The 111812-nt window shown below is 67.4% G+C and carries 102 protein-coding genes, 1 other RNA gene and 3 pseudogenes (2 of these 106 only partly in view); 50 read left to right on the top strand and 56 right to left on the bottom strand.

The window, feature by feature from the left end:
• Positions 1-879 carry the 5' portion of a LysR family transcriptional regulator gene (locus B7D75_RS21570; RefSeq protein WP_107114411.1) on the bottom strand. It extends 36 nt beyond the left edge of the window, so only the first 879 of its 915 coding nucleotides appear in the window; the start codon lies at positions 877-879; the stop codon falls past the left edge of the window.
• 102 nt (positions 880-981) lie between these two features.
• Here B7D75_RS21570 and B7D75_RS21565 point away from each other — a divergent pair, with 102 nt between their 5' ends.
• The gene (locus B7D75_RS21565; protein WP_107114410.1) at positions 982-2958 is read left to right on the top strand and encodes an alkyl/aryl-sulfatase; all 1977 of its coding nucleotides are present in this window, start codon (positions 982-984) and stop codon (positions 2956-2958) included.
• A gap of 34 nt (positions 2959-2992) precedes the next feature.
• Here the strand turns inward: B7D75_RS21565 and B7D75_RS21560 are convergent, their stop codons facing one another.
• From B7D75_RS21560 to B7D75_RS21530, 7 genes are all read right to left on the bottom strand, one after another.
• Entirely contained in the window at positions 2993-3634 is a 642-nt protein-coding gene (locus B7D75_RS21560; protein ID WP_058135731.1) for an NAD(P)-dependent oxidoreductase, read from the bottom strand.
• Between the two features lie 114 nt (positions 3635-3748).
• Positions 3749-4393, bottom strand: coding sequence for a potassium channel family protein (locus tag B7D75_RS21555; RefSeq protein ID WP_012077051.1), 645 nt, complete (start codon positions 4391-4393; stop codon positions 3749-3751).
• 57 nt (positions 4394-4450) lie between these two features.
• A complete protein-coding gene (gene mmsB, locus B7D75_RS21550) occupies positions 4451-5347 on the bottom strand; it encodes a 3-hydroxyisobutyrate dehydrogenase (RefSeq protein WP_012077050.1) in 897 nt (298 codons plus the stop codon).
• Positions 5348-5455: 108 nt separating this feature from the next.
• The gene (locus B7D75_RS21545) at positions 5456-6559 is read right to left on the bottom strand and encodes an enoyl-CoA hydratase/isomerase family protein (protein ID WP_043101370.1); all 1104 of its coding nucleotides are present in this window, start codon (positions 6557-6559) and stop codon (positions 5456-5458) included.
• A 58-nt stretch (positions 6560-6617) separates the two neighbouring features.
• The gene (locus B7D75_RS21540) at positions 6618-7436 is read right to left on the bottom strand and encodes an enoyl-CoA hydratase (protein ID WP_012077048.1); all 819 of its coding nucleotides are present in this window, start codon (positions 7434-7436) and stop codon (positions 6618-6620) included.
• Positions 7437-7501: 65 nt separating this feature from the next.
• Positions 7502-8665 (bottom strand): isobutyryl-CoA dehydrogenase, encoded by a 1164-nt coding sequence (locus tag B7D75_RS21535; protein ID WP_034079173.1) that lies wholly within the window; start codon positions 8663-8665, stop codon positions 7502-7504.
• Between the two features lie 11 nt (positions 8666-8676).
• Positions 8677-10185 (bottom strand): CoA-acylating methylmalonate-semialdehyde dehydrogenase, encoded by a 1509-nt coding sequence (locus tag B7D75_RS21530; RefSeq protein ID WP_107114409.1) that lies wholly within the window; start codon positions 10183-10185, stop codon positions 8677-8679.
• 132 nt (positions 10186-10317) lie between these two features.
• Here B7D75_RS21530 and B7D75_RS21525 point away from each other — a divergent pair, with 132 nt between their 5' ends.
• From B7D75_RS21525 to ung, 3 genes are all read left to right on the top strand, one after another.
• The gene (locus B7D75_RS21525; protein ID WP_003155027.1) at positions 10318-11199 is read left to right on the top strand and encodes an AraC family transcriptional regulator; all 882 of its coding nucleotides are present in this window, start codon (positions 10318-10320) and stop codon (positions 11197-11199) included.
• A gap of 56 nt (positions 11200-11255) precedes the next feature.
• Positions 11256-12077, top strand: a complete 822-nt coding sequence (locus B7D75_RS21520; RefSeq protein WP_012077045.1) for a VanW family protein — start codon at positions 11256-11258, stop codon at positions 12075-12077.
• A 98-nt stretch (positions 12078-12175) separates the two neighbouring features.
• A complete protein-coding gene (gene ung, locus B7D75_RS21515; protein WP_003106436.1) occupies positions 12176-12871 on the top strand; it encodes a uracil-DNA glycosylase in 696 nt (231 codons plus the stop codon).
• Positions 12872-12983: 112 nt separating this feature from the next.
• On the opposite strand, the gene B7D75_RS21510 is transcribed toward ung, so the two are convergent.
• The 5 genes from B7D75_RS21510 to B7D75_RS21490 are packed head-to-tail and all read right to left on the bottom strand — an operon-like array spanning position 12984 to position 18357.
• Positions 12984-14021: an AbrB family transcriptional regulator gene (locus B7D75_RS21510; protein WP_034079177.1), complete on the bottom strand. Its 1038-nt coding sequence runs from the start codon at positions 14019-14021 to the stop codon at positions 12984-12986.
• Positions 14014-15531 (bottom strand): tripartite tricarboxylate transporter permease, encoded by a 1518-nt coding sequence (locus B7D75_RS21505; protein WP_012077043.1) that lies wholly within the window; start codon positions 15529-15531, stop codon positions 14014-14016. Before B7D75_RS21505 ends, B7D75_RS21510 begins: the two co-directional genes overlap by 8 nt.
• A gap of 10 nt (positions 15532-15541) precedes the next feature.
• On the bottom strand, positions 15542-16012 hold the full coding sequence (locus tag B7D75_RS21500) for a tripartite tricarboxylate transporter TctB family protein (RefSeq protein ID WP_034079180.1): 471 nt from the start codon (positions 16010-16012) through the stop codon (positions 15542-15544).
• 48 nt (positions 16013-16060) lie between these two features.
• A complete protein-coding gene (locus B7D75_RS21495; RefSeq protein WP_107114408.1) occupies positions 16061-17044 on the bottom strand; it encodes a Bug family tripartite tricarboxylate transporter substrate binding protein in 984 nt (327 codons plus the stop codon).
• Positions 17045-17073: 29 nt separating this feature from the next.
• Complete coding sequence (locus B7D75_RS21490; RefSeq protein WP_043101374.1) at positions 17074-18357, bottom strand: OprD family porin; 1284 nt, start codon at positions 18355-18357, stop codon at positions 17074-17076.
• Positions 18358-18567: 210 nt separating this feature from the next.
• On the opposite strand from B7D75_RS21490, the gene B7D75_RS21485 reads away from it, so the two are divergent.
• Together B7D75_RS21485 and B7D75_RS21480 are read left to right on the top strand one after the other, a co-directional pair.
• On the top strand, positions 18568-19239 hold the full coding sequence (locus B7D75_RS21485) for a response regulator (RefSeq protein WP_003156856.1): 672 nt from the start codon (positions 18568-18570) through the stop codon (positions 19237-19239).
• Positions 19232-20614 carry a sensor histidine kinase gene (locus B7D75_RS21480; protein WP_033996888.1) on the top strand — a complete coding sequence of 461 codons (1383 nt, stop codon included), beginning with the start codon at positions 19232-19234 and terminating at the stop codon, positions 20612-20614. Before B7D75_RS21485 ends, B7D75_RS21480 begins: the two co-directional genes overlap by 8 nt.
• A 6-nt stretch (positions 20615-20620) precedes the next feature.
• Here the strand turns inward: B7D75_RS21480 and B7D75_RS21475 are convergent, their stop codons facing one another.
• Both B7D75_RS21475 and ygfZ read right to left on the bottom strand, forming a co-directional pair.
• On the bottom strand, positions 20621-21457 hold the full coding sequence (locus B7D75_RS21475; protein WP_107114407.1) for an HDOD domain-containing protein: 837 nt from the start codon (positions 21455-21457) through the stop codon (positions 20621-20623).
• A gap of 99 nt (positions 21458-21556) precedes the next feature.
• Positions 21557-22501, bottom strand: coding sequence for a CAF17-like 4Fe-4S cluster assembly/insertion protein YgfZ (ygfZ, locus tag B7D75_RS21470; RefSeq protein WP_053814457.1), 945 nt, complete (start codon positions 22499-22501; stop codon positions 21557-21559).
• Between the two features lie 268 nt (positions 22502-22769).
• Here ygfZ and B7D75_RS21465 point away from each other — a divergent pair, with 268 nt between their 5' ends.
• Positions 22770-23024 (top strand): FAD assembly factor SdhE, encoded by a 255-nt coding sequence (locus B7D75_RS21465; RefSeq protein WP_003085532.1) that lies wholly within the window; start codon positions 22770-22772, stop codon positions 23022-23024.
• Entirely contained in the window at positions 23008-23460 is a 453-nt protein-coding gene (locus B7D75_RS21460) for a protein YgfX (protein WP_003150206.1), read from the top strand. Before B7D75_RS21465 ends, B7D75_RS21460 begins: the two co-directional genes overlap by 17 nt.
• Here the strand turns inward: B7D75_RS21460 and nadB are convergent.
• Entirely contained in the window at positions 23429-25045 is a 1617-nt protein-coding gene (nadB, locus tag B7D75_RS21455) for an L-aspartate oxidase (protein ID WP_012077035.1), read from the bottom strand. The genes B7D75_RS21460 and nadB overlap by 32 nt on opposite strands.
• A 407-nt stretch (positions 25046-25452) precedes the next feature.
• Here nadB and rpoE point away from each other — a divergent pair, with 407 nt between their 5' ends.
• The 12 genes from rpoE (at position 25453) to pdxJ (ending at position 35981) form a co-directional block, all read left to right on the top strand.
• Positions 25453-26034, top strand: a complete 582-nt coding sequence (gene rpoE / locus B7D75_RS21450) for an RNA polymerase sigma factor RpoE (RefSeq protein WP_003085543.1) — start codon at positions 25453-25455, stop codon at positions 26032-26034.
• Positions 26035-26065: 31 nt separating this feature from the next.
• Entirely contained in the window at positions 26066-26650 is a 585-nt protein-coding gene (gene mucA, locus B7D75_RS21445) for an anti-sigma factor MucA (RefSeq protein ID WP_003150208.1), read from the top strand.
• Between the two features lie 8 nt (positions 26651-26658).
• Positions 26659-27609, top strand: a complete 951-nt coding sequence (gene mucB / locus B7D75_RS21440; RefSeq protein ID WP_043101375.1) for a sigma factor AlgU regulator MucB — start codon at positions 26659-26661, stop codon at positions 27607-27609.
• Positions 27606-28061: a SoxR reducing system RseC family protein gene (locus B7D75_RS21435; RefSeq protein ID WP_003150212.1), complete on the top strand. Its 456-nt coding sequence runs from the start codon at positions 27606-27608 to the stop codon at positions 28059-28061. Before mucB ends, B7D75_RS21435 begins: the two co-directional genes overlap by 4 nt.
• Before the next feature lie 39 nt (positions 28062-28100).
• Entirely contained in the window at positions 28101-29525 is a 1425-nt protein-coding gene (gene mucD, locus B7D75_RS21430; RefSeq protein WP_012077033.1) for a serine protease MucD, read from the top strand.
• Between the two features lie 149 nt (positions 29526-29674).
• A complete protein-coding gene (lepA, locus tag B7D75_RS21425) occupies positions 29675-31474 on the top strand; it encodes a translation elongation factor 4 (RefSeq protein WP_012077032.1) in 1800 nt (599 codons plus the stop codon).
• A gap of 5 nt (positions 31475-31479) precedes the next feature.
• Positions 31480-32334: a signal peptidase I gene (lepB, locus tag B7D75_RS21420; protein ID WP_003150215.1), complete on the top strand. Its 855-nt coding sequence runs from the start codon at positions 31480-31482 to the stop codon at positions 32332-32334.
• A 170-nt stretch (positions 32335-32504) separates the two neighbouring features.
• Complete coding sequence (locus B7D75_RS21415; protein WP_003150217.1) at positions 32505-32882, top strand: DUF4845 domain-containing protein; 378 nt, start codon at positions 32505-32507, stop codon at positions 32880-32882.
• On the top strand, positions 32879-33568 hold the full coding sequence (rnc, locus tag B7D75_RS21410; RefSeq protein ID WP_003150219.1) for a ribonuclease III: 690 nt from the start codon (positions 32879-32881) through the stop codon (positions 33566-33568). Before B7D75_RS21415 ends, rnc begins: the two co-directional genes overlap by 4 nt.
• Positions 33561-34478, top strand: coding sequence for a GTPase Era (era, locus tag B7D75_RS21405; RefSeq protein ID WP_069734891.1), 918 nt, complete (start codon positions 33561-33563; stop codon positions 34476-34478). Before rnc ends, era begins: the two co-directional genes overlap by 8 nt.
• A 62-nt stretch (positions 34479-34540) precedes the next feature.
• Positions 34541-35242 carry a DNA repair protein RecO gene (recO, locus tag B7D75_RS21400; protein ID WP_034079189.1) on the top strand — a complete coding sequence of 234 codons (702 nt, stop codon included), beginning with the start codon at positions 34541-34543 and terminating at the stop codon, positions 35240-35242.
• On the top strand, positions 35235-35981 hold the full coding sequence (gene pdxJ, locus B7D75_RS21395; RefSeq protein WP_107114406.1) for a pyridoxine 5'-phosphate synthase: 747 nt from the start codon (positions 35235-35237) through the stop codon (positions 35979-35981). The genes recO and pdxJ overlap by 8 nt, the downstream gene beginning before the upstream one ends.
• 95 nt (positions 35982-36076) lie before the next feature.
• Here the strand turns inward: pdxJ and cmoB are convergent, their stop codons facing one another.
• From cmoB to lon, 6 genes and pseudogenes are all read right to left on the bottom strand, one after another.
• Entirely contained in the window at positions 36077-37045 is a 969-nt protein-coding gene (cmoB, locus tag B7D75_RS21390) for a tRNA 5-methoxyuridine(34)/uridine 5-oxyacetic acid(34) synthase CmoB (RefSeq protein WP_003150227.1), read from the bottom strand.
• A complete protein-coding gene (cmoA, locus tag B7D75_RS21385) occupies positions 37042-37782 on the bottom strand; it encodes a carboxy-S-adenosyl-L-methionine synthase CmoA (RefSeq protein ID WP_058174584.1) in 741 nt (246 codons plus the stop codon). The genes cmoB and cmoA overlap by 4 nt, the downstream gene beginning before the upstream one ends.
• A 107-nt stretch (positions 37783-37889) precedes the next feature.
• A pseudogene (locus B7D75_RS21380) lies at positions 37890-38492 on the bottom strand (hypothetical protein).
• Between the two features lie 103 nt (positions 38493-38595).
• On the bottom strand, positions 38596-39348 hold the full coding sequence (locus B7D75_RS21375) for a substrate-binding periplasmic protein (protein ID WP_012077029.1): 753 nt from the start codon (positions 39346-39348) through the stop codon (positions 38596-38598).
• 96 nt (positions 39349-39444) lie between these two features.
• Positions 39445-39846, bottom strand: a complete 402-nt coding sequence (locus B7D75_RS21370; RefSeq protein WP_033996896.1) for a protease inhibitor I42 family protein — start codon at positions 39844-39846, stop codon at positions 39445-39447.
• A gap of 109 nt (positions 39847-39955) precedes the next feature.
• Positions 39956-42355: an endopeptidase La gene (lon, locus tag B7D75_RS21365; RefSeq protein WP_012077027.1), complete on the bottom strand. Its 2400-nt coding sequence runs from the start codon at positions 42353-42355 to the stop codon at positions 39956-39958.
• A 191-nt stretch (positions 42356-42546) separates the two neighbouring features.
• Between lon and B7D75_RS21360 the strand changes: the two genes are divergently transcribed.
• Positions 42547-43299 (top strand): helix-turn-helix domain-containing protein, encoded by a 753-nt coding sequence (locus B7D75_RS21360; RefSeq protein ID WP_033996899.1) that lies wholly within the window; start codon positions 42547-42549, stop codon positions 43297-43299.
• Positions 43300-43426: 127 nt separating this feature from the next.
• Here the strand turns inward: B7D75_RS21360 and B7D75_RS21355 are convergent, their stop codons facing one another.
• On the bottom strand, positions 43427-45490 hold the full coding sequence (locus tag B7D75_RS21355; protein WP_107114405.1) for a TonB-dependent receptor: 2064 nt from the start codon (positions 45488-45490) through the stop codon (positions 43427-43429).
• 463 nt (positions 45491-45953) lie between these two features.
• On the opposite strand from B7D75_RS21355, the gene putA reads away from it, so the two are divergent.
• Entirely contained in the window at positions 45954-49136 is a 3183-nt protein-coding gene (gene putA / locus B7D75_RS21350) for a bifunctional proline dehydrogenase/L-glutamate gamma-semialdehyde dehydrogenase PutA (RefSeq protein WP_107114404.1), read from the top strand.
• A gap of 310 nt (positions 49137-49446) precedes the next feature.
• On the top strand, positions 49447-50967 hold the full coding sequence (gene putP, locus B7D75_RS21345) for a sodium/proline symporter PutP (protein ID WP_033996906.1): 1521 nt from the start codon (positions 49447-49449) through the stop codon (positions 50965-50967).
• Between the two features lie 141 nt (positions 50968-51108).
• Here the strand turns inward: putP and B7D75_RS21340 are convergent, their stop codons facing one another.
• Entirely contained in the window at positions 51109-52038 is a 930-nt protein-coding gene (locus tag B7D75_RS21340) for a LysR substrate-binding domain-containing protein (RefSeq protein WP_079381709.1), read from the bottom strand.
• A gap of 125 nt (positions 52039-52163) precedes the next feature.
• Here B7D75_RS21340 and B7D75_RS21335 point away from each other — a divergent pair, with 125 nt between their 5' ends.
• The 3 genes from B7D75_RS21335 to B7D75_RS21325 are packed head-to-tail and all read left to right on the top strand — an operon-like array spanning position 52164 to position 54336.
• Positions 52164-52802, top strand: a complete 639-nt coding sequence (locus tag B7D75_RS21335) for an FMN-dependent NADH-azoreductase (RefSeq protein ID WP_043101390.1) — start codon at positions 52164-52166, stop codon at positions 52800-52802.
• Positions 52803-52811: 9 nt separating this feature from the next.
• Positions 52812-53117, top strand: coding sequence for a DMT family transporter (locus tag B7D75_RS21330; RefSeq protein ID WP_053817676.1), 306 nt, complete (start codon positions 52812-52814; stop codon positions 53115-53117).
• Between the two features lie 55 nt (positions 53118-53172).
• On the top strand, positions 53173-54336 hold the full coding sequence (locus B7D75_RS21325) for an AAA family ATPase (RefSeq protein WP_012077020.1): 1164 nt from the start codon (positions 53173-53175) through the stop codon (positions 54334-54336).
• Between the two features lie 4 nt (positions 54337-54340).
• On the opposite strand, the gene B7D75_RS21320 is transcribed toward B7D75_RS21325, so the two are convergent.
• A complete protein-coding gene (locus tag B7D75_RS21320; RefSeq protein WP_107114403.1) occupies positions 54341-57466 on the bottom strand; it encodes a transglycosylase domain-containing protein in 3126 nt (1041 codons plus the stop codon).
• Positions 57467-57619: 153 nt separating this feature from the next.
• On the opposite strand from B7D75_RS21320, the gene B7D75_RS21315 reads away from it, so the two are divergent.
• Both B7D75_RS21315 and B7D75_RS21310 read left to right on the top strand, forming a co-directional pair.
• Positions 57620-57829, top strand: coding sequence for a hypothetical protein (locus B7D75_RS21315; RefSeq protein ID WP_023442815.1), 210 nt, complete (start codon positions 57620-57622; stop codon positions 57827-57829).
• A 330-nt stretch (positions 57830-58159) separates the two neighbouring features.
• On the top strand, positions 58160-59575 hold the full coding sequence (locus tag B7D75_RS21310) for an amino acid permease (RefSeq protein WP_034081419.1): 1416 nt from the start codon (positions 58160-58162) through the stop codon (positions 59573-59575).
• 178 nt (positions 59576-59753) lie between these two features.
• Here B7D75_RS21310 and B7D75_RS21305 read toward each other — a convergent pair whose 3' ends face one another.
• Positions 59754-60569: a sulfite exporter TauE/SafE family protein gene (locus B7D75_RS21305; protein ID WP_107114402.1), complete on the bottom strand. Its 816-nt coding sequence runs from the start codon at positions 60567-60569 to the stop codon at positions 59754-59756.
• Positions 60570-60675: 106 nt separating this feature from the next.
• On the opposite strand from B7D75_RS21305, the gene B7D75_RS21300 reads away from it, so the two are divergent.
• On the top strand, positions 60676-61464 hold the full coding sequence (locus B7D75_RS21300) for an AraC family transcriptional regulator (RefSeq protein WP_107114401.1): 789 nt from the start codon (positions 60676-60678) through the stop codon (positions 61462-61464).
• Here B7D75_RS21300 and prpD read toward each other — a convergent pair.
• The 6 genes from prpD to B7D75_RS21270 all read right to left on the bottom strand — a co-directional run bounded on the left by prpD (position 61442) and on the right by B7D75_RS21270 (position 69956).
• Positions 61442-62926 (bottom strand): 2-methylcitrate dehydratase, encoded by a 1485-nt coding sequence (prpD, locus tag B7D75_RS21295; protein ID WP_034081422.1) that lies wholly within the window; start codon positions 62924-62926, stop codon positions 61442-61444. The two genes, B7D75_RS21300 and prpD, sit on opposite strands and share 23 nt — an antisense overlap.
• 134 nt (positions 62927-63060) lie before the next feature.
• Positions 63061-64248 (bottom strand): 2-methylaconitate cis-trans isomerase PrpF, encoded by a 1188-nt coding sequence (gene prpF / locus B7D75_RS21290; protein WP_107114400.1) that lies wholly within the window; start codon positions 64246-64248, stop codon positions 63061-63063.
• Between the two features lie 118 nt (positions 64249-64366).
• Positions 64367-66973 (bottom strand): Fe/S-dependent 2-methylisocitrate dehydratase AcnD, encoded by a 2607-nt coding sequence (gene acnD / locus B7D75_RS21285; protein WP_107114399.1) that lies wholly within the window; start codon positions 66971-66973, stop codon positions 64367-64369.
• A 133-nt stretch (positions 66974-67106) separates the two neighbouring features.
• Positions 67107-68234 (bottom strand): bifunctional 2-methylcitrate synthase/citrate synthase, encoded by a 1128-nt coding sequence (gene prpC / locus B7D75_RS21280; RefSeq protein ID WP_012077014.1) that lies wholly within the window; start codon positions 68232-68234, stop codon positions 67107-67109.
• 92 nt (positions 68235-68326) lie between these two features.
• Positions 68327-69223 (bottom strand): methylisocitrate lyase, encoded by an 897-nt coding sequence (gene prpB, locus B7D75_RS21275; RefSeq protein ID WP_003103044.1) that lies wholly within the window; start codon positions 69221-69223, stop codon positions 68327-68329.
• A gap of 10 nt (positions 69224-69233) precedes the next feature.
• A complete protein-coding gene (locus B7D75_RS21270) occupies positions 69234-69956 on the bottom strand; it encodes a GntR family transcriptional regulator (RefSeq protein WP_012077013.1) in 723 nt (240 codons plus the stop codon).
• A 116-nt stretch (positions 69957-70072) separates the two neighbouring features.
• Here B7D75_RS21270 and B7D75_RS21265 point away from each other — a divergent pair, with 116 nt between their 5' ends.
• Positions 70073-70723: a class I SAM-dependent methyltransferase gene (locus tag B7D75_RS21265; protein WP_107114398.1), complete on the top strand. Its 651-nt coding sequence runs from the start codon at positions 70073-70075 to the stop codon at positions 70721-70723.
• A gap of 9 nt (positions 70724-70732) precedes the next feature.
• Here B7D75_RS21265 and B7D75_RS21260 read toward each other — a convergent pair whose 3' ends face one another.
• Positions 70733-72724, bottom strand: coding sequence for a DEAD/DEAH box helicase (locus tag B7D75_RS21260; RefSeq protein ID WP_079381711.1), 1992 nt, complete (start codon positions 72722-72724; stop codon positions 70733-70735).
• Between the two features lie 669 nt (positions 72725-73393).
• On the opposite strand from B7D75_RS21260, the gene B7D75_RS21255 reads away from it, so the two are divergent.
• The 5 genes from B7D75_RS21255 (at position 73394) to B7D75_RS21235 (ending at position 76909) form a co-directional block, all read left to right on the top strand.
• Complete coding sequence (locus tag B7D75_RS21255) at positions 73394-73690, top strand: DUF3649 domain-containing protein (protein ID WP_012077011.1); 297 nt, start codon at positions 73394-73396, stop codon at positions 73688-73690.
• Positions 73687-75207, top strand: a complete 1521-nt coding sequence (locus B7D75_RS21250) for a PepSY-associated TM helix domain-containing protein (RefSeq protein WP_107114397.1) — start codon at positions 73687-73689, stop codon at positions 75205-75207. The genes B7D75_RS21255 and B7D75_RS21250 overlap by 4 nt, the downstream gene beginning before the upstream one ends.
• The gene (locus B7D75_RS21245) at positions 75207-75530 is read left to right on the top strand and encodes a DUF3325 domain-containing protein (protein WP_107114396.1); all 324 of its coding nucleotides are present in this window, start codon (positions 75207-75209) and stop codon (positions 75528-75530) included. Before B7D75_RS21250 ends, B7D75_RS21245 begins: the two co-directional genes overlap by 1 nt.
• An 85-nt stretch (positions 75531-75615) precedes the next feature.
• Positions 75616-76056 carry a VOC family protein gene (locus B7D75_RS21240; protein ID WP_107114395.1) on the top strand — a complete coding sequence of 147 codons (441 nt, stop codon included), beginning with the start codon at positions 75616-75618 and terminating at the stop codon, positions 76054-76056.
• Between the two features lie 31 nt (positions 76057-76087).
• Positions 76088-76909 (top strand): aldo/keto reductase, encoded by an 822-nt coding sequence (locus tag B7D75_RS21235; protein WP_003149735.1) that lies wholly within the window; start codon positions 76088-76090, stop codon positions 76907-76909.
• Between the two features lie 208 nt (positions 76910-77117).
• Here the strand turns inward: B7D75_RS21235 and B7D75_RS21230 are convergent, their stop codons facing one another.
• Positions 77118-77345, bottom strand: coding sequence for a hypothetical protein (locus B7D75_RS21230; protein WP_003085644.1), 228 nt, complete (start codon positions 77343-77345; stop codon positions 77118-77120).
• Between the two features lie 562 nt (positions 77346-77907).
• Here B7D75_RS21230 and B7D75_RS21225 point away from each other — a divergent pair.
• The 3 genes and pseudogenes from B7D75_RS21225 to B7D75_RS21215 form a co-directional block, all read left to right on the top strand.
• Positions 77908-78273: pseudogene (locus B7D75_RS21225) on the top strand (DoxX family protein); the annotation flags it as partial.
• Between the two features lie 637 nt (positions 78274-78910).
• The gene (gene ampDh3 / locus B7D75_RS21220) at positions 78911-79678 is read left to right on the top strand and encodes an N-acetylmuramoyl-L-alanine amidase AmpDh3 (protein WP_034081384.1); all 768 of its coding nucleotides are present in this window, start codon (positions 78911-78913) and stop codon (positions 79676-79678) included.
• 68 nt (positions 79679-79746) lie between these two features.
• Positions 79747-80220: an SRPBCC family protein gene (locus B7D75_RS21215; RefSeq protein ID WP_058129091.1), complete on the top strand. Its 474-nt coding sequence runs from the start codon at positions 79747-79749 to the stop codon at positions 80218-80220.
• 81 nt (positions 80221-80301) lie between these two features.
• Here B7D75_RS21215 and B7D75_RS21210 read toward each other — a convergent pair.
• The 6 genes and pseudogenes from B7D75_RS21210 to B7D75_RS21185 all read right to left on the bottom strand — a co-directional run.
• Positions 80302-80586: pseudogene (locus B7D75_RS21210) on the bottom strand (divalent metal cation transporter); the annotation flags it as partial.
• A gap of 99 nt (positions 80587-80685) precedes the next feature.
• A complete protein-coding gene (locus B7D75_RS21205) occupies positions 80686-81387 on the bottom strand; it encodes a haloacid dehalogenase type II (protein WP_107114394.1) in 702 nt (233 codons plus the stop codon).
• Between the two features lie 30 nt (positions 81388-81417).
• Complete coding sequence (locus tag B7D75_RS21200; protein WP_012077002.1) at positions 81418-82665, bottom strand: MFS transporter; 1248 nt, start codon at positions 82663-82665, stop codon at positions 81418-81420.
• Entirely contained in the window at positions 82662-83957 is a 1296-nt protein-coding gene (locus B7D75_RS21195) for a 3-keto-5-aminohexanoate cleavage protein (protein WP_107114393.1), read from the bottom strand. Before B7D75_RS21195 ends, B7D75_RS21200 begins: the two co-directional genes overlap by 4 nt.
• A 288-nt stretch (positions 83958-84245) precedes the next feature.
• Complete coding sequence (locus tag B7D75_RS21190) at positions 84246-85493, bottom strand: aminotransferase class V-fold PLP-dependent enzyme (RefSeq protein ID WP_053817666.1); 1248 nt, start codon at positions 85491-85493, stop codon at positions 84246-84248.
• Positions 85490-85924, bottom strand: coding sequence for a RidA family protein (locus B7D75_RS21185; protein WP_107114392.1), 435 nt, complete (start codon positions 85922-85924; stop codon positions 85490-85492). Before B7D75_RS21185 ends, B7D75_RS21190 begins: the two co-directional genes overlap by 4 nt.
• A gap of 220 nt (positions 85925-86144) precedes the next feature.
• On the opposite strand from B7D75_RS21185, the gene B7D75_RS21180 reads away from it, so the two are divergent.
• The gene (locus B7D75_RS21180) at positions 86145-87098 is read left to right on the top strand and encodes a LysR family transcriptional regulator (protein ID WP_058145702.1); all 954 of its coding nucleotides are present in this window, start codon (positions 86145-86147) and stop codon (positions 87096-87098) included.
• On the opposite strand, the gene B7D75_RS21175 is transcribed toward B7D75_RS21180, so the two are convergent.
• Positions 87071-87955: a LysR substrate-binding domain-containing protein gene (locus B7D75_RS21175; RefSeq protein ID WP_107114391.1), complete on the bottom strand. Its 885-nt coding sequence runs from the start codon at positions 87953-87955 to the stop codon at positions 87071-87073. The two genes, B7D75_RS21180 and B7D75_RS21175, sit on opposite strands and share 28 nt — an antisense overlap.
• Before the next feature lie 100 nt (positions 87956-88055).
• Here B7D75_RS21175 and B7D75_RS21170 point away from each other — a divergent pair, with 100 nt between their 5' ends.
• Complete coding sequence (locus B7D75_RS21170; RefSeq protein ID WP_107114390.1) at positions 88056-88481, top strand: VOC family protein; 426 nt, start codon at positions 88056-88058, stop codon at positions 88479-88481.
• Positions 88482-88485: 4 nt separating this feature from the next.
• On the opposite strand, the gene B7D75_RS29420 is transcribed toward B7D75_RS21170, so the two are convergent.
• The 6 genes from B7D75_RS29420 to B7D75_RS21145 form a co-directional block, all read right to left on the bottom strand.
• On the bottom strand, positions 88486-88671 hold the full coding sequence (locus B7D75_RS29420) for a hypothetical protein (protein ID WP_124083125.1): 186 nt from the start codon (positions 88669-88671) through the stop codon (positions 88486-88488).
• Positions 88672-88739: 68 nt separating this feature from the next.
• Complete coding sequence (locus B7D75_RS21165; protein ID WP_071535385.1) at positions 88740-88973, bottom strand: hypothetical protein; 234 nt, start codon at positions 88971-88973, stop codon at positions 88740-88742.
• 102 nt (positions 88974-89075) lie between these two features.
• Positions 89076-89411: a TM2 domain-containing protein gene (locus B7D75_RS21160; protein WP_003157777.1), complete on the bottom strand. Its 336-nt coding sequence runs from the start codon at positions 89409-89411 to the stop codon at positions 89076-89078.
• Positions 89412-89883: 472 nt separating this feature from the next.
• Positions 89884-90456, bottom strand: coding sequence for a fimbrial protein (locus B7D75_RS29835; protein ID WP_239481356.1), 573 nt, complete (start codon positions 90454-90456; stop codon positions 89884-89886).
• Between the two features lie 843 nt (positions 90457-91299).
• Positions 91300-91651: a transfer-messenger RNA gene (gene ssrA, locus B7D75_RS21150) on the bottom strand.
• Positions 91652-91733: 82 nt separating this feature from the next.
• Entirely contained in the window at positions 91734-92591 is an 858-nt protein-coding gene (locus tag B7D75_RS21145) for a hypothetical protein (RefSeq protein ID WP_034081395.1), read from the bottom strand.
• An 87-nt stretch (positions 92592-92678) separates the two neighbouring features.
• On the opposite strand from B7D75_RS21145, the gene B7D75_RS21140 reads away from it, so the two are divergent.
• Positions 92679-93362 (top strand): TetR/AcrR family transcriptional regulator, encoded by a 684-nt coding sequence (locus tag B7D75_RS21140; RefSeq protein ID WP_043098882.1) that lies wholly within the window; start codon positions 92679-92681, stop codon positions 93360-93362.
• Between the two features lie 108 nt (positions 93363-93470).
• A complete protein-coding gene (locus B7D75_RS21135) occupies positions 93471-94412 on the top strand; it encodes an alpha/beta fold hydrolase (RefSeq protein ID WP_012076990.1) in 942 nt (313 codons plus the stop codon).
• Positions 94413-94512: 100 nt separating this feature from the next.
• On the opposite strand, the gene B7D75_RS21130 is transcribed toward B7D75_RS21135, so the two are convergent.
• Complete coding sequence (locus tag B7D75_RS21130) at positions 94513-95346, bottom strand: metal-dependent hydrolase (protein ID WP_004367257.1); 834 nt, start codon at positions 95344-95346, stop codon at positions 94513-94515.
• 124 nt (positions 95347-95470) lie between these two features.
• Between B7D75_RS21130 and oruR the strand changes: the two genes are divergently transcribed.
• The 3 genes from oruR to B7D75_RS21115 all read left to right on the top strand — a co-directional run bounded on the left by oruR (position 95471) and on the right by B7D75_RS21115 (position 98052).
• Entirely contained in the window at positions 95471-96490 is a 1020-nt protein-coding gene (gene oruR, locus B7D75_RS21125) for an ornithine utilization transcriptional regulator OruR (protein ID WP_034081399.1), read from the top strand.
• Positions 96491-96591: 101 nt separating this feature from the next.
• The gene (locus B7D75_RS21120) at positions 96592-97233 is read left to right on the top strand and encodes an MBL fold metallo-hydrolase (RefSeq protein WP_107114388.1); all 642 of its coding nucleotides are present in this window, start codon (positions 96592-96594) and stop codon (positions 97231-97233) included.
• A gap of 105 nt (positions 97234-97338) precedes the next feature.
• Positions 97339-98052: an OmpA family protein gene (locus tag B7D75_RS21115; protein ID WP_004367263.1), complete on the top strand. Its 714-nt coding sequence runs from the start codon at positions 97339-97341 to the stop codon at positions 98050-98052.
• 69 nt (positions 98053-98121) lie between these two features.
• Here the strand turns inward: B7D75_RS21115 and B7D75_RS21110 are convergent, their stop codons facing one another.
• The 4 genes from B7D75_RS21110 to B7D75_RS21095 form a co-directional block, all read right to left on the bottom strand.
• Positions 98122-99036 (bottom strand): acyltransferase, encoded by a 915-nt coding sequence (locus B7D75_RS21110; RefSeq protein WP_004367266.1) that lies wholly within the window; start codon positions 99034-99036, stop codon positions 98122-98124.
• A gap of 126 nt (positions 99037-99162) precedes the next feature.
• On the bottom strand, positions 99163-101277 hold the full coding sequence (pta, locus tag B7D75_RS21105; RefSeq protein ID WP_058135709.1) for a phosphate acetyltransferase: 2115 nt from the start codon (positions 101275-101277) through the stop codon (positions 99163-99165).
• Positions 101278-101338: 61 nt separating this feature from the next.
• Entirely contained in the window at positions 101339-102523 is a 1185-nt protein-coding gene (locus tag B7D75_RS21100) for an acetate kinase (RefSeq protein WP_004367272.1), read from the bottom strand.
• The gene (locus B7D75_RS21095; protein ID WP_071535371.1) at positions 102523-102861 is read right to left on the bottom strand and encodes a DUF3565 domain-containing protein; all 339 of its coding nucleotides are present in this window, start codon (positions 102859-102861) and stop codon (positions 102523-102525) included. The genes B7D75_RS21100 and B7D75_RS21095 overlap by 1 nt, the downstream gene beginning before the upstream one ends.
• Here B7D75_RS21095 and B7D75_RS21090 point away from each other — a divergent pair.
• The 5 genes from B7D75_RS21090 to B7D75_RS21070 all read left to right on the top strand — a co-directional run bounded on the left by B7D75_RS21090 (position 102830) and on the right by B7D75_RS21070 (position 107032).
• Positions 102830-103315, top strand: a complete 486-nt coding sequence (locus B7D75_RS21090) for an FKBP-type peptidyl-prolyl cis-trans isomerase (RefSeq protein WP_012076986.1) — start codon at positions 102830-102832, stop codon at positions 103313-103315. The genes B7D75_RS21095 and B7D75_RS21090 overlap by 32 nt on opposite strands.
• 206 nt (positions 103316-103521) lie before the next feature.
• The gene (locus B7D75_RS21085) at positions 103522-104004 is read left to right on the top strand and encodes a glutathione peroxidase (RefSeq protein ID WP_012076985.1); all 483 of its coding nucleotides are present in this window, start codon (positions 103522-103524) and stop codon (positions 104002-104004) included.
• A 134-nt stretch (positions 104005-104138) separates the two neighbouring features.
• Complete coding sequence (locus B7D75_RS21080; RefSeq protein ID WP_043098871.1) at positions 104139-104729, top strand: TetR/AcrR family transcriptional regulator; 591 nt, start codon at positions 104139-104141, stop codon at positions 104727-104729.
• A 40-nt stretch (positions 104730-104769) separates the two neighbouring features.
• Complete coding sequence (locus B7D75_RS21075) at positions 104770-105882, top strand: NADH:flavin oxidoreductase (protein ID WP_034081408.1); 1113 nt, start codon at positions 104770-104772, stop codon at positions 105880-105882.
• A gap of 190 nt (positions 105883-106072) precedes the next feature.
• Positions 106073-107032: a DegV family protein gene (locus tag B7D75_RS21070; RefSeq protein ID WP_053814426.1), complete on the top strand. Its 960-nt coding sequence runs from the start codon at positions 106073-106075 to the stop codon at positions 107030-107032.
• A gap of 3 nt (positions 107033-107035) precedes the next feature.
• On the opposite strand, the gene B7D75_RS21065 is transcribed toward B7D75_RS21070, so the two are convergent.
• The 4 genes from B7D75_RS21065 to cysZ form a co-directional block, all read right to left on the bottom strand.
• A complete protein-coding gene (locus tag B7D75_RS21065; protein WP_034081411.1) occupies positions 107036-108256 on the bottom strand; it encodes a glycosyltransferase family 4 protein in 1221 nt (406 codons plus the stop codon).
• Positions 108257-108330: 74 nt separating this feature from the next.
• Positions 108331-109080, bottom strand: a complete 750-nt coding sequence (locus B7D75_RS21060) for a hypothetical protein (protein WP_034081412.1) — start codon at positions 109078-109080, stop codon at positions 108331-108333.
• A gap of 82 nt (positions 109081-109162) precedes the next feature.
• On the bottom strand, positions 109163-111172 hold the full coding sequence (locus B7D75_RS21055; RefSeq protein ID WP_053817648.1) for a neutral/alkaline ceramidase: 2010 nt from the start codon (positions 111170-111172) through the stop codon (positions 109163-109165).
• Between the two features lie 376 nt (positions 111173-111548).
• Positions 111549-111812: the 3' end of a sulfate transporter CysZ gene (gene cysZ / locus B7D75_RS21050; protein ID WP_107114387.1), read on the bottom strand. The gene runs 477 nt beyond the window's last position; only the last 264 of its 741 coding nucleotides appear in the window; its start codon lies beyond the right edge, outside the window — the gene reads right to left on this strand; the stop codon is at positions 111549-111551.

Here is a 111812-nt window from a genome sequence, read left to right as displayed (position 1 = left end):
CCGCTCGACGAATACTGCCGCCGCCGGCGAAAGGCTGCGGCCGGCGCGGCTGACCAGGCCGTAGGCGGAACCCTTGGCGCGGGCGGGCTCGACGCCGACCGGCCAGGGCAGCAGCGCCAGGCGGCCGGCCTCGACATCGGCGGCGACCACGTCCCACGGCGCCAGGCTGATCAGTTCGCTGGAGCCGACCAGTCCCTTGAGCATCAGCACGTCGTCGCATTGCACACCGAGCGGTTCGTCGCGCCGCAGCAGGCGCGCCAGGTCGCGGCGGATCTCCTCGGGCAGGCGCGGCCCCGCCAGCGGATAGGCGGCCAGTTGCGCGGCGCCCGGCCGCTCCAGACGCAGCAGTGGATGGCCGGGCCGGCAGAAGAGTACGCCGGGATGCTCGGGTAGCGGATGGATGTGCAACAGCGGATCGCCTTGCAGCTCGCGGATGTCCGCGACGAAGAGTTCGACGACGTCATCCAGCAGGCGCTGGCGCAGGGTCTGCCAGTCCTCGATGAGCAGCGCGACGCGCACGCATGGGTGGGCGCTGGAGAAACCGGCCAGTGCCTCGGGCAACAGCCGTGCGGCGGGGAAGGGACCGCCGCCCAGGCGTAGCTCGCCGCTGTCGAGATTTCCCAACTGGCTCACCGCGTTATGCAGCGCGCGATGCCCGGCCAGCAGGCGGCGGGCGTGTTCCAGCACCAGCCGGCCGTGGGCGGTGAGCGCCACGCCGCGGCCGCCGCGTTCCACCAGTGTGCAGCCGAGTTGGCCCTCCAGCGCCTGGATGCTGCGCGACAGCGCTGGCTGGCTGAGATTCACCGCCTCGGCGGCGCGGGCGAAGTGGCCGTGTTCGGCGAGGGCGACGAAATGGCGGAACTGGCGTAGATCGTTCATGCGGACCCCGCATCGAATATGGGTTTGGAATGCATTGGAATTATTGGCGTGCCCCTCGGCATAGTGCCAGCCGAAGCCCACAACAATAAAACGGAGCATCCGATGAGCCGTCTGCTCGCACTCCTGGCGCTCGCCCCGCTGCTCGCCGGCGCCGCCGAACCCACCGCGGCCAAGCCGCCCAGCGCCTTCACCGTCGAGGCCCAGCGGCGGGTCGAAGCGGAATTGCCCTTCGCCGACCGCGCCGACTTCGAGCGCGCCGACCGCGGCCTGATCCGACGCCCGGAGCGGTTGCTCATCCGCAACCCCGACGGTAGCGTCGCCTGGCAGCTCGGCGGCTACGACTTTCTCCTCGACGGCAAGCCCCGCGACAGCATCAATCCCAGCCTGCAACGCCAGGCCCTGCTCAATCTCAAGTACGGCCTGTTCGAGGTTGCCGAGGGTATCTACCAGGTGCGCGGCTTCGACCTGGCCAACATCACCTTCATCCGCGGCGACAGCGGCTGGATAGTGGTCGACACCCTGACCACCCCGGCCACCGCAAGGGCGGCCTACGAGCTGGTCAGCCGCGAGCTGGGCGAGAGGCCGATCCGTACGGTGATCTACAGTCATGCCCACGCCGATCACTTTGGCGGTGTGCGCGGTCTGGTCGAGCCGCAGCAGGTCGCCAGCGGCGCGGTGCAGATCATCGCTCCGGCCGGCTTCATGGAGGCGGCGATCAAGGAGAATGTCCTGGCCGGCAATGCCATGATGCGCCGCGCCACCTACCAGTACGGCACGCAATTGCCCAAGGGGCCGCAGGGTCAGGTCGACATGGCCATCGGCAAGGGGCTGGCGCGTGGACCGCTGAGCCTGCTGGCGCCGACCCGCCTGATCGAAGGCGAGGGCGAGGACCTGGTGCTGGACGGCGTTCCGTTCACCTTCCAGAACACGCCGGGTACCGAATCGCCGGCGGAGATGAACATCTGGCTGCCGCGGCAGAAGGCCCTGCTGATGGCCGAGAACGTGGTCGGCAGCCTGCACAACCTGTACACCCTGCGCGGCGCCGAGGTACGCGATGCGCTGGGCTGGAGCAAGTACATCAACCAGGCGCTGCATCGTTTCGGCAGGCAGGCCGAGGTGATGTTCGCGGTGCACAACTGGCCGCGCTGGGGCAACGCGGAGATCGTCCAGGTCCTGGAGAAGCAGCGCGACCTGTACGGCTACCTGCACGACCAGACCCTGCACCTGGCCAACCAGGGCGTGACCATCAGCCAGGTGCACAACCGCCTGCGCCTGCCGGCCAGCCTCGACCAGGAATGGTACGACCGCGGCTACCACGGCTCGGTCAGCCATAACGCACGGGCCGTGCTGAACCGCTACCTGGGCTACTACGACGGCAACCCGGCGACCCTCGACCCGCTCAGCCCGGAGGACTCGGCGGGCCGCTACGTGGAATACATGGGCGGCGCCGAGCGCCTGCTGGAGCAGGCGCGGGCGTCGTATGCCAGGGGCGAGTACCGCTGGGTGGTCGAGGTGGTCAACAGGCTGGTCTTCGCCGAGCCGGATAATCGGGCCGCGCGCGAGTTGCAGGCCGACGCCCTGGAGCAGCTCGGCTACCAGGCGGAGAACGCCGGCTGGCGCAACAGCTACCTGAGCGCCGCCTACGAACTGCGCCACGGCGTACCGCGCGATCAGCCGACGATGAAGGCCGGAAGCGCCGATGCCCTGGCGGCGATGGATACCGGCCTGCTGTTCGACTATCTCGGCGTGCGCCTGGATGCCAGCGCTGCGGAGGGCAAGGCGCTGAGCATCAACCTGCGCCTGCCGGACATCGGCGAGGACTACCTGCTGGAACTGAAGAACTCGCACCTGAACAACCTGCGCGGCGTGCAGAGCGAGGACGCCGGGCAGACCGTGAGCATCGACCGCGCCGATCTCAACCGGCTGTTGCTCAAGGAGGTGTCGGCGGTACGCCTGGTCCTCGAAGGCAAGCTGAAGAGTTCCGGCAATCCGCTGCTGCTGGGGCAACTGTTCGGCATGCTCGGCGACTTCGACTTCTGGTTCGATGTCGTCACGCCGGCGGCGAAGTCCGAGGGCTGACGACGAAGGCGCCCGAGAGGGGCGCCTTGGCTTTTCAGTAGGCCACGGTGAAGCGCTGGCGATGATGACGGGGCTGCTCGGCCTCGTCGAGCATGGCCAGCGCCAGGTCTTCCAGGGAAATCCGGCTCTCGCCCTTGGCGTCGAACAACACCTGGTCGCCGCCGAGGCGGAACTTGCCGCTGCGCTGGCCGGGTTCGAGGAGCATCGCCGGGCTGAGGAACACCCAGTCCAGTTGTTGCTCGCCGCGCAGCTGGTCGAGGGCGTCGGCGGCGCCGAGGGCGCCCTGCTTCCACTGTTCGGGGAACTCCGGGCTATCCACCAGGCGCTGGCCAGGGGCGATCTCCAGGCTCCCGGCGCCGCCGAGGACCAGCAGGCGCGGCACGCCGGAGCGTTTCACGCCGTCGAGGATGGCCTGGCTGCCGGCGGCGTGGCGGGCGCGGAGGTCGGCGCTACCCCAGCCGCCGTTGAAGGCGCTGATGACCACTTCGTGGGATGCTACGGCGCTGGCCACCTGGGCCGGGTCGCTGACGTCCGCCTGCACTACATTGAGGCCGTCGCGGGCCGCCAGCTTGCCCGGGTCGCGGACCAGCGCGGACACCGTGTGGCCGCGCAGCAGGGCTTCGTTGAGGAAATAGTGGCCGACGTGGCCGGTGGCGCCGATCAGGGCGATTTTCATGCTGCACCTTCCGTTCGAGACATGCTGCGGGGCGGCGGTGGAACATATCATCCGTGCCGAGACGATCGGGATAAACCGTGCGAAGCGGATGCACTCATTAGCTCTGCTTAATAATCAGAGCTCTTCGCTGTCGCTCATCAAGGTCAGGCTGCGGGCCACGGCGAGAGCGATGAACAACACCCCGATCACCCCTTCGCTGCCCGCCAGCAGGCGTGCCAGCGGATTGATCGCCTGGATGTCGCCGTAGCCCACGGTGGTCAGGGTCACCAGGCTGTAGTAGACGAAGGTATCCAGGCCCAGCGCGCCATGGCTGGCGATGAAGCTGGCCGGCGCCATCTGCTCGACCATGTAGTAGGCGAGGGCGAAGGCCAGCGCCATCTGCAGGTAGAGGGCGCAGAGGCCGTAGAGCAGCTCGTGGGTCACCGGGCGCTCCTGGGTGACGCGGCGGAACAGCGCGGCGAACAGGGTCAGGTACAGCAGGATCAGGCTCAGACCGCGGAGCAGGCCAGGCGGCAGGCTGGAATAGGGGCTGCTGAAGTCGGCGGTGGTGTACAGGGCCAGGCTGAACAGGCCGAAGAAGGCCGTCAGATAGACCAGTGGGCTGCGCCGGCGCAGGGTATTCATGCCGCTGAGCACCAGCAGCAGGAGGGCGCCGAGCACCCGTGGCTTGGTGCTGGAAGGGAGGCCGAGGACCAGGGTGAAGAGGACCGTGGAGAAGAACAGCAGGCGGAAACGGTAGCGCAGCAGCAGGGTATTCACGAAAGGCTCCTCGCATCGGGCGAATTGACCAGCCTGGGCGAGGAGCCGCCGTGGTGTCTATTGGCCTTGGGTCGGATCGAACAATTTCTGCACCACGGAGAAGTCCCGCTCCGCATAGCCCTGCTTCAGCAACAGGCGGTACAGGCTCAGCGCCAGGCTGCCCATCGGCGTGCTGCTGGCGCTGGCCTGGGCGGCCTCCTGGGCCAGGCCGAGATCCTTGGCCATCAGCTGGGCCATGAAGCCGCCGCTGTAGTCGCGCGACGCCGGGGCATTGTCCATCACCCCCGGCCAGGGGTTGTAGACCTCCAGCGCCCAGTTGCCGCCGGAGCTGCGGCGCATGATCTCGGCCAGCACCTTCGCCTCGAGACCGTTGGCAACGCCCAGGGCCATGGCTTCGGCGGTACCGATCATCAGTACCGCGAGGAGCTGGTTGTTGCACACCTTGGCGACCTGGCCGGCGCCGTCGGGGCCGGCGTGGAAGATGTTGCGACCCATGGCCTCGAACAGCGGCCGGGCCTTTTCCAGGGCTTCGGCGTCGCCGCCGACCATGAAGGTCAGGGTGCCGGCCGCCGCGCCGGCAGTGCCGCCGGACACCGGCGCGTCGAGCATCGCCAGGCCGCGTTCGCGGGCGGCGGCGTGGACCTTGCGCGCCGATGCCGGGGCGATGGTCGAGCACTCCAGCACCAGGGCGCCGGCGGCAATGTGCATGAGCAGCCCGTCGTCGCCCAGGTACAGACCTTCCACATGCTGGCTGGCCGGCAGCATGCTGATCACCACGTCGGCGCCCCGCACCGCGTCGCGGGCGCTGCGGGCGGCGCTGGCACCGGCGGCGACCAAGCCGTCGACGGCGCTCTGCACCAGGTCGAAGACGTTCAGCAGGTAGCCGGCCTTGAGCAGGTTGGCGGCCATCGGCGCGCCCATGTGGCCGAGGCCGATGAAGGCGATCTGTTTCATGGAGCTCCTCCTGTGGCGGCCCGGGGCCTTGGGGATGCTGTGAAACAGCTTAGACGCTATGCACGGGACTGGCGGCCCTCTTCCCGCGGGAGAAGGCCGCCGTGGGGGTCAGAGCTCCGCCAGCGGGTGTTCGCCTTCCCAGGTCGGCTCGAAGTGCGCCTCGATCACCGCCGCGGGGATCGCGCCGACCTCCGGCCAGTGCCACTTCGGCGCGTTGTCGCGGTCGATCAGCCGCGCCCGCACGCCCTCGGCGAATTCCGGATGGCGCGTGCAGTTCAGGCTCATGGCGTATTCCAGGCGGAACACCTCGGCCAGCGACAGATAGCGCGCCCGTGCGATCTGCTGCCAGACCAGCTGTGCGGTCATCGGGCAGCCCTCGGCCAGGGTCTTCGCGCCACGCGCAAGCAGCGGGTCGGCGTCGTCGCGCAGCGCCACCAGCGCCTGCCAGGCGCTCGCCAGGTCCGGCTGGTCGAGCAGTGCGTCCAGGCGCGGCCGGCGCGGGAGCAACTGGGCCTCCGGCAGTTCGCCGCGGGCCTCGTGTTCGAGGGCGCGGAGCAGGCTATGCAGTTGCACCTGGGGCGCCTCGTTCCAGTTCATCTGCACCAGGCCGGCGAGCAGGGCGTCCTGCTGGTCGTCGAGAAGGAAGCGGTCGGCCAGGTCGAGGTCGAGGGCGTCGCGGGCGTTCATCTGTGCCGCGCTCAGGCCGAGGAACAGGCCGAGCCTGCCGGGCAGGCGGGCGAGGAACCAGCTGGCGCCGACGTCCGGGTACAGGCCGATGCCGATTTCCGGCATCGCCAGGCGGCTGGACGGGGTGACGATGCGAATCCCGGCCCCCTGCATCAGGCCCATGCCGCCGCCCATCACATAGCCGTGGGCCCAGCAGATGAAGGGCTTCGGGTAGGTGTGGATGCGGTAGTCGAGGCGGTATTCGTCGGCGAAGAAGCGTCGTGCCAGGGCTGGCACCTCGCCGGGATGCTCGCGGCAGGCATCCACCAGCTTGCGCACGTCGCCGCCGGCGCAGAAGGCCTTGGCGCCGTTGCCGCGCAACAGCACGCAGGCGATGCCGGCGTCCTCGGCCCAGGCGTCGAGCTTCGCCGCCAGGGCCTCGATCATCGGCAGGGACAAGGCGTTCAGGCTCTTTTCCGCATCCAGGGTGGCGATGCCGATGCGGAATCCATGCAGGCTCGGGCGTTCTTCGAAAAGCACGTTCATGTCGGGAGTCTCGGCTCGGGCGGGCTGTGGCGCAGCCCGCCGGGTTCGATGGGAAGGCTCAGCAGTTGCGCCACTTGGGATCGCGCTTCTCGAGGAAGGCGTTGACCCCTTCGCGGGTGTCCTGGGCGTCGAACAGGTCGACGAAGCGCTCGCGCTCCTCCGGCAGCCAGGCGTTCGGCGCGCGTTCGCGGGCGCCCTGGATCAGCGGCTTGATGGTACGGATCGCCACCGGGCTCTGGCGTGCCACCTTGGCCGCCAGCAGCAGGGCGGCGCCGCGCGCCTCGCCGCTATCCACCACCTGTTCGACCAGGCCGATGCGCAGGGCGGTTTCCGCGTCCACCCGCTCGTTGCAGAGGATCATCCGCTTGGCCCAGCCTTCGCCCACCAGCCAGGGCAGCGCCTGGGTCCCGCCGGCGCAGGGCAGCAGGCCCACCGCGGCCTCCGGCAAGGCCATCTGCGCCTGGCGCTCGGCGATGCGGATGTCGCAGGCGAGGGCGCACTCCAGGCCGCCGCCCATGGCGTAGCCGTTGATCGCCGCGATCGACACCCCGCGGAAATCGCGCAACGCTTCGAAGGCCTCGCCGAAGCGGCGGGCCATCTCGCGAGCGCGGGCCTTGTCGCCGTCGGCGAACATGTTCAGGTCGGCGCCGGCGGAGAAGAACTTCGGCCCCTGGCCGGTCACCACCAGGGCGTAGATATCGTCGTCGCGGTTGAGGTGCTCGATCAGTTGGCGCAGGCCGATCAGCGAATCGCGGTCCCAGGTGTTGGCCGGCGGGTGGTTGATGGTGATCAGCGCGGTGTGCCCGTGCTTCTCCACGGTGAGCTTGTGGGTCAGGTCGAAGGAGGAAGCCTTGTAGGGTTCGACGGCAGTGTTCATGAAGTCCCTCACTGGATCATGGGCCGGGGCGTTCCGGCACTATCGGATGCGATGGTTCGCGGCGTTCACAGCAGGCGATCGAGCATGCCGCCCTGCTCCAGCAGGCGGCGGGCGACGATCACCCGCATGATTTCGTTGGTGCCTTCGAGGATCTGGTGCACGCGGGTGTCGCGTACCCAGCGCTCCAGCGGATAATCGTTGAGATAGCCGTAGCCGCCGTGCAGTTGCAAGGCTTCGTTGCAGACATCGAAGCAGCGGTCGGTGGCGAAGCGCTTGGCCATCGCGCAGTACAGGGTCGCCTCGGCGTCGCCGCGGTCCAGCCGATGGGCGCCGAGGCGGACCATCTGGCGGCTGGCGGTGAGTTCGGTGAGCATGTCGGCGAGCTTGAACTGCAAGGCCTGGAAGGTCGCCAGCGGCTTGCCGAACTGCTCGCGCTCCTCGACGTAGCGCATCGACTGCTCCAGCGCCGCCTGGGCGGCGCCCAGGGAACAACTGGCGATGTTCAGGCGGCCGCCGTCGAGGCCTTTCATGGCATAGACGAAGCCCTGGCCCTCCGGGCCGATGCGGTTGCCGGCGGGGATGCGCACGCCTTCGAAGGTGATGGTGCGGGTCGGCTGGGCGCGCCAGCCCATCTTGTCCTCGTTGCGGCCGTAGCGGATGCCGGGCGCATCGGCCGGCACCAGGAAGCAGGAAATGCCCCTGGCGCCGTCCTCGCCGGTGCGCGCCATGACGATCAGTACCTGGGTGCTGCCGGCGCCGGAGATGAAGCACTTGCTGCCGTCGAGCACGTATTCGTCGCCCTCGCGACGGGCGCGGGTGCGCAGGCGCGCGGCGTCGGAGCCGGCGTCCGGCTCGGTGAGGCAGTAGGAGGCGAGCAGCTCGCCGCCGATCAGGCCGGGCAGCCAGGCCTCCTTCAGCGCCGCGTCGCCGAACGAGGCGAGCATCCAGGCGGCCATGTTGTGGATGCTGATGTAGGCGGTGGTGGCCACGCAGCCGGCCGCCAGTTGCTCGAAGATCAGCGAGGTGGAAAGCCGCGACAGGCCCAGGCCGCCGTCTTCCTCGGCGATGTACAGGCCGAGGTAGCCCTGTTCGGCGGCGGCGCGGATGACGTCCACCGGGAAGTGATGGTCGCGGTCCCAGTCGGCCGCCTTCGGCGCCAGTTCGTGGCGGGCGAAGGCGCGGGCGCTCTCCACCAGCAGGCGTTGTTCTTCGGTGAGGTCGAAATCCATAGGTCCTCGGGTCACTTGAGATGGATGGTCATGTTCGGGCCGGCCGACGATTCGTCGGCCGTCGGTTCATCGTCGAACCAGCGGCTGGTGACGGTCTTGGTCTCGGTATAGAAGCGCACCGCCTGCTTGCCGTAGGCGTGCAGGTCGCCGTAGAAGGAGCCCTTCCAGCCGGTGAAGGAGAAGAACGGCAACGGTACCGGGATCGGCACGTTGATTCCCACCTGGCCGACCTGCACCGCGTGCTGGTAGCGCCGAGCGGCGCCGCCGGAGCGGGTGAACAGGCTGGTGCCGTTGCCATAGGGATTGGCGTTGACCAGGGCGATGGCCTCTTCCAGGCTATCCACCTCCAGGCAGGCCAGCACCGGGCCGAAGATTTCCTCGCGGTACAGGCCCATCCTCGGCGTCACTGCGCGGAACAGGGTGGGACCGAGCCAGTTGCCGTTGGGATAGCCTTCGACCTGGCACTGCGAGCCGTCGAGCAGGCACTCGGCGCCTTCCGCCTTGCCTTCGGCGATCAGGCGCAGCACGCGCTGCCGCGCCTGCGGGCTGATCAGCGGACCATAGGCGGCGTCCGGGTCCTGCCAGTGACCGGGGCGCAGGGCGGCCATCCGCTCGGCCAGCTCGGGAATCCACTCGCGCGCCGCGCCGACGAACACCGCCGCGCTGATCGCCATGCAGCGCTGGCCGGCGGCGCCGCAGCTGGCGCCGACCAGGTTGCCGAGGACCTGGGCCTTGTTCGCGTCGGGGAGGATCACCATGTGGTTCTTCGCCCCGGCGAAGGCCTGCACCCGCTTCAGGTGCGCAGTGCCGGTGCGGTACACGTGCTGGCCGACGGCGACCGAGCCGACGAAGGAAATCGCCCGGATGTCAGGGTGGGTGAGCAGGGCATCGACCTGTTCGCGGCCGCCATGGATCACCTGCAGCATGCCCTTCGGCGCGCCGGCCTCGAGGAACAGTTCGGCGAGGCGGTTGGGCGTCAGCGGATCCTGCTCGGAGGGCTTGAGGACGAAGGTGTTGCCGCAGGCGATGGCCAGCGGGAACATCCATAGCGGGATCATCGCCGGGAAATTGAACGGGGTGATCCCGGCGCACACGCCGAGGGGCTGGATCCAACTGGCGGTGTCGATCTCGCGGGCGACGTTCTCCACCGTCTCGCCCATCATCAGGCTGGCCACGTTGGCGGCGTGCTCGACCACCTCGATGCCGCGCCACACGTCGCCCTTGGCATCGGCAAGGTTCTTGCCGGTCTCGCGGGCCAGCAGTTCGCCGAGTTCGTCGTGGTGTTCCTTGAGCAGGTGCTGGTAGCGCAGCATCAACCGCGCTCGCTCGGAAGCCGGGACTTCGCGCCAGGTCTCGAAGGCGCGCTGGGCGCTGGCGATGGCCTGCTCGATCTCGTCGGCGGTGGCCTTCGGTGCCAGCGCGAGGACGTCCTGGGTCGCCGGATCGGTGACTTCGATCAGTTCGCGGGAACGGCTGCCGCGCCATTCGCCGTCGATCAGCTGGGGGATTGCCTTGGCCATCGTCTCCTCCGCTTCCCGGTGGGCCGGGATGTTGTTTTGAGTCGTTATAGCCGGCCGCAAGCCGCCTGTGGATTGACGATCTTGCGCAAGGGATGGACGATCTTGGGATTCAGACTGCCGAGTCGCATCGCCGTGAAGCGTTCCGTACAGACCTCCGCCTGGCCCCTGCCCAACCAGGGCGTGCGTTTCATCACGCCGCCGCGCCTGCGTCGCGCCCTGGCCCGCCACCCGCTCGGCCAGGCCTGCTATCCACTGGCCCTGGGCTATTACCCCGAAGCCCATGGCCACCGCATGCAGCGGCGCACGCCGGATGACCATCTGCTGATCTACTGCCGCGCCGGGCGTGGCTGGCTGGAATGCGCCGGCGAGCGCGTCGAGGTCGGCGGCGGCGACCTGCTGGTCCTGCCCAAGGGCCTGGAACATGCCTACGGCGCCGACTCGCAGCGGCCATGGAGCATCTACTGGGTGCATTTCGAAGGCGTCCTGGCGGAGGACTTCCTGCACCCGCTGGGCAGCGTCCCGCGCCTGCGCCTGGGCATGCAGCCGCGCCTGCTGGCGGAGTTCGACGCGCTGCTGGCGCTGCGCCGCCAGGGCCTCAGCCTGCCGCACTTCATCCATGCCGCGCACCTGTTGCAGGGCCTGCTCACCTCGCTGGCGGTGCGTCCGGCGCGGGCCAGCCTGAAGTCCGGGCGGGTGCTGGACATCGACGCGGTACAGGCGCTGATGCGCGCGCACCTGCACGACAGCCTGAACCTCGACGAACTGGCGGCGCAGTTCAAGCTGTCGCGTTTCCATTTCGCCAAGACCTACCGCGCCCTGACCGGCCAGGCACCGATCCAGGACTTCATCCAGATGAAGATGGCCCATGCCTGCCGCCTGCTCGACGAGGGCGCGCTGGAGGTGCGACAGATCGCCGAGCAGCTCGGCTACGCCGATCCCTATTACTTCTCGCGGCTGTTCCGCAAGGTGGTGGGCATGGCGCCCAGTCACTACCGGGCGCTGCACCAGGGCTAGCACTCCGGGCATAATGCCGTCTCCGGCCAGTGGGCCGAGACCGACAAGGATCGTCGATGCGCAAACCTCTATCGCTCTACCACCCCTGGCTCTACTGGCTGCGGGTCTGGCAACGGCGTCTCTGGCGGCACTGCCGCTGGCGTCTTGGCGGCCGCCGCTACGCGCGGCTGCCATTGGTCGACGAGCGCCTGCCGCACCGCTACATCAGGCATACCTCGAAGCTGATTCGGCGCCTCGGCGACAGCGACCTCGCCCTGCAACGCAACAAGGTGGTCAACCTGCGCCTGGCGGTGGACTGCATGAACGGCGTGCGCATCGGCCCCGGCGAGTACTTCTCGTTCTGCCGGCTGGTCGGTCGGCCCAGCGCCCGGCGTGGCTTCGTCGAAGGCATGGAGCTGTCCTTCGGCGAGGCGCGCAGCGGAATCGGCGGCGGCATCTGCCAACTGAGCAACCTGATCCACTGGATGGCCCTGCATTCGCCGCTGCGCGTGGTGGAGCGGGCCAACCACAGCTTCGATCCGTTCCCCGACGAGGGACGGATCCTGCCGTTCGGCTCGGGCGCGGCGATCTTCTACAACTTCATCGACCTGGTGCTGCACAATCCGACGGCGGATAGCTTCCAGCTGCGCTTCCATATCGCCGCCCACCAATTGGAAGGCGAACTGCTGTGCAGCGCGCCGCGCCCTGTGCGCTACCACGTCTACGAGAGGGCCCAGCGCTTTGTCCGCGACGGCGATGCGGTGTTGAGGCTCAACGAGATCTGGCGCGATATCCGGGAAAAGGGCCAGGCCGGCACCCTGCTGGCCAGCGAGTGCCTGTACCGCAACCGGGTGTGCGTGAAGTATCCGGTGGAAGAGGCCCGCCTGTCCCGAGATTGACAAGCGCGGCGCGCTTTTCTACGGTTCCGCGGCCACAGGCTGTCGGCGACCTTCTGAAAAGGCCGGACGACTTTTTCAGTACCGAGACAGGGGGTTCCATGACCGATAACGACGACCGCATCAAGCTCGAGGCGAGCTGGAAGGAAGCGCTGCGCGAGGAATTCGACAAGCCCTACATGAAGCAGCTGGGCGAGTTCCTGCGCCAGGAAAAGGCCGCCGGCAAGGTGATCTTCCCTCCCGGTCCGCTGATCTTCAACGCGCTGAACACCACGCCGCTGGAGAACGTCAAGGTGGTGATCATCGGCCAGGACCCCTACCACGGGCCGGGCCAGGCCCACGGCCTGTGCTTCTCGGTGCAGCCCGGGGTACCGACGCCGCCGTCCTTGCAGAACATCTACAAGGAACTCAACCGCGACCTGAACATCCCGATTCCCAACAACGGCTACCTGCAGCGCTGGGCGGAGCAGGGCGTGCTGCTGCTCAACACCTCGCTGACCGTCGAGCAGGCCAAGGCCGGCTCCCACGCCAACGCCGGCTGGCAGCCTTTCACCGACCGCGTCATCGAGGTGGTCAACGAGCGTTGCGAGCGCCTGGTGTTCCTGCTCTGGGGCAGTCACGCGCAGAGCAAGCAGAAGCTGATCGACCCGCAGCGCCATCTGATCCTCAAGTCGGCGCATCCGTCGCCGCTGTCGGCCTACCGCGGCTTCCTCGGCAACGGTCACTTCAGCCGCACCAACAAGTTCCTCGAACAGAACGGCAAGACGCCGATCGACTGGTCGCTGCCGGATCTCTGAAGCCCGCCGGGGCCGCCGCCCGGCAGTCCGCCGCAGCCGTTCCCGCGATTAAAAAAGCCCGCACGAGGCGGGCTGGAAAACGCCACACATCCGGTGTGGCGGCGTGGCTCGGTCAGCCGGCGCGCTTCGTCCAGTAGCGGAAGCACGGCTCGGCGAGGAACAGCACCAGCAACAGCCTCAGCACCTGCAGGGCGGTGACCAGCGGCACCGAGAATTGCAGGGCTTCTGCGGTCAGGCTCAGTTCGGCGATGCCGCCGGGCATCATGCCGAGCATCAGCGACTGGTGGTCGAGGGTGCTCAGCCAGCCGAGCAACTCGGCGGTGAGCGCCGCGGCGAGCATCATCCACAGCGTGCAGACCAGGGTGCGACTGACGAAGGCCGGTGCGCTGCGGAAGAAGCTGCGGTTGAAATGACAGCCCAGGGCGCTGCCGATCAGCCACTGGCCGACGCCGCTGGAACCCGCCGGCAAGCCGATCTGCAGGTTGAAAGCGAGGCTGACGGTGGCCGCCAGCAACAGCGGGCCGAGCAGCCAGGGATTGGGCTGACGCAGCTTCTGCCAGCCCAGCGCGACCAGTGCCCCGGCCGGGAACAGCAGGGCCAGCCAACGCCAGTCCACCGGTGCGGCCTGGTGCGGGCCGGGCTGGCCGCCGCCGAGCAGGTACTGGAACGCCGCCGGCACCAGCAGCACCACCAGCAGCAGGCGCAGGCTCTGCGCCGCGGCGACGCGGCTGAGCACCGCGCCGTGGCGCTGGCCGAGGTTGACCATCTCGCTGGCACCGCCGGGCATGCTGGCGAAGAATGCGGTGGCGCGGTCCTCGCCGCTGCGGCGCAGGAAAACGATCGCCAGCACGCTGGAAAGCGTGGTGGCTACGGCGCCGAAGACGATGATCGCGCTGTGCGCCAGCACCTGCTCGATCACCGCCGGTGTGAAGTGCAGGCCGATGCCGATGCCGACGATCCACTGCCCGCACTTGCGCGCGCCCGGCACCTCGGCCAGCGGCAGGTCGGCCAGGCAGCGCACCAGCATCACCGCCAGCAGGGAGCCGATCATCCATGGCAGCGGCCAGCCGACCAGGCTCGCCAGCCAGCCGCCGAGGGCGCCCACCAGCGGGGTCGCCCAGTACAGCTTCCAGGTGGCGCGGTCAGGCATCGGCCAATCCTGTCGCGCGTCGCGCCGCGCGGCGGCGCCAGGCGCGGAGCAGCGGCAACAGCAGCATCACCACCACCAGCGCCCAGGTCACCAGGCTGATCGGGCTCGACCAGAGGATGCCCAGTTCGCCGTTGGAGATCGACAGCGCGCGGCGCAGGTTCTGTTCCATCAGGCCGCCGAGAATGAAGCCCAGCAGCAGCGGCGAGAGCGGGAAGTCGAGCTTGCGCAGGATGTAGCCGAGCACGCCGATGCCGACCATCAGGAACAGGTCGAAGGTGGTGGCGTGCACGCCGTACACGCCGATCCCGGTGATGATCGCGATGGCCGGCACCAGGGCCCAGTTCGGCACCGCGAGGATGCGGGTGAACACGCGGACCATCGGCACGTTGAGGATGATCAGCATGACGTTGGCGATGAACAGCGAGGCGATCAGCCCCCAGACGATGTCCGGTTGCTGCTGGAACAGCAGCGGGCCGGGGGTGATGTTGTACAGGGTCAGCGCGCCGATCATCACCGCGGTGGTGCCCGAGCCGGGCACGCCGAGGGTCAGCATCGGCACCATGGCGCCGCAGGCCGCGCCGCCGATGGCCGTCTCCGGGGCGGCCAGGCCGCGCATGTCGCCCTTGCCGAACTCGCCCTTGGCGCCGGCCAGCTTCTTCTCGGTCATGTAGGCCACCGCGCTGGCCAGGGTCGCGCCGGCGCCAGGCAGCACGCCCATGACGAAGCCGAGCACGCCACAGCGCAGGTTGACGGCGAACACGCTGGCGGCCTCCTTGAGGTTGAACATCATCCGTCCGGTGGCCTTCACCGCCTCCTGGCCGTGATGGGTCTTCTCCAGCAGCAGGAGGATCTCGCTGACCGAGAACAGGCCCAGGACCAGGACCACGAACTGGATGCCATCGGCGAGATGGATGCTGTCGCCGGTGAAGCGGTAGACACCGCTGTTGGCGTCGATCCCGACACAGGAAAGGAACAGGCCGAGCAGCGCCGCCAGCAGGGTCTTCAGCGGTTTGTCGCCGGCCATGCCGCCGAGGCAGACGATGGCGAACACCATCAGCACGAAGTATTCCGCCGGGCCGAAGGCGATCGCCCATTTGGCCAGCAGCGGGGCGAACAGGACCATTCCGCAGGTGGCGATGAAGGCGCCGATGAACGAGCTCCAGGCCGACAGCGACAGGGCCACGCCGGCCAGGCCCTTGCGCGCCATCGGATAGCCGTCGAGGGTGGTCATCACGGTCGAGGCTTCGCCGGGGATGTTGAGCAGGATCGAGCTGATGCGCCCGCCGTACTCGCAGCCCAGGTACACGGCGGCGAGCAGGATCAGTGCGGTTTCCGGCGGCAGGCCGAGGGCGAAGGCCACCGGGATCAGCAGCGCCACGCCATTGATCGGGCCGAGACCGGGCAGCAGGCCGACGATGGTGCCGATCAGGGTGCCGATCAGCGCGGTGATCAGGTTGGTCGGGGTCATCGCGACGCCGAAACCGTGGCCCAGGTAGTTCAGGGTTTCCATCACGAAGTCCTCACAGCGGCAGGAAGTCGAGGACGCCCAGCGGCAGCGGGACGTCCAGGGCGCGGTCGAACAGCCAGTACAGGCCGATGCCGAGCAGACACGCGGTGATCACCGCGGGCAGCGGCCGGGCGCCGTAGAGAATGGCCATGCAGGAGCCGACCAGGGCGGCGCTGAGAATGAAGCCGAGCGTTTCGAACAGGCCGGCGAATACCAGCAGCAGGGCGATGCAGGCGACCACCTTGAGCAGCACGGCGGCGCCCAGCGGTTGTTCGTCTTCGGCGTGGCGGATCGGCGTCGGCCGCGCGATCAGCCAGGCCAGGCCGGCGCCCATCAGCGCCAGGCAGAGCAGCGGGTAGGCGCGCGGTCCGACCGGTTCGTAGGAAAACGGCGCCTGGTATTGCCAGCCGGCGATCGCCAGGCCGACGCAGGCGAGCAGCCAGAGCCCGGCGAACAGGCGCTGGTAGAGCGTTGAATGGGTCATGGAACGATCCTCGTGGCGCGGCCGGAGTGCGGCCGCGCGCGGACAGGCTTACTGGATCAGGCCGAAATCCTTGGCCAGTTGCTTGTATTGCTGGACCTGCTTCTTCACGTAGCCGTCGAGTTCCTCCCCGGTCATGGCGAAGGGGAACAGCTCGCGCTGGTCGCGCAGCTGGGCGAAGTCCTCGGAGGCCAGCAACTGGTCGAAGGCGTTCTTCCACCAGGCGTAGTCCTCGTCGCTGACCTTCGGCCCCAGGTAGAAGCCGCGGACCACCGGCCAGACGATGTCGTAGCCCTGTTCCTTGGCGGTGGGGATGCCGGCCATCGCCTCTTCCGGCAGGCGCTCCTCGGAGAACACAGCGAGCAGGCGCATGTCGCCGCTGAGGATGTGCGGCATGGAGTCGGAAATGTCGGTACTGCCGACCTGGATGTGCCCGCCGAGCAGCGCGGTGGCGATCTCGCCGCCGCCCTCCAGGGCCACGTAGCGGAGGTCGCGCGGGTTGATCCCGGCGGCCTTGGCGATCAGCGCGGTCTGCATCCAGTCCTGGCTGCCGACGGTGCCGCCGGAACCGATCACCACCTTGCTCGGGTCGGTCTTGAGCGCCTTCACCAGGTCGTCGAGGTTCTTGTAGGGCGAGTCGTTGCGCACGGCGATGGCGCCGTAGCTGGTGCCGATGGCGGCCAGCCATTTCACCGCGTTCTCGTCGAAGCGGCCGAACTTGCCCTGGGCCAAGTTCAACAGGGAGCCGCTGGAGAAGGCGGTGATGGTGCCGGCGTCGCCCGGACGCTGGGCGACCACCGCGTTATAGGCGACCGCGCCGACGCCGCCGGGCATGTAAGTGACGCGCATCGGCTTGCTCAGCAGCTTGCCCTCGACCAGGGCGCTCTGCGCCAGCTTGCAGGTCAGGTCGAAGCCACCGCCGGGCGAGGCCGGGGCGATGCATTCGGGACGCTTGGGTTCGGCCACGGCGGCGCCGGCCAGCAGCAGGCCGGCGGCAAGCGAGACGAGGGGACGAAAAGACGGTTTCATCATGATCGGAGCTCCTGGGGAGTTCTTGTTCTGGCTTACCAGATCGGCAGGGTATAGCTGACGATCAGGCGGTTCTCATCGACGTTGCGGGTGAAGTTGGAACGGAAACTCGCGTTGCGCCAGCGGATTCCGAGGTTCTTCAGTGCGCCGCTCTGGAACACGTACTGCAGCTCGGTGTCGCGTTCCCACTCGCGGCCTTCGCCACGCTGGCCGGCGAGCTCGATGTTGTCGCCCTTGATGTAGCGGGTCATGAAGGTCAGGCCGGGAATGCCGAGGCCGACGAAATCGTAGTCGTAGCGCAGTTGCCAGGAGCGCTCCCGGGGGCCGGCGAAGTCGTTGATCTGGACGAAGTTGACCAGGTACGGGTTGCTGCCTTCCAGGTAGGGGAACGCGTCGTCGCCGTTCATTCGTTGCCAGGCCGCGCCGACGGCGTGGTTGCCGAGGCTGTAGGTGAACATGCCGTTGAGCGACTTGTTGTCGATGCCACCAGCCTTGGCCGAGCCGCTATCGGTGCTGCGGGCGAAGCGCAGGTCGCTGGTCAGTTCGCCGGGGCCGATCGGCCAGGTATGCAGCAGGCCGACGAAATGCTGGCGGTAGACGTCCTGCAGGTTGCTGTAGTGGTAGCTGGCGGTGAGGTTGTCGCTGAGCTTGTAGTCCAGCCCGCCGAGGTCGAAGTGGTCGGCGCTGACCCCGGCGAAACGGCCGTTCTTGTCGTTCAGTGCGAGGTCCTCGGAGTCGCTCGAATTGCGGATCTTGGTCTTCTCCAGGCGCCCGGCGGTGAAGCCGAGGTTCTTGATTTCCTTCGAGGTGAGCAGGGCGCCCTCGAAGATCTGCGGGAAGATCCGACCGTTGTTCGGTTGCACCGACGGCAGTTTCGGAATCAGCGTGCCGACTTTCAGTTCGCTCTTCGAAACCTTGACCTTGGCGGTCAGGCCCAGCTTCGAGTAGCTGTCCGGCGCACGGCCGTCGGAGTCCTTCGGCAGCAGCCCGGTGCCGCTGCGGCCGCGGCCGGAGTCGAGCTTGACGCCGAGCATGCCCATGGCATCGAGGCCGAAGCCGACGGTGCCCTGGGTGTAGCCGGACTGCAGGTTGAGGATGAAGCCTTGCGCCCACTCCTCGCGCTTGGACTGGCCGGGGCCGTCGCGGAAGTCGCGGTTCATGTAGAAGTTGCGGGTTTCCAGGCTGGCCTTGCTGTCTTCGAGGAAGCCGGCGGCGTTGCCCAGGGGCGCGATGCCGGCGAGCACGACGGCGCTGGTGGTCAGGGTGGTGCGGCGGGACAGGCGTACAGACCTTGCGGCCTGAGGCAGGGAAATGGACATGCGGTGGTCTCCGGTTCTTGTTCTTGTACGCCGAGCACCACGCTGCAGGGCGTTTTGGCGGACGATCTGCGCCGTCCATCGACTGATCCTAAGGCGCCAAGCTTTCGCCAGGCTTTCAGCAATCCCTGGTGGCAGAGAAGCCATTTACCCGTGGGTTTTCCCCGGTACACTTCGCCTCTTGTGCCCTCATCCGGTGGTGGAGAACCGTCCATGCGCATCCTTCTGGTGGAAGACCATCCGCAACTCGCCGAAAGCGTGGTCCAGGCGCTCAAGGGCGCCGGCTGGACGGTGGACCTGCTGCAGGACGGAGTGGCCGCCGACCTGGCCCTGGCCAGCGAGGAGTACGCCCTGGCGATCCTCGACGTCGGCCTGCCGCGGATGGACGGTTTCGAGGTGCTGGCGCGCCTGCGCGGGCGTGGCAAGACCCTGCCGGTGCTGATGCTCACCGCGCGCGGCGAGGTGAAGGACCGGGTGCACGGGCTCAATCTCGGCGCCGACGACTACCTGGCCAAGCCCTTCGAACTGTCCGAGCTGGAGGCGCGGGTCAAGGCCCTGCTGCGCCGCAGCATGCTCGGCGGCGAGCAGGTACAGCGTTGCGGCGCCCTGGCCTACGACCTCGGCACCCGGCGTTTCAGCCTCGACGAGCAGCCGCTGACCCTGACCTCGCGGGAGCAGGCGGTGCTGGAGGCGATGATCGCCCGCCCGGGGCGGGTGATGAGCAAGGAGCAACTGGCGGCCCAGGTCTTCGGCCTCGACGAGGAGGCCAGCGCCGATGCCATCGAGATCTACGTCCACCGCCTGCGCAAGAAGCTGGAGGGCGGCGCCGTACGCATCGTCACCTTCCGTGGCCTCGGCTACCTGCTGGAGGCGCAGGGTGACTGATGCCGGCAGCCTGCGCGGGCGGCTGCTGCTGCGGCTGGCCCTGCTCCTGTTGCTGGTGTTGCTGGCGAGCAGCCTGAGCGCCTACTGGAACGGCCGCGAGGCGGCCGACACCGCCTACGACCGGACCCTGCTGGCCTCGGCGCGAGCGATCGCCGACGGCCTCTACGAAAAGGACGGCACGCTGCGCGCCGACGTGCCCTACGTGGCCCTGGACACCTTCGCCTACGACAGCGCCGGGCGGATCTTCTACCAGGTCAACGACATCCACGGGCGCATGATCTCCGGCTATGAGAATCTTCCGGCGGCGCCCGCCGAGGCTCTGCGCACCGACGACTATCCGGCCCTGGCGAAGTTCTACGACGGCGTCTACCAGGGCGTCGACGTGCGCGTGGTGAGCCTGCTGCAGCCAGTCAGCGAGCCGAGCATGAGCGGCATGGCGGAGATCCGCGTGGCCGAGACCGAGGGCGCCCGCGAGCGCATGGCACGCAGCCTGATGACCGATACCCTGCTGCGCCTGGGCCTGCTCGGGGTCGGCGCGCTGGTGCTGGTGTGGCTGGCGGTGAGCGCCGCGTTGCGCCCGCTGGACCGCCTGCGCCGCGAGGTGGAGGAGCGCCAGCCGGACGACCTGCGCCCGTTGCCGATGCTCGAGGTGCAGCGTGAGCTGCGCCCGCTGGTGGAGTCGCTGAACCACTTCACCCAGCGCCTGCGCGGTCTGTTCGAGCGCCAGTCGCAGTTCATCGCCGATGCCGCCCACGAGCTGCGCACGCCGCTGGCGGCGCTGAAGGCGCGTCTGGAACTCGGCCTGCGCGAACGCGAGCCCGGGTCCTGGCGCTCGACCCTGGAGACCACCGCGAAGAACACCGACCGACTGATCCACCTGGCCAACCAGTTGCTCTCCCTGGCGCGCATCGAAAGCGGCGCCCAGGCCATCGCCGAGGGGGGCGCCGAATGCATCGACCTGACCGCCCTGGCCAGGGAACTGGGCATGGCGCTGGCGCCGCTGGCCTACGCGCGCGGTGCCACGCTGGCCCTGGAAAGCGCCGGGTCGGTGTGGATCCAGGGCGAACCGACATTGCTCAACGAACTGCTCAGCAACCTGCTGGACAACGCGCTGGCGCATACCCCGCAGGGCGGCAATGTGATCCTCAGGGTACTGGGGGAAGGCGTGCTGGAAGTGGAGGATGACGGTCCGGGGATTCCCGAGGCCGATCGCGAGCGGGTCTTCGAGCGCTTCTACCGGCGTGGCGACAGCCCCGGTAGCGGCCTGGGGCTGGCGATCGTCGGCGAAGTCTGCCGGGCGCACCGCGCGCAGATCCAGCTCGACCAGGGCGGACTGGGTGGCCTGCTGGTGCGGGTGCGTTTCCCGGCGGAGTAGGGCGCCTTACTGGAGCATGCTGGTGGCGGCTTCCAGGGCGCTGGAAAGATCCTCGTCTTCCTTCATGTCGACGGTCGGTTCGAGGCCGAGCTTGGCGAACGCCGGGATCTGGCTCCAGTCCAGGCGGGTGTAGGGATGTTCGCTGCCCAGGTAGCTCTGCAGGGTGGCGACCTGGACCAGGTCGGTGTAGTCGGCGCGCGGCGAATCGCGGCTGAAGTCCAGGTGCTGGCGCGGCACTTCGGCGATCGGCGCGGGGAAGTCCCAGGCCTTGAGGATGCGCTCGCCGATCATCGGGTGGATGCGCTCGATCACGTGGCTCAGGCTGATGGAGTCGGACAGCAGTTCGTTGTGGTCCTCGGCGTAGGTGAGGATCGGCAGTACGCCGATCTGGTGCACCAGGCCGGCCAGGGTCGCCTGGTCCGGGGCCAGGCGCGTGTAGTGACGGGCCAGCACGTGGCAGATGCCGGCGATCTCGGTGCTCTTGTTCCAGACCTCGCGCATCTTGCGGTCGACCACGTCGGTGGTGGCCTGGAACATCTGCTCCATGGCCAGGCCGGTGGCGAGGTTGCAGGTATAGTTGATGCCCAGCCGGCTGATCGCCATCTGCAGGTCGGTGATTTCCTTGGGGCTGCGCAGCAGCGGGCTGTTCACCACGCGGATGATGCGCGCGGTCAGCGCCGCGTCGTTGCCGATCACCCTGCTCAGGGCCTGGATGCTGACATCCGGGTCCTCGGCCGCCTCGCGGACCTGCAGGGCCACCTCGGGCAGGGTCGGCAGCACCAGTTCATCCTGATCGATGGCGCGGATCAGGTCCTGTTGGACTTTGTCGGCAAGCTTGCTCATGGCACTTCCTTTGAAAACGCGATGGCCGGAGCACGCTGTGCGTGCACCGGCCATGGGAATACTGGCGGACCGTCCGCGGACGGCACCTACAGTCTACGGTCAGCGCTGGATTTCGCGGTCGCTGTCCAGCGTGTAAGGCAGATTGAGGAGGACGAGCGGCGCTCCGTCGCTGCTGCCGAGGGTGATCCGGCCGTCGGCGACGGCGTCGTCCTGCAGCACTGCGAGCAGCTCCACGGTGTTTTCCGGCGTGCGCGCGGCCAGCACCACTTCGCCGACGCTGGTGGCGTGGACCGGCGAGAACAGCCCGGTAGCGGGCTCCGGCGGGTCTTCCCCGGCCAGTGCCAACCGGTACAGGCGACGCTTGAGACGTCCCAGGTACTGCATGCGGGCGACGATTTCCTGGCCGGTGTAGCAGCCTTTCTTGAAGCTGACCCCGCCGACCGCCTGCAGGTTGATCATCTGTGGGATGAACAGCTCGCGGGTGGCACCGAACACCTGGCCGATGCCGGCGCGCACCTGGCCGAGCAGCCAGTCGTCGAGCGGCGCCTCCCGGCTGTGCTCGCGGAGCGTGGCGAGCACCGCCGCGGCGCGTGCCGCAGGGATCCACAACTCGACCCGGGCGTCGCCCAGGGCGACGGCGAGCAGGTCGGCGTGGCGGGCGATTCCGCCGGCCTCTGCCGGCGCCTCGATGCCCAGCGCGCGCAGGGCCTCCCCGGCATCGCGCAGGCCGACGCGGACCCAGGCGGCGCTCTCGTCGGCCAGGGTGGCCTTGGAGAACACCGCGTACTTCTTCAGGTCCGCCAGTTGGGCCTCGAGCAGTTCGCTGGCCAGCGCCAGCAGCAGGCCGTCGCCTTGCAGCAGGATGCGAAAGCTCGACAGCAGCCGGCCCTTGATGGTGCAGCGACCGCCGAGGCTGGAGGTTTCGTCGTTCAGATAGGCCAGGTTGCAGGTCAGCTGCCCCTGGAGGAACTTGGCGGCGTCCGGGCCACGGACGGCGAGGATGCCTTCATGGACAAGCGGGGTATGGAAAGCGGAGTCGGCCATTGCGATGCTGCGCGGTCAGTCAGTCAGGGTGGTCATCATAGAACTCGGTCCGGGGCTTGTCAGCGGGTCGCGCGTTCGCCGTTCCTGCCGGCGAGTTGTCGGACCCTTCCGAAACGGCCGTCGGGCGTGGTCCGTGAGACGGCCTGTGGCCCCCGCGCGATGGGCAATACGACCAAGGGCGGACGCCGGCGGGGCGGTGCCTCGTCATCGGGCCGCGCCATTCGAGCGCAACCGCCCTATAATGCCGGGCGTTTTCGAGGAGCCCGACATGGCAGATGAAACCGAACTGAAACGACTCTACTGGCACAGCCGTCGCGGCATGCTGGAACTGGATGTGCTGCTGGTGCCCTTCGTGCAGGAGGTCTATCCGGGGCTGGATGCCGAGGACCAGGCGCGCTTCCGCAAGCTGCTGGAGTGCGAGGACCAGGACATGTTCGGCTGGTTCATGCAGCGCGGCGAACCGGAAGACGCCGACCTGCGGCGGATGGTGCGGATGATTCTGGACCGTGTCCAGCCGGATTGAGCCGTTCGAATGCCGCTGGCGGGTCTCTCCGACCCTGCTGGCGGCCTGTCTGACATTGTGGGGGCTGGCGCTGCTGGCGATCTTCCTGGCGGCATTGCCGGTCTGGCTGAAGCTGGCGCTCGTCGCGGGCTGTCTCGCCTATGGCGGCTGGGGGCTCCAGCGCCAGGTACTGCTGCGCGGTCCGCAGGCTTTCCGCGGGTTGCGCCACGACGAGCGCGGCTGGCAGTTGTGGAGTGCCGGTAGCGGCTGGCAGGCGGTGCAGTTGCGCCCGGACAGCCTGGCGCTGCCCTGGCTGATCGTACTGCGCGTGCGCCTGCCGGGCGGCTGGCGCACCCTTGGCTGCTGTATCCCGGCCGACGCGCTGGGCGCCGACAGCCATCGGCGCCTGCGCGTCCGCCTGCGCTTCAGTCGCCGTAGATGGGCGGCACCAGGATAGTGTCGCGGGCTTCGGGCAATAGGTCCGGATAATCCAGCGTGTAGTGCAGGCCCCGGCTTTCGCGGCGCTGCATGGCCGAGCGGATGATCAGTTCGGCGACCAGCGCCAGGTTGCGCAACTCGATCAGGTCGCGGCTGACCTTGTAGTTGCTGTAGAACTCGTCGATCTCGCTGAGCAGCAGGCGCACCCGGTGCTGGGCGCGCTGCAGGCGCTTGTTGGTGCGCACGATACCGACGTAGTCCCACATGAAACGCCGCAACTCATCCCAGTTGTGCGCGATGATCACGTCCTCGTCGGAGTCGGTGACCTGGCTGGCGTCCCAGCTCGGCAGGCTTTCCGGCAGCGGCGTGCCGGGCAGGCGCTGGAGCATGTCGGCGGCGGCCGAGCGGGCATAGACGAAGCATTCCAGCAGCGAATTGCTGGCCATGCGGTTGGCGCCGTGCAGGCCGGTGAAGGTGGTCTCGCCGATGGCGTAGAGGCCCGGCACGTCGGTATGCCCGTGCTGGTCGACGAGCACGCCGCCGCAGGTGTAGTGCGCGGCCGGCACCACCGGGATCGGTTGCCGGGTGATGTCGATGCCGAAGTCCAGGCAGCGCTCGTGGACGGTGGGGAAGTGCGCCTTGATGAACTCGGCCGGCTTGTGGCTGATGTCCAGGTAGACGCAGTCGATCCCCAGGCGCTTCATCTCGTGGTCGATGGCGCGGGCCACTATGTCCCGGGGCGCCAGTTCGCCACGCGGGTCGAAGCGCGGCATGAAGCGCTCGCCGTTGGGCAGGCGCAGCAGGGCGCCTTCGCCGCGCAATGCCTCGGTGATCAGGAAACTCTTGGCCTGCGGGTGGTACAGGCAGGTCGGGTGGAACTGGTTGAACTCCAGGTTGCCGACCCGGCAGCCGGCGCGCCAGGCCATGGCGATGCCGTCGCCGGAATTGCCGTCGGGGTTGCTGGTGTAGAGGTAGACCTTGCTCGCGCCGCCGGAGGCCAGCACGGTGAAACGGGCGCGGAAGGTGTCCACTTCGCCGCTTTCCCGGTTCAGCACGTAGGCGCCCAGGCAGCGCTTGCTCGGCAGGCCGAGCTTGCGTTCGGTGATCAGGTCGACCGCCACTCGTTGCGACAGCAACTCGATGTTCGGGCGCTGGCGGGCGCGAGCCAGCAGGGTGTTGAAGATCGCCGCGCCAGTGGCGTCGGCGGCATGGATGATGCGCCGGTGGCTGTGCCCGCCTTCGCGGGTCAGGTGGTACTCGAAGCTGCCTTCCTCGTGGTTGCCCTGTTCGTCTCGGGTGAACGGCACGCCCTGCTCGATCAGCCACTGGATCGCTTCGCGGCTATGCTCAACGGTGAAGCGCACCGCATCCTCGCGGCACAGGCCGCCGCCGGCGACCAGGGTGTCCTCGACGTGGGATTCCACGGTGTCGGTATCGTCCAGCACGGCGGCCACGCCGCCCTGGGCCCAATAGGTCGAGCCCTGCGACAGTTCGCCCTTGCTGAGGACGGCGATGCGCAGGTGTTCCGGGAGGGTAAGGGCCAGGCTCAGGCCGGCGGCGCCGCTGCCGATGACCAGTACATCGTGTTGATAATGTTGGCTCATGCCCGCATTTCCCCATGGTGGAGCCCTAGTATATAGAAGGGCCTGGCGGCACAATAGCGCACCCCGCCGCCGGTCCGGCGGATGAGTTGCGGGCCTGCCAGCGGCAGGCTTCATCAGAGCGGGGCGATGTAGTGCTGGAACTTTCTTAGACGCATCGGTTCCAAAGCAGGATGCCTGAAGACCTCGTCCGGTTGGCCTACCCAGCGGCGCAGAGGCCGGGCCCTGAGCCCGATGCAATCCATTTTCGCGGGGTCCGGACACGATGTCCGGGGCCGCACGTCACGAGCGAGGAAAAATCTCGTGGCGCATGCTTGGAGGGGAGAACTTTTGCAAGAAGCCCGAGTCTATCTTGGCAAGACGATTCGCTGGGACGCTCGAAGCTCCTCCGGGTTCGAAGAGGAGCTTTCATGCTAACCCAGGAACAGGATCAGCAACTGGTTGAACGGGTACAGCGCGGAGACAAGCGGGCTTTCGATCTGCTGGTACTGAAATACCAGCACAAGATACTGGGATTGATCGTGCGCTTCGTGCATGACGCCCAGGAAGCCCAGGACGTAGCGCAGGAGGCCTTCATCAAGGCCTACCGGGCGCTCGGAAATTTCCGCGGCGATAGTGCTTTCTATACCTGGCTGTACCGGATCGCCATCAACACCGCGAAGAACCACTTGGTCGCTCGCGGGCGTCGGCCGCCGGACAGCGATGTGACCGCAGAGGATGCGGAGTTCTTCGAGGGCGATCATGCCCTGAAGGACATCGAGTCGCCGGAACGGGCGATGTTGCGGGATGAGATCGAGGCCACCGTGCACCAGACCATCCAGCAGTTGCCCGAGGATTTGCGTACGGCCCTGACCCTGCGCGAGTTCGAAGGTTTGAGTTACGAGGATATCGCCACCGTGATGCAGTGTCCGGTGGGGACGGTTCGGTCGCGGATCTTCCGCGCCCGTGAAGCAATCGACAAAGCTCTGCAGCCTTTGTTGCGAGAAGCCTGACACAGCGGCAAATGCCAAGAGAGGTATCGCTATGAGTCGTGAAGCCCTGCAGGAAACTCTGTCCGCTGTGATGGATAACGAGGCGGATGAACTTGAGTTGCGGCGGGTGCTCGCAGCTTGCGGCGAGGATGCCGAGCTGCGTTCCACCTGGTCGCGTTACCAGCTGGCGCGGTCCGTCATGCACCGCGAGCCTACCTTGCCGAAGCTGGATATCGCCGCGGCGGTATCGGCTGCCCTGGCCGACGAGGCCGCTCCGCCGAAAGCGGAGAAGGGACCGTGGCGCATGGTAGGTCGTCTGGCGGTCGCCGCGTCGGTCACCCTGGCGGTGCTGGCCGGTGTGCGCCTGTACAATCAGAACGACGCACTGCCGCAGATGGCGCAGCAGGGGGCAACCCCGCAGATCGCCCTGCCGCAGGTCAAGGGGCCGGCTGTGCTGGCCGGCTACAGCGAAGAGCAGGGTGCGCCGCAGGTGATCACCAACTCCTCGTCCAGCGACACCCGCTGGCACGAGCAGCGCCTGCCGATCTACCTGCGTCAGCACGTGCAACAGTCCGCCGTCAGTGGTTCAGAGAGCGCGCTGCCCTACGCTCGGGCAGCCAGCCTGGAAAACCGCTGAGGAGAGACATGCGCACCACCTCCCTGTTGCTCCTGCTCGGCAGCCTGATGGCGGTACCCGCCACTCAGGCCGCCGACGCTTCCGACTGGCTGAAGCGCCTCGCCGAGGCCGAGCGCCAGAACAGTTTCCAGGGCACCTTCGTCTACGAGCGCAATGGCAGCTTCTCGACCCATGAGATCTGGCATCGCGTCGAGGGCGATGGTGCGGTCCGTGAACGCCTGCTGCAGCTCGACGGTGCGCGCCAGGAGGTGGTTCGCGTCGACGGCCGCACCCAGTGCATCAGCGGCGGACTTGCCGACCAACTGGCCGATGCCCAGTTGTGGCCGGTGCGCAAGTTCGATCCTTCTCAGCTGGCGTCCTGGTATGACCTGCGCCTGGTCGGCGAGTCGCGCGTTGCCGGGCGCCCGGCTGTGGTTCTGGCGGTAAGTCCGCGCGACCAGCATCGCTATGGCTTCGAGCTGCACCTGGATCGCGAGACCGGCCTGCCGCTGAAGTCGCTGTTGCTCAACGAGAAAGGGCAGTTGCTCGAGCGCTTCCAGTTCACCCGGTTGAACACCGGCGCCGCGCCGGCTGACGACCAGTTGCAGGCTGGCGCCGAGTGCCAGGCGGTCGGCCCGGTCAAGGGCGAGGCGGAAAAAGCCGTCGCCTGGCGCTCCGAGTGGCTGCCGCCGGGCTTCACCCTGACCCGCAGTTTCATGCGGCGCAGCCCGGTGACTCCCGACCCGGTCGCCTGCCTGACCTACGACGATGGCCTGGCGCGTTTCTCGGTATTCATCGAGCCCCTGCATGGCGCGATGGTCGGTGACGCACGCAGCCAGCTCGGCCCCACCGTGGTGGTGTCCAAGCGCCTGCAGACCGATGATGGCGGCCAGATGGTGACCGTGGTCGGCGAAGTGCCGCTGGGTACCGCCGAGCGGGTGGCACTGTCCATCCGTCCTGAGGCTGCCGCCCAGAAATGATCGAAGAGCAGGGGCGCGTGGTGGCGACCGAGCCGGGAGCGGTGTGGGTCGAAACCGCGCGCCGCAGCACCTGCTCATCCTGTTCGGTCAACGCCGGCTGTGGCCAGGGGCTGCTGCAGCGGCTTGGCGTCGGCGAAGGGCGCGCCCGGGTGCGCGCGCTCTGCGACCTGAGCCTGCGGGTCGGCGACGGCGTCATCCTAGGAATTCGCGAAGACCTGTTGTTGCGCGCCTCCATCCTCTTCTATCTTTTCCCTCTGCTCGGGTTTTTCGTGGCAGCATTGCTGGCGAGCCGGGCAGGTCTTGTGGAACCCCTGGTCATCGTGTCCGGGCTGGCAGGTTTGCTGGCGGCCTGGCTATTGGTGCGTCGGCATGCTCGTCGTCATGCCGATGATCCAGCCTCGCAGCCGGTGGTCTTGCGAGCGCTGATTTCCGGGCCGTCCGATTCGGCCTGAGTCCTTCTCTTCCCTCGAACATCACGGGAGCTGTAGTCGATGCATACCCTAAAACGCTGTATGGCTGCGATGGTGGCCTTGCTGGCCTTGAGCCTGGCGATGACGGCCCGGGCAGAATTGCCGGACTTCACGCCTCTGGTCGAACAGGCGTCGCCGGCGGTGGTGAATATCAGTACCCGGCAGAAGCTGCCGGATCGCGCCATGGCGCGCGGGCAGCTGTCGATCCCGGACCTCGAAGGCCTGCCACCGATGTTCCGCGACTTCCTCGAGCGCAGCATCCCGCAGGTTCCGCGCAATCCGCGCGGCCAGCAGCGCGAGGCGCAGTCGCTGGGCTCCGGCTTCATCATTTCCAACGACGGCTACATCCTCACCAACAACCACGTGGTGGCCGATGCCGACGAGATCCTGGTGCGCCTGTCCGACCGTAGCGAGCACAAGGCCAAGCTGATCGGGGCGGACCCGCGCAGCGACGTGGCGGTGCTGAAGATCGAGGCGAAGAACCTGCCGACCCTGAAGCTGGGCGATTCGAACAAGCTGAAGGTCGGTGAGTGGGTGCTGGCCATCGGCTCGCCGTTCGGCTTCGACCACTCGGTCACCGCCGGTATCGTCAGCGCCAAGGGCCGCAGCCTGCCGAACGAGAGCTACGTTCCCTTCATCCAGACCGACGTGGCGATCAACCCGGGCAACTCCGGCGGCCCGCTGCTGAACCTGCAGGGCGAGGTGGTCGGCATCAACTCGCAGATCTTCACCCGTTCCGGCGGCTTCATGGGCCTGTCCTTCGCCATTCCGATCGATGTCGCGCTGAATGTCGCCGACCAACTGAAGAAAGCCGGCAAGGTCAGCCGCGGCTGGCTGGGCGTGGTGATCCAGGAAGTGAACAAGGATCTCGCCGAGTCCTTCGGTCTCGACAAGCCGTCCGGCGCGCTGGTGGCGCAACTGGTGGAAGACGGCCCGGCAGCCAAGGGCGGCCTGCAGGTGGGCGACGTGATCCTCAGCCTGAACGGCCAGTCGATCAACGAGTCCGCCGACCTGCCGCACCTGGTGGGCAACATGAAGCCGGGCGACAAGATCAACCTCGAGGTGATCCGCAACGGCCAGCGCAAGACCCTGAGCATGGCGGTCGGCAGCCTGCCGGACGACGACGAGGAAATCGCCTCGATGGGCGCCCCGGGTGCCGAGCGCAGCAGCAACCGTCTCGGCGTGACCGTCGCCGACCTCACCGCCGAGCAGCGCAAGAGCCTGGATATCCAGGGCGGCGTGGTGATCAAGGAAGTCCAGGACGGCCCCGCCGCGGTCATCGGCCTGCGTCCGGGCGACGTCATTACCCACCTGGACAACAAGGCGGTGACCTCGACCAAGGTCTTCGCCGACGTGGCCAAGGCGCTGCCGAAGAACCGTTCGGTTTCGATGCGGGTTCTGCGCCAGGGACGTGCCAGCTTCATCACCTTCAAGCTGGCCGAATAAGCCGGCTGACGAAAAAAGGGCGGTTTCCACCGCCCTTTTTCATGTCCGTCAATCCGTTACCTGCGTGACGCCCTGCCCGAGCATCAGGTAAACTCCCCGGCTATTTTTCGGCGGATTGCCGCCCTTGCCCTTTTCGAGTGTGTTGAGCCGTGAGCGACCTGAGCCATATCCGCAATTTCTCCATCATTGCCCATATCGACCATGGCAAGTCGACGCTGGCCGATCGCTTCATCCAGATGTGCGGCGGCCTGTCCGACCGTGAAATGGAGGCCCAGGTCCTGGATTCCATGGACCTGGAGCGCGAGCGCGGGATCACCATCAAGGCCCACAGCGTGACCCTGCACTACAAGGCGCAGGACGGCAAGACCTACCAGCTCAACTTCATCGACACCCCTGGCCACGTCGACTTCACCTACGAAGTCAGCCGCTCGCTGGCCGCCTGCGAAGGCGCCTTGCTGGTGGTGGACGCCGGCCAGGGCGTCGAGGCGCAGTCCGTCGCCAACTGCTACACCGCCATCGAGCAGGGCCTGGAAGTGATGCCCGTGCTGAACAAGATGGACCTGCCCCAGGCCGAGCCGGAGCGGGTGAAGGAGGAAATCGAGAGCATCATCGGTATCGACGCCACCGACGCCGTGGCCTGCAGCGCCAAGAGCGGCATGGGCGTGCTCGAGGTGCTGGAGCGCCTGGTGACCGTCATTCCCGCGCCGGAAGGCGAGATCGAGGCGCCGCTGCAGGCGCTGATCATCGACTCCTGGTTCGACAACTACCTTGGCGTGGTCTCGCTGGTACGGGTGAAGAACGGCCGGGTGAAGAAGGGCGACAAGATCCTGGTGAAATCCACCGGCAAGGTCCACCAGGTGGACAGCGTCGGCGTCTTCACCCCGAAGCACACCGAGACCGCCGACCTCAAGGCCGGCGAGGTGGGCTTCATCATCGCCGGCATCAAGGACATCCACGGCGCGCCGGTGGGCGACACCCTGACCCTCAACAACACCCCTGACGTCGAGGTCCTGCCGGGCTTCAAGCGGGTCAAGCCGCAGGTCTACGCCGGCCTGTTCCCGGTCAGCTCGGACGATTTCGAGGACTTCCGCGACGCCCTGCAGAAGCTGACCCTCAACGACTCGTCGCTGCAGTACGAGCCGGAAAGCTCCGAGGCCCTGGGTTTCGGCTTCCGTTGCGGGTTCCTCGGCATGCTGCACATGGAGATCATCCAGGAGCGCCTGGAGCGCGAATACGACCTGGACCTGATCACCACCGCACCGACCGTGGTGTTCGAGATCGTGCAGAAGAACGGCGAGATCATCTACGTCGACAACCCGTCCAAGCTCCCGGACCTGGCCTCGATCCAGGAAATGCGCGAGCCGATCTGCCGCGCCACCATCCTGGTGCCCAAGGACCACCTGGGCAACGTCATCACCCTGTGCATCGAGAAGCGCGGCGTGCAGCGCGACATGCACTTCCTCAGCGGCCAGGTGCAGGTGATCTACGACCTGCCGATGAACGAGGTGGTGCTCGACTTCTTCGACCGCCTCAAGTCCACCAGCCGCGGCTATGCTTCCCTGGACTACAGCTTCGATCGCTTCGAACCGTCCAACCTGGTTCGTCTCGACGTGCTGATCAACGGCGAGAAGGTCGACGCCCTCGCCCTGATCGTCCACCGCGACAACGCGCCATACAAGGGCCGCCAGTTGGTGGAGAAAATGAAGGAACTGATCCCGCGGCAGATGTTCGACGTGGCGATCCAGGCAGCCATCGGCGGGCAGATCATCGCCCGTTCGACGGTCAAGGCGCTCAGGAAGAACGTGCTGGCCAAGTGCTACGGCGGTGACGTGAGCCGTAAGCGCAAACTGTTGGAAAAGCAGAAGGCCGGTAAGAAAAGGATGAAGCAGGTCGGTAGCGTGGAGATTCCCCAGGAAGCCTTCCTCGCCGTGCTCAAAGTGGATAGCTAGAACCCATGACACTCAATTTCCCGTTGTTGCTGGTCATCGCCGTGGCTGTATGCGGCGCCCTGGCCCTGGTCGACCTGGTGCTGTTCGCGCCGCGTCGGCGGGCCGCCATCTCGTCCTACGAAGGGCAGGTGAACGAGCCCGATCCGGCGGTGCTGGAGAAGCTCAACAAGGAACCGCTGCTGGTCGAGTACGGCAAGTCGTTCTTCCCGGTCCTGTTCATCGTGCTGGTGCTGCGCTCCTTCCTGGTCGAACCGTTCCAGATTCCCTCGGGATCGATGAAACCGACCCTGGAGGTCGGCGATTTCATCCTGGTCAACAAGTTCGCCTATGGCATCCGCCTGCCGGTGCTGGACACCAAGGTGATCCCGATCGGCGATCCGCAGCGCGGCGATGTGATGGTGTTCCGCTACCCCAGCGAACCGAACATCAACTACATCAAGCGGGTGGTCGGCCTGCCGGGCGATACCGTGCGCTACACCAGGGAAAAGCGCCTGTACGTCAACGGCGAGCTGGTGGCTGAGAAACTGGTCGGCGAGGAGCCGGGCACCCTCGGCAGCGTGACCCTGTACCAGGAGAAACTGGGCCAGGCCGAGCACCTGATCCGCAAGGAAATGAGCCGCTACCGCATCGAGCCCGATCGCCAGTGGACCATTCCCGCCGGCCACTATTTCATGATGGGTGACAACCGCGACAACTCCAACGACAGCCGCTACTGGAACGATCCGAAGATCCCGAAGGAGCTGCTGGGCATGGTCCCTGACCGCAATATCGTCGGCAAGGCCTTCGCCGTGTGGATGAGCTGGCCCGATCCGAAGATGAGCAACCTGCCGAACTTCTCCCGGGTCGGCGTGATTCACTGACCTGTGCGCAGGTTCGCCACGCGGAAGGGCGGTCCTGCTGAATAATCGCGAAGCGGGGCTGCTCGCCCGAGGGCAGCCCCGCTTTCACTTCCGCGAACGCCGCCGCCGGGCCCCGCCCGATGGTGTTACCGGTCGCAGGACGGAATAACTACACTGACATGAGGTCCGACATGAGGTTCGCGCGTTCGCAGAAGGGGATGTCCCTGCTGGGGTGGCTGGTGGTGCTGGGCGTGGTGGCATTCTTCGCCAGCGCCGCATTCAAGATCATCCCGCACTACCTGGACTACTACTCCCTGGAAAAGGTGATCACTTCCGTGGAGACCGACAAGGCGGCCGAGGTGCGTTCCGTACCGGAGTTCTACAGCTACGTCGGCAAGGGGATGCAGATCAACGGCATCCGCAACCTGGACCTGGAAAAGGCCCTGGACGTGCAACTGGAAGACAACGAATTCCGGGCGCACCTGAAATATGAAAAACGCGAGCCACTGATCAGCAACATCGACCTGGTGGTCCACTTCGACAAAGAATTCCGTGTACGCATGCCGTGAGTAATCCGCTGGACCGACTCGAGCGCAAGCTCGGCTATACCTTCAAAGACCAGGACCTGATGGTCCTGGCCCTGACCCATCGCAGCTACGCCGGGCGCAACAACGAGCGCCTGGAGTTCCTCGGTGACGCCATTCTCAACTTCGTCATCGGCGAGGCGCTGTTCCACCACTTCCCGCAGGCCCGCGAAGGCCAGCTTTCGCGCCTGCGCGCACGGCTGGTCAAGGGCGAGACCCTGGCCCTGCTGGCGCGCGGCTTCGAGGTGGGCGACTACCTGCGCCTGGGCTCGGGTGAGCTGAAGAGCGGCGGTTTCCGCCGCGAGTCGATCCTCGCCGACGCGATGGAGGCCCTGATCGGCGCCATCTACCTGGACACCGGCATGGACTCCGCGCGCGAGCGGATCATCGCCTGGCTCGGGCCGCAGTTGCGCGAGCTGACCCCGGTGGATACCAACAAGGACCCCAAGACCCGCCTGCAGGAGTTCCTGCAGTCGCGCGGCTGCGACCTGCCGCGCTACGAAGTGGTGGATATCCAGGGCGAACCCCATTGCCGGACCTTCTTCGTCGATTGCGAAGTGGCCCTGCTGAGCGACAAGACCCACGGGCATGGCGGCAGCCGCCGCATCGCCGAGCAGGTGGCCGCGGCCGCCGCGCTGGTGGCCCTGGGCGTGGAGAACGGCCATGACTGACATGCACGACGACATCCCCGCCGGCAGCCGCTGCGGCTACGTGGCTATCGTGGGCCGCCCCAACGTGGGCAAGTCCACCCTGCTCAACCATATCCTCGGGCAGAAGCTGGCGATCACCTCGCGCAAGCCGCAGACCACCCGCCACAACATGCTCGGGATCAAGACCGAAGGCGAGGTACAGGCGGTCTACGTCGACACCCCCGGCTTGCACAAGAGCGGCGAGAAGGCCCTCAACCGCTACATGAACCGTACCGCCAGCGCGGCGTTGAAGGATGTCGACGTGGTGATCTTCGTGGTCGACCGCAGCCGCTGGACCGAAGAGGACCAGATGGTCCTGGAGCGCGTGCAGTACGTCAGTTGCCCGGTGCTGATCGCGGTGAACAAGACCGACCGCATCGAGGAGAAGGCCGACCTGCTGCCGCATCTCGAATGGCTCACCCAGCAGTTGCCGAAGGCCGAGGTGGTGCCGATCTCGGCGCAGAACGGGACCAACCTGGACGTGCTGGAGAAACTGGTGGCCGAGCGCCTGCCGGAAAGCGAGCATTTCTTCCCCGAAGACCAGATCACCGACCGCAGCAGCCGCTTCCTGGCCGCCGAGCTGGTCCGCGAGAAGATCATGCGCCAGTTGGGCGCCGAGCTGCCCTACCAGATCACCGTGGAGATCGAGGAGTTCAAGCAGGAGGGTCGCATCCTGCATATCCATGCGCTGATCCTGGTGGAGCGCGAGGGGCAGAAGAAGATCATCATCGGCGACAAGGGCGAGCGGATCAAAAGCATCGGCCAGAACGCGCGCAAGGACATGGAAGTGCTGTTCGACTCCAAGGTCATGCTCAACCTCTGGGTCAAGGTCAAGGGTGGCTGGTCCGACGACGAGCGCGCCCTGCGTTCGCTGGGCTACGGCGACCTCTGACGTTCCCGGTCGCCTGGCGCACGGCGCCAGGCGCCGTCCCACCCGCGCCCGGTCGAGCCGCCATGACCTTCGCCGCCGCCCAAGCCACCTACGTGCTGCATAGCCGGCCGTACAAGGAAACCAGCGCCCTGGTGGATTTCTTCACCGCGCAGGGCCGCCTGCGCGCGGTCCTGCGCGGCGCCCGCGGCAAGGCTGGCGCACTGGCGCGGCCATTCGTGCCGCTGGAAGGGGAGTGGCGCGGGCGTGGCGAACTGAAGACCGTCGCTCGCCTGGAAAGCGCCGGCATTCCCAACCTGCTCAGTGGCCAGGCGCTGTTCAGCGGTCTCTACCTCAACGAACTGCTGATCCGCCTGTTGCCGGCGGAAGACCCGCAACCGGAGATCTTCGCCCACTACGCCGCGACCCTGCCGCTGCTGGCGGCGGGGCGGCCGCTCGAGCCGCTGCTGCGCGCGTTCGAATGGCGCCTGCTGGAGCAACTGGGCTATGGTTTCGCTCTCGACGTCGACATCCACGGACGCCCGATCGAACCGCAGGCGCTGTACCAGTTGCTGCCCGAAGCCGGCCTGGAACCGGTGACGCAGTTGCAGCCCGGCCTGTTCCAGGGCGTCGAACTGTTATCCATGGCCGACGCCGACTGGAGCGCCCCGGGCGCCCTGGCGGCGGCCAAGCGCCTGATGCGCCAGGCGCTCGCTCCCCATCTGGGCGGCCGGCCGCTGGTCAGCCGCGAGCTGTTCATGAACCGTAAGGAGTCACCCCGTGACTGAAGCCACTCGAATTCTGCTCGGCGTGAACATCGATCACGTCGCCACCCTGCGCCAGGCCCGCGGTACCCGCTATCCGGATCCGGTGAAGGCCGCCCTGGACGCCGAGGAAGCCGGCGCCGACGGTATCACCGTGCACCTGCGCGAGGACCGCCGGCATATCCAGGAACGCGACGTGCGGGTGCTCAAGGAAGTGCTGCAGACGCGGATGAACTTCGAGATGGGCGTCACCGAGGAAATGCTCGCCTTCGCCGAGGAGATCCGTCCCGCGCACAGCTGCCTGGTGCCCGAGCGCCGCGAAGAACTGACCACCGAGGGCGGCCTCGACGTCGCCGGCCAGGAACAGCGGATCCGCGACGCTGTGCGACGCCTGGCTGCGGTGGGCAGCGAAGTGTCGCTGTTCATCGATCCCGATCCGCGGCAGATCGAGGCCTCCGCGCGGGTCGGCGCGCCGGCTATCGAACTGCATACCGGTCGCTACGCCGACGCCGAAGAACCCGAGGAGCAGGCCCGCGAGCTGCAGCGGGTACGCGAGGGCGTGGCCCTCGGGCGTTCCCTCGGCCTGATCGTCAACGCCGGGCATGGCCTGCACTACCACAATGTCGAGCCGGTCGCGGCGATCGAGGGCATCAACGAGCTGAACATCGGCCATGCCATCGTCGCCCATGCCCTGTTCGTCGGCTTCAGGCAGGCGGTGGCCGAGATGAAGGCCCTAATGCTGGCCGCGGCGGCCAAGCGCTGAGGCAATTGCGCCCCGCTTCCTGTAAACCTTGTTCAGGACGGGACAGAGCCCATGAAAAAAGCCCATCCGCGGATGGGTTTTTTTCATATCCGCCGTCAGGGCTTGCGCGCCACCAGCGTGGCGCGCATCGGCGCGGGCAGGCCTTCGACGGTTCGCGAACGGTCCTGCGGATCGAGGAATTCCGGCAGCGACTGGAAACGCATCCATTCGGTGGCGCGTTGTTCCTCGACACTGGTCAGGCTGACGTCGACGCAGCGCGCGTCGGCGAATCCGGCGCGGCGCAGCCAGAGTTCCAGGGCCGCCACCGAGGGCAGGAACCAGACGTTGCGCATCTGCGCGTAGCGGTCCTCGGGCACCAGCACGGTGCTGGCGTCGCCTTCCACCACCAGGGTCTCCAGGACCAGCTCGCCGCCGCGCTTGAGGCAGTCCTTGAGCGCCAGCAGGTGGTCGATGGGCGAGCGTCGGTGATAGAGCACGCCCATGGAGAACAGCGTGTCGAAGCCTTCGAGCTTCTCCGGCAGGTCTTCCAGGGCCAGCGGCAGGTGCCAGGCCGGCAGGTCCGCCAGGTAGCGCTTGGCGGCGAGGAACTGGCAGAGGAACAGCCAGTTCGGATCGATGCCGATCACGCTTTCCGCGCCGGCGCCGAGCATGCGCCACTGGTAGTAGCCATTGCCGCAGCCGACGTCGAGGATGCGTTTGCCGCGCAGATCGACGTGCGGCGAGACGCGGCTCCATTTCCAGTCGGAGCGCCACTCGGTGTCGACCTGCACGCCGAAGAAATCGAACGGCCCCTTGCGCCACGGAATCAGTCCCTGCAGCGCCTCCTTCACCTGGGGTTGCAGGGCTGCGTCCCGCTCGCTGTGCAGGGCGAAACGCCCGGCCAGCTCGACCGTCGGCGCCTGCACCTGGGGCAGGCGCTGCACCGCGCTCCACCAGCGGGCGAGGTCGCCGTGGCCTTCCTCGATGCGCGCGGCGATCTGCGCCGGCAGGCTGGTCGCCCAGGCGTACAGCGGCGAGCCGGCGAGGTGGCGCTGGAGGGCGTCGAGAGCGAGGTGCTGGATCATGGCAGGGCGATCATCGAGGCGAAGTTGAGACACTGGAACCATTGGCTGACGCGGCTGAAACCGGCGGCCAGGAGCCGTTCGCGATGCTCCTCGAAGGTGTCGGGGAGCATCACGTTCTCCAGGGCGCTGCGCTTCTGCGCGATCTCCAGCTCGCTGTAGCCGTTGGCGCGCTTGAAGGCGATGTGCAGGTCGGTGAGCAGGGCGTGCTCCTGCGCATCGGCGAAGCGCAGTTTCTCCGAAAGGATCAGCGCGCCGCCGGGCAGCAGCGCCCGGCGGATGTTGCGCAACAGACCGAGGCGCTGGTCCGGGGCGACGAACTGCAGGGTGAAGTTCATCGCCACCAGGGAGGTGGGTTGCAACTCCAGGGCGAGAATGTCGGCCTCGATCAGCTCGACCGGCAGCAGTTCCTGGTACATGGCGTCCTGCGCGTGCAGGTACTCGCCGCAGCGCTCGATCATCGCATGCGAGTTGTCCACGCCGATCACCCGGCAGCCGTCGCTGCGCACGTGGCGGCGCAGCGACTGGGTGACCGCGCCGAGCGAGCAGCCGAGGTCGTAGAGCACGCTGTGCGGCCGGGCGAACTGCGCGCCGAGCACGCCGATGTTCTCGACGATGGTGGGGTAGCCCGGCACGGAGCGCTTGATCATGTCGGGGAACACGCGCACCACGTCTTCGTTGAACACGAAGTCGGCGACACGTTGCTGGGGCTGGGCGAACAGGCGATCGGACTCGCTCACGCGGGTGACCTCGGGCATCACGGCTTTTCAGGGGGCCGAATTGTAGCCGAGGGACGATCGTCGCCCAACCGTGCGGCGACGATTCACCCTGCCCGATGTGCGCGGTATCACCTGAGCTTGTCGGAGAAGCTCTCGCCCGCGCCCTGCAGCGGACCCAGCGGGTTCTTCCTGTCTGCCAGGCGATGGATGTTCGCTTCGCCGTTGCTGAGCTTGCGCACCAGCGCGTCGTTGACGAAGACGAACACCGTCTTGAACGAGCGGCCCTGCAATTCCCGTTTCTTGCGGAAGTCGAACAGGTCCGACCAGAAGCTGCGACCCGCTGGGTGTCGGTCTTGCCGAAGCCGAAGGCGTAGCCGATGCAGCGGTCCTTCGCTTCCGGGCATTGCACCAGGCCACCGGGCAGGTAGTCGATGGGGATGTGCGGCTGGATGAACATGAGCCGCGCGTCGATGAACGACAGCATGCGGCCGTTGCCCTGGGTCAACGGATCGAAACCCAGCCCGAACAGCTGCGAGCGGGTGGTGCTGCCGGAGGTGCGCCTGTGAATAGCGCAACTCGGCATCGAGATAGTCGACGAAGGGGGATGGGACTTCCGCTCGTTCGCTGGGCGGCAGGCTGTCGCAGGAGCAAACGAAGACAGTGGACGCCCGGAGCTGCGAGTAGCGAAGAGGGGCGCTCCTGACGCGCCTCCTTCCGGGGACCGTCGTGATTGAATAACAGACGATGCCCCGGAGGGCGCGCCGGGATTTATTCAATGGACTGGAAGCGGCGTGGTTGCTGGCCTGGCGGCGGTTTTCCGGCGTCGCCGAAAACTCAGTCGAAAGAAAGCCTATAGCGTTCGCCGAGGGTCTTCAGCGTGCCGTCGCGGCGCAGTTGGCGCAGGCCCTCGTCGAGTTCCGCGAGACGCTCGTCGACCGCCGGCAGGTGCGGACTGAGTCCCACATGCAGCGGCTGCCGCCCGGGCAGCTCGCCGGCGCGGCGGATCCGCCCGGCGAGCTGCGGGTGAAGATACAGGTAGTGTTCGATGATGTGCCGGTCCTCGAGCAGCACGTCGATGCGCCCGAGCAGCAGTTTCTGCAGGTTGCGCGGCAGCACGCGTTCGCCGCCGAGCACCTGCAGGTGCAGGTCGTCGTCGCCGGCCTGGTTGCGCCAGGCGATGAAGCGCGGGCTGTTCGCGTAGCCCTGGGCGAGCCCCAGGCGCTGACCGAGCAGGGAAGCGTCGCCGTGGTAGCGCCAGTCGCTGTCGCGGCGGGTATAGAAGGCCAGCTCGACCCAGCCGATGGGTTCGCTGCCGACCCGCAGTCCGGCGAGTCCGTAGGCGCCGACCAGGCCATCGCGATGCCCGTCGCGGACCATCTGCACGGCGCGCGGCCAGGGCAGGCTGTCGAAGCGTGGCGGTTCCGGCAGTACCAGACCGAGCGCCTCGGCGAGGTAGCCGGGTTCCTGCGGCGTGTGCGGGCACAGGTAGGGGCAGCCGTCTTCGCCGGCGAAACGCAGTGGTTCGGCAAGTGCCGATGGCAGGCTGGCGCAGGACAGGGCGAGCAGGACGAGGGCGGCGCGGAGCATGGAGGACTCGTGATTGCAGGGGCTGCCAGGATAGGCCAGGTCAGGGTGCGGTGGGGCGGCGCGCTTCCTACAGAATGTGTCCGTCGTGGCGCGCGTTCAGCGCACCTGGATCGCGCAGGAGAAGCTTTCCGCCGGTTCCGCGTCCTTTTCCCAGGGCCGCCGGTAGACCAGTTCCAGGCGATCGTCGCCGCTGGCGGCGGCGCGGAAGCGCCAGGTCGATTCGCCTCCGCTGCCGACCAGTCCGTTGTCGTCCGGGTTGCTGTAGACCTCCGGCCCGAGGCGCCTGAGCACGCCGGCAGCGGGGTTGCGCAGTTCCCAGCGGAAGCCGGTGGTGGGATTGCTCGGCAGGGTCAGCACCAGTTCCTGGCCTTGCGTCAGCTTCAGCGGCGAGCAGTCGTCGGCGTCGTCCAGGCTGACCACCGGCTTCTGTTGTCCGGCGCAACCGGTCAGGACCGCGATGGACAATGGCAGCAGCAGACGGGAGGGGGAAAAGGACATGCAGCGTTCCTCGGCTCGAATGGAAAGGACGCCAGCATAAACCCTGGCGGCGTCCCAGTGCCAAGGTTGACGTGGCGCCCGGCCGGGATACCGGCCGGGCGCTCGCGGATCAGGCCGGGAACAGCACCCTGGCCACGTCGCCATAACGCTTGGCGAAGTGCACGGTGAGGCCTTCCTTGAGGTACTCGGGCAGTTCCTCGAAGTTGCCGCGGTTGGCCTCCGGCAGGATCAGCTCGAAGATCTTCTGCCGTCGGGCAGCGATCACCTTCTCGCGTACCCCGCCGATCGGCAGGACCTGGCCGGTCAGGGTCAGTTCGCCGGTCATCGCCACGCCCTTCTTCGGTGCCTGGTTGCGCGCCAGGGAAAGTAGCGCGCTGGCCATGGTGACGCCGGCGCTGGGGCCGTCCTTGGGCGTCGCGCCTTCCGGCACGTGCAGGTGGACGAAGGCCTGGTCGAAGAAGGTCGGGTCGCCGCCATACTTCTTCAACTGCGAGCCGATGTAGCTATAGGCGATCTCGGCCGACTCCTTCATCACGTCGCCGAGCTGGCCGGTCAGCTTGAAGCCGCGGTTCAGCGTGTGGATGCGCGTGGCCTCGATCGGCAGGGTGGCGCCGCCCATGCTGGTCCAGGCCAGGCCGGTGATCACGCCGATCCCGGAAAGCACCTGCTCGCTGCGGAATACCGGCATGCCGAGGTAGTCCTCGAGGTCCCTGGGACCGATCTTCACTTTCGACTCGGGGTCTTCCAGCAACTTGACCACCGACTTGCGCACCAGCTTGCCCAGCTGTTTCTCCAGCTGGCGCACCCCGGCCTCGCGGGCGTAACCCTCGATCACCGCGCGCAGGGCGGCGTCGCTGATGCTCAGGCGACCCTTCGGCACGCCGGCCTTGTCCAGTTGCTTGGGCCACAGGTGGCGCTTGGCGATCGCCAGCTTTTCCTCGGAGATGTAGCCGGACAGGCGGATCACCTCCATCCGGTCGAGCAGCGGGCCAGGGATCGAGTCGAGGGTGTTGGCGGTACAGACGAACAGCACCTTGGACAGGTCCAGGCGCAGGTCCAGGTAGTGGTCGAGGAATTCGACGTTCTGCTCCGGGTCGAGGGTTTCCAGCAGCGCCGAGGCCGGGTCGCCCTGGTAGCTGGCGCCGAGCTTGTCGATCTCGTCGAGCATGATCACCGGGTTCATCACCTCGACTTCCTTCAAGGCCTGCACCAGCTTGCCGGGCAGGGCGCCGATGTAGGTGCGTCGGTGGCCCTTGATCTCCGCCTCGTCGCGCATGCCGCCGACGCTGAAACGATAGAACGGCCGGCCGAGGCTCTCGGCGATGGACTTGCCGATGCTGGTCTTGCCCACCCCCGGCGGGCCGACCAGGAGCACGATGGAGCCGGCGATTTCGCCCTTGAAACTACCCACGGCGAGGAATTCGAGGATGCGATCCTTGATGTCGTCGAGGCCCGCGTGATGCTTGTCGAGGACCTTGCGCGCATGCTTGAGGTCGAGCCTGTCCTTGCCGTACACGCCCCAGGGCAGGGCAGTGGCCCAGTCCAGGTAGTTGCGGGTGACGGCGTACTCGGGCGAGCCGCTCTCGAGGATCGACAGCTTGTTCAGCTCTTCGTCGATGCGCTTGCGCGCCTGCTCGGGCAGCACCTTGCCTTCCAGGCGGGCGCGGAATTCATCGGCGTCGGCGCTCTTGTCGTCCTTGGTGATGCCCAACTCCTGCTGGATGATCTTCAGCTGTTCCTTGAGGAAGAATTCGCGCTGGTGTTCGCCGATCTTGCGGTTGACCTCGGCGGACAGCTCCTTCTGCAGGCGCGCGACCTCCACTTCCTTGCGCAGCAGCGGCAGGACCTTCTCCATGCGCTTGAGGATCGGCACGGTGTCCAGCACCTCCTGCAGCTCGGCGCCGGGCGCGGTGGTCAGGGCCGCGGCGAAGTCGGTGAGCGGCGACGGATCGTTGGGGCTGAAGCGGTTCAGGTAGTTCTTCAGTTCTTCGCTGTACAGCGGGTTGAGCGGCAGCAGCTCCTTGATCGCGTTGATCAGGGCCATGCCGTATGCCTTCACCTCGTCGCTGGGGTCGATCGGGGTCTTCGGATAGTCCACCTCGACCATGAATGGCGGGCGGTGGCGCTTGATCCAGCCGCGGATACGCACCCGCGACAGGCCCTGGGCGACGAACTGCAGCTTGCCGCCCTCGCGCGAGGCATGGTGCACGCGGACCAGCGTGCCGTGCTCGGGCAGGCTGTTGACGTCGAAGTGGCGCGGGTCTTCCGGCGGGTTGTCCATGAAGAACAGGGCCAGCGAATGGTGGTCGGTCTTGGCCACCAGTTCGAGGGTTTCCGCCCACGGCTCTTCGTTGACGATCACCGGCAGCACCTGCGCCGGGAAGAACGGGCGGTTGTGGATCGGGATCACGTACAGGGTGGTCGGCAGGGTCTGGCCGGGCAGCACCAGGCCGGTGCTGGTGGGCTGTGCGTCGCTGATGTGTTCGGGATTAACGTCCTGGTCGCTCATGAGGCACCTGACTGACTGAAACATGAGAGTCTAGATGGGGCCCCGGGGGAGGGTTTCAATCCCTGCCCGCGCAGGGGATGTTGCCGGAGGTTTCCACGGAGTCCGCGGTACGCCGGTGCCAGTTGCGGCGAGATGCTGGGCAGCGCCGGGCAAATCGAGTAAAGTGCGCAAAAATTGAGCAGTTGCCGTTCATGTTCGACACCCGCCTCATCCGCCTGCCCGACCAGTCGCATACCCACGCCCACGAGCATCATCAACTGGTGATGTCCCTGGCCGGGCGCGCCGAATTCGAGGTCAACGGCTGTGGCGGGGAAGTCTGCCGGATGCGCGCCTGCCTGGTGCCGGGCGAGGCGGGTCACGTATTCGCCGGGGTGGGCGACAACCGCATGCTGATCATCGACCTGGGCGAGGACAACCCGACCCCGGAAGACCCCGACCTGCTCGCCCGCCTGTTCGAGGCGCCGCGCTACCCGACCCTGGATGCCGACTTCCAGAACCTGCTCAGCTACGCCGGGGCAGAACTGGCGCGCTACGGCAGCGACCCGCTGCTGACCCGCGCTCTCGGCGGCGTGCTGATCCGTGCCCTGCACCTGCGCCTGTTCGGCGAGCAGCAACCGCTGCCGGCCAGCGGTCCGCTGGACCTGGAACGCCTGGATGCGCACATCGTGCAGAACCTGGCGCGGCGCATCACGGTCGCTGAACTGGCCCAGGTCGCCTGCCTCAGCCCGAGCCATTTCCACGCGCAGTTCAAGGACAGCGTCGGCCTGACCCCGCACCAGTACCTGCTCAAGGTCCGCCTGGACTGCGCCGCGCGGCTGCTGCGGGAAAGCCGCCTGCCGCTGGTGCGGATCGCCGGGGAGTGCGGCTTCTCCAGCCAGAGCGCGCTGACCACGGCGATGCGCCGCTACCTGGGGCTGACGCCGAAGTCGCTGCGCAAGGGCTGAGCGCCGTCCGCCCTTCGCCACCTTCGGCGGATTAAGCGCAGCGGCTATCCGCCCTGCCGGGAGTGGCGTAGGGCGGATAACGGCGCGGACGTCATCCGCCGAGCGGATTGGTCCCGCACGGCCTGGCTCAGAACGCCACCTTCACCCCCGCCTCGACGCCGCGTCCCGCCGCCGGCACCCGGTCGCGCAGGATCGAACTGGCGTAGCGCACGGTCTGGTTGGTCAGGTTGGTGCCCTTGACGAAGGCCAGCCAGCGGCTCTCGCCGAGATCGAAGTTGTAGCCGAGGCTGGCGCCGAGGGTGGTGTAGCCGTCGGTGGAGAGTTCTTCCTCCGGCACCCGATGCTGCGAGGAGGCGTGCTCGACGTCGACCCGCGCCTGCCACTGCTGCAATTCCCAGATCAGCGCGCTGTTCAGGCGCAGCGGGGCGATGCGTGGCAGCGGTTCGCCGGTGTCCTTGTTCTTGGCGCGGGTATAGTCGCCGGAGAGTTCCAGGTCGAAGTTGCCGTACGGGCTTTCCAGCAGATGGATGCGGTCCTGCGCCTCGACACCGTAGAAGTCCGCGCGAACGCTGCTGTAGAGGTATTCCGGCAGCGCCTCGTCGTCGCCGGCGGCGACCACTTCGCCTTCCTCGTTGCGCTGGCGACCGCTGGCGAGCAGGCCGATGTAGTTGGAGAAGCGGCTGTAGAACACGCCGACGCTGCCCTTGTGCACGCCGTTGTCGAAGCGCAGGGCGAGGTCGGTGGAGACCGCCTTTTCCTTGTCCGCGTCGGCATCGCCCACCTCGTAGGTGCCGGTGGCGGCGTGCGGGCCGTTGGCGTACAGCTCGTAGAAGGTCGGTGCGCGCTCGGTGTAGCTGAGGGTGGCGGCCAGCGACCAGATCGGCGTCAGCTTGTACACCGCGCCGCTGGACAGGCTGCCGGTGGTGAAGCTCTGCGAACCGTCGTTCTCGGCGAAGCGCTCGTTGCCCTTGGCGTCGGGGTCCACGCGGGTGTGCTCCAGGCGCGCGCCGAAGCTGAGGTCGAGGCGGTCGCTGAGCTTCCATTCCTCCAGGGCGAACAACGCGGCGCTGTCGGTTTCCGTGTGCGGCACGAAGGCTTCCTCGCCGAGGGCGGAGAAGCGGCTGTTGGCGAACTGCGCGCCGACCACCCCGTTCAGCGGGCCGAGCGGGCGGTGGCGGGCCTCGATGCGGCCTTCGTAGCCTTCGTTCTTGAAGGTGGTGCCGGTCTCGCCGTCTTCGATTTCCTTGTGTTCGTACTTGGTATAGGCGGCGTCCAGCTTCAGCGAGGTGAACGGGCCTTCGAGGTCGCGGATCTCCGAGGCGAAGGCGTAGCGGTCCTGCTGCATCTTCAGGCGCACGTCGTCCTCGGCCGGCGAGCCATAGTTGCTGTCATAGCCGCTATAGGAAAGGCCGGCGTAACCGTGCTCCCAGTGATAGGAGCCACCGACGGCGCCGCCGTCCTGGCGGCCGTCGCTGTTCTGCACCCGATGCTTGCCGGTGTCGCCGTCGATCTGCCGCTGGCGGCTGGAATGGGCGTAGCCGGGAATCCTGACGTCGTTGAACTCGCGGCTGGCGGCGTCCACGTGCAGGGCGAAGTTGCCGTCACCGGCCTCCAGTGCGCCGGAACGGCTACGAGTGGTGTCGGCGCCGCCGTAGCGCAGTTCGCCGCTGCCGTGGATGCCGTCGACGGGTTCGCTGGGGATGCGGTTGTCGAAGCTGTTCACCACCCCGCCGATGGCATTGCCGCCGTAGAGCAGGGCGGCCGGGCCGCGTACCACTTCCAGTCGCTCGACGCTGTTGGGGTCTTCCGGCACCGCGTGGTCGTAGGACAGCGACGAGGCGTCGAGCGCGCCGACGCCGTTGCGCAGCAGGCGGATGCGGTCGCCGTCCATGCCGCGGATCACCGGTCGGCTGGCGCCCGGTCCGAAGTAGGTGGAGGACACCCCGGGCAGGCCGTTGAGGGTTTCGCCGAGGCTGCCTTTCTGTCGCAGGGTCAGCTCGTCGCCTTCGAGCACGCTGCTGGGTGTGGCGGGAGATTGGTTGCCCAGCGGGTTGGCGGTGATCACCTGGGAGGGCAATTCGCTGGGGCGGCCGTCGGCGCCGAGCGTTTCCCCCGAAACGATCAGGCAGGCCAGTGCCAGTGGCGTGAGAGGCCAGAGCGGACGGGAAGGGAAAAGGCCGGAAGAGGACATTGCGGGCTCCATGGTCATGGGACGGACTTTTTTCAGGCCAAAGCGAACCCAGGCCCTTCCCGGAGGAAGGGCGACGGGGTCGGATCGGCGTATTTTTTGGGATGTTATATTATTTCTTTTTGTGTCGATAGACCCGCGTAGCCACTCTGCATGGCGTCGTGCCGACGAGCAGCGGCAATGTCCGCATGCCTGCCGGCGAAGAGGAACGGGAAAGTTCCGCGGCCAGGAGTTTTCCGCAAAAACTCCAGAGCCTTTCGCAAGAATCGCCCCTCTCGCAGCCACTACATTCCGCTATCCGCTGATGCCTCGCGCCGGCGGAATGGGCCTGGCCCATACTGATCCGTATTCCCGCGCCACAGGACGTGCCGCGCCGCCGGCACCACCCGTCGGCGGCGGTGCCCCGGGCAATGGACGCCTGGCCGGACTTCTTTCAATAACAATGGCTCCACAAGAGGAGGGCGTGATGTTCAAAGCCAGTCACGTCTTGCAGGGCGAGGACCAGACCCGGTCCGCAGCCGAATTCTTCCCCGTCGTCAGCGCCAACTACGCGGTCGACGAGGAAGCCTACCTGGGCGAACTGCTGCAGCTCGCCGACCCCGGTCCCGACGGCATCGAGGCTATCCGCCGCAACGCCCGCGCACTGATCGAAACCGTGCGCAGCCGGGACAACGCCGTCGATACCCTCGACGCACTCCTGCGCCAATACAGCCTGGACACCCAGGAAGGCCTGATGCTGATGTGCCTGGCCGAGGCGCTGTTGCGTGTGCCTGACGCGGCGACCGCCGACGCGCTGATCCGCGACAAGCTGTCCGCCGCCGACTGGCAGCGCCATCTCGGCCAGAGCGACAACGTGCTGGTCAATTTCGCTGCCTGGGGCCTGGTGATGACCGGCAAGGTGGTGAACATCGACGAACGCACCGACGGCCGCGCCCCGAGCGTCATCAGCCGCCTGGTGCAGCGTTCCGGCGAACCGGTGATCCGCGCCGCGATGAACCAGGCGATGAAGCTGATGGGCAAGCAGTTCGTGCTTGGCCGGACCATCTCCGAAGCGCTGAAGAACGGCCGTCCATGCCGCGAGCAGGGCTACACCTATTCCTTCGACATGCTCGGCGAGGCCGCGCTGACCGCCGCCGACGCCGAGAAATACATGGCCGACTACCGCCAGGCCATCGACACCGTCGGCGCCGAGCCGCAGGTTGGTCCGGGGCCGCGGCCGTCGATCTCGATCAAGCTCTCGGCGCTGCATCCGCGCTACGAAGTGGCGCAGCGCGAGCGGGTGCTCAGCGAGCTGTTCGCCAACGTCCTGGAACTGGCGGTGCGCGCGCGCAAGCTGAACGTCGGCATCACCATCGACGCCGAGGAAGCCGATCGCCTGGAGCTGTCCCTCGAACTCTACGAGAAGCTGATGCGCGACCCGGCCATCGTTGGCTGGGGCGAGTTCGGCCTGGTCATCCAGGCCTACTCCAAGCGCTGCCTGCCGGTGCTGGTGTGGCTGACCCTGCTCGGCCGCGAACTCGGCGCGCGCATCCCGCTGCGCCTGGTGAAGGGCGCCTACTGGGACAGCGAGATCAAGCAGTGCCAGGTGCAGGGCGCCGACGGCTACCCCGTCTACACCCGCAAGGAAGGCACCGACACTTCCTATCTGGCCTGCGCCCGCTACCTGCTCAGCGAGCACACCCGCGGGGTGATCTACCCGCAGTTCGCCAGCCACAATGCCCACACGGTCAGCGCCATCCTCGCCCTGGCCGACGAGGCCAGGGCCGCCGGCGGCGAGGAGCGCGACTTCGAGTTCCAGCGCCTGCACGGCATGGGCGACGCGCTGTACGACACGGTGATCGAGAAGTACCGCCGCAACGTGCGCATCTACGCCCCGGTCGGCGCGCACAAGGACCTGCTGCCGTACCTGGTCCGGCGCCTGCTGGAGAACGGCGCCAACTCTTCCTTCGTGCACAAGCTGGTGGACCCGCGCGTGCCGGTGGAGACGCTGATCCAGCACCCGGTTACCCAACTGCGCCAGTTCAAGACGCTGGCCAACGACCGTATCCCTCTGCCCCAGGCGATCTTCGGCGCCGGGCGGAAAAACTCCCAGGGCATCAACATGAACATCCAGAACCAGTGGAACGAGCTGGAGCTCGCCTACAAGCCGCACCTGACCCGCCAGTGGCAAGCTGCGCCGATCGTCAACGGCGAGAAGCTCTCCGGCCCGGCCCACGAAGTGCGTTGCCCGTACGACCTGGAGAAGCTGGTCGGCAGCGTCCAGTACGCGTCCGCCGAGCAGGCCGGCAAGGCCCTCGACGTGTTGCAGGCGGCCTGGCCGCGCTGGAGCGCCACCCCGGTGGACGAGCGCGCCGGCATCCTCGAACGCCTCGCCGACCTGCTGGAAGCCCAGCGCGGCGAGCTGATGGCGCTGTGCACCCTGGAAGCCGGCAAGTCGCTGCAGGACGGTATCGACGAGATCCGCGAGGCGGTCGACTTCTGCCGCTACTACGCCCAGCAGGCCCGCCAGCGCCTGGTCCGCGAGGAACTGCGCGGCCCGACCGGCGAGCGCAACGAGCTGTTCTACGAGGGCCGCGGCATCTTCGCCTGCGTCAGCCCGTGGAACTTCCCGCTGGCGATCTTCCTCGGCCAGATCAGCGCCGCGCTGGTCGCCGGCAACACCGTGCTGGCCAAGCCGGCCGAGCAGACTAGCCTGATCGCCGCGCGCACCGTCGAACTGATGTTCGAAGCCGGCCTGCCGAAGGACGTGATCGCCCTGCTGCCGGGCGACGGCGCCACCCTCGGCGGCGTGTTCTGCCGTGACGCGCGGGTCGCCGGGGTGGCCTTCACCGGCTCCACCGACACCGCCCGCATCATCAACCGCCAACTGGCCGAGAAGCCCGGCGCCATCGCCACCCTGATCGCCGAGACCGGTGGGCAGAACGCGATGATCGTCGATTCCACCGCTTTGCCGGAACAGGTGATCAAGGATGCGGTACAATCCGCCTTCACCAGCGCCGGCCAGCGTTGCTCCGCGCTGCGCGTGATGTACGTGCAGCAGGACATCGCCGAGCGGGTGATCGAGTTGCTCAGGGGCGCCATGGCCGAGCTGAAGGTCGGTCCGACCGATGTGCGCGTCAGCGACGTCGGCCCGGTGATCGACGCCGAGGCCAAGGCCGGCCTGGAGCAGCACATCGCCGCGCTGAAGGCCGCCGGCAAGCTGATCGCCGAGACCCCGGTGCCGGGCAACCTGAACGGTCACTTCGTCGCTCCCGTCGCGTTCGAGATCAGCGGCATCGACGAGCTGAAGAAAGAGAACTTCGGCCCGGTGCTGCACGTGGTGCGCTACGCCGCTCAGGACCTGGAAAAGGTCGTGCAGGCGATCAACGCCACCGGTTTCGGCCTGACCATGGGGGTCCACAGCCGCAACGAGGAAACCGCCCGCCGCATCGAAGAGCTGGCGCGGGTCGGCAACCTCTACGTCAACCGCAACCAGATCGGCGCGGTGGTGGGCGTGCAACCGTTCGGCGGCCACGGGCTGTCCGGCACCGGTCCCAAGGCCGGCGGGCCGAACTACCTGCTGCGTTTCGTCAGCGAGCGCACCACCTCGGTGAACACCACCGCGGTGGGCGGCAACGCGTCGCTGCTGTCGCTGGCCGACGCCGAGTGATACTCCGTTCCCGGGCGCCTTGGCGCCCGGGTCGGTTTCCGGGGTCCGCCGTGGCGGGCACCGTGGAAATGACCGCCGTTCCGGTGCGTGCCCGGAACGGACCATAAAGGACGATTTTCCCTGCCCGACAGGGGAGGGATCGTGAGGCGTGGGCCTGTTCGGACTCGTTTGAGGCCACCCGCGTTTCCGGCTTGCTCCGGCAAGCACTCACGGAGTGACGCCACAAGCGCCATTCTGCCAACCAAGGGCCCGCTACCCGTTGCTTGCACACGCAAGGGCCCGGATAAAAACAAGCAATAGGGGAGTCCCTATGAGTGTCAATACGCCCACGCTGATCACCTTCGTGATCTACATCGCGGCCATGGTCCTGATCGGCCTGGCGGCATATCGCTCCACCAACAACTTCTCCGACTACATCCTCGGCGGCCGCAGCCTCGGCAGCTTCGTCACGGCGCTGTCCGCCGGCGCCTCCGACATGAGCGGCTGGCTGCTGATGGGCCTGCCCGGCGCGGTGTACCTGTCCGGCCTGTCCGAAAGCTGGATCGCCATCGGCCTGATCGTCGGCGCCTACCTCAACTGGCTGTTCGTCGCCGGCCGCCTGCGGGTGCAGACCGAGCACAACGGCAACGCGCTGACCCTGCCCGACTACTTCACCAACCGCTTCGAGGACAACAGCCGCCTGCTGCGGATCTTCTCGGCCCTGGTGATCCTGGTGTTCTTCACCATCTACTGCGCCTCGGGCATCGTCGCCGGCGCGCGCCTGTTCGAGAGCACCTTCGGCCTCTCCTACGAGACCGCGCTGTGGGCCGGCGCCGCGGCGACCATCGCCTACACCTTCATCGGCGGCTTCCTCGCGGTGAGCTGGACCGACACCGTGCAGGCCTCGCTGATGATCTTCGCGCTGATCCTCACCCCGGTGATCGTGATGATCGCCACCGGCGGCGTCGAGCCGACCTTCACCGCCATCGAGCTGAAGGACGCGACCAGCTTCGACATGCTCAAGGGCGCTTCCTTCATCGGCGTGATCTCGCTGATGGCCTGGGGCCTGGGCTACTTCGGCCAGCCGCACATCCTGGCGCGCTTCATGGCCGCCGACTCGGTGAAATCGATCCCGGCCGCGCGCCGCATCTCCATGACCTGGATGATCCTCTGCCTCGGCGGCGCCGTGGCCGTTGGCTTCTTCGGCATCGCCTACTTCCAGGCGCATCCGGAGCAGGCCGGAGCGGTCGGCGAGAACCCTGAGCGGGTGTTCATCGAACTGGCCAAGATCCTGTTCAACCCGTGGGTCGCCGGCGTGCTGCTGTCCGCCATCCTCGCCGCGGTGATGAGCACCCTGAGCTGCCAGCTGCTGGTCTGCTCCTCGGCGCTCACCGAGGACTTCTACAAGGCCTTCCTGCGCAAGGGCGCCAGCCAGCTGGAACTGGTCTGGGTCGGCCGCGCCATGGTGCTGCTGGTGGCGGTGATCGCCATCTGGCTGGCATCCAACCCGGAAAACCGCGTGCTCGGCCTGGTGTCCTATGCCTGGGCCGGCTTCGGCGCCGCCTTCGGCCCGCTGGTGCTGTTCTCCCTGCTGTGGAAGCGGATGACCCGCAACGGCGCGCTGGCCGGCATGATCGTCGGCGCGGTGACGGTGATCCTGTGGAAGAACCTGCTGGGCTGGACCGGCCTGTACGAGATCATCCCCGGCTTCCTCTTCGCCAGCGTCGCCATCGTCGTCTTCAGCCTGGTCGGCAAGGCGCCTTCGACGAGCATGCTCAAGCGCTTCGACGATGCGGAGCAGGAGTACCGCGAGGCGCACCAAGGGTCCGCCGCTCCGGTAACCCAGCGCTGATCGAGCCTGCGGGCGCGTGAAGCGCCCGCCCATCGCGACGGCCCGCCCCGCAAGGTGCGGGCCGTCGTTTTTTCCGGCGTCTGCGCCTGGCCGCGCAGGACGGATAACGGCGGCCGCGTTGCCCCCATCTCGTCGCGCGACTCAGGCGTCCCGCTCCAGCCGGCAAGCGTGTCCCGACTGTCGTGCCTCCAGCCTCAGCCATTCGAAGAATGCCTTCACCGGTGGATGACGTTCCCGTCCGGGCACGCACAGCGCGCTGTAGCCGGCGCCGTCGACGCTGATCTCCGGCCTGTAGGGTTGCAGCAGGCCGCTGGCGACGCTTTCCGAAACCAGGATCGAACTGGCCAGCACCAGTCCCTGGCCGGCGATGGCCGCCTGCAGGGCATAGTGCTCCTCGTCGTACTGGCGGACCACCGGTCGGCCTTGCATCCAGCTCTCGCCGGCCTGCGCGCACCAGGCTTCCCAGCCGTGGGCGTAGAGCCTGGAGTTGTGCCAGCGCACGCTGATCAGGGTCGGCCGCTGCTCCGCGGCCAGGGCGACCTGGGCCGGCGAGCCGTAGACCGCGAAGCATTCGTCGAACAGGCAGAGGCCGTAGAAGTTCGGGTAGTCGTCGAGGCTGTAGCGGATCACCAGGTCGATGCTGGCGTCCTGGTGCAGGTCGAGGACTTCGCAGTTGGTGTCCAGGCGCAGGTTGATCTGCGGGTGGGCGGCATAGAAGCGGCCGAGGCGTGGCACCAGCCAGAGGGCGGCGAAGGCCGGCGTGGTGGAAACCGTCAGGTTGCCGCCGCTGCGCTGCGGACGCAGCGTGTCGACGCTCTGCGAAATCTCCAGCAGCGCCCCGTGCAGGCTGCGGAACAGCCGTTCGCCGCAGTCGGTCAGGCGCACCTGCCGTGGCAGGCGCTGGAACAGCGGAACGCCGAGACAGGCTTCCAGCGAACGGATCTGGTGGGAGACGGCGGTCGGCGTCACCGAAAGCTCCTCGGCGGCGGCCTTGAAGCTCGACTGGCGGGCCGCCGATTCGAAGGTGCGCAGCGCGGTCAGCGGCAGGGAAGCGAACATTGGAATCTCCATGGATGAATTCAATTCACCCGGAACAACTATTGCTCATTTGTCGACGGCCCTCGCCGCCAATAGTTTTGCCTGCAAGCGAAGGGCCGCAAGGTGCTTCGAGTCTAGCCGAATCCAAGGAGATACAGATGAATAGAGTTCTTGTTGTCCATGCCAGTCCGAGGGGCGAGCGCTCGCAGTCGCGGCGCCTGGCCGAAGCTTTCCTCGTTGCCTACCAGCAGGCCCATCCACAGGCCCGCCCGACCCGCCGCGAAGTCGGCCGGGCTTTGGTGCCGGCGGTCAGCGAGGCCTTCGTCGCCGCCGCCTTCCATCCCCAGCCGGAACAGCGTTCGCTGGCGATGCGGGCCGACCTGGCGCTGAGCGACCAACTGGTGGGCGAACTGCTCGACAGCGACCTGCTGGTGATCTCCACGCCGATGTACAACTTCAGCGTGCCCAGCGGCCTGAAGGCCTGGATCGACCAGATCGTGCGCCTCGGAGTGACCTTCGATTTCGTCCTCGACAATGGCGTCGGCCAGTACCGGCCGCTGGTACATGGGAAAAGGGCGCTGATCGTCACCAGTCGCGGCGGCCACGGCTTCGGGCCGGGCGGTGAGAACCAGGCGATGAACCACGCCGATCCCTGGCTGCGCACCGCGCTGGGGTTCATCGGCATCGACCAGGTCACGGTGGTCGCGGCGGAGGGCGAGGAGTCCGGCGGCAAGTCCTTCGCCGACTCCTGCGCCGAGGCGGAACAGCGGCTGCTGGCGCTGGCGCGGTCGATCTGAGGAGGCGCCATGGCCTGGTTCCATCTGCTGGTGGCGGCGGCCTTCGAGGTCGCCTTCGCCATGGGCATGAAGTTCTCCAACGGCTTCGGCAGGCTCTGGCCGTCGCTGCTGACGCTGGTCGCGGCGCTCGGCGGGATCTATTTCCTGACCCTGGCGCTGCGCGAACTGCCGGTCAGCGTCGCCTATCCGATCTGGACCGCGATCGGCTCGCTGGGCACGGTGTTCCTCGGCGTGCTCCTGCTCGGCGAGAGCCTGACGGCGGTGAAGCTGGTCTCGGTCGGGTTGATCGTCGCCGGAGTGGCCGGGCTCAAGTAAGGGGTGCGGCGTTTGACCTACAATCGGCGGCGTTTCCGTCCCTTCGAGAGCAGCCATGCTGACCACCCTGGCGGTGTCCAACTACCGTACCCTGCGCGACCTGGTGATGCCGCTGCGGCGCCTGAACCTGATCACCGGCGCCAATGGCGCCGGCAAGTCCAACGTCTACCGTGCCCTGCGCCTGCTGGCGGACAGCGCGCGCGGCGAAGTGATTCCGTCGCTGGCGCGCGAGGGCGGCCTGCAGTCGACCCTGTGGGCGGGGCCGGAGGACATCAGCCGGGCCATGCGCAGCGGCGCGCAGCCGATCGAGGGCAGCGTGCGCAGGCAGTCGGTAAACCTGCGCCTGGGTTTCGCCGGGGAGGATTTCGGCTATTGCATCGATCTCGGCCTGCCGCAGCCAAGCCAGAGCAAGTTCGGCCTCGATCCGGTGATCAAGCGCGAATGCATCTGGGCCGGCCCGTTCCTGCGCCCGGCCAATGTCCTCGTCGACCGTCGCGGGCCGCTGTTGCGTACACGCGGTGGTGGCGGTCGCTGGGAGGTAGTGGCGCAGCACCTCGCCAGCTTCGACAGCATGCTGGGCGCGGCGGTGGATCCGCGACAGGTGCCGGAACTGCTCGGCCTGCGCGAGCGGATCCGTTCCTGGCGCTTCTACGACCATTTCCGCAGCGACGCCGAGGCGCCGGCGCGGCGCCCGCAGATCGGCACCCATACCCCGGTGCTCGGCGCCGACGGCGCCGACCTGGCCGCGGCCCTGCAGACCATCCGCGAGATCGGCGACGCGGCGGCGCTGGACGAGGCGGTGGACGACGCCTTTCCCGGCAGCCGCCTGCACATCGACAACCCGGGCGGGCGCTTCGAGATGCTGATCGAACAGCCCGGCCTGCTGCGGCCGCTGCGCACCGCGGAGCTGTCGGATGGCACCCTGCGCTACCTGCTGTGGGTTGCCGCGCTGCTGTCGCCGAGGCCGCCGGCGCTGCTGGTGCTCAACGAACCGGAAACCAGCCTGCACCCCGACCTGCTGCCGGCTCTGGGGCGCCTGGTCGGCCAGGCCGCGCAACGCTCCCAGGTGCTGGTGGTGTCGCACGCCGCGCGGCTGATCGCGGCGCTCGAAGAACAGCCGGAATGCCATGCGCTGGGGCTGGAGAAGGACTTCGGCGAAACCCGCGTGCAGGGCCTGCGCGAACTCGACCGGCCGGCCTGGTACTGGCCGGTGCGCTGAACCGCTACAGGCGGCCGATCTGTTGCGGCGCCAATGGCACCTGGCAGCGCGTGGCGGTGCGCGGGTCGAGGTAGTCCCGGAGGATCGGCGCCATGCCCTTGAGCACCTGCACCGGCAGGGCCGAGGTGAACTTGAACTGGCTCGACTCGCTGCCGTCGACGTAGGCGGTGAGGGTACCGAAGTGCCGCGGGCCGATGTAGAAGACGAAAGTGGCGGTGCGGTTCAGCGCCTTCGAGCTGCGCACCTGGCCGCCGGCGCTGAAGGTCTGCAGGCGGTTGTCGCCGGTGCCGGTCTTGCCGCCCATCACCAGCGGCGCGCCGTCCGGACGGCTGAAGGTGCCTTGCAGGCGTCGCGCGGTGCCGGCGTCGACCACCTGGGACAGCGCGTTGCGCAGGGTAGTGGCGACTTCCGAGGTCATCACCCGCTGGCCGAGGGTGGCTTCCGGCGCGAAGCGCGTCTCGTAGGGCGTACCCAGGGCGAAGTCGAGGTGCTCCAGGCGCAGGGTCGGCATGCGCACGCCGTCGTTGACGATGATCCCCATCAGTTCGGCCAGCGCCGCCGGGCGGTCGCCGGAGCTGCCCAGGGCGGTGGCGTAGGACGGCACCAGGTGATCGAAGGGATAGCCGAGCTTCTTCCACTGCTGGTGCAGGTCGAGGAAGGCCTCCACCTCCAGCAGGATGCGGATGCGCTTGTCGCGGGCGTTCTTGTGCCGCGACTTGAACAGCCAGCCGTAGACCTCCTTGCGCTCGGCACCGCTGGCCGCCACCGCCTCGCCGAAAGTCGCCTGCGGCTGCTTCTGCAGGTAGCCGAGCAGCCATAGCTCCAGCGGGTGCACGCGGGCGACGTAGCCCTGGTCGTTGAGGTTGAACTTGCCCGGGCCGTAGCGCTGGTACAGCTCGGCGGCGCGCTTGTCGGTCAGGCTGCCGCGGGGCAGGCGTTCGCGGAGGAAGGCGCTGAAGCTCGCCAGGTCGGCCTGCGGCCGCAGGTAGCGATGGATCGCAGCCAGACGCACCGGCCAGGGACGCAGGCCGTCGAGAAAGGTCTCCAGGCGCTGGTTGGCGTCCTTGTCGCGGTACTTGACCCAGAAGCGGCGCAGGTAGACCTGGCTTTCCTTGTCGACGAAACGGTCGAGGTAGTCGGCGCGGCGCGGGTCCTTGTCGTCGGCCAGCAATTGCACCTTGCTCCCGGCGTTCTGGTAGATGTCGTGGCGGATCAGGTCGCGCAGCAGGCGCACGAAGGGCAGGTTGATCGATTCGCGCAGGGCTTCCAGCAGCATCGGCCGGCGGCCGTTGTCTTCCTTGCGGAAGTTGTTGAAGGTGTGCAGCCCGCCGCCGGTGAAGAAGCTCTCGTAGGGGCTGGCCGAATAGCGCCGTTCCATGGCCGCCTGGAGCATCGCGGAAAGATCGCGGTCGCGGCTGGCCATCAGGTAGTCGATGCCCCAGCGGAGGATGAAATCGAGCGGCTCCACTTCCACCTTGCGCAGCTCGGCGACGCTCATGCCGCCATAGTCGCGGTGGATCTGCGCGACGCTCTCCAGGTAGCTGGCCAGCACCCGCAGCTTGGCGGTGGAGCCCAGCTCCAGCTTGCTGCCTTCGTTGATGTCGAAGGGCTGGTCGGTGTTGTCGGTCTGCACCCGCACCTGGTTGCCGCTCGGCGTGCGTTCGAACAGGGTGAAGCTGTAGCGCACCGCGCCGGTCGAGCTCGGGGTCAGCAGGCGTTCGCCGATCAGGCCGAGCTGGGCGGCGTAGTCCGGGTCGGCGAGTTTCTGCAGGTAGGCGCTGACGCTTTCCTGCAACTCGTGCTGGAGGGTGGTATTGGCCCGCAGGTCGAGACGGTCGAGGTCGTACAGCGGCACGCCGAGCATCCCGGCCAGGCGGGTACGCGCCAGGGTCACGCCCTTGTTGGTCGGCAGCGGTTGTACCGTCGGCTGGCTGCGCGAGTCGCGGAACGCCAGCTTCTGCGCCAGCGCCGCGTCGCGTAGCGGTGCCTCGATGATGCCCGCCTGGGCCAGCACCCGCAGGTGGCTGTCGGTCATCCGGTTCAGCTCGTCGCGGCCGCGCGGCGCCAGGTAGAAGGAAGGCCGCCGGTGGGCGATCATCAGCGCCAGCACCTGGCGCAGGGCCAGGCCCTGGGCGGCCAGTCCGGCCTTGCCGTCGAGGGCCGCGCCGACCTGCCGGTAATCGGCGCCGTACCAGACCCACAGGCCGTCGGCCAGGCCGGTGACCTCGCCGTAGCCCGGCGCCGCCGACAGCGGCACCGAGTTCAGGTAGGTGAGCACGATGCCCTGGCGCGCGGCGAAGTTCGCCGGACCTTCGCGATAGCTGCGCACGCTGGCCGAGAACATCTGCCGCAGCTTGTCGCCGATGCTGGTGGTGCGGCCCTCGGAAGAGTGGCGGTACTTTTCGATCTGGGTCGCCAGGGTGCTGCCGCCGGAGGAGTGCGCGCTGAAGCCGAGCATCCTGCCGACCTGCGACAGCGCCGCCTGGGTGAAGCGGCCCCAGTCCACCGCCGGGTTGAGGTAGGGGCGCTCATGATCGAGCAGGTCGCGGTTCTCGATGAACAGCAGGCTCTGCACCGCCAGCGGCGGCAGGCTGGAGAAGTTCGCGTAGCGCCGTTGCGGATAACGGAAGTCGTAGATCGGCACGCCGCGGCAGTCGGCTATGTCCAGCCCGGCCTGGGGCTTCTCCGCGTAGGGCGGGAACAGCCGGTGTTCGGTGTAGCGCATCAGCGCCGGGGAGAAGCGCGCCTGGCGGGTGATGGTGTAGTCGCGGTCGTACAGGCGCTGCATGAAGGACGGCAGCAACTGGTAGCCGAGGCGGCGGTCGAACGGGCCGTCCTCCGGGAACCGGATGGCCTCGCTGGGTCCCTGGCCCACCGCGTAGTCCAGGGTCGCGGCGTAGCGTGCCAGCTCGCGCGCCTGCAGGCGCGAAGTGTGCGCTTCGTGAAGTACCACGATGCCCACCGCGCCGAGGATCGGCAAGGCGAAGCCGAGCAGCATCAGGCGTTGGCGCAGGCGGTTTTTTCGAGAGGGAGCGGCGGCAGGCAGACCGCAGGGTTGCAGCTCGGAAGGGTCGTTCGTGGATCGTTCTGATGCACCCATGCTCGCACCGCCTGTAGCTGCGCAATTCATCCGCACCTGGGGGGAAGTCTAGTTGTCCCGTTGCAACCCTGCTGTCATTCGTGCAAGGAAAATCCCCCTGGCGGCATCGGACGACCGAGGGTTGGAGCGGCGTGGCGCAGGGGTTAGAGTGTCTGTCTGAGTTCCTTGTGTTTCGGGTCCGGAATGTCGATGCGCACACTTTTCCCCCTTCTCGCCATTGTCGTCCTGGCGGGTTTCTCCGGCCTCGCGGCGCAGGCCGCGCCGGCGCCCTTCTACAAATGGCAGAGCAAGCTCGACGGCCAGGTCGCCTGCATGCAGACCTCGCCGGGGGACGGTTGGGTAAGGCTCGACGGTCCCTATCGCGATCTCCACTGCCGCGAGCCCCTGCGCTGAACTCGCGGTGAAACCATTCAGCGCGGGCCACCTCCGGCGGCGCTTACGCCTTTGGTCCAGTTGCCCCGTCACGGAGCATGACGGCCTCGAAATCTTGTGTAAAACTCCGGCCCGACCTCAGTTGTAGTCGACTCCCGCAATGCCCACGTTCGCTCCACGAGAGCGGACAGCCTCTTCCGGTGTGCAGTCCTGGAACCTATGACGCCCCGTCGTCGCCCGCTGTGCGGTACCGCGCAGGGGCCGCGCCGTTGGTGAAATCCGCTTCCCTACCCCGACCGCACGAGCGAGTTCGCAACTGATCTATCTCAATAACAAAATGAGGTTGTTCCCATGTCGTCTGTCGGCGAACAGAAGGTTCAAGACGGCTCCCTGAAGCGCGAGCTCGGTGAGCGACACATCCGCCTGATGGCGCTCGGCGCCTGTATCGGCGTCGGCCTGTTCCTGGGCTCGGCGAAGGCCATCCAGATGGCCGGCCCGGCCATCATGATCTCCTACATCCTCGGCGGCCTGGCGATCCTGGTGATCATGCGCGCCCTCGGCGAGATGGCGGTGCACAATCCGGTGGCCGGTTCCTTCAGCCAGTACGCCAAGGACTACCTGGGCCCGCTGGCGGGCTTCATCACCGGCTGGAACTACTGGTTCCTCTGGCTGGTGACCTGTGTCGCCGAGATCACCGCCGTCGCCGTCTACATGGGTATCTGGTTCCCCGACGTGCCGCGCTGGATCTGGGCCCTGGCGGCCCTGGCGAGCATGGGCACGATCAACCTCATCGCGGTGCGCGCCTTCGGCGAGTTCGAGTTCTGGTTCGCCCTGATCAAGATCGTCACCATCCTGGCGATGGTGGTGGTCGGCATCGGCATGATCGCCTTCGGCTTCGGCAACGACGGCATCGCCACCGGCATCTCCAACCTCTGGGCCCACGGTGGCTTCATGCCCAACGGCATCCAGGGCGTGCTGATGTCGCTGCAGATGGTGATGTTCGCCTACCTCGGGGTGGAAATGATCGGCCTTACCGCCGGCGAGGCGCGTAACCCGACCAGGACCATTCCCAGCGCGATCAACTCGGTGTTCTGGCGCATCCTGCTGTTCTATGTCGGCTCGCTGTTCGTGATCATGTCGCTCTACCCGTGGAACGAGATCGGCACCCAGGGCAGCCCCTTCGTCATGACCTTCGAGCGCATGGGCATCAAGACCGCCGCCGGGATCATCAACTTCGTGGTGATCACCGCCGCGCTGTCGTCCTGCAACGGCGGCATCTTCAGCACCGGGCGCATGCTCTACAGCCTGGCCCAGCATCGCCAGGCCCCGGCCTTCTTCGGCAAGGCCTCGCGCAGCGGCGTACCGCGCCGGGCGCTGATCCTGTCGATCCTGGCGCTGCTGCTGGGCGTGTTGCTGAACTACCTGGTGCCGGAGAAGGTGTTCGTCTGGGTGACCTCCATCGCCACCTTCGGCGCGATCTGGACCTGGGCGATGATCCTGCTGGCCCAGCTGCGCTTCCGCAGGACCCTGAGCCCGGCCGAGCGCGACAAGCTGCAATACCGCATGTGGCTGTACCCGGTCAGTTCCTACCTGGCGCTGGCGTTCCTGGTGATGGTGGTGGTGCTCATGGCCTTCTTCGAGGACACCCGCATCGCCCTGTACATCGGCCCGCCGTTCATCCTGCTGCTGACCGTCCTGTACTACGCCTTCAACCTGGCGCCGAAGGAACCTGCCGGTGCCGGCGCGGTGAGCCGCGCGGCGTCCTGAGCGGTGTAGCGCCGGAAAGGAAAGAGGGCCTCGGACGAGGCCCTTTTTCGTTGCGCCGATATCCGACCCGGTGCATCCGGCGGACAACGCCGCTGGCGTTGTTCGCCCTACCCAGGCTCGCTCCACGGCGGTAGGGCGAATAACCGCTTGCGGCTAGCCGCCGGGACGTGGCGGGGCATCAGCCCGCCAGCATGCTCAGCATCACCGCTGCCAGCAGCCCGATGTACACCCGCGCGTGCAGCGCGTCGGGAATCCGCCCGATCAGCGGGGTCGCCAGGCGGATGCCGAGCCAGCCGCCGCCGGCCAGGGTGGCGAAGGCCGGCAGGTCGATGTAGCCGATGAAGCCGCGACCCAGGTCCTGCGCCTGGTAGCCGGCCAGGACCAGGTAGGTGAGGGTGCCGCCGAGAGCCACCGGCAGGCTCAGCGGGTTGGCCATGGAGGTCGCCTGGGTCATGCTCAGCCCGCAGCGGCGCAGCAGTGGTACGGTCATCACGCTGCCGCCGACGCCGAGGAAGGTGGCGATCGCACCGATCAGCGTTCCGCCCAGGCGCGTCTCGCCGACGCCCAGCGGCCGCGCCGGGCGTTCGTCGGCGCGGCTGAGGAAACCGCGGCGTAGCAGGCAGTCGAGGATGGTGACGGCGAGATAGACGACGAAGGCCAGGCGGATGAAATCGCCGCTGGCCAGGCCGACCAGCGCCGCGCCGAGCACCGCGCCGACGCCGATGTACGCGCCCAGCGGCCAGAGGTATGCGCGCAGCAGGCTGCCGGCGCGCTGGTGGCGATAGGTGGCGAGGGCGGCGTTGACGATCATCACGCAGGTCGAGGTGGCCACCGCGACCTGCATGGCCGCCTGGGCCAGCGGGTCGTCGGCGGCGCGCCCCAGTTGCAGCAGGTGATAGAGCAGCGGCACCACCACGAAGCCGCCGCCGAAGCCGAACAGCACGGCGCTGACCCCGGTGAGACAGCCGCAGAGGGTGAGCAGGAGATAGAACATGGAAGGCTTCCGCAGCGGGAACGGAGGCTCACGATAGGCCGCTGGGGCTTGGCCTGCTTCACAGGGTTGGCCAATACTGTTCGCGTTTCGGCCAGGCGACCTTACCATGCGCAACGCTCCCATCGACCAGTACGAGGCCACTCCTCGCGAGGTGGTGGCCATGGGTACCGACTATCCCGATGGCTACCTGCTGGCACGCCACCGTCATCGTCGCGCGCAGTTGCTGTACGGCGCCAGCGGGGTCATGCAGGTGCGTACCGTCGATGGCAGCTGGGTGGTGCCGCCGCAGCGGGCGGTATGGATTCCACCGCAGGTCGAGCACGAGGTCAGGATGCTTGGCGTCAGCACCCGCAGTGTCTACATCGAGCCGGGCGTCCTGGCGGCGATGCCGGCGCGTTGCCAGGTGCTGGCGGTTTCGCCGTTGCTGCGGCAATTGCTGATGGCGGCGGTGGACATGCCGGCGGAGTACGACCTGGAGGGGCGCGACGGTGCCCTGGCGAGCCTGCTGCTGCACGAACTGGCCGCGGCCGAGCCCTTGCCGTTGCATGTGCCGCTGCCGACGGAGGCGCGCTGGCTGGCGTTGTGCGAAGCGTTCCTCGACCGTCCCGATATCCGCATGGCCGCCATGGACTGGGCCGCTCGCCTGCATATCAGCCTGCGTGGCTTCAACCGGCTGTTCCGGCGCCATACCGGGCTCAGCTTCGGCGCCTGGAAGCAGCGCGCCTGCGTGGTGCAGGCCCTGGCGCGGCTGGCCGGCGGCGAAACGGTCACCGCCATCGCCCTGGACTGCGGCTACGAGAGCCCGGCAGCCTTCTCGACCATGTTCCGCCGGGTCCTCGGCCAGCCGCCCAGTGCCTTCCAGGCGGGCGCGCTCAGATCGCCAGGAGGTCCATGAAGCGGTTCACCGGCGTGGCTTCCAGCGATGCCTGGTGGCTGCACAGGTCGAAGATCCTCTGGCAGCGCTGCGGCGGGAAGCGCGTGGCCAGGTTGGCCTTGAACTTCTCCTGCAGCAGCGGAATGCCTTCGGCGCGCCGGCGGCGATGGCCGAGCGGGTACTCCACGGCGACCTGGCCGGTGCTGCTGCCGTCGTCGAAGAACACTTCCACGGCGTTGGCGATGGAACGCTTGTCCGCCTCCAGGTATTCACGGCTGTAGCGCGGCTCCTCGACGATCTCCATTTTCTCGCGCAAGCGATCGATCAGTGGGTGGGCGGCGTGGAAGGCATCCTCGTAGTGCTCGGCGACCAGGTCGCCGAAGATCAGCGGCACGGCGGTCATGTACTGCAGGCAATGGTCGCGGTCGGCGGGGTTGGCCAGCGGGCCGACCTTGGAAATGATGCGGATCGCCGACTCGTGGGTGGTGATGACGATGCGGCTGATCCGTTGCAGGCGGTCCTTCACCAGCGGGTGCAGGCGCACGGCGGCCTCGGCGGCGGTCTGCGCGTGGAATTCGGCGGGGAAGCTGATCTTGAACAGCACGTTTTCCATCACGTAGCTGCCGTAGCCCTGGGGAAAGCCGAAGCGCCGCTTGTCTTCGGGCTTGGTCGCCAGGTCCTTGTTGGTGTGGCTGAACAGGACATCGTAGAAACCCCACTGTGGCGCGCTGAGCACGCCGGGAATGCCCATCTCGCCGCGCAGGGCGATGTCCGCCAGGCGCACGCCGCGGCTCGTTGCGTCGCCAGCGGCCCAGGACTTGCGTGAGCCGGCGTTCGGCGCGTGACGGTAGGTGCGCAGGGCCTGGCCGTCGACGAAGGCGTGGGAGAGGGCGGCCAGCAGTTGCTCGCGGTCGGCTCCCATCAGCTTGGCGCAGACGGCGGTGGAAGCGACCTTGACCAGCAGCACATGGTCGAGGCCGACGCGATTGAACGAGTTCTCCAGGGCGATCACGCCCTGGATCTCGTGGGCCATGATCATCGCTTCCAGTACCTGGCGCATGCTCAGCGGCGCTTCGCCGTTGGCCAGGCGTTTCTGCGAGAGGTGGTCGGCGACGGCGAGGATGCCGCCGAGGTTGTCCGAGGGATGGCCCCACTCGGCGGCCAGCCAGGTGTCGTTGTAGTCCAGCCAGCGGACGATGCAGCCGATGTCCCAGGCGGCCTTGACCGGGTCGAGCCGGAAGGAGGTGCCCGGCACCCGCGCGCCGTGCGGGACCAGGGTGCCCTCGACCAGCGGGCCGAGGTGCTTGGTGCATTCCGGGAAGCGCAGCGCCAGCAGGCCGCAGCCGAGGGTATCCATCAGGCAGTTGCGGGCGGTGTCCAGGGCCTCCGTGGAATCGATGCGGTAGTCCAGCACGTAGTCGGCGATGTCCTGCAGGACGGCGTCGTAGTCGGGACGTTGGTTGAGATCGACGTTGGCACTCATCGCGTACTCCAGTGGTTCGTAAGTGGTGGGTTTCCTCTCGGGTCAGGCTGGTTCGGGGATGGTTTTTCTTGTCGTGGCTGCAAGACGCCCCGGCCTTTCGCGGTGGCGGAAGGCCGGGGCAAGGATAGGTCGGTTCAGAAGGCGTTGCCGGGTACGCGAACCCAGCCTTCCATGAGGATTCGCGCGCTGCGGCTCATGATCGCCTTGGTCACCGTCCATTCGCCGTTCGCCTGGCTGGCCTCGGCGCCCACTCGCAGGGTGCCGGAGGGATGGCCGAAACGCACCGCACTGCGTTCGCCGCCGCCGGCGGCGAGGTTCACCAGGGTGCCGGGAATGGCTGCGGCGGTGCCGATGGCCACCGCCGCGGTACCCATCATCGCGTGGTGCAGCTTGCCCATGGACAGCGCGCGGACCAGCAGGTCGATATCCCCGGCCGCCACCAGCTTGCCGCTGGCGGTGCGGTAGTCGCGGGGCGGGGCGACGAAGGCGATCTTCGGCGTGTGCTGGCGGGTCGCGGCTTCCTCGGGGGTCTTGATCAGCCCCATGCGCAGGGCGCCGGCGACGCGGATCCGTTCGAAGCGCGCCAGTTGCTGCGGGTCGCCGTTGATCTCTTCGCGCAGCTCGGTGCCGCGGTAGCCGATGTCCTCGGCATTGACGAACACCGTGGGAATCCCGGCGTTGATCATGGTCGCCTGGAAGGTGCCGATCCCCGGCACCTCCAGGTCGTCCACCAGGTTGCCGGTGGGGAACATGGCACCGCCGTCCTCGCCGTCGTCGGACGGGTCGAGGAACTCCAGCACGATCTCGGCCGCCGGGAAGGTCACTCCGTCCAGCTCGAAGTCGCCGGTTTCCCGGACCTGGCCGCCGCTCACCGGCACGTGGGCGATGATGGTCTTGCCGATATTGGCCTGCCAGATGCGCACCTCGCAGATGCCGTCTTCCGGTATCCGCGCCGGATCCACCAGCCCGGCGTGCAGGGCGAAGGCGCCGGCCCCGGTGGAGAGGTTGCCGCAGTTGCCGCTCCAGTCGACGAAGGGCTTGTCGATGGAGACCTGGCCGTAGAGGTAGTCGACGTCATGGCCCGGCTGGCTGCTCTTCGAGAGGATCACGCACTTGCTGGTGCTGGAGGTGGCGCCGCCCATCCCGTCGATGTGCGCGGCATAGGGGTCGGGACTGCCGATCACCCGCATGAACAGCCGGTCGCGCGCCTCGCCGGGGACCCGGCAGGATTCCGGCAGGTCTTCCAGGCGGAAGAACACGCCCTTGCTGGTGCCGCCGCGCAGGTAGGTGGCGGGGATGCGGATCTGGGGTGGGTGGGCCATGCGTCGTCGTCCTCGGCAATCGAATTCAGGGGCAGCGGCTGCCTTTGGCAGCCGCTGCCGGTCGTCGGCGGTTGACGCTACGCGTCGTCCGTCCTACCAGGGTGTTTCGCCGGCGCCATCAGGCGCCGGCCGCCTCCAGGAAGTCCTGGGCGAAGCGTTGCAGTACGCCGCCTGCTTCGTAGATGGAGACTTCCTCGTCGCTGTCCAGGCGGCAGGTCACCGGCACTTCCAGCCGCTCGCCGTCGCGCCGGTGGATGACCAGGGTCAGGTCGGCGCGCGGCCGGCGAGCGCCGACCACGTCGAAGGTCTCGCTGCCGTCGATCCCCAGGGTCAGGCGGGTGGTGCCCGGCTTGAACTCCAGCGGCAGCACGCCCATGCCGATCAGGTTGGTGCGGTGGATGCGCTCGAAGCCCTCGGCGACGATCGCCTCCACCCCGGCCAGGCGCACGCCCTTGGCCGCCCAGTCGCGCGAAGAACCCTGGCCGTAGTCGGCACCGGCGACGATGATCAGCGGCTGCTTGCGCTCCATGTAGGTCTCGATGGCTTCCCACATGCGCATCACCTTGCCTTCCGGCTCGACCCGCGCCAGCGAGCCCTGCCTCACGCTGCCGTCGGCGTCGCGCACCATCTCGTTGAACAGCTTCGGGTTGGCGAAGGTCGCGCGTTGCGCGGTGAGGTGGTCGCCACGGTGGGTGGCGTAGGAGTTGAAGTCCTCTTCGGGCAGGCCCATTTTCGCCAGGTACTCGCCGGCCGCGCTGTCGGCGAGGATCGCGTTGGACGGCGACAGGTGGTCGGTGGTGATGTTGTCCGGCAGCACCGCCAGCGGGCGCATGCCGCGCAGGGTGCGTTCGCCGGCGAGGGCGCCTTCCCAGTACGGTGGGCGGCGGATGTAGGTGCTCGTCGGGCGCCAGGCGTAGAGCGGGTCGACCTTCTCGCGCTCGCCGTGGGTGATGTCGAACATCGGGATGTAGACCTGGCGGAACTGCTCGGGCTTCACCGCCGCCCTGACCACCGCGTCGATCTCTTCGTCGCTCGGCCAGAGGTCCTTCAGGCGGATCTCCCTGCCGTCCACCACGCCGAGCACGTCGCGCTCGATGTCGAAGCGGATGGTCCCGGCGATGGCGTAGGCCACCACCAGCGGCGGCGAGGCGAGGAAGGCCTGCTTGGCGTAGGGGTGGATGCGCCCGTCGAAGTTGCGGTTGCCGGAGAGCACCGCGGTGGCGTACAGGTCGCGTTCGACGATCTCCCGCTGGATCGCCGGGTCGAGGGCGCCGGACATGCCGTTGCAAGACGTGCAGGCGTAGGCCACCACGCCGAAGCCGAGGGCTTCCAGGTGCGGCAGCAGGCCGGCTTCGCGCAGGTATTCGGTGACCACCTTGGAGCCCGGTGCCAGCGAGGTCTTCACCCATGGCTTGCGGACCAGGCCGAGGCGGTCGGCGTTGCGCGCCAGCAGGCCGGCGGCGATCACGTTGCGCGGGTTGCTGGTGTTGGTGCAACTGGTGATCGCGGCGATGATCACCGCGCCGTCCGGCATCAGGCCCTCGGCTTCCTCGGCGCGGGCCCGCTCGAGGTTGCCGGCGATGCCTTTCGCCGCCAGTTCGCTGGTGGCGACCCGGGCGTGCGGGTTGGACGGGCCGGCCATGTTGCGCACCACGCTGGACAGGTCGAACTTCAGTACCCGCTCGTACTCGGCGTCTACCAGGCTGTCGGACCAGAGTCCGGCGGTGCGCGCATAGGCCTCCACCAGGGCGACCTGCTCGTCGTCGCGACCGGTGAGGCGCAGGTAGTCGATGGTCTGCTGGTCGATGGCGAACATCGCCGCGGTGGCGCCGTATTCCGGAGCCATGTTGGAGATGGTCGCGCGGTCGCCGAGGGTCAGGCTGGCGGCGCCTTCGCCGTAGAACTCCAGGTAGGCGCCGACCACCTTCTGCTTGCGCAGGAACTCGGTCAGGGCCAGCACCACGTCGGTGGCGGTGATGCCCGGCTGGCGACGGCCGCTCAGCTCGACGCCGACGATGTCCGGCAGGCGCATCCAGGAGGCGCGGCCGAGCATCACGTTCTCCGCCTCCAGGCCGCCGACGCCGATGGCGATCACGCCCAGGGCGTCGACGTGCGGGGTATGGCTGTCGGTACCCACGCAGGTATCGGGGAAGGCCACGCCGTCGCGCGCCTGGATCACCGGCGACATCTTCTCCAGGTTGATCTGGTGCATGATGCCGTTGCCCGGCGGGATCACGTCGACGTTGCGGAAGGCCTGCTTGGTCCAGTCGATGAAGTGGAAGCGGTCCTCGTTGCGGCGGTCCTCGATGGCGCGGTTCTTGGCGAAGGCCTCGGGGTCGTAGCCGCCGCATTCCACCGCCAGCGAGTGGTCGACGATCAGTTGCACCGGCACCACCGGGTTGACCTGGGCCGGGTCGCCGCCCTTGTCGGCGATGGCGTCGCGCAGGCCGGCGAGGTCGACCAGCGCGGTCTGCCCGAGGATGTCATGGCAGACCACCCGCGCCGGGTACCAGGGGAAGTCGAGGTCGCGCTTGCGCTCGACCAGTTGGCGCAGCGAAGCCTCCAGAGTCGCCGGGTCGCAGCGGCGCACCAGGTTCTCGGCGAGCACGCGGGAGGTATAGGGCAGCTTGGCGTAGGCGCCGGGCTGGATCGCCTCGACCGCCTCGCGGGCGTCGAAGTAGTCCAGGCGGGTGCCGGGGAGCGGTTTGCGGTGTGCGCTGTTCATGGCTCGGACTCAATCACGGGGTGTTCGGAAGCGTGTCGCTCGCGCCGTGGCGCAGCCCACGCCGGCCTTTCGAATTCTGGGTGCGGCAACCGTCCGGCGCGCCCGCGGTCGGCGGCGCGCCGGACGGCGTGGATCAGCGTTGCTCCAGCGGCACGAACGCGCGCTGCTCGACGCCGGTGTACTCGGCGCTCGGGCGGATGATGCGGTTGTTGGCACGCTGTTCGAAGACGTGGGCGGTCCAGCCGCTGGTCCGCGAGCAGACGAAGATCGGCGTGAACAGCTTGGTCGGGATGCCCATGAAGTGATACGCCGAGGCATGGTAGAAGTCGGCGTTGGGGAACAGCTTCTTCTGTTCCCACATGGTCTTGTCGATGGCTTCGGAAACCGCGAACAGGACCTTGTCGCCGACCTCGTCGGCGAGCTGCTTCGACCAGCCCTTGATCACTTCGTTGCGCGGGTCGGATTCCTTGTAGATCGCATGCCCGAAGCCCATGATCTTGTCCTTGCGCTCGAGCATCTTCAGCAGCTCGGCGGTGGCTTCCTGCGGCGAAGAGAAGCGCTCGATCAGTTCCATCGCCGCCTCGTTGGCACCGCCGTGCAGCGGGCCGCGCAGCGAGCCGATGGCGCCGGTGACGCAGGAGTACAGGTCGGACAGGGTCGAGGCGCAGACCCGCGCGGTGAAGGTGGATGCGTTGAACTCGTGCTCGGCGTAGAGGATCAGCGAGACGTTCATCACCTTCACGTGCAGCTCGCTGGGTTTCCTGCCGTGCAGCAGGGCGAGGAAGTGTCCGCCGATGGTCGGCTCGTCGCTGTTGCAGTCGATGCGCTGGCCTTCGTGGGTGAAGCGGTACCAGTAGGTCATGATCGCCGGGAAGGCGGCGAGCAGGCGGTCGGCGACGTCGCGCTGCTGGTCGAAACTCAGCTCCGGTTCCAGGGTGCCGAGGACCGAGGCGCCGGTGCGCATCACATCCATCGGGTGGGCGTCCTTGGGAATCCGTTCGAGGACCTCCTTCAGTGCCTGCGGCAGGTCGCGCTGGCCCTGGAGCTTCTTCAGGTAGGCGTCGAGCTGCTGCTTGTTCGGCAGTTCGCCGTAGAGCAGCAGGTAGGCGACTTCCTCGAAGATCGCCGCTGCCGCCAGGTCGCGGACGTCGTAGCCACGGTAGGTCAGGCCGGCGCCTTCCTGGCCGACGGTGGACAGGGCTGTCTGGCCGGCCACCTGGCCACGCAGGCCGGCGCCACTCAGTACTTTTGCTTCAGCCATTGCTCTCTCCTTTCTTGAATTTTTTCTGGATGCTGCAACTCGGTTTCACGGGGTTCGCGGGCCGGCGCTCAGGCGCACGCCGACCACTATGCTCAGGCGTTCTTCTTCTGCGCGAAGAGCGCATCGAGCTTCTGCTCGAAGCTGTGGTAGTCGATGCGATCGTACAGCTCCATGCGGGTCTGCATGGTGTCGATCACGTTCTTCTGGGTGCCGTCGCGACGGATCGCGGTGTAGACGTTCTCCGCCGCCTTGTTCATGGCGCGGAAGGCCGACAGCGGGTAGAGCACCAGGGACACGTCGGCGGAGGCCAGCTCGTCGGTGGTGAACAGCGGGGTGGCGCCGAATTCGGTGATGTTGGCCAGCACCGGCACCTTCACCGCGGCGGCGAATTCCTTGTACATGGCCAGTTCGGTCATGGCTTCCGGGAAGATCATGTCGGCGCCGGCCTCGACGCAGGCGCAGGCGCGATCGATGGCGGCCTGCAGGCCTTCCACGGCCAGCGCGTCGGTGCGCGCCATGATCACGAAGGAGTCGTCGCTGCGGGCATCGACGGCGGCCTTGATGCGGTCGACCATCTCCTGCTGCGAGACGATCTCCTTGTTCGGCCGGTGGCCGCAGCGCTTGGCGCCGACCTGGTCCTCGATATGCATCGCGGCGGCGCCGAACTTGATCATCGACTTCACCGTGCGGGCGACGTTGAACGCCGAGGAGCCGAAGCCGGTGTCGACATCCACCAGCAGCGGCAGGTCGCAGACGTCGGTGATCCGGCGCACGTCGGTGAGCACGTCGTCGAGGCCGCTGATGCCCAGGTCCGGCAGGCCCAGGGAACCGGCGGCGACGCCGCCGCCGGACAGGTAGATGGCCTTGAAGCCGGCGCGCTTGGCCAGCAGGGCGTGGTTGGCGTTGATGGTGCCGACCACCTGTAGCGGGTGTTCGGTGGCCACGGCTTCGCGGAAGCGCTGGCCGGGGGTAAGGGACGTCTGGCTCATCACGGACCTCTTAGACGGTGGAGGAAGCGGAGGCGAGCTTCGCCGGCTGGGTTTCCAGCTGGCGCTCGATGTTGCGGCGCGACGCACTGATGTGGCGGCGCATCAGCAGCTCGGCCAGTTCGCCGTCACGGTCGGCGATGGCGTCGAGAATGCGGTGGTGTTCGGCGAACGCCTGGCGCGGCCGGTTCGGCGTGGTCGAGTATTGGATGCGGTACATCCGCACCAGTTGGTAGAGCTCGCCGCAGAGCATGCGGCTGAGGGTGGCGTTGCCGCTGCCCTGGATGATCCGGTAGTGGAAGTCGTAGTCGCCTTCCTGCTGGTAGTAGCCGCGCCCGGCCTGGAACGCCTCGTCGCGCTCGTGGGTGTCGAGCACCCGGCGCAGCTCGTCGATCTCGGCCTGGCTCATGCGTTCGGCGGCCAGGCGGCAGGCCATGCCTTCCAGGGACTCGCGGATCTCGTAGAGTTCGATCAGTTCGGCATGGCTCAGCGACACCACCCGCGCCCCGACGTGCGGCACCCGCACCAGCAGGCGCAGGCCTTCCAGGCGATGGATCGCCTCGCGCAGCGGCCCGCGGCTGATGCCGTAGGTGCGCGCCAGCTCCGGCTCGGAAATCTTGCTGCCCGGCGCGATCTCGCCGCTGACGATGGCGCTCTGGATCTTGCGGAAGACGTGTTCCGAGAGGGTCTCGCCGTCGTCATGGGCAATTTCGAGGGAGGGTGGGTTCTGGGTCATGCCTGGGCTGCCTGTGTCGATGTGTCGACAATGTGTGCGAAACCTACCGCCTGGATTGGGCTGGGTCAATCATTCTTCGCTTGATTGTCGACAATCGTCTAATGCCGCGTTGGGCTATGCTTTCCCGTTCGGCCGCCGCTGCCAGGAGAAGGTTCGTGGGTATCTATGACCGTTATGTGTTGCCGCGCCTGATCGATTTCGCCTGCGGCATGGGCGACGTGATGAAGCAGCGCTCGCTGCTGGTGCCGCGCGCCCATGGCCGGGTGCTGGAGATCGGCCTGGGCACGGGGCTGAACCTGGGCTTCTACGACGCGGCGAAGGTGTCGGCGATCGTCGGTGTCGATCCGGCGGCGCAGATGCAGGGCCTGGCCCGCGAGCGCGCGGAGCGGATCGGCATCCCGGTGCAGATGCTCGCCCTGGAGCTTGGCGAGATCCGCGCCGAGGCGGAAAGCTTCGACAGCATCGTCTGCACCTTCACCCTCTGTTCCATCGCCGCGCCGCTGCCGGCGCTGGGCGAGATGCGCCGGGTGCTGAAGACGGGCGGCGAGCTGCTGTTCTGCGAGCACGGCCGCGCGCCGGACGCCTCGGTGCAGGCCTGGCAGCGGCGCCTGACACCCTGGTGGAAACCGCTGGCCGGCGGCTGCCACCTGGACCGCGACATGCCGGTGCTGCTGCGCGAAGCCGGCTTCAGCATCGACGAGCTGGAACAGGGCTACCTGCCCGGGCCGCGCCCGTTGACCTACGTCTACCGTGGCCTGGCGCGTTGAGCGTCGGCCTCAGAGCGGCTTGGGCAGCGGCGCGAACAGCGCGTCGATATCGGCCTCGTCGAGCTTCCAGCCGTCGCCGTTGCCTTCGCTGAACAGGCCGTCGGCGAGGGCGGCCTTTTCCTGCTGCAGGTGCTGGATCTTCTCTTCCACCGTGCCGCGGGCGATCAGCCGGTAGACGAACACCGGCTTGTCCTGGCCGATGCGGTAGGCGCGGTCGCTGGCTTGGTTCTCCACCGCGGGGTTCCACCAGGGATCGTAGTGGATCACGGTGTCCGCCGCGGTCAGGTTGAGGCCGACCCCGCCGGCCTTCAGGCTGATCAGGAACACCGGCACCTGGCCGCTCTGGAAGCGCTGCACCGGGGCGCGGCGGTCGCGGGTCTCGCCGGTCAGCAGGACATAGTCGACGCCGCGCTGGCGCAGGGCGTCCTCGACCAGCGCGAGCATCGAGGTGAACTGCGAGAACAGCAGGACCCGGCGGCCCTCGGCGATCAGTTCGTCGAGCATGTCGAGCAGGTAGGCCAGCTTGCCGGAGCTGGCCGCCCGGCCGCTGCGCGCGCTGTCTTCCTGGCGTTGCAGCAGGCGCGTGTCGCAGCAGACCTGGCGCAGCTTGAGCAGCGCCTCGAGGATCACGATGCGGCTGCGCGCCAGGCCGCGCCGGGCGATCTCCTCGCGGACCTTGCGGTCCAGCGCCAGGCGCACGGTCTCGTAGAGTTCGCGCTGCGCCTCGCTGAGTTCGACGAACTGGGTGAACTCGCTCTTGGGCGGCAGCTCCGAGGCCACCTGTTCCTTGGTCCGGCGCAGCAGGAACGGCCGCAGGCGCGCGGCCAGGTGGCTGAGGCGCGCCTCGTCGCCGTGCTTCTCGATCGGCGTGCGGTAGTCCTGGGCGAACTGGCGGGCGTCGCCGAGCCAGCCGGGCATCAGGAAATGGAACAGCGACCAGAGCTCGCCGAGGTGGTTCTCCAGCGGCGTGCCGGTCAGGCACAGGCGATGCCGCGCCGCCAGCTCGCGGGCGGCGACGGCGGCCTTGGTGGTGGCGTTCTTGATGTTCTGCGCCTCGTCGAGGATCAGCAGGTGGAAGCGCCGCTTGCCCAGCTCGGCGGCGTCGCGCGGCAGCAGGGCGTAGGTGGTCAGCACCAGGTCGTGCTCGTCGATGCGGGCGAAATCGCGGCGCCGGCCGGCGCCGTGCAGGGCCAGCACGCGCAGATCGGGAGCGAAGCGACCGGCCTCGTCCAGCCAGTTGGGGATCAGGCTGGTGGGCATCACCACCAGCGCCGGCGCGTCGAGCCGCCCGGCCTGCTTTTCCAGGAGCACGTGGGCCAGCGACTGCAGGGTCTTGCCCAGGCCCATGTCGTCGGCCAGCACGCCGCCGCTGTCGAGTTCGCGCAGGGTCTGCATCCAGCTCAGGCCTTCGAGCTGGTAGGGCCGCAGTTCCGCGCGCAGGCCTTGCGGCGGGGTCGCCGGGCGGGCCTGGAAGTTGCGCAGGCGGCGGGCGAAGTCGCGCAGGTTGTCGCCGCCCTCCCAGGCCAGCGGCAGTTCGTCGAGGTCGGCCAGGCGCGCCGCGTCCGGAGCGCCCAGACGCAGCTTGCGCTGCGGCTCGGGGTCGCCCAGGTAGAAGTCGGAAAGCGCCGCCAGCACCGGTTTCAGACGGCCGAAGGGCAGCGCCACGCGCAGCGGCGGGTTGAGCTCCAGACGCAGCACCAGTTGCTCTTCGTCGGCGTGCCGGGCGAGGGCGCGCGGGTCGAGCAGGGCCGGGCTGCGGCGGATCAGCTCGGTCAGCGCCGGCAGCAGGCTGACCCGCTGGCCGGCGACCTGGATGCCCAGCTCCAGCTCGAACCACTGGCGGTCGTCGGCTTCCTCGACCTCGGCGTACCAGGCGTCGATGGGCGTCAGGTCGTAGGCGAAGTCGGCGCGGATGTCGATGAACCAGCCCTGCTGGCGCAGGCGCGGCAGGTCTTCCTGCATGAAGTGCAGCCAGGCGTTGTCGCCGGGCAGTTCGAACATCTCGCCGGCGCTTTCCTCGAGCGCGTCGCTGCGCCGGGTCGCCGGCTTGAAGCCGAGGCGACGCAGGGTCTCGCGATATTCCTGCTCGTGCGCCGGGCGCCGTTCGATGCGCCGGCGGGCTTCCCGCGGCTCGCTGCCGGGACGCCCGGAAACCGCCTCGCCGGCATAGATGAAGGCCAGCGCCGCGCGGTGCCGGGAAATGCTCTGCATGCGTCCGCTGCGCAGGTCGTAGCCGCTGTGGACGTGGCTGCCGAGGGTCAGCCGCGCATACGGCCGGGCCGGGTCGATGGCCAGGCTGAGCTGGGTGTCTGGGGCGGAGGGTGAAGTCATCCGGTATGTCCTTCGGCGGAACCAGCCGAAACCGCAAACAGCCGATATTACCAAGCTCGAGGCGCTTGCGCAGAGCGGAGATGGACGTATGGCGCGGTCGATGGCCGTGCCGGACAAGTGTGTCCGGATATGACCGGCATGCTGCCGCGCCCGCCAGTCCCGGGCGGGACGCGACCTGGCGGTCGTCCGGAGCAAGTACAAATGCGAACGTAATTGAGATACAGTCGCAAACCTTCCGGATCGATGACCGTCCCGCCTTGCGCGGGCGCGGCGTCGCCGTGCCAGCCAGACAGAGGTAGCGACGATGCAAGGCCCCGTTTTCCCGAGGGACGCCACCCCATGACCCGCCCGCTCCCGGCCGGCGGACTTTCCGTCAGCGGCCGTATCCTCGCCGCGATCCTGCTTGGCTATGCGCTGGCCTACGCGGCCACCGCCTGCCTGAGCATCTACCTGCCGCTGCCGCGTCCCGACCGTGTCTCGTTCGGCAGCCTCGGCTGCTTCGCCGTGTGGGTCGCGGCCATCGTCTATGCCTTCGCCGCGCGCAGCGCCTGGCGCGCCTGCTGGGTGCTGGCGCTGGCCAGCCTGGCCCTCGGCGGCCTGGCCTGGCTCGGCCTCGACTACGGAGCGCGCGCATGAGCCTGCGTCAATCGATGTCCGGCCTGCACACCTGGTCGGGGCTGCTGGTCAGCTGGCTGCTGTTCGTCATCGTCTTCGCCGGCAGCCTGGCCAGTTTCGACAAGGAACTGACCCGCTGGATGCAGCCGGAGCTGCACCAGCCCGGCGCACAGTCGCTGGGCGCCGACCAGGTGCGCGACTGGCTGCGCCAGCGTGCCCCTGACGCCCATGCCTGGTGGATGCTTCCGCCGAGCGAGCGCGCGCCTTACTGGAACGCCGGCTGGGAGCCGCGCGACGGCGGCGAGTTCCAGGTCTTCCAGCTCGACGCGGCGAGCGGCCAGCCGCTGCCGAAGACGGTCGGCGGCGAGTTCTTCTTCACCCTGCACTACGACCTGCACGCCGGCATGGTCGGTCTCTATATCGTCGGCATCGCCGGGATGCTGATGCTGGTGGCGCTGGTCAGCGGGACCATCGTCCATCGGCGGATCTTCAAGGATTTCTTCACCCTGCGTCCGCAGGCGGGGCGGCAGCGCGCCTGGCTCGACGCGCACAACGTGCTGGGGGTGGTCGGCCTGCCGTTCCACCTGATGATCGCCTATACCGGCCTGGTGATCTTCATCGTCTACTACATGCAGGCGGGCCTGCAGGTGGTCTACCAGAACGACGGCGAACGGTTCTTCCAGGAAGTACAGGGCTCCTACGAACGCGAGGAAGTCGGCCGCCCGGCGGGGCCGCCGGCGTCCATCGACGGCCTGATCGTCGAGGCCGGCAAGGTCTGGGGCGACGGCGGCGCGCCGGGCTGGATCAGCGTGCACCATCCCTACGACGCGGCGGCCACCGTGGATATCCGCCGCCGCGATGCCTCGCGCATCCTCGACGACCAGCGCACGGTCAGCTTCGACGCCTCCAGCGGTGAACTGCTGCACGCCCAGCCGTCCTACGCGCCCGGCTACGCCACCTACGGCTGGCTGACCGGCCTGCACATGATCCAGTGGGGCGGCCAGCTGGTGCGCTGGATGTACCTGCTGCTCGGGCTTTCCGGGGCGATGATGATCTTCGGTGGGCTGCAGGTCTGGCTGGCCAAGCGCGAGGCACGCGGCGGCCGCGGCATCGGCCTGGTGCGCAGGTTGAACCTGGCGGTCTGCGGCGGCCTGCCGCTGGCCAGCCTGGCGCTGCTGTGGGGCAACCGCCTGCTGCCGACGCAACTGGCCGGCCGCGACGCCTGGGAAGTTCGCGTGTTCTGCGCCAGCTGGCTCCTGGTCGCGCTGTGGGCCATCGTCCGCCGCAACAGCGGGACCCTCGGTCGCACGCAACTGCGCCTCGCCGCCGTGCTGGCGCTGGGCCTGCCGTTGCTCGGCCTGCTGCGCAGCCCGGAAGGCAACCTGCTGGCCAGCCTGCAGCGCGGCGACTGGGTGCTTGCCGGGGTCGACCTCAGCCTGCTCGGGATCGGCCTGCTCTGCGCCTGGCTCGGCTGGCGACGTCCGCAGCTGGCGGCGAAGCCCGCGCGGCGCCGCCTGGACGCCCGGGAGGTGGCCTGATGCTGCTGGTCTTCGGCCTCAACCTGCTGGCCTTCACCGCCCTCTGCCTGGCCATGAACCGCCACCACAGGAACCTCCTCGGCCACGAGCCGCCGGCTTCCCGGGTGCTTCTGCTACGCGGCGTGGCGGCGCTCGACCTGGGCCTGGCGCTGGCTTTCTCGATCCATCGCCAGGGCGTGGATATCGGCATCGTCTTCTGGGCCTGCCTGTCGATGCTGGCGGCCGGCACGCTGGTCCTGCTGCTCGCCTGGCGGCCACGCTGGGCGTTGCCTTGCGCCGCCGGAGTGCCGTTGCTCGGCGGGGTGCTGGCGCTGCTGCGCTGAAGGGCGCGCCGCCCATCCGTGCCTCGGGGGCGGTCCGGTCCAGCGTCTATGCTGGTGGTCGTGCTTTCCCCCGGAGGTATGCGCCATGCACACGCCCGCCAGCAACACCGTCGCCAGCGTCATTCCCTGCCTGCGCTACCGCGACGCCCCGGCCGCCATCGACTGGCTGTGCCGGACCTTCGGCTTCCAGCGCAAGCGGGTGGTCGCCGGCGAGGATGGACGGATACTCCATGCCGAGCTGACCTATGCCAGCCCGAGCGGCGCCAACGGCATGCTCATGCTCGGCTCCAGCGTGCGCGACAACGCCTATGGCCGCTTGATGCGCCACGTCGACGAAGCCGGCGGCAATACCCAGAGCCTCTACCTGGTGGTGGCCGATCCCGACGCGCTGTTCCGCGCCGCCCAGGCCGCCGGCGCCGAGATCGTCATCGACATCGCGGACGAGGACTACGGCGGCCGTGGCTTCACCTGCCGCGACCCGGAGGGCCACGTCTGGAGCTTCGGCAGCTATGATCCCTGGGCATGAGGCCCCGTCCATTCACCACAGGAGACGCTGCATGAAAACGCTGACGCTGATCGGCGGCCGCGAGGTCGCCGCCATCGGCCAGGGCACCTGGCACCTTGGCGAATATCCCAGCGAACGCAAGCGCGAGGTCGCGGCGCTGCGCGAAGGCATCGAGCTGGGAATGACGCTGATCGATACCGCCGAGATGTACGCCGAGGGCGGTGCCGAGGAGGTGGTCGGCGCGGCCATCGCCGGGCGTCGCGAGGAGGTCTTCCTGGTCAGCAAGGTCTACCCGCATAACGCCAGCCGCAAGGGCCTGCCGGCGGCCTGCGAGCGCAGCCTGCGACGGCTAGGCTGCGACAGCATCGACCTCTACCTGCTGCACTGGCAGGGCCAGTATCCGCTGGAGGAAACCGTCGAGGCCTTCGAGCGCCTGCGCGAGGAAGGCAAGATCCAGCGCTGGGGCGTGTCCAACTTCGACCTGGGCGACCTGCACGAACTGGAGGGCAGCGACTGCGCCGCCAACCAGGTGATGTACAACCTGGAGGAGCGCGGCATCGAGTACGACCTGCTGCCCTGGTGCCGGGAGCGCGGCATGCCGGTGATGGCCTACTGTCCGGTGGGGCAGGGCGGCAAGTTGCTGCAGCATCCGGCGCTCGGCGAGATCGCCGCGCGGCATGAGGCCAGCAGCGCCCAGGTGGCGCTGGCCTGGCTGCTGGAGCAGGGGGTGATCGCGATTCCGAAGGCGGTGACCTCCGCGCACATCCGGCAGAACGCCGCGGCGGCCGGCCTGGAGTTGTCCGCCGAGGACCTGCGGGCGCTCGACCGGGCCTTCCCGCCACCGTCCCGCAAGCGGCACCTGGCGATCGTCTGAGGGGAAGAGAGAGCAGGCGGCCGGCGGTTTTCCCGCGGGCCGTTTGAACATGACGAAGTTGTCCGGGAATTATTTAAAAAGGAATAAGTAAATATTTATTTCTTATGTAGGATTTTTCTTGGGAATAGTCTGCTTTCTTCGCCACCTACAAAAAAGCCCCGTCGGGGACGGGGCTTTTCTCTTGCATTCGCGCTGATGCTTGCATGATTCAGGCAGCCAGTGTCTTCTTGCGAACTCGATTGATCACTTCTTCCATTTTGCCGGAGTCGTCGTATTGCTCCGGATACAGGCGCTCGCTGTGACAGGCCACGCCATGCTGGTCAACGATGGTGAAACTGAAGTTTCCTTTACGAGTTGCCTGGATCAGGCAGTCGAACGGCGCAAATGCGGCGGTTAGGGTGCGAATTGCATCCTGAGTACGATGTTGAATGGACATGTTCTTATTTCCTTTACTTTCACGCTTGTAGGTCAGCGTATATTGCAAATGTTCCCGCTCCGTGACAGTGCCAAGAAAGCTTTGTGTCGGGGGAACGTACTGGTTATGCCGGCTTTTTTCGAAAAGAGCAAGCTGGCAGTTCAGGTACTAATCAGAGGATGGACTGACGGAAAAGTTTCCTGGCCAGGATCCTGATCAATCTGCGGGTGGTATTGCGGGACGCCGGTCTTCCCATCGGCCCTGCGTGGCAGGGGATTGCTTCAGAAGAGTGGCGACCGAAGAACCATCGGAAGGCTGTAACCCTGATGGTAGAGCCCTTTTCATCTGTGGGCCCGGTCGTGGGGTAAAGCCTGATTGACTTTCAGTTTGGTACGCAGTCCCGGATTGTATGTCTTTCGGCCGGGAAAGGCCAGGATATTTTTTGAGCAGATGTCGTCCCGGGGTCGGGAATGTTTGAGCATTTGTTTCAGGGTGGCCGCCAACCGGGCAAAGGTTATGGGCGCGCCGCCGCTGGCGCGTGGCAGGATGCCGGTGCCTGCCATCCTCGCGCCGAGGTTCATCCATGCCGTCGACCGTCCGTACGCTGCTGCTGGCCTTCGTCTTCGCCTGGTTCCTGCTGGGCGGGCTCGGCCACTTCGTCTTCACCGATTTCTTCGTCGGCATCGTCCCGCCCTATATTCCCTGGCCGCTGGCGGCGGTGTATGCCAGCGGGATGTTCGAACTGCTCGGCGCCTTCGTCCTGTTGCTGCCGGGCCGGCGGCGCACGGCGGCCTGCGGGTTGTTCCTCCTGACCCTCTGCGTGACCCCGGCGAACCTCCACATGTGGCAGCACCCGGAGTCGTTCCCGGCTTTCCCGCCCCAGGCGCTGGGCGCGCGGCTGTTGCTGCAGGTGTTCCTGCTTGGCTGCATCCTGGCGCTGGTGCTGGCGCCGGAAGGCCCGGCGAGCGGGCAAAAAAAAGCCACTGTGCGGGGGCAGTGGCGGGAAATGCCAGGGAATAGAGGAGCAATCGCACCTGGCGTGTGTAGAGTAGTAGTCGCTTCGTCCAGGGTCTGTATGGGTATTTGTGGTCTTTGTGAAGAAGTGCAAAGTAGAGCGTCCAGCGGACGAACGGCCTTGCCAGCGGCGGGACGCCCGCGGTAGCTTTTTCCCATGATCACGTTTCCCGTGGTCGCCCTCGAAGCCCGGCCCCAGCGCCGGGCTTCGTCGTTTTCGCCCGCCGTGTTACCGGACGCGGCGTGGCGGCGACCGGCGCGGAAGGCTCTGGCGTGCACCCGCACGGCATCCGGCCAACTTAAAGTTCGGTTGTGCCGACTGCTGTCATAACGCCATCGTTCAGTCGCCTCGGTGAGCCCCCGTACCCCCAGTTCGCTGGGCTTGCCTTTGGTGTATCCCTTTTGCCCGGCCGCGTGCCGGGCTTTTTTATGCCCGGTCTTCTTCCTTCCGGTCTACCCGGGGCCCGCGTTTCCCCGGCCGGGCCCTGAACCTCATCGCTGCATCGACGTCCCTGGCTACAGGCGAGCCTGTGGCCGGGGGCTTTCCATCATCCGCAAAAAAGGTGAAAACCATGCTGACCATCGACTACAACAGCTATCGCACCACCACTCCCTACGGCAAACGTGTGCGCTTCCTGGTGCTGCACTACACCGCGCTCGACTTCGCCGCCTCGGTCGAGGCCTTGACCACCGGCGCCGCCAGCGCCCACTACCTGATCCCGGCGCCGCGCGACGCCAGCTACAAGGCCGCCGGTTTCAAGGGCCAGCGCATCTTCAACCTGGTCGCCGAGGAGGACCGCGCCTGGCACGCCGGTGTCAGCGGCTGGGCCGGGCGCGACAACCTCAACGACACCTCGATCGGCATCGAGATCGTCAACCTCGCCCGCGACGACGACGGCGTGTTCACCTTCCCCGACTACGAGCGCTCGCAGATCGGCGCTCTCAAGCAACTGGCGAAGAACATCCTGCAACGCTATCCGGACATGACGCCGAAGAATGTGGTCGGCCACTCCGACATCGCCGTCGGGCGCAAGTCCGACCCGGGTCCTAAGCTGCCCTGGAAGGAGCTCTACGCGGCCGGCATCGGCGCCTGGTACGACGACGCCAGCCGCGATCGCTATCGCGAAGGCTTCGAGCGCGACGGCCTGCCGCCGCGCGCCGAGCTGCTGGAGGCATTCCGTCGCTACGGCTATGCGCTGCCGGCGACGATCGACGACGCCTACTTCGCCAGCCTGCTGCGCGCCTTCCAGATGCATTTCCGCCCGGAGAACCACGACGGCGCGCTGGATGTGGAGACGGCGGCGATCCTCTACGCTCTGAACGAGAAATACCCGGCCTGAGCCACTAACAGCGAGCGGCCGCCCGATGCGGCGGCCGCTCCCTTGCCTAACCCCATGGAGGACTTGCCATGACTGCTGCCGCACAGGTCGTCGCCAAGGCGGAGATGCTGATCCGCCGCCCCATCGCCGAGGTCTTCGAAGCCTTCGTCGATCCGGCCATCACCGCCAGGTTCTGGTTCAGCCGCGGCGATGCCCGCCTCGAAGCCGGGAAACGGTTGCGCTGGCATTGGGACATGTACGGGGTTTCCCAGGAAATCGAAGTGAAGGACCTGCAAACGAACCGTCGCATCCTCATCGAATGGCCGAATGGCGACAGCAACCCTTCCCTGGTGGAGTGGCTGTTCGAGGAACTGCCCGGCGCCGGGACCTTCGTCAGTATCCGCAACAGCGGTTTCGTCGGCACCCCGGAAGAGGTCATCCCGCGGGTGGTAGACGCCACCGAAGGTTTCACCCTGGTGCTGGCCGGGCTCAAGGCCTGCCTGGAGCACGGCATCGCCCTGAACCTGGTGGCCGACCGCTTTCCCCGCGGTCTCGATGGCTGAGCATCGCCTGAGTGCGCGTCCCGCACCATGCAGCGTGCCGTCGGGCAATGCTCAGCCGAACGCGAAGTCGGCCAGCAGTCGTAGGTCCAGGCCGCTGGCTATGCCCAGCCGTGCGGACAGCGCCTGCAGCAGCATCGCCATCAGGCTGGAGAGCAGGATCACCGGGAGCGGCAGATAGCCCAGCCGTGCGCCGCCGGCGACATCGGTGGCCCAGTTGCCCGGGTCCATGTAGCCCACCGCGACCAGGTAGCCGGGGCCGGCGAAGGCCAGCAGGCGGCGCCACCAGTGACCGCCGCCGGGGACTTCGACCGGCTGGGCGCGCCCGGGCTCGGCGGCCTGGGAGGCCGGGGTATCCTTCGCGGACATGACTAAGCTCCTGCCGGACGCGTGCCGGCGCTGCTCGCGCGCCTTTCCCGGCGCGCCGTGGCACGCGGGTAGGCGAGCGGTTCAGGGGCAGGAAGTCGGTCAGGCCGAGGCGGCCAGTTGCCGGTGCAGGTCCGGCAGGTCGCTGGCGACCAGGTCCCAGTCCTGCTCGGCGGCGAGGTTCTGGGTCTGGCCGGGGCCGTATTCCAGCGGCCGGGCGATGAACGCGGTCTTCAGGCCGAGGGCGCGCGCGGCCTTGAGGTCGTAGTTGTGCGCCGCGCAGAGCATCACCTCCTGCGGCGGCAGGTCGAGCAGGCGGCAGGCGCCGAGGTAGACCTGCGGGTCGGGCTTGTAGTGGCCGAACAGGTCGGCGCACAGCAGCATGTCCCAGGGCAGCCCGGCGTGCCGCGCGACGTCGAGCATCAGCGCGGTGTTGCCGTTGCTCAGCGCGGCGAGCCAGTAGTCGGCCTTCAGCGCATGCATCCCGGCGAGCGTGTCCGGCCACGGCCGCAGGCGGTGCCAGAAGCCGGTGATGCGCTGCAGCAGGGCCTCGTCCAGCGCCAGGCCGAACTCTCCGGCCAGGGCCTCGAGACTCTGCCGGTGCAACTGGTCGAGGTGCTGCCAGGGCGCCTGGCCGTTGCGTACCCGGTCCATCGCCGGCTTGTATTGCTGGCGCCAGCGGTCGGTCAATTCCACGCAGGGCAGGGTTCCGCCGAGTTCGCGCTCCAACGCCTGGAACTGCTCGATCAGGCTGGAACGCCAGTCCACCAGGGTACCGAACACATCGAACAGGATCGCGCGCATCGTGCCTCCTCGGCCGTGGCCGTCATCGCTTCAGTGCTTCTGTGGCAGCGCCGTGGGCAGGCCGCGGCCGCTCCAGGCGGTGACCACAAGGGCTACCGCCGCCATCAGGCAGAGCGCCAGCCAGCCGGGGACGAAGCTGTGGCTGAAGTCCTTGAGCAGCCCCAGCGCCGGCGGCGCGAGAACGATCGCCAACTGGTTGATGGCCATCGCCAGGCCGAGGGCGAAGCCGGTCTTGCCGACCGGCGCGGTATCCGCCACATAGGCCACCCAGGGACCGTACCAGCCGAAGCCGAAGAAGCCCAGCCAGGCCACTACCAGGCCCATCCCCAACGGCGATTGCAGGGGCAGCAGGACCAGCGCCAGCAGGCCGAGGACCACCGCACCGAGGCAGACCATCACCGGGAAGTAGCGCCCGGCGCGGCAGCGGTCGCTCCAGGCGGCCAGCAGGATGCGCCCGGCGACGCCGCTGCCCTGGGCGACGAACAGCAGGGTCGCGGCCATGCCGATGCCGATCTCCAGGGTCTCGTGCAGGTAGAGCACGGTGAACACCAGGATGCCGTACTGCACCGAGATCAGCGCCACCCCGGAGCAGACGATGTTCTTCATCGCCGGGTCGGTGATCATCGCCAGCCGCGACTTCACCACCGCGCCCAGGTCGCGTTCGGCGGGGTTCGCGCCGGGCGCCGGGGCGTCCGGCGGGGTGCGGTAGAAGAGCATGAAGGCCAGCGCGCCGAGGAACGCTACCAGGCCGCCGGCGAGGAATGCGCTGCGCCAGCCGTAGATTCCCGCCAGGTACGGCAGCAGCGCGGCGGACAGCGCGCCGCCCAGCGGCAGCCCGGCCTGGCGGATGCCCATGGCGAAGCCCAGCTGGGTCTTGGCGAACCAGCGTGACACCGACTTGCTGCCGCCCGGCTGCGCCGTGCTGTAGCCGGCGCCGACGACCACCAGGAACAGCAGGATGGTCAGGTAGTCGGTGGCCCACAGCGAGGCGCAGAGGGCCAGCGCGACGATCAGCGTGCCGAGGCCGACCACCAGCCGCTCGGAGTAGCGGTCGAGCAACTCGCCGGCCACCAGCAGGCCGACGATCGGCACCAGCTGCGCTGCCGACACCAGCAGGCCGATCTGCAGCGACGAGAGTTGCAGGTCGTTCTGGATGAACACGGCGATCGCGCCGATGCCCTGGACGAAGAAGCAGGCGCAGGCCTGGGCGAAGGTGGCGATCAGCAGGATGACCCAGCGGTAGCGCTGGGTCGGGCTCGCGGCGAGGGCGGCGGTCACTGGACGAACTCCCGTGCGAGGGTGAAGTTGGCTTCGCCGAGCGGATGCAGGCGCTGCAGCGACAGGTATTCGCCGAGGGTGCGTTCCATGCCCATGCGCTGGAAGATCCGTTCGCCGTCGAGCTCGGCCTCGGCGCCGTTGGCGCGCAGTTCGTCGAGAGCCTGGCGCAGCAACCGGCAGTTGTCGCTGAGCGTCACCCGGCCGTCATCGTCCACCGCGTAGGGCGTGTCCTCCATGCCGACCCGCAGCACGTCGACCTGGCTGTCCGCCTGCGCGGCATAGGCGGCCAGCCGGCGCACCGCGCAGAGCGGGGTGCCGGCGCGAGAGCCGACGTCGAGCAGCCGGAAGTGCTGCGCGGCATGCTGCGGCATCACCGCCGCGCCGACCGTGATGCTGACCTTGCGCTTGCGCGCCCCGGGTTCGCCGATGTCGTACTCCAGGCTCTTGGCGCTTTCGATCACCGCGCGGAACTGCTGGTAGGTCTCCGGGAACGGCAGGCGTGGCGAGAAGCCGAACAGCAGGATCACGTTCAACTGGCCGGAACCGCCCAGGCGCAGGCGCGGGTGCTCCACCGCGAAACGGGTCATGGCGTAGCTGCGCACGTGCTGCACCCACTCCACCTCGTGGAACAGGCCGAGCTTCTGGCGCGCCTGGATGGCGTTGCGGTAGACCTGGAACTGGGTCATCGGCGAGGTCATCCCGTAGTCGGCGCCCTTGCTGGTGGAGTGGGTCTGCAACTCGGCCTTTTCCAGCGCCGTCGACGGCTGGTAGTCGCGCAGGTCGGCGAGGAAGGCCGGGCTCGAGGCATAGTCGAGGTCGAGCTTGCGCCTTTGCTTCTCCAACTCGCAGATCACCTGCAATTCGATGGCCGCCTGGATCGTCACGAAGTGCGCACCGCCCAGGTGCAGCGGGATGGCGCAGTGGCTGACCCGCTCCCACTCGCCGAAGCGGCGGATGTTCTCCTGCACCTCGCTGCCGTTGCGGCTGGCGCCGAAGCTCAGCATCAGGTCGGGGAAGCGGTTCTGCAGGGCGCGGCTGACCGCCTGGTAGATGTCGTTGTCGGTGGTCTGTTCCTGGGTCAGCGGGTTACGCGCGTGATAGTGGTAGTAGCGGCAACCCATCTCGTAGAGCTGGCGCGCTTCGTCCAGCAGTTCGCCGGGGGCGGTGCGGATGGTGGCGCCGGTGCAGATGCTGTCGAGCAGGTGGTCGCCGGTGGCGGCGTGGTTGCGCGGGGTGAACTTGGCGCCGGTGGAGGCGCATCCGAGAATCAGGGTTTTCCGGGATCCGGTCATGGTCGTCTTTCCTCCATTCATCATTCCATTGAGGGCGGAGCGGTCCGCGGCGGACCGAAAGGCTGCCCAGGGCGTCGAAAGTCGTCGGTGTCTCAGGCAGGTGAAAGATGTCGCTGGCGGGATCGTTATGCGTTGTTCTACGAGAGGGATTTAAACCGCATGGCGGCGGCCGTGCGCGGCGCATTCGGCAACGCTCGTTGCCGCCGGCACAAAGACCTTGCGCAAACCGCCCGGCGTTGCGCCAACCGCCGGCACGGCGGCGCAACGTTGCCATTCGCGCAAGGTCGCTCAACTGGCGGCGCGCTGTCGCAGGCAATCCTCCAGGGCCTCGCCGAGGCGCTCGATCTCGCCGTCGTCGGTCAGGTAGTGCGGAGTCAGGCGCAGTACCCCCGGCAGCGCCTGCTCGCGCAGCGCCCAGCGGGCAGACTGCGGGCCGATGTAGGAGGCGTTCACGCCGCGCGCGTGGAGGCGCTTCAGCCATTGTTCGCCGCTCAGTTCGGGGGCCGCGTAGGTCATCAGCGCGCTGGCGTGCGGCCCTTGTTCCAGCGGCGTCCAGCCGAGCCGGCGGTAGAGCTGCTGGGCGATGCGTTCGCGCAACTGGCGGTTGCGCCGGGCGATGCGCCGGACGTCGGTCTGCAACAGGTAGTCGCAACTGGCCTTGAGCGCCAGGCGCAGCCCCGGGTTGAACTCCGAGCATTCGAAGCGCCGCGCGTCATCCCGTGCCTGCAGGGCGAAGGCGTCACTCCATTGCGCGCCGCCGACGTCCAGCCCGTCGGGCAGGGCCAGGCGCTCCAGGGCACGTTCGCCGAGATAGAGCACGCCGAGTCCCTTCGGCCCGCGCAGCCACTTGCGCGGCGGGAACACCAGCACGTCGCAGCCGACCGCCTCCACCGCCAGCGGCAACTGGCCGACCGCATGGCTGGCATCGAGGAAGAACAGCCCGTCATGGGCGCGGATGCGCTCGGCCACGCCCTCCAGCACGGTAGCCGCGCCATGCCCGGTGGGCACCGCGCTGAGCGACAGCAGCGGCGTCTGGCCGGGGGCGAGGTCGTGCAACTGCTCGTCGAGCCGCTGCAACAGCTGTGCGGCGTCGCCGCGCGCATCGATCAGGCGCAGCTCCAGCCCGCGCTGCTGGCGCGCGGCGAGCAGGCACAGGCTGTTGGAACCGTATTCGTCGAAGCTGCTGATCGCCCGTATCCGTGGATGGGCGGCCAGGGCCGCGGCGAAGGCCACCGACCAGGCGCGGCTGGCGCAGTCGAGCAGGGCGATGTGCCGTGGCTGGGTGCCGAGCACCCGCGCGACGCTGTCGCGGACCGCCTGCAAGGGCTCGGCGAAATGCTCGGCGGCGCGCTGTACGCCCCAGCGCCGCTCGGCTTCCAGCCAGCGGTCGAGGGCGTCGTAGAGCACCTGCGGCGGCAGGCTGGCGGAGCCATGGGCGAAGTGCGCGTAGCTGCCCCAGGCCGGGGTCTCGCGCCGCAGGCGCAGCAGTTCGTCGGCACCGAAGGCGTCGGGGGCGGCGGGGAAGAGCGCGCTCATGGCCGCACCGCCGCGATCAGTTCCACCTCCACCGCGGCGCCGCGCGGCAGCTCGGCCACGCCGACGGCGGCGCGGGCGTGGCCGCCGCGCGCGCCGAGCACCTCGTCGAAATATTCGCTGGCGGCATCGATCACCGCCGGCTGCTGGACGAAACCCGCCGCGCTGGCGACGTAGCCGGTCACCTTGAGCAGCCGCTCGACCCGTTGCAGGCCGCCCAGCGCCTCCTCCAGCGCCTGCAGGCAGCGCGCCGCGCAGAACCGGGCGGCCTGGCGGGCCTGTTCCAGGTCGAGCCCGGCGCCGACCTTGCCGGTCCAGCGCAGCTCGCCGTGCTGGCGCGGCAACTGGCCGCTGACGTAGGCGATGCCGGCGTGGAGCACCACCGGCTGGTAGGCGCCGCCGGCGACGATGGCCGGAGCGGGGGATGTCTGCATGGTCCTGTCCTCGTGGCGGACCCGCCCGGCCACGATGCACGGGCGGGTCGATGGCTGGAAAAGCGCGACCTCACTACTGTGGGCCGGTTTTCCCGGTCTGTTTTGCGGGAGTCGACGAGTTGCTTGCCAAATCGGCAAAACAAACCGAACTTTAGCCTTGCAACAGGCACCGCCGCGCGAAGTAGACTGAAAACGCCCGACCGTTGAGGAACGCGCAACGATGATCGACCTGGTGATGCTCAAGGACTTCCTCGTCCTCTGTCGGATCAAGAGCTTCAGCCGTGCGGCGCAGGAGTGCCATGTCTCCGTGTCCGGGTTGAGCCGGCGTATCCAGACCCTGGAACAGTGGCTCGGCGCGCCGGTCTTCGAGCGCCACAAGCACGCCCTCGAACTGACCGAGGCCGGCCGCCAGCTGCAAGGCATGGCGCAGGACGCGGTGCGTGCCCTGGACAACCTGCGCCAGTCGATCCGCGAGCGCGACGAAGACGCCCAGCGGCGCATCCGTTTCTGCGCCCCGCACATCCTCTCCTCGGTGTTCTTCCCGCACTGGATTCCGCGCCTGCAGGCGGACTTCCGCAGCGCCAAGTTCAGCGTCGACTGCGATTACCTGCCGCAATGCCTGTCGCGCCTGCGTGACGGCTCGGTGGACTACGTGGTGGCGTTGCTCGATGAAGGCGAGGCGGTGTCGCGCCGCCTGGGCATCGATAGCGAAGCCGAGTTCCAGCGCCTGGAGCTTGGCCACGAACAACTGGTGGCGGTCTGCGCGCCTGACGCCGCCGGCCAGCCGCTGTTCAACCTCGACCGCCTGCAGACCGAAGCGCTATCGTTCCTCGGCTACTCCGAGGAATGCCACCTGGGCTGGGCCCTGGAACCGCTGCTGCGCGACAGCGGCCTGTTCCTCCTGCGCCACCACAGCTCCAGCCAGACCGAGGGGCTGCGCTTCTTCGCCCAGTCGCGCCTGGGCGTCGCCTGGCTGCCGCATACCCTGGTCCGCGAGGACCTCGCCAGCCGTCGCCTGGTGCGCGCCGGCGGCCAGCGCTTCGACGTGCCGTTGCGCTATACCCTGATCCGCCGCCGCCTGCCGCTACCCGGCGAGGCCGAACGCCTGTGGACCTTCCTCGGTGAGCTGGCGCGCCCGGCGCCGCGCTACGCGGTGGTCGGCGCGGCCTCCTGAGCCGCCGTCTCGGCGAGCAGGGCGCGGCGGAATTCACCGACCAGGTCGTCCTGCGCCGAACCGCTGCGGCTGACCATCACCAGCTCGCGCTGGAATTCCAGCGCGCCCAGTTCGATCACCCGTACCCGCGCCGGCTCGCGTAGCCACAGCCCAGCCCGAGGCAGCAGCGCCACGCCGAGACCGTTCTCCACCATCCGCGCGATCGCGTCGATCTCATCCAGCTCCATCACCTGGCGCGGCCTGAGCTGTTGCGCCTCGAGGAAATCGCCCACCAGGCGACCGCCGAAGGACACATGGTCGTAGCGGATGAACGGTTGCGTGCGCAGCAATTCCAGCGCATCCGTCGCGGTGCATTGCGGCGGTGCGATCAGCACGAACGGCTGGCGCTCGACCCGTTGCGCGGAGAGCCCGCGCGGCAGGTTGAACGGCGGGCGGATGAGAATCGCCAGGTCCAGTTCGTCGGCGTCCACCTGGTCCAGCAGGTGCAGCGAGACGCCCGGCACCACCTGCGGCTCGATGTGCGGCGCCTGTTCGGCGAGGCGCTTGAGCACCTCCGGCAGCAGCCCGGTCTGCGCCGTGTTCACCGCGCCGATGCGCAGGCGCCCGCGCGGGCTGTCGCTTTGGCCGATGCCGTCGAACAGCGCGAGGATCTGCTCGGCCGTACGCACCGCCTGCCGCCCGGCCTCGTTCAGGTGCGCCGCGCGCGGCGTGCGCTGGAACAATTCGACGCCGACGCTGCGTTCCAGCGCACGGATCTGCGCGCTCACCGCCGACTGCGTCAGCCCCACCTGTTCCCCCGCCGCGGCGAAGGAGCCCCGGCGCGCCACGGCGACCAGGGTGCGGAGTTCGCGGATCATCCAAGCCTCGAAAAAAGTGTTGCTCAGACGAAATATTATGCGCTTTCCATCGAAATCGGCACGGCAAATAATCCCGGAATCCCCACACAGGAGCCGCATCATGAGCCTGATGCCCTTCCACCTCGCCATCCCTGTCCACGACCTGCCCGCCGCCCGGCGCTTTTACGGCGAGGTCTTCGGCCTGAGCGAAGGCCGCTCCGCCGAGCACTGGGTCGACTTCGACTTCTTCGGCCACCAGTTGGTCATCCACCAGCACCCGCAGACCGATTCCCAGCGCCACGCCGGCAGCACCCCGGTGGACGGTCACGACGTGCCGGTGCCGCACTTCGGCGTGGTCCTCGCATGGGACGACTGGCACGCCCTGGCCGAACGCCTGAAACAGCGCGGCACCCGCTTCGTGATCGAGCCCTATATCCGCTTCAAGGGCCAGGTCGGCGAGCAGGCCACGTTGTTCCTCCTCGACCCCTGCGGCAACGCCCTGGAGTTCAAGAGTTTCCGCGACATGGGCCAGCTGTTCGCCAGGTGAGCGCTCAGGCCGGGTCGAGTACGCGCGGCTGCCGGCCGATCCGTTGGTTCGGCGGCAGGGTTGCCACGTTCATCGATTGCGGCAGGATCACGCGGAGTTCGCCATGGACGAGAGACTCCACCGCGCGGTTGACGATGAGGTGCTCCAGCCGCCGCAGGCGACGAGGAACAGGGGAGCCCGGGCGTTCCACGGCCTTGTCGGCGAAAGCGCGGGTGAGCCAGGTGACTGGGTTCTAAGGCGTTACGAGGTTTTGCGGGTTCATTTGTCGGTGGCCGTGACAAGAAGCTTCCAGGTATTGGATCTCTTGTTATCCCGGCATTTCGAACAGGGCGGGAGCTTGTCGCATTCGCGGTTTATTACATCCTCGAATCCGCAGGTGTCGCATTTGTAGATGCCAGGGTTTGCAGGTTTTATCCCTATGTTCAAAGACTTCTTGTAGATCTCTGGTTTTCCAGTCTTGCGAACCTTCGTTTCATCTTCATACAGCGCCATGGCCTGGCTCCTTGCTACATGAGGAAAAGCACTACGTGGCGGTGGCCTGCCCAGTCAGGGATGAGCCGCCACCGGAGTCTTCGTAACGCCGTGCCGTCGCGGTCAGCCTTGAGGTTGGGAGACCGGAGCGGCGGCTACCTGCATGGCGGCGACTTCCAGCCGGGCATTGCGCCGGGCCTGTTCCATATGGCCCTGGATGATGCCTGGAATCAGGAAAGCATCGACGATCCACCAGATGCCGGTAACGATCAGCGGGAACAGGGTGAAACAGCCGATCAGCGTGATGATCAGTTGGGTAACCGCCGTGCCGGTTTTTCCCAGGTAGAAGCGGTGCGCGCCGAAGCCGCCCAGGAAGAACCACAGCAGGTAGGCGGTGCCGGTCGATTTCTGGGCGTTGGAAACTTTCTGCTCCACGAGCATTTCAGATTGCAGCGACATTGGTTTTCCCACGAATCCATGCGGAAGAAAGAGAGCAGATTGAAACGCTGGTGTTAGTGTTTTACAAGTAAGTTTTCTTAGGAAAAACTTGATGCTGATGTTTTTCGGTCGTAAGGGATGTGAGGAGAAGTTAGGAGATTGATTTGTTTTTCTGATTTTTCTGTCTGGCTAAGTTGTATTCTTCATGGGTGTCGGGTTTCTGCTCCAAGAACTAGAAGTCTGAAGAAATCTATTCTCTTTTACAGTTTTAGGTTCGGGGAGATATCAAGAAAAAGGTTTTAGCTGTGTTAGCTGGGCTAGCGCTGGAGCACACAGCCTAATCGAGGGGTTTCGATAAATTAAGATGGGTGTGCTGCTCCAGCGACTGGATGAGTCCCTGCTTTAGAATAAATGATAGTAATATTTTAAATGATGTGCATCGACGCTATGATCAGGGTTTTTTCTAAGTCTTTCGTAAGTTTCCAAGCGGTAGTCAGTAGTATTCCAGAATGTAGGTGAGCGTGGCATCGGCCTTGCCGGCGGTGATTTTTCCACTGGTGGGAACATAGCGAGCCTTGGCCGAGAATCGGTACATTTCGGAACCTGGCCCGCTCGCTTGCCAAACCAGAGGCAGGGCCTTGGACTTGCTGAAAGGAAGCGCCACGCCTTTGTCATTGGTCAGCGAAATGCCCACACCTTTGGCTACGGCTTGCTGACCGGTTCCACTGAGATTCAGTAGGCCATCGCGAACGGCATTTCCTTCGAAATATACTTTCACCGGTGGCTTGATCGTGGGGTTCAGCCCTTCACAGACAACATTCAAAGCGAATGGAATATCGGGAGCCGCTCCTTGCTTTACATGCCCTGTATAAATGGTGCCCATGTCAATCTCGGTGCTGGCTTTTGGAGTATAGCAAGTCGTGAAGAAGGCATTGTGTTCTAGCTTGGTATGCAGATTTGTGCCTTCTATATGGTAAACGGCTCGTCTGGGGGTGGTATAGCTGGTATCGATGAAAAAGGTTGTCTTGTAGTCAAAAGGTATGATATCTCCTTTGCCAATGCCCATTCCGGTTCTTATAAAATCGAACCTGAAACTTGTTATGAAAGAGAGTACGGCCCCATCTTTTGGCGTGGGGTAGGTAAACGGGGGCGGGGGGGTTGTTCCGTAAGCTCTTTCCGGCTGTATTCGTATGGCTACGCCAGGAACGCCCGTATCAAATAGGCCGTTATCTATAGGGTTCAGATTTGTAACGGGTGCGGTAACTCCCCATTCCCCATTAGGGCCGCTTTGCGTACACCAAGACCATCCACCAGTGCTTGCGTGGGCGACCGTTATAGTAAATGAAGCCATTACCCCTCCTATGGGGGCGGGATTCAATTTGGTTGTAGCTGGAAAATTTTTGATTAAGGTTACTGGTGGGGGTGGTGGACCACTAGGCAGGTCGCAGTACGCCGCGGAATAAGTGGCCCAGATCCAGGATGTTAAAATAACTGTGCCGCGAAGTGCTTTGTGCTGAATCATTTTAACTGACCATAGGTTTTTCTTGAGATAAACTTTATTTTTTAGGACGATTCTTAGTTTATCCTTCCATTTTTTGTTCGAATTTAGGATTTTTCCGAGGTGGTTCGGTGAAATATCGGAAAATAGAGTGCAGATTTTAAGATTGCTACTCACTTCGCCGTGTGATGCTGGTCTGGTCTGGTCTGGTCTGGTCTGGTCTGGGCAAGCAGAACTATTGGCCGTAGATAGATGGCGCACTGGAAGGATTTAGCCCCCTCTCGTTGCGTGACCCGCTAGATCTGGAGATGACAACCCGAGGCTACCGGCGGGTCAGAGGATGGGAGTAATGAAGGAAAAGAAAAAGCCCCTGACTTTCGCTAGGAAAATCAGGGGCTTATCGTTTGCGTTTGGTGGAGCCGGGGGGATTTGAACCCCCGTCCGCCAGCTCTCCGCTATCGGTTCTACATGCTTAGCCAGCTCTACTGAGTTAACTCCGCGCCGCCCGAGTGGCAGGGTGCTTGGAGCGAGCTGTATGAGTTTTAGCCGTTACGTCTACAGCGAACTTGGCGGCGATCCTGTTCTATCTGACAGTCGTTTCGGGTTTACAGGCATCCCCTAGCGACTGCTGGTGCATTAAGCAGCCAGAGCGTAGTTGTCGTCGTTGGCAACTATAAGATTGCAGCAGCGAATTTACGAGATCTGCTACCAACTCGGCATGCCCCTCAAGTTTCGTTACCGGCGTCGAATCCTAATCGGCCCCAAAACCTGGGTAGGTCGAGGCGTAGTGTACGGCAAAGGCGCCTGGGAGTCCAACCGGGCGCGGCTAAGTCATTGATGACAGGTTATTTCCGCTCTTCCGGCGGGGTCAGGTCGAGGGGCCGGGCGGAGGCCTTGCCGGTTGGGGTCGGCTTGAGCTGGCGTTCGACGTCGGCCTGGATCGCCTGCAACACCGGTTGCAGGTCGCGCATGTTGTCGCGGACCTCGGGGTAGGGGTGGTCCGTGGCGAAGCCGGCGATGCGTTCCAGTAACTGGGCGCGTACCGGGGAGGGCAGGTGAATGAACAGCTCGGGCATTTCCTTGGCCAGTTCGGCGGAGTAGAGCACCAGGTCCTGGCGCTCGAACTGGGCGGTGAGGCCGAGGTAGTCGAGGGCGCTGCCGGTGAGCATCGCGGCGGCCGCCTTGGTTTCCTGCATGCCTTGCAGGCGCGCGGGGTTGCGTTGTTCGGCCTGGGACAGGGTCATCCAGAATTCGACGGTGAGGGTGAACAGGATCGACTGCTCGCGCAGCGAGTAGCTCATCAGGCCCAGCGCCTCGGCGCCGTAGGGCTGCCTGGCGGCGCGGAAGTCGAAGTACAGGCGCATCAGTTCCTTGAGCTTGAACAGCACTTCGCGGGCCTCGTTCTGGCGGATCTCCAGCGGGCTATAGATGTTCAGCTGCGGGCGGAAGTTTTCCTCGCTGACCATGCGCAGGTAGAGCGGCCCGGTGAATTCGCCGCTGCGTCGCGGCAGGGCGTTCTTCTGGGTTTCCTCGATCTTCTTCAGGGCGTCGATCAGCACCTGGTAGTCGTGGCTGTCCCAGGGCTTCTGGATGTCCGGGATGCGCTGGCCGAGGTAGTAGAGGTCGGCGGCGGCGAGCGGGCGGCCGAGAACCAGTAAAAGGATGGCCAGCGGCCAGAGCAGGCGGCGTGATAGGGTCGGCACGGACTTTCCTTGCGGGGCGCGTGGATCGGCCTAGGTTAGCGATGGCCGGGGCCGCCGTCACCCCGCGCTTCGATTGGAGCGGACGGCGTGGCGACGAGGCAGTGGAACGGCTTGCAGGCGGTGTTCGAGGACCTCGGCGGCTACGGCGCGCTGGCGCGCCAGGCCGGACAGGGCGAGGGGCCGCTGGTGGGGCATCTGCAACGGACCAACATCCAGCTGGCGGCGATCCCGGTGTTCACCCGCAAGGGCATCGCCGAGACCACGGTCAACGACCTGCTGGAGGCGGCGCGCGTTTCGCGGCGGACTTTCTACAAGTACTTCGCCGGCAAGCTGGAGGTGCTGGAAAGCATCTACCACAGCGCCGTGCAACTGCTGCTGGCGCGCTTCGGCGGGCTGCGCAGCGAGGCCGGCAGCGACGAGGACTGGCTGCGGGCGATGGTCTCGCTGTTCTTCGACTATCACCTGGCGGTCGGCCCGATCATCCGCATGATGCAGGAGGAGGCGCTGCACGCCGGCTCGCCGCTGGCGGCGCACCGGCAGCGCGCGCACCTGCGGATCATCGAACTGTGGGCCGAGCGCCTCGGCGCCCAGGGCGCGGCGCACGATCCGCTGACCTACCGGGTGCTGATCTGGGCGATGGAGGCGGCCTCGCTGGACCTGCTCAACGCCAGCGATCCGCTGGAGCTGCCACGGGTCAAGCGGGTGCTCGGCGACCTGCTGGTGGGGACGCTCTGTCCCCGCACCCAGGTTCCGACGAAATCGCAAGGGTAACAGCCGGGCAGTCGCCGCTCGCGCCGACAGAACCTAGGTTGGGCTCGCAGCCTGCCTTGGCCATGCTCTGATGACCTGTCATGACAACAAGACGGGAGACGTGCGTCCATGTCCGCGACACCCTATCTGCTGCAACCGCCGCTGGCGGTCGGATTCGCCCGCCTGGGCTTCGGCTCCCTGTCGCTGGAGTCGCTGCGCGAGCGCTACGCCGCGCCGTCCAGTGGCTCGCGCTTCATCGAGCTGGACGGTTTCCCGCTGCACTACCGCGACGAGGGCACTCGCGACAAGCCGGTGCTGGTGATGATCCACGGCGTGGTCGCCTCGCTGCACACCTGGGACGACTGGGTGAAGGCGATGTCGCCGTACTTCCGCATCGTCCGTTTCGACGTGCCGGGCTTCGGCCTGACCGGGCCGGGGCGCGACACCGACTACTCCGGCGAGCGCATGGTGGCGATCCTCGGCCAGTTGCTCGACCACCTGGGGATCGACAAGGCTTCGATCGCCGGCAACTCCCTGGGCGGCTATATCGCCTGGAACTTCGCCCTGGCCCAGCCGCAGCGGGTGGAGCGGCTGGTGCTGATCGACCCGGCCGGCTACCAGATGCGCAAGGTGCCGTGGATGATCGCCGCGGCGGCGCTGCCCGGCTCGACCCTGGCGATGCCGCTGTGGATGCCGCGCGCGCTGATCGCCCAGGGCATCAGGGAAGTCTACGGCGAGCCGGGGCGGATCAAGCCGGGCGTGGTCGACCGCTACTACGACCTGAGCCGCCGCCCGGGCAACCGCAAGGGCATGATGGAGATCTTCCGCGTGCTGCTGAAGGTCAACCGCGAGGAACTCGGCAGCTCCGGCGAACGTATCGCCCGGATCGCCGCGCCGACCCTGCTGATGTGGGGCGAACGCGACCGCTGGATCTCGCCGAAGCACGTACCGCTGTGGCAACGCGACCTGGCGGGGATCCAGGTGAAGACCTATCCGGGCGTCGGGCATATCCCGATGGAGGAGATTCCCGAGCAGACCGCGGCGGACGCACTGCGCTTCCTGATGGCCTGATCCCAGGCCGTCATGAAGAAGCCCGCGCTGGTCAGTCGCGGGCTTTTTTATTTATTGCGATGCAAGCCCCTCTCGCGGTGGAGAGGGGCGGCGGGGAGGCTCAGGCGGCCTTCGGCTCCGGCTCGAACTGGTCGCGGTATTGCTCGATGAGGTGCAGGTTATTGTGCTGCCAGGGGTGGAAGTCCTTCTTGTAGAAGTCCAGGTACACGCCTACCAGTGAACGGAACACGCCGTCCTTGCCCCACAGCCACTTGATGCCGTCGCGCCAGACCTTGAAGTTCCACAGCAGGCCGTCGCGCTTGAGCATGTGGACCAGGCCCTTGGTGGTGTCGAGGGCGAAGAAGAAGGTGCCCTGGACCATCGCCCGGCGGCGTAGGCTGGCCTTGCCGTTGACCAGCATGAACACGTCGTAGGCCACCGCCTTGTGCTCGGTTTCCTCCAGCGCGTGCCAGCGCCACAGGCGGGCCATGGTAGGGTCGGCGCCCTCCAGCCACCTGGGGTTGCTCAGCAGGCCGTCGGCCATGATCGCGGTGAGATGTTCCAGGGCCGCGGTGGCCGCCAGCTGGCGCGAGGGGTGCAGCTTCTGCTGGGCGAAGCGGATGCGCCGCTTGGCGCCACCTTCGAGGCGATCGATGTCGTAGCCGAGGGCGCGCAGGCGGTCGCTGTAGACCAGGTGCTCGCGGCTGTGGTGGCCTTCCTGGCCGATGAAGCCGCGGATCTGCTGCTTCAGCGCCGGGTCCTCGACCCGCTCGCGGTAGTGGCGCACGGAGTCGATGAAGAAGCGCTCGCCGTCGGGGAACAGCACCGACATGGCATTGAACATGTGGGTCTTGAAAGCGTCGCCGCTGTGCCAGTGGCGCGGCATCGGATCGGGCAGGTCGAAGTCCAGATGACGCGGGCGGATCTCCAGACCTTCGGGGGTGGTGCTGGCCATAGCGGCTCCCTGTGATGGTGAAGGACCATGGGCTCGACTATCGCTTGCGGGGGGTAGCCTCACAAGGTTATCTTCTGCCAAATTTCCGGTCATATCCGGCCAGCGGTCAGAACAACAATCAGCCATGAAACAACCGCTCAACTTCACCGCCGAACTGGTGCCGGTGGCCTATGCCGAGGCGCTGCTCGATCTCGTCGCGGAACACGGCGTGTCCCGCCAGGCGCTGTTCGACGCCGCGCGGGTGCGCCCCGAGGTGCTCGAGAGCCCGAACGGCCGCCTGTCCTTCCTCGATTTCAACCAGCTCACCTACAGCGCCCAGATCCTCTGCGACGAACCGGCGCTGGGGCTGGTGCTCGGCCAACGGCTGAACGTCTCGGCCCACGGCATCCTCGGCTACGCGGTGCTGTCCAGCGCCAACCTGGGCAAGGCCATCCAGTTCGCCCTCAAGTACTACCGGGTGCTCGGCCTGGCCTATGAACTGGAGCTGGTGCTCGACGACGGCCGCGCCGAGTTGCGCGCGGTGGAGTCGATGCCGCTGGGCAGCGCCTCGGTGTTCGCCGCCGAGGGCCTGATGGCGACGCTGTATTCCATCGCCTGTTTCCTGGTCGGCGAGCCGCTGCAGGAGGTGCGGGTGGGCTTCGCCTATCCGGCGCCGGCCCATGCCCGGCGCTACGCCGAGGTGTTCGGCGTGGCCGCCGAGTTCGAGCAGCCCTGCCACTGGCTGAGCATGCCCAGCGAATACCTGGAGCGGCCGATGGCGCTGGCCAACCCGGCCACGGTGCAGATGTGCGAGCAGCAGTGCGAGGCGCTGCTGGCCACCCTGGACGTCCAGGAAGGCCTGCTGACCCGCGTGCGCCGCCTGCTGCTGGCGCGTCCCGGCGACTTCCCCGATCTCGAGCAGGCCGCCCGCGAACTGCACACCAGCGGGCGCAGCCTGCGCCGGCACCTGTCGTCGCTGGGGACCAGCTACCAGCAGGTCCTCGACGACGTGCGCAAGCGCCTGGCCCTGCAGTACCTGACCACCACCCAGCTGCCGCTGTACGAGATCGCCCTGCTGCTCGGTTTCAACGATTCGTCGAACTTCCGCCGGGCGTTCCGCAAGTGGACCGGCAAGCTGCCCAGCGACTACCGCGAAGCGCCCTGAGCCATCGCCAGCGGTCCTCGGCGGCGGGTGGATGTGCCATGCTTGGCGTCTACTGGAAATCCATGGCGCGCTTGCCGCGCCGACCGTGATCGGAGTCTTGCATGTCGACATCCCCCGCGTTGATCCGCGAAACCTTCCCTGTCGGGCCTTTGCAGTGCAACTGCACCATCATTGGCGATCCGCTGACCAGGAAGGCCATCGTCGTCGATCCGGGCGGCGACCACGAGCTGATCCTGCAGCGCCTCGAGCGGCTCGGCCTGCAGGTGGTCAGCATCGTTCATACCCACGCGCACCTGGACCACTTCCTCGCCTCCGGCGAGCTGAAGAAGCGCACCGGCGCCAGCCTGCACCTGCACAAGGACGACCAGTTCCTCTGGGACAACCTGGAGATGCAGTGCCAGCTGTTCGGCGTGCCCTACAAGCCGGTGCCGGCGCCGGACCGCTGGCTGGCCGACGACGAGGAACTGGCCTGCGGCTGCGGCGTGGCGCTGCATACCCCGGGGCACACGCCGGGCTCGATGAGCTTCTGGTTCCCCCAGGCGAAGCTGCTGGTCGCCGGCGACACCCTGTTCCGCCGCGGCATCGGCCGCACCGACCTGTGGGGCGGCGACTCGGCGGCGATCCAGCGTTCGATCAAACAGCGCCTGTACCGTCTCGACGAGGACGCCACGGTGGTCGCCGGCCATGGCCCGGACACCACGCTGGGCGAGGAGATGCGCGAGAACCCCTTCGTCAGGGGCTGAATAGGAATTTTCCGAGGGACGGGAATTTTGCCACTTGGCTATGCTCTAAGCTATCGGCCGCCCCTCACGCAGGGGCGTTTCAGTACCTCGAGGAGTAGTTTTCCCATGTTCACCTCCCGTTGCCTGCCTCTGGCCGCAGCCGTCACCGCACTGGCCCTGCTGGCCGGTTGTGCCTCCAACAACCCCTACGACACGCAAAGCCAAAGCCAGGGTGGCATGAGCAAGACGGCCAAGTATGGCGGACTGGGTGCGCTGGCCGGCGCTGTCGCCGGCGCCGCGATCGATCACAACAACCGTGGCAAGGGCGCGCTGATCGGCGCCGCCGTCGCCGGCGCGGCCGCCGCGGGTTACGGTTACTACGCCGACAAGCAGGAAGCCGAACTGCGCCGGCAGATGGAAGGCACCGGCGTGGAAGTGCAGCGCCAGGGCGACGACATCAAGCTGATCATGCCGGGCAACATCACCTTCGCCACCGATTCGGCGAACATCGCCCCGAGCTTCTACGCGCCGCTGAACAACCTGGCGAACTCGTTCAAGCAGTACAACCAGAACACCATCGAGATCGTCGGCTACACCGACAGCACCGGCAGCCGCCAGCACAACATGGACCTGTCCCAGCGCCGCGCGCAGAGCGTGGCCGGCTACCTGACCGCCCAGGGCGTCGACGGCACCCGCCTGAGCACCCGCGGCATGGGCCCGGACCAGCCGATCGCGAGCAACTCCACCGCGGACGGCCGCGCGCAGAACCGCCGCGTCGAGGTCAACCTGCGACCGGTTCCGGGCGCCCAGGGCCCGGCGCAGACCCAGCCGCAGTACTGATCGCGGCCTGGACGAAAAAGCCCGCCATTCGGCGGGCTTTTTCATGGGCGCTGGTAGGCGCTCTTCGTTCTACGCCTTGGCGTTACCGGGAAACTCGCGGTGCAGGCTGTCGAGCAACTGGTCCTTGCGCTCCCACAGTTGGTTGACCCATTGCTGGAACTCCGCGCGGTAGGCGGCGTCCTGGTCGTAGCTCTTGCCGACGAACTGGCGCGGGATTTCCAGTTCCTCGAAGCGCACCACGACCTCCTTCAGGCGTCCGGAAAGCAGGCACCAGAAGGTCGGGCTGCCGTCCGGGTAGTGGATGGTCACGTTGACCAGGGTCTTCAGCTGCTCGCCCATGGCGTCGAGGACGAAGGCGATGCCGCCGGCCTTGGGCTTGAGCAGGTGGCGGAACGGCGACTGCTGCTCGTCGTGCTTGGCGCGGGTGAAGCGGGTGCCTTCGAGGAAGTTGAACACCGCCACCGGGATGCGGCTGAACTTGGCGCAGGCCTTGCGCGTGGTCGCGAGGTCCTGGCCTTTCTTTTCCGGATGCCTGGCCAGGTAGGCCTTGCTGTAGCGCTTCATGAAGGGGAAATCGAGGGCCCACCAGCACAGGCCGATGATCGGCACCCAGATCAGTTCCTGCTTGAGGAAGAAGCGCAGCAGCGGGATGCGCCGGTTCAACTGGTATTGCAGGACGAGGATGTCGACCCAGCTCTGGTGGTTGCTGGTGACCAGGTAGGAATGCTGGTACTCCAGCCCCTGCAGGCCCTGGACGTTCCAGCGGGTGCGCTGGACCAGGTTCATCCAGCCCTTGTTGCAGGCGATCCAGCCTTCGGCGATCAGGCTCATGATCTTGCTGCACAGGCGCTGGGCGGCGGCGAACGGCAGCAGCAGCTTGACCAGGGTCATGCCGAACAGCAGGCAGGCCCAGCACAGGGTGCTGGCCACCAGCAGCAGGCCGGCCAGCGAGCCGCGCAGGAAATGGGGGAGAAACGAAAGCATCGAGGAGTCCTTGTACGTAGGCGCCCGGCCAGGGCCGGGCGCGTGGAGCGGGGCGTGATCCCGCCGTTCACATGGCACATCCTCGTGCCTGGCCGAAGCCAGTGCCGCCCATCGGGCGGCGTTCCCTCAGGCCGGCGCCTGGGCGTCCGCCTGGATGGCGGTGAGGGCGATGGTGTAGACGATGTCTTCCACCAGCGCGCCGCGCGACAGGTCGTTCACCGGTTTGCGCAGGCCTTGCAGCATCGGCCCGACGCTGACGCAATCGGCGCTGCGCTGCACTGCCTTGTAGGTCGTGTTGCCGGTGTTCAGGTCGGGGAAGATGAACACCGTGGCCTGCCCGGCCACCGGGCTGTTCGGCGCCTTCTGGCGGCCGACGCTGGCGATGGCGGCGGCATCATACTGCAAGGGTCCGTCGATCAACAGGTCGGGTCGCTGCTCGCGCGCCAGGCGGGTGGCCTCGCGGACCTTGTCGACATCGACGCCGGAACCGGAGTCGCCGGTGGAGTAGCTGATCATCGCGACCCGTGCCGGGATGCCGAAAGCCTGCGCCGACGCGGCACTCTGCACGGCGATCTCGGCCAGGTCACTGGCCGAAGGATCGGGATTCACCGCGCAATCGCCGTAGACCAGCACCTGGTCCGGTAACAACATGAAAAACACTGACGACACCAGGTTGTAGCCGGGCGCGGTCTTGATCAGTTGCAGCGCCGGGCGGATGGTGCTGGCGGTGGTGTGGATGGCGCCGGAGACCAGGCCGTCGACCTCGTCGAGGGCGAGCATCATGGTCGCCAGGACCACGCTGTCCTCCAGTTGCTGCTCCGCCATCGGCGCGTTCAGCCCCTTGCCCTTGCGCAGCTCGACCATCGGCTCGACGTAGCGCTGCCGGACCAGGTCCGGATCGATGATCTCCAGCCCTTCCGGCAGCACGATGCCCTGGGCCTGGGCCACCGCCCGGACCTCTTCCGGCTTGGCCAGCAGCACGCAGCGGGCGATCCCGCGCGCCTGGCAGATCGCCGCGGCCTGCACGGTGCGCGGCTCGCTGCCCTCGGGCAGGACGATGCGCTTGCCGGCCTTCTGCGCGCGCTGCACCACCTGGTAGCGGAACGCCGGCGGCGACAGGCGCAGCTCGCGCGGCGTGCCGCAGCGCTGCTTGAGCCATTCGAAGTCGATGTGCCCGGCGACGAACTCGGTGACCCGCTCGGCGCGCTCGCGGTCGTCCACCGGGATTTCCTTGTTCATCCGGTTCAGGTTGGTCGCCGTGTCGTAGGAGCCGGTGGCCACCGACAGCACCGGCAGGCCGCCCTGCAGGGCGCCACGGCAGAGTTCCATGATCCGCGGGTCGGGTGGGAAGTCGCTGCACAGCAGCAGTCCGGCCAGCGGCACGCCGTTCATCGAGGCCAGGCTGGCGGCGAGGATGATGTCGTCGCGGTCGCCGGGGGTCACCACCAGCACGCCGGGCTTGAGCAACTGCACGGTGTTGGGCACGGCGCGGGCGCACAGCACGATCTTCTGCACCCGGCGCTGCTCGTAGTCGCCGGCGTTGATCACCCGCGCGCTGAGCAGGTCGGCGATGTCGCGGGTGCGCGCGGCGTTGAGCTCGTCCTGCCAGGGAATGCAACCGATCAGGCGGAAGTCGTCGCGCAGCAGCGGCGAGTGTTCGGTCAGGCGCCGGGCGAAGTCGGCGACGCCGTCCTCGGCGCTGGCCGCGTCGGCCTCGCCGCGGACCTTGTTGAGGATCACCCCGAGCACCTTCGGGTCGCGCGGGCCGCCGAACAGCTGGGCCTGGATCTCGATGCGGTCGGTGAGTTCGGTGAGGGTCTCGTTCTCCGGCGCCGAGACCAGGATCACCTCGGCGTCGAGGCTCTTCGCCAGGTGGAAGTTGACCCGCGCGGCATAGCTGGCGTGGCGGGTCGGCACCATGCCTTCGACGATCACCACGTCCTTGTCGGTGGCGGCGCGCTGGTAGAGGCTGATGATCTCTTCGAGCAGTTCGTCCAGCTGGCCGTCGCCGAGCATCCGCTCGACCTGCGCTAGTGGCAGCGGTTTCGGCGTGTCCAGGCCGTGGGTGCGCGCCACCAGTTCGCTGGAGCGCTCCGGGCCGAGGTCGCCGGGGTGCAACTGGGCGATGGGTTTGAAGAAGCCGACCTTCAGTCCGGCGCGCTCGAGGGCGCGGAGCAGGCCGAGGCTGATCGAGGTGAGGCCGACGCCGAAGCCGGTCGGGGCGATGAAGAAGGTATGCATCTGGGCTCCTTAAGCCGTGCGTTGGGCCGCGCCGCCGGGTGGGCGGGGGCTCCGGTCCCGTTCAGTCGAGCAGGGCCAGGGTGTCGAGGGCGATCTGCCGCTCTTCGTTGGTCGGGATGACCAGCACCCGCGGGTGGCCCGTGGCCTGGATCGGTCCGGCGACGCCGCGCACGCAGCGGGCGTTGGCCTCTTGGTCCAGGCGCAGGTCGAACAGTCGCAGGTGGGCCACGGTCTTGGCGCGCACCAGCGGCGAGTTCTCGCCGATGCCGCCGGTGAAGATCACCCCGTCCAGCTGCGGCAGGGCGCAGCTCATCGCCGCCAGGGACTTGGCCAGGCGGTAGCAGAACACCTCGATCGCCAGGGCCGCGCCGGGGTGGCCCTGCTCGCGCTCCTGCTCCAGGGTGCGCATGTCGTTGGACAGGTTGGAGAGGCCGAGCAGGCCGCTCTCGTTGTTCAGCATCGAGTCGATGCGCTCCAGGCTCCAGCCCAGGGTCCGCGCCAGGTGGCTGTGCAGGTTGGGGTCGACGTCGCCGCTGCGGGTGCCCATCACCAGGCCCTCCAGCGGGGTCAGGCCCATGCTGGTGTCGAGGCTCTGGCCGTTGACGATGGCGCAGGTCGAGCTGCCGTTGCCGAGATGGGCGCTGAGCCAGCTGCTGTCGCCGACCGCCAGCCCGGCCATTTCCGCCGCGCGGTGGCTGACGTAGCGGTGGCTGGTGCCGTGGAAGCCGTAGCGGCGCACGCCGTGCTCGCGATAGAGGGCTTCCGGCAGGGCGTAGCGGTAGGCATGTTCCGGCAGGCTCTGGTGGAAGGCGGTGTCGAACACGGCGACGTGCGGCAGCCCGGGGAACAGCGTCATCGCCGCTTCGATGCCCTGCAGGTTGGCCGGGTTGTGCAGCGGCGCCAGCGGCGCGGTGGCGCGGATCGCTTCGATCACCCGCCCGTCGAGGCGCGTGGCATGGGTGAACAGCTCGCCGCCGTGCACCACCCGGTGGCCGATGCCGTGCAGCTTGCCGCCGGCGGCGTTCTGCACCATCGGCAACAGTTGGGCGAGGGCGGCGCGGTGGTCGGCGTTGGGAATCATCAGGCTGTCGCTGTCGCCGCCGCGCTTCCAGCGCAGCACCGCGTCGCGGCTGCCCAGGCGCTCGGCGAGGCCGTGCAGGGGAAACAGGGAATGGGCTTCGTTGACCAGGGCGAACTTGATCGACGAACTGCCGCAGTTGATCACCAGAATGTTGCGTGAGGGCATCACTGCTCCTTGGTCTGCTCTTCTTGTTCCCGGGCACACCAGCCGCAGCGAAAGGGGCGGCCGAGCTGTCTGTGCCGCGCGTTTTCGTCCAGGACCCAGGCGCGCGACTGCCAGGGCGGTTGGTGGCGCAGGTGCTGAGTATGGCCACAGGACAAGACTGCCACCCAATGGCCTTCCTCGTCCTGATGAAAATCAATCACCCGCGACGGCGTTCGCACGTCCCGTTCATCCGGGGCGCGGTCGCTTTCGGGGCTATTGATGCGTACACTTGCGCATTCATCTTCTTTATCGAAAAGGTTTCGTACCATGCAGATCGCGGCCAACAAGGCGGTTTCCATCGACTATACCCTGACCAACGACGCCGGGGATGTCATCGACAGTTCCGCAGGTGGCGCGCCGCTGGTTTACCTGCACGGTGCCGGCAACATCATCGTCGGCCTGGAGAAGGCCCTGGAAGGCAAGAACGTCGGTGACGAGCTGAGCGTCGCCATCGAGCCGGAAGATGCCTATGGCGAGTACAGCGCCGAGCTGGTCGCGACCCTGACCCGCGAGATGTTCGAGGGCGTCGACGAGCTGGAAGTGGGCATGCAGTTCCATGCCTCGGCGCCGGACGGCGGCATGCAGATCGTCACCATCCGCGACATCGACGGCGACGACGTGACCGTCGACGGCAACCACCCGCTGGCCGGCCAGCGCCTGAACTTCAAGGTCAAGGTGGTCGACGTGCGCGACGCCAACGCCGAGGAAATCGCCCATGGCCACATCCATGGCGAGGGTGGTCATCACCACTGATCGGCTGTCGTTCGCCGATTGATGGCCTGGGCCGTCCAGCGGCGGAACTGCTAAGCTGATACTGCGAAAGGCGCCTTTGGGCGCCTTTCGCGTCATGCGCCATGCCTGGGCTCTCCACCCCGTCCCCCGGGGTTGCGCCGCAGCCGGGAATCCCGTCCGCTGCGGGGCTTGGCACGTTGTGTCGCTGAATGCGCAAGGAGTACGTCATGAGTGCCTTTCACGATCTCACCCTGCAGGGGTTGGATGGACAGGACCTGCCGCTTTCCCCGTTCAAGGGCAAGGTGCTGCTGGTGGTCAATGTCGCCTCCAAATGCGGCCTGACACCCCAGTACGCCGGCCTGGAGAACCTCTACCAGACCTACCGCGAGCGCGGTTTCGCGGTGCTCGGCATCCCCTGCAACCAGTTCGCCGGCCAGGAGCCGGGCAGCGAGGCGGAGATCCAGTCCTTCTGCAGCCTGAACTATGGCGTCAGCTTCCCGATGAGCGCCAAGGTCGAGGTCAACGGCAGTGCGCGGCACCCGCTCTATCGCCTGCTGGCGGGCGAGGGCGCGGAGTTTCCCGGCGACATCACCTGGAACTTCGAGAAATTCCTCCTCGGCCCCGATGGCCGCGTGCTGGCGCGCTTCAGCCCACGCACCGCGCCGGACGACCCGGCCCTGGTGCAGGCCATCGAGAAGGCCCTGGGTTGACTGTCCCGGCGGGAGGCCTCCCGCCGGCGCCTTTCCCTCCCGAACGCGGCGCGACAAGCCCCGGCCTGTGATGCCTGATCACTGTCGTTGATAGTGCTGGGCGAGCGAGACGACCGGTCATATTCTCTCGCTCCATGAACAGCAATCGACTCGACAAGCGTGAACTGATCCTGGCCAAGGGCTCCGAGGTCATGACCCGGCGCGGCTACCACGGTACCGGGGTGCTGGAGATCGTCCAGGCCGCGCGCATTCCCAAGGGCTCCTTCTATCACTACTTCGACAGCAAGGAAGCCTTCGCCGAGCAGGCCCTGGAACACGTCTACGCGCCGCGCCTGGCGCGCTACGCCCAGGCCCTCGGCGACCGCCGCTTCAGCCCGCGCGAGCGGGTGCTGCGCTACTACGGCGAGCTGCTGGAGCACTTCGCCCGCCAGGAAAAGCCCGAATACCACTGCTTCATCGGCAGCCTGAGCTTCGAGATGGCCGAGCTGTCGCCGCCGATCGCGGCCAGGGTCGAGTCGATCCTGCAGGCTTCCGCGCGAATCCTCCAGGACTGCCTGGAGCAGGCGCGCGAGGCCGGCGAACTGGCCGCCGACGAGGACTGCGCGAGCCTGGCCGGCTTCATCGGCTGCGCCTGGCAGGGCGCCCTGGCGCGCTTCAAGGTCGGCGCCGGCCTCGCTCCGCTGAATGCTTTCATGTCGCGTCTGGAGCTGCTGCTCCGCGCCTGATACCTGCCCGACCCGCCCATTCCCCCTCAGGAGTCCGTCCATGAGTGCCCCCGTAGAAGCCCTGTTCCAACCGTTCCGCCTCGGCGCCCTGGAACTGCCCACCCGCGTGGTGATGGCGCCGATGACGCGCAACTTTTCCCCCGGCGGCGTACCCGACGCCAAGGTCGTCGAGTACTACCGCCGACGCGCCGCCGCCGGCGTCGGCCTGATCGTCAGCGAAGGCACCACGGTCGGCCACAAGGCCGCCAACGGCTATCCGAACGTGCCGCGCTTCCATGGCGAGGACGCCCTGGCCGGCTGGAAGCAGGTGGTCGAGGCAGTGCATGCCGAGGGCGGGCGCATCGTTCCGCAGCTCTGGCACGTCGGCAGCGTCCGCCGCCTGGGCGTGGAGCCGGACGCCAGCGTGCCCGGCTACGGCCCGATGGAGAAGGCCAAGGACGGCAAGGTGCTGGTCCACGGCATGAGCAAGGCCGACATCCAGGAGGTCATCGCCGCCTTCGCCCAGGCCGCCCGCGACGCCCAGGCGATCGGCATGGACGGGGTGGAGATCCACGGCGCCCACGGCTACCTGATCGACCAGTTCTTCTGGGAAGGCAGCAACCAGCGCGACGACGAGTACGGCGGCAGCCTGGCCAATCGCTCGCGCTTCGCCGTCGAGCTGGTGCAAGCGGTGCGCGCGGCGGTCGGCGCGGATTTCCCGATCATCTTCCGCTTCTCCCAATGGAAGCAGCAGGACTATTCCGCGCGCCTGGTGGAAAGCCCGGAGGGCCTGCGCGAGTTCCTCGCGCCGCTGGTGGAGGCCGGCGTCGATATCTTCCACTGCTCGACCCGGCGCTTCTGGATTCCCGAGTTCGAAGGCTCGGAACTCAACCTGGCCGGCTGGACCCGCGAGCTGACCGGCAAGCCGACCATTACCGTGGGTAACGTCGGCCTGGACGGCAGCGAGTTCCTGCAATTCTTCGGCAACACCGACGAGGTGGCGCAGCCGGCGAGCATCGACGGCCTGGTGGAGCGCCTGGACAAGGGCGAGTTCGACCTGGTCGCGGTGGGCCGCGCGCTGCTGGTGGATCCGGAGTGGGCGGTGAAGGTCCGCGAGGGGCGTATCGGCGACATCAAGCCGTTCAGCCGCGAGGCCCTGGCCAGCCTGGTCTGAGGCCGCGTCCGCGGCGCACCGGCCCGGCGCCGCGCCGGCAAGGAGATCCCACCCCTCGGGGTGGGATTTTTCATGCCCGTGATTTTTTCCGAAAACCCGCCGTGCGACCGGCTGACTTCAAAGTCCGAAACGGGCATTGTATGACCGCCAACACAACAATAGGCCGAGAAACGGCCAGAGGAGCGAATCCATGCGTATCGGCCTGGTGGTCGACGCGACCTGCGACCTGCCGCCCGAATTCCTCGCCGCCCACGGCATCCGCGTGATGCCGATCGGGATCCGCCTGGGCGAGCAGCGGCTCATCGATCGACGCGACCCCGACACCACCCTGAGCTTCTACCGCGACCACCTGCCCAAGGTCGGCAGCAAGGACGGCAGCCAGCCGCTCTCCGCCGCCGAGTTGCAGCAATGGTTCCTCGACGAACTGGTGACCGACTTCGACTACGTGGTCTGCCTCACCGTCGACAGCCTGCGCAGCCCGATCTTCGAGCACGCCACCCAGGCCTCCTTCGGCCTGCTCCAGCATTACCACGAGCGCCGCCACGCGGCCGGCATCGCCGGTCCCTTCACCCTGCGCGTACTCGACAGCCACGCGGTGTTCGCCGGCCTCGCCTGCCTGGCCGCAGAGGCTGCGCGCCTGCTGGCGCAGGGCAGCCACCCCAACGCGCTGCGCACGCGCCTCGAACAGCTCAGCCAGCAGACCTGCACCTACCTGGTCGCCGACGACCTCGGCCACTTGCGCCGGCGCGGCTTCCAGAAGGGCGATCGCAGCGGTTTCGTCGACCGGGTCAAGGGCGCGGCGCTGGGGTTGGGCTCGCTGCTCGACGTCAAGCCGGTGTTCAGCCTGGCCGAAGGCGAGGACAAGCCGGTGGCGCTCTCGCCGAGTTTCGAGAAGTCGGCGGAGAAGCTGCTCGGCTACGCCCTGGCGCGGGTACAGGCGGGTGAGCTGCTGGCACCGCAACTGGGTCTCAGCTATGCCGGCGATCCGACCGCGCTGCGCGACCTGCCGGGCTTCGCCGCGCTGGAGAACGCCTGTCGCGAGCGCGACATCCACTTGCACCTGGGCATGCTCAGCCCTACCGGCGGCATCAACCTGGGCGCCGGGGCGATGAGCCTGGGCTTCATCGCCGCGCCGAAACCCTTTGCCTGAGGCTCACTCGCGGCTGCGCGGCAAGGCTCCGCCATCCTCCGCCGGCGGCCGCTCGGGCCTGGCCGGGGCGGGCTGGAGCAGCGGGCTGGCGCAGGCGTCTTCCAGGTAGTTCTGGAAATGTTCGACGATGCTCTCCCAGCCTTGCCGGCTGGCGTGCTGGCGGGCGTTGAGACGGACCCGGCGCAGGCGCTCCTGATCGCCCAGCAGCCAGCTGGCGACTTCGACGAAGCCGGCGTTGTCGCCCGGCGCGGCGAGCACGCCGTTGTGCCCGTGGCGGATGTGCTGGCCGGCGGCCGCCTGGTCGAAGGCCACCACCGCGAGGCCGGCGGCCTGGGCTTCGAGGACCACGTTGCCGAAGGTTTCCGACAGGCTCGGGAAGAGGAACAGGTCGCCGGAGGCGTAGTGGGCGGCCAGGGTCTCGCCGCGCTGCACGCCGCAGAACAGCGCTTCGGGCAGGTCGCGTTCGAGGTGCTTGCGTTCCGGCCCGTCACCCACCAGCACCAGGCGCAGCTTCAGCTGCGGATGGGCGGCACAGAGCGCGCGGAAGCTGCCGCCGAGCAGGCCGAGGTTCTTCTCCGCGGCCAGCCGGCCGACGTGCAGCACGGCGATGTCCTGTTCGCCCAGGCCCCAGCGCCGGCGCAGCTCGGAATCGCGGCGGGAGGGGTGGAAAAGTTGGCTGTCGACCCCGCGCGAGAGCAGGTTGAGGCGTTCGAAACCGCGCCGCTGCAATTCCATGCGCTGGCTGCCGCTGGGCACCAGGGTCATCTGCGTGCGGTTGTGGAACCAGCGCAGGTAGCCGGTGACCAGCCGGGTCAGCGGGCCGAAGCCGTAGTGCTCGCTGTACTGCTGGAAGTTGGTGTGGAAGCCGCTGACCGCCGGGATGCCCAGGCGCCGCGCGGCGCGCAGGGCGGAGAAGCCGAGCGGGCCTTCGGTGGCGATGTAGAGCACGTCGGGGCGCTGGCGTTTCCAGCAGCGCAGCAGCTTGTGCAGGCTCGACATGCCCCATTGCAGGCCGGGGTAGCCGGGCAGCGGCCAGCCGCGGGTCAGCAGCAGCTCGGCATCGCTGCGCCGGCCGTCGTCGCCCGGTTGGCGCGGGCGCACCACCTGGACCCGGTGGCCGAGCTGCTGGAGGCCGGCGTGCAGGCGTCCCAGGGTGTTGGCGACGCCGTTGACTTCCGGCGGATAGGTTTCGCTGATCAGGGCGATGCTCAGGGGTCTGCTCATGACGCCAGTGTCGACCGGCGCCGTGTAGCGGATGTGACGTTTTCGTGATGACTTGATGACGGCGCCCGCCGGGCTCAATCCTGGAGAAACCGCGCCAGTTGGGCCGCCAGGTCGGCGTAGGTGGGCGGCGGGTTGGGGCAGAGGCTGGCGAGGCTGGCCTGGAAACCGGCGGCTGTATCCGCCTGCCGGGCTTCGACATAGTGCCGTATGACGGCCAGGGCGCGCTCGAGCTCGCTGGCGCGGAGGAACGGGCCGTCGTCCTTCTTGTAGCGTTCATCCAGGCGCGGACCATCGCCGCAGGCGTAGAGGAACAGACAGCCCCAGAGCTGGTAGCGCTCGTTGCAGGGATAGCTCTGGGGAACCTCGGAGTGCCTGTCCATCAGCGGAACATCCACATGGCCGGATTGCTCGAGGGCTTCATGGATGTCCAGCCAGCCGAATCCCTCCTCGTCCCGGTTCGAGAAGGTAATGCCCTGGCCGGAGCAGGCGACCGCCATCCCTTCGGCGAACCAGGTCGGCAGGGCATAGGGACCGAGGGGACGGAGCAGGTGCTGCTGGAGCGCGTGGACCATTTCGTGATGGATCATGCGGGCCAGATCGTCCGCTTCGTAGGACGCCGCGATCCGCAGCCTCACGCATCCGTTCCGGGCCTCGCCCGCATGGCCGTCCGTGCTCGGCTCCACCTGTACCAGCAGCGGCAGGCGGGCGGCATCGGCGCTGGCGAACTGCGCGGTGAAGCGGCTGTAGGCCTGCTCGACCAGCGCCAGCAGCGCAGCCTGTTGCTCAGCCGGAAAGGTATCGCCGAAAGTTACGCGGTGGGGCATGGACGGGTCCCTGGTGCGGAGAAGGGGCCCAGCCTAGCGCATCCGCCAGCGTCGCGCTTCCAGAGCGGCAGCCGAAGCGGGTTCAGGGCCCGGGCAGTACGTCGAACGAACGGGTGGCGCCGCCGATCTCGCTGACCTTCTGGGTCCAGAAGTTCTTCGTGTTGCCATAGTGCCTGATGTAGTAGCGGCCCGGTTCCGTTCCCTGGGGAATGGTCCAGCTGATGGTCGCCTTCGAGGCCGATATGCCGACTCTTTGCCAACGATACGTGGTCTCCCAGTCATTGTCGGTGGCAACGGCCATGGGGGGCTGCTTGCCGTCCTTGCCGATGTTCACCACTTCCAGGAAGGTCTTCTCGGTGCGCAGGTCGTTCTTCGGATGTCCGCTCACGAAGGCGACGATCACCGTATCGCCGACCCGATAACTTTCCCTGGGTTGTTGCAACACGTCGCCGAAGGACCTGCCGATATAGGGATCGTCGGCCACTACTCCGGTCTGGAAGTTCATCTGGCAGCAGGACAGGTCCGGCGCGATAGCCGAGGTTTCCACCGGCAGGCGCTCGCGCAGCGCCACCGCCATGTCGACGAAGAGTTGCTGGTAGGCGGCCTGGGTCCAGGGCCCGTAGAGGGTCGAGCCGCCCTCGTATTCCTGGGCGGCGTATTCCTCGCGGGTGGTGACGTAGCTGGCATAGGCGTTGGCGTAGCCGTTGAAGATCACGTGGCGGATGCCGGCCGCCTCGCTGGCCGCCTGCACCGCGCGGCGGATGCGCACGCCGGCCATGACGGTGAATTCCGCCGGGGCGCCGAGCAGTTCCAGCTGGCCGATGCGGAACATCTGGATCGGCAGCACGGTCGGCGTCCAGGGGTAGGGTTGCTTGTTGCCGGTGTCGGCGAGGATGGTCTTTTCCGCCTGGCACTGCACCAACTCCTTCGGCGGTACTCCGGTGAGCAGCCCGCCGAGGGCCGAGAGGAACGGGTTGTTGCCTTCCTCCAGGCCCAGCGGCCCGGGGCCGTCCTCGGTGCTGCCGGCGGCCAGGCTGGTGCCGATGGCTGCGCTGCATAGCTGGTGCGGCTGGCCGTCGGTGAACTCGGGGCGGATCGGCAGGCGGGTGAAATCGACGAAGCGGAAGCGCGAATCCAGTTCGCCGAGCACCTCTTCCTGGTTCTCGCCGGCGATCTGGTAGGCCTTGGCGAACTGGCGCAGGCCGATCTCGCGGGTGTTGTCGAACTCGTTGTCGAAGGGGCCGGAACCGGGCTTCAGGTTCAGGTTGGGCGACAGGTTGCCGGCGTTGGTCTGGGCGAAGGCCGCGACGAAGCCGGCCTTGCGGCTGACGTCGTGCTCCCAGTGGTAGCTGGCGTAGCCCTTGTTGTCCGGTGAGATCAGGCGGTTGGCGTTGGTCATGGAGGTGCTGTGCACCGGGAACCAGCTGATCGCCCCGGCCAGCTCGCCGTTGGCGTCGACGAAGCTGAGCACGCTCATCTGCGGATCAATGCCGTCCTCGTAGCCGGCGATGTCCGGGTTCTTCAGGTGCGACAGCAGCGAGCGGTTGCGGCTGGCGTTGCGCAGCTCGCCGCTGCCGTAGAACAGGCGGCCGGGCTGCAGCCTGGCCTGGGCCCGCTCGATGGCGCGGACGATACCGTCGACGATGGCGTCGAAGGTCTTTTCCTGGAAGCCGAGCACCGACAGGTTGTACATCGCGTAGTGGGAGAAGCCGCCCGGACCGGAGTGGGTGTGGGTGGCGGCCAGCATCACGTTGTTCTCGTCGTAGATCCCGGGGTACTTCGCCTTGAGCCGGGCCAGGACCTTCAGGTGCACGGCCTGGAAGATCATCCCCAGGTCGGTGTTGACGTAGACCAGGCGGCGTCCGCTGGCCGGTTCCTCGATGACGAAGGCGCGTGCCCACTGGCGCATGTGGATGCCGGCGGTCTTCTGTTCGAGGGACGAGTAACCCATCATGCCGACTTCGGCGGCTTCGCCGGTGATGTCCGCCTTGCCCAGGCCGAAGCGGTAGGGCAGATCGTCGGCCCGCGAGGGGTGGGAAAGGACCAGCAGGATGCAGGACAGCAACAGTCTGGTGAGCGCGGAACGTGACATGGCGACCCTCTTCTTGTCGTCCGCCGAAAGGCGGTGTGGGGAACCGGGGTCGACGAAGGCGGGGCGCGGCCCGCTTCGCCTGGTTGCCACTGTAGTGCCAGCTGGTACGGGCGGAGGGGGGCGTTGCGGACAGCAAGGGGGTGGACGGCGGCCATCCTGCCCGGGCGGCGGGCGGGCATAAAAAAGGCCGCCTGCGTGGGGAGGGCACGGGCGGCCAGTCGGGTTCGGCAGCGTCTCGCCGGTCTGCAAGGGCTGGCGCGGGTCTCGGCTGCGGTCCGCGCCGACGCTCCCGAGGGCCGTTGCAGTGTGCCCGGTCGGCGCTGTCAGGCCGGTGACGCCAGGATGACAATGCCGACAGGCGAGACCGGCGGGGCGATTACCTGACCAGCGCCTTCTCGCCTTCCTCGCGGACCCAGAACAGGGTCGCGCCGGCGACGGCGGCGGGCATCATCACCAGGTTGACCAGCGGGATCAGCAGCGCCAGGTAGGTCATCCCGCCGAAGCCCATGCAGGCCCAGCGCTTGCTGCGCAGCCAGGCGAGCATCTCGTTCCAGCCGAGCTTGTGGTTGTCCGCCGGGTAGTCGATGTACTGCACCGCCATCATCCAGATGCCGAAGAGGATCCACAGCGGCGTGGCGAC

The organism is Pseudomonas paraeruginosa (genome assembly GCF_003025345.2).
GTDB lineage: Bacteria > Pseudomonadota > Gammaproteobacteria > Pseudomonadales > Pseudomonadaceae > Pseudomonas > Pseudomonas paraeruginosa.
The sequence above is the reverse complement of the archived record's forward strand: the minus strand, read 5'-3'. Positions and strand labels throughout refer to the sequence as shown.

Coding starts and splice junctions, on each gene's coding strand:
- B7D75_RS21565 (WP_107114410.1), top strand. CDS start 982: ATGAGCCGTCTGCTCGCACTCCTGGCGCTCGCCCCGCTGCTCGCCGGC.
- B7D75_RS21560 (WP_058135731.1), bottom strand. CDS start 3,634: ATGAAAATCGCCCTGATCGGCGCCACCGGCCACGTCGGCCACTATTTC.
- mmsB (WP_012077050.1), bottom strand. CDS start 5,347: ATGAAACAGATCGCCTTCATCGGCCTCGGCCACATGGGCGCGCCGATG.
- B7D75_RS21545 (WP_043101370.1), bottom strand. CDS start 6,559: ATGAACGTGCTTTTCGAAGAACGCCCGAGCCTGCATGGATTCCGCATC.
- B7D75_RS21540 (WP_012077048.1), bottom strand. CDS start 7,436: ATGAACACTGCCGTCGAACCCTACAAGGCTTCCTCCTTCGACCTGACC.
- B7D75_RS21535 (WP_034079173.1), bottom strand. CDS start 8,665: ATGGATTTCGACCTCACCGAAGAACAACGCCTGCTGGTGGAGAGCGCC.
- B7D75_RS21530 (WP_107114409.1), bottom strand. CDS start 10,185: ATGGCCAAGGCAATCCCCCAGCTGATCGACGGCGAATGGCGCGGCAGC.
- B7D75_RS21520 (WP_012077045.1), top strand. CDS start 11,256: ATGCGCAAACCTCTATCGCTCTACCACCCCTGGCTCTACTGGCTGCGG.
- ung (WP_003106436.1), top strand. CDS start 12,176: ATGACCGATAACGACGACCGCATCAAGCTCGAGGCGAGCTGGAAGGAA.
- B7D75_RS21510 (WP_034079177.1), bottom strand. CDS start 14,021: ATGCCTGACCGCGCCACCTGGAAGCTGTACTGGGCGACCCCGCTGGTG.
- B7D75_RS21505 (WP_012077043.1), bottom strand. CDS start 15,531: ATGGAAACCCTGAACTACCTGGGCCACGGTTTCGGCGTCGCGATGACC.
- B7D75_RS21500 (WP_034079180.1), bottom strand. CDS start 16,012: ATGACCCATTCAACGCTCTACCAGCGCCTGTTCGCCGGGCTCTGGCTG.
- B7D75_RS21490 (WP_043101374.1), bottom strand. CDS start 18,357: ATGTCCATTTCCCTGCCTCAGGCCGCAAGGTCTGTACGCCTGTCCCGC.
- B7D75_RS21485 (WP_003156856.1), top strand. CDS start 18,568: ATGCGCATCCTTCTGGTGGAAGACCATCCGCAACTCGCCGAAAGCGTG.
- B7D75_RS21475 (WP_107114407.1), bottom strand. CDS start 21,457: ATGAGCAAGCTTGCCGACAAAGTCCAACAGGACCTGATCCGCGCCATC.
- ygfZ (WP_053814457.1), bottom strand. CDS start 22,501: ATGGCCGACTCCGCTTTCCATACCCCGCTTGTCCATGAAGGCATCCTC.
- B7D75_RS21465 (WP_003085532.1), top strand. CDS start 22,770: ATGGCAGATGAAACCGAACTGAAACGACTCTACTGGCACAGCCGTCGC.
- nadB (WP_012077035.1), bottom strand. CDS start 25,045: ATGAGCCAACATTATCAACACGATGTACTGGTCATCGGCAGCGGCGCC.
- rpoE (WP_003085543.1), top strand. CDS start 25,453: ATGCTAACCCAGGAACAGGATCAGCAACTGGTTGAACGGGTACAGCGC.
- mucA (WP_003150208.1), top strand. CDS start 26,066: ATGAGTCGTGAAGCCCTGCAGGAAACTCTGTCCGCTGTGATGGATAAC.
- mucB (WP_043101375.1), top strand. CDS start 26,659: ATGCGCACCACCTCCCTGTTGCTCCTGCTCGGCAGCCTGATGGCGGTA.
- B7D75_RS21435 (WP_003150212.1), top strand. CDS start 27,606: ATGATCGAAGAGCAGGGGCGCGTGGTGGCGACCGAGCCGGGAGCGGTG.
- mucD (WP_012077033.1), top strand. CDS start 28,101: ATGCATACCCTAAAACGCTGTATGGCTGCGATGGTGGCCTTGCTGGCC.
- lepB (WP_003150215.1), top strand. CDS start 31,480: ATGACACTCAATTTCCCGTTGTTGCTGGTCATCGCCGTGGCTGTATGC.
- B7D75_RS21415 (WP_003150217.1), top strand. CDS start 32,505: ATGAGGTTCGCGCGTTCGCAGAAGGGGATGTCCCTGCTGGGGTGGCTG.
- era (WP_069734891.1), top strand. CDS start 33,561: ATGACTGACATGCACGACGACATCCCCGCCGGCAGCCGCTGCGGCTAC.
- recO (WP_034079189.1), top strand. CDS start 34,541: ATGACCTTCGCCGCCGCCCAAGCCACCTACGTGCTGCATAGCCGGCCG.
- cmoB (WP_003150227.1), bottom strand. CDS start 37,045: ATGATCCAGCACCTCGCTCTCGACGCCCTCCAGCGCCACCTCGCCGGC.
- B7D75_RS21375 (WP_012077029.1), bottom strand. CDS start 39,348: ATGCTCCGCGCCGCCCTCGTCCTGCTCGCCCTGTCCTGCGCCAGCCTG.
- B7D75_RS21370 (WP_033996896.1), bottom strand. CDS start 39,846: ATGTCCTTTTCCCCCTCCCGTCTGCTGCTGCCATTGTCCATCGCGGTC.
- lon (WP_012077027.1), bottom strand. CDS start 42,355: ATGAGCGACCAGGACGTTAATCCCGAACACATCAGCGACGCACAGCCC.
- B7D75_RS21360 (WP_033996899.1), top strand. CDS start 42,547: ATGTTCGACACCCGCCTCATCCGCCTGCCCGACCAGTCGCATACCCAC.
- B7D75_RS21355 (WP_107114405.1), bottom strand. CDS start 45,490: ATGTCCTCTTCCGGCCTTTTCCCTTCCCGTCCGCTCTGGCCTCTCACG.
- putA (WP_107114404.1), top strand. CDS start 45,954: ATGTTCAAAGCCAGTCACGTCTTGCAGGGCGAGGACCAGACCCGGTCC.
- putP (WP_033996906.1), top strand. CDS start 49,447: ATGAGTGTCAATACGCCCACGCTGATCACCTTCGTGATCTACATCGCG.
- B7D75_RS21340 (WP_079381709.1), bottom strand. CDS start 52,038: ATGGAGATTCCAATGTTCGCTTCCCTGCCGCTGACCGCGCTGCGCACC.
- B7D75_RS21335 (WP_043101390.1), top strand. CDS start 52,164: ATGAATAGAGTTCTTGTTGTCCATGCCAGTCCGAGGGGCGAGCGCTCG.
- B7D75_RS21330 (WP_053817676.1), top strand. CDS start 52,812: ATGGCCTGGTTCCATCTGCTGGTGGCGGCGGCCTTCGAGGTCGCCTTC.
- B7D75_RS21325 (WP_012077020.1), top strand. CDS start 53,173: ATGCTGACCACCCTGGCGGTGTCCAACTACCGTACCCTGCGCGACCTG.
- B7D75_RS21320 (WP_107114403.1), bottom strand. CDS start 57,466: ATGAATTGCGCAGCTACAGGCGGTGCGAGCATGGGTGCATCAGAACGA.
- B7D75_RS21315 (WP_023442815.1), top strand. CDS start 57,620: ATGTCGATGCGCACACTTTTCCCCCTTCTCGCCATTGTCGTCCTGGCG.
- B7D75_RS21310 (WP_034081419.1), top strand. CDS start 58,160: ATGTCGTCTGTCGGCGAACAGAAGGTTCAAGACGGCTCCCTGAAGCGC.
- B7D75_RS21305 (WP_107114402.1), bottom strand. CDS start 60,569: ATGTTCTATCTCCTGCTCACCCTCTGCGGCTGTCTCACCGGGGTCAGC.
- B7D75_RS21300 (WP_107114401.1), top strand. CDS start 60,676: ATGCGCAACGCTCCCATCGACCAGTACGAGGCCACTCCTCGCGAGGTG.
- prpD (WP_034081422.1), bottom strand. CDS start 62,926: ATGAGTGCCAACGTCGATCTCAACCAACGTCCCGACTACGACGCCGTC.
- prpF (WP_107114400.1), bottom strand. CDS start 64,248: ATGGCCCACCCACCCCAGATCCGCATCCCCGCCACCTACCTGCGCGGC.
- acnD (WP_107114399.1), bottom strand. CDS start 66,973: ATGAACAGCGCACACCGCAAACCGCTCCCCGGCACCCGCCTGGACTAC.
- prpC (WP_012077014.1), bottom strand. CDS start 68,234: ATGGCTGAAGCAAAAGTACTGAGTGGCGCCGGCCTGCGTGGCCAGGTG.
- prpB (WP_003103044.1), bottom strand. CDS start 69,223: ATGAGCCAGACGTCCCTTACCCCCGGCCAGCGCTTCCGCGAAGCCGTG.
- B7D75_RS21270 (WP_012077013.1), bottom strand. CDS start 69,956: ATGACCCAGAACCCACCCTCCCTCGAAATTGCCCATGACGACGGCGAG.
- B7D75_RS21265 (WP_107114398.1), top strand. CDS start 70,073: ATGCTTTCCCGTTCGGCCGCCGCTGCCAGGAGAAGGTTCGTGGGTATC.
- B7D75_RS21260 (WP_079381711.1), bottom strand. CDS start 72,724: ATGTTCGAACTGCCCGGCGACAACGCCTGGCTGCACTTCATGCAGGAA.
- B7D75_RS21255 (WP_012077011.1), top strand. CDS start 73,394: ATGACCCGCCCGCTCCCGGCCGGCGGACTTTCCGTCAGCGGCCGTATC.
- B7D75_RS21250 (WP_107114397.1), top strand. CDS start 73,687: ATGAGCCTGCGTCAATCGATGTCCGGCCTGCACACCTGGTCGGGGCTG.
- B7D75_RS21245 (WP_107114396.1), top strand. CDS start 75,207: ATGCTGCTGGTCTTCGGCCTCAACCTGCTGGCCTTCACCGCCCTCTGC.
- B7D75_RS21240 (WP_107114395.1), top strand. CDS start 75,616: ATGCACACGCCCGCCAGCAACACCGTCGCCAGCGTCATTCCCTGCCTG.
- B7D75_RS21235 (WP_003149735.1), top strand. CDS start 76,088: ATGAAAACGCTGACGCTGATCGGCGGCCGCGAGGTCGCCGCCATCGGC.
- B7D75_RS21230 (WP_003085644.1), bottom strand. CDS start 77,345: ATGTCCATTCAACATCGTACTCAGGATGCAATTCGCACCCTAACCGCC.
- ampDh3 (WP_034081384.1), top strand. CDS start 78,911: ATGCTGACCATCGACTACAACAGCTATCGCACCACCACTCCCTACGGC.
- B7D75_RS21215 (WP_058129091.1), top strand. CDS start 79,747: ATGACTGCTGCCGCACAGGTCGTCGCCAAGGCGGAGATGCTGATCCGC.
- B7D75_RS21205 (WP_107114394.1), bottom strand. CDS start 81,387: ATGCGCGCGATCCTGTTCGATGTGTTCGGTACCCTGGTGGACTGGCGT.
- B7D75_RS21195 (WP_107114393.1), bottom strand. CDS start 83,957: ATGACCGGATCCCGGAAAACCCTGATTCTCGGATGCGCCTCCACCGGC.
- B7D75_RS21190 (WP_053817666.1), bottom strand. CDS start 85,493: ATGAGCGCGCTCTTCCCCGCCGCCCCCGACGCCTTCGGTGCCGACGAA.
- B7D75_RS21185 (WP_107114392.1), bottom strand. CDS start 85,924: ATGCAGACATCCCCCGCTCCGGCCATCGTCGCCGGCGGCGCCTACCAG.
- B7D75_RS21180 (WP_058145702.1), top strand. CDS start 86,145: ATGATCGACCTGGTGATGCTCAAGGACTTCCTCGTCCTCTGTCGGATC.
- B7D75_RS21175 (WP_107114391.1), bottom strand. CDS start 87,955: ATGATCCGCGAACTCCGCACCCTGGTCGCCGTGGCGCGCCGGGGCTCC.
- B7D75_RS21170 (WP_107114390.1), top strand. CDS start 88,056: ATGAGCCTGATGCCCTTCCACCTCGCCATCCCTGTCCACGACCTGCCC.
- B7D75_RS21165 (WP_071535385.1), bottom strand. CDS start 88,973: ATGGCGCTGTATGAAGATGAAACGAAGGTTCGCAAGACTGGAAAACCA.
- B7D75_RS21160 (WP_003157777.1), bottom strand. CDS start 89,411: ATGTCGCTGCAATCTGAAATGCTCGTGGAGCAGAAAGTTTCCAACGCC.
- B7D75_RS29835 (WP_239481356.1), bottom strand. CDS start 90,456: ATGGGCATTGGCAAAGGAGATATCATACCTTTTGACTACAAGACAACC.
- B7D75_RS21135 (WP_012076990.1), top strand. CDS start 93,471: ATGTCCGCGACACCCTATCTGCTGCAACCGCCGCTGGCGGTCGGATTC.
- B7D75_RS21130 (WP_004367257.1), bottom strand. CDS start 95,346: ATGGCCAGCACCACCCCCGAAGGTCTGGAGATCCGCCCGCGTCATCTG.
- oruR (WP_034081399.1), top strand. CDS start 95,471: ATGAAACAACCGCTCAACTTCACCGCCGAACTGGTGCCGGTGGCCTAT.
- B7D75_RS21120 (WP_107114388.1), top strand. CDS start 96,592: ATGTCGACATCCCCCGCGTTGATCCGCGAAACCTTCCCTGTCGGGCCT.
- B7D75_RS21115 (WP_004367263.1), top strand. CDS start 97,339: ATGTTCACCTCCCGTTGCCTGCCTCTGGCCGCAGCCGTCACCGCACTG.
- B7D75_RS21110 (WP_004367266.1), bottom strand. CDS start 99,036: ATGCTTTCGTTTCTCCCCCATTTCCTGCGCGGCTCGCTGGCCGGCCTG.
- pta (WP_058135709.1), bottom strand. CDS start 101,277: ATGCATACCTTCTTCATCGCCCCGACCGGCTTCGGCGTCGGCCTCACC.
- B7D75_RS21100 (WP_004367272.1), bottom strand. CDS start 102,523: ATGCCCTCACGCAACATTCTGGTGATCAACTGCGGCAGTTCGTCGATC.
- B7D75_RS21090 (WP_012076986.1), top strand. CDS start 102,830: ATGCAGATCGCGGCCAACAAGGCGGTTTCCATCGACTATACCCTGACC.
- B7D75_RS21095 (WP_071535371.1), bottom strand. CDS start 102,861: ATGGAAACCGCCTTGTTGGCCGCGATCTGCATGGTACGAAACCTTTTC.
- B7D75_RS21085 (WP_012076985.1), top strand. CDS start 103,522: ATGAGTGCCTTTCACGATCTCACCCTGCAGGGGTTGGATGGACAGGAC.
- B7D75_RS21080 (WP_043098871.1), top strand. CDS start 104,139: ATGAACAGCAATCGACTCGACAAGCGTGAACTGATCCTGGCCAAGGGC.
- B7D75_RS21075 (WP_034081408.1), top strand. CDS start 104,770: ATGAGTGCCCCCGTAGAAGCCCTGTTCCAACCGTTCCGCCTCGGCGCC.
- B7D75_RS21070 (WP_053814426.1), top strand. CDS start 106,073: ATGCGTATCGGCCTGGTGGTCGACGCGACCTGCGACCTGCCGCCCGAA.
- B7D75_RS21065 (WP_034081411.1), bottom strand. CDS start 108,256: ATGAGCAGACCCCTGAGCATCGCCCTGATCAGCGAAACCTATCCGCCG.
- B7D75_RS21060 (WP_034081412.1), bottom strand. CDS start 109,080: ATGCCCCACCGCGTAACTTTCGGCGATACCTTTCCGGCTGAGCAACAG.
- B7D75_RS21055 (WP_053817648.1), bottom strand. CDS start 111,172: ATGTCACGTTCCGCGCTCACCAGACTGTTGCTGTCCTGCATCCTGCTG.